Source organism: Aeromonas sp. s2, assembly GCF_040907935.1.
GTDB lineage: Bacteria > Pseudomonadota > Gammaproteobacteria > Enterobacterales > Aeromonadaceae > Aeromonas > Aeromonas dhakensis.
This window is the reverse complement of the sequence record NZ_JBFOCR010000010.1, coordinates 1-110,369: the sequence shown is the minus strand read 5'-3', so window position 1 is coordinate 110,369 and position 110,369 is coordinate 1. Positions and strand designations below refer to the sequence as shown.

Genomic DNA, 110,369 nt, shown 5'->3' with positions numbered 1-110,369 from the left:
GTCCTTTGCCATCTCCTTTGTCGGTCAGTTCCAGGATCTCGATCTGGTGTTGATGTCCCACTAGCGGCATGAGCGGCTCCAAAAGTACATATATAAGAGGGTGATGAGCCGGCCCAGCCGACCCATCAAGAAAAGGTGGCAGAGTTTAGCGGAGATCCGTCCAAATTGCAGGCATAAAACAGCAACAAGACAGAGGACATTGCCGCTGCCCGCCTTGTCTGCCGAAAAATGCTATCGCCGGCGGCGATCTCGGGGATGCGCTCTATCGGGGGTGATGGCGTCAGAGGCGAGCCGCCCCACCACAGGCAAGGACATCAGAGTTGGTCCCCGGCAAACGGACATAAAAAAAACCGCCGGCATGGCCGGCGGCAATATGGCTGACTAACAGATGGCGGATTACAGGCTGTAGGCTTTCTCGCCGTGGGTGGTGACGTCCAGCCCTTCCCGCTCAGCATCCTCTTTCACCCGCAGGCCGATCAGCATATCCACCAGCTTGTAGGCTACTACCGAGATGATGCCGGACCAGAGGATGGTCACCCCTACCCCGATGGCCTGGATCTTGACCTGATCCAGGATGGAGTAGCCCTCCGCCACTTGGTTGGTGACATAGTCCCACACCCCGGTGCCGCCCAGATCCGGGCTGGCGAACACCCCGGTCAACAGGGCGCCGAGAATGCCGCATACCCCGTGCACACCGAACACGTCCAGACTGTCATCGGCACCCAGCAGCCGCTTGAGACCGTGAACCCCCCACAACCCCGCGACACCGCTGATGAGGCCCATTACCAGACCACCACCGACACCGACGAAACCGGCCGCCGGGGTGATCACCACCAGCCCGGAGACGGCGCCGGAAGCCGCGCCCAGCAGCGAAGGACGGCCCTTCATCACCCACTCGGCCAAGGTCCAGGAGAGGGCCGCCGCAGCCGGCGCCACCCAGGTGTTGATGAAGGCCAGTGCCGCCGTGCCGTTGGCTTCCAGCGCGGAGCCGGCGTTGAAACCGAACCAGCCGAACCAGAGCAGAGAGGCCCCGATCATGGTCATGGTGAGGCTGTGCGGGGTCATGGGGTCACGACCATAGCCCAGGCGCTTGCCCACCAGATAGGCGCCGACCAGACCGGCCACCGCCGCATTGATGTGCACCACTGTGCCGCCGGCAAAATCCAGCGCGCCGTGCTGGAACAGATAGCCAGCCGTCGCCGTGGCCGCTGCCGCGGCATCGGCCGTGGTATAGGCATCCGGACCCGCCCAGTACCACACCATGTGGGCCAGCGGGATATAGGCGAAGGTGAACCAGATCACCGAGAACAGCAGCACGGCGGCAAACTTGATGCGCTCGGCAAAGGCCCCCACGATCAGGCCGCAGGTGATGGCGGCAAAGGCCCCCTGGAACACCACATAGATGAACTCGCTGATCCCTACCCCCTTGCTGAAGGTAGCGGCGATGGAGTCGGGGGTCACTCCCTTGAGCAGCGCCTTGCTGAAGGAGCCATAGACGCTGTTGCCTTCGGTAAAGGCCAGCGAATAACCGTAGATCACCCACAGCACGCAGATGAGCGAGAACAGGGTGAATACCTGCATCAGCACGCTCAGCATGTTCTTGGTGCGCACTAGGCCGCCATAAAACAGGGCCAGGCCCGGAATGGACATCAGGATCACCAGGGCTGCCGACAGCAGCATCCAGGTATTGTCCCCCTTGTTGATGGTCACCACCGCAGGTGCGGTCACCACCTCTTCGGCCCAGCTGGGGGCGGCCAGCAGGGCAATCAGCGCCAACAGGCCAGTCATCACGAGTCTCTTGAGCATACAGCCATCTCCTTCCCTGTCGTCCCGGCTCCAGACCGGGTCCATTTCCTGATATGAACATCGACACCGATGATTCACGTACATTTCCATTCGGTACACACTGGTTGCCGCTCCCGGTCAGATTCCCTCTATGGAGCGGCATCATGGCGACATAACTGCTTAAAAGCACAAAGCGGGCCAACTTAATAAGTTATTTAAAATCATAATGTTATTCTTATGACAGAGAGGAGGCGCACCAGATTGGCGCATGGGACGCGCTAACATGAGCGAATGCGCACTTCTGCTGTGCAGGCAGAGCAAGCCGCACCGAAATGGAGCAAGGCGGGACATGGCATGACCACAGAAGTGTACCCGGCTTGCCGATATCAGCCGGAGAACAGAAGCGTGACAAGGAAGGGGAAAGGCGGAAAAACAAAAGGCCATCATTGCTGATGGCCTTTTGTCATGAATTTGATGGTGCCCGGGGTCGGACTCGAACCGACACGGTTATTCACCGGCGGATTTTGAATCCGCTGCGTCTACCGATTTCGCCACCCGGGCAACTGCGAGGGATTATACGAATGGCGCTTGGGCATGCAAGGTGTTTTTCTTGTGCTCACAGTCGTTTGCTCATTTATTCAACGCCTTGCCGAGGCAAGGTCAGTTACATAGAATGCCCGCATCATATTAATGGAATAAGAACGATGGCCAAGCGTAAACCCGTCCAACCGACCACTCCCCCTCCTCCCACCCAGCGTCACCCCTCCGCCGGTCTGCTGCGCCGGCTCGGCGCCCTGATCTATGACTATCTGGTGGTCATCTCATTGTTGATCATCGCCGGCTTTATCGGGATGGGAGTAGCCCATCTGCTGCTGGCAACCGGCATGGCAAGCGTCCCCGAGGGCAAAGACGCCGCCTGGCTGCTGACCAGCCCCGTCTACAGTGCCTGGCTCGCTCTCGTCATCTGCGGTTTCTACACCTGGTTCTGGACCCGCGCCGGCCAGACCATCGGCATGCGGGCCTGGCGTCTGCGCATCCAGAATGCCGACGGCAGCAACATCCGCATCACCCAGGCGCTGATCCGGCTGGCAACGGCGGCCTTTGGTCTCGGCAACCTGCTCTGCCTGTTCAACCGCAAGTCACCCCGCGCATTTCAGGACATCTGGTCCGAGTGCGAAGTGATCGTGCTGGGCAAACAGGAAAACCTGGAACAGCTCAATCGCTGATCCCAAAAGGCGGTAACGAAAAAGGGCACCCCAGGGTGCCCTTTTTACTGGCCGACGCGCTTGCTGCTTGCGGCTCAGGATATAGAAGGAGATACCACCAAACAGCAGTGCAGCAGGCGCGATGGCAGCCTTTTGTCTGCAGCGCCACCGCCCTCACAGCCCTTCAGGTCACTACTGCTTGCGGCTCAGGATATAGAAGGAGATGCCGCCAAACAGCAGGCTGGGCGCGATGGCCGCCAGGATCGGTGGCACCGCGTACACCAGGCTGATGGGGCCGAACACCCGATCGCTGACGTAGACGGCGAAGCCCGTCATGATCCCCATCAACATCCGAGCCCCCATGCTGACCGAGCGCAGCGGGCCGAAGATGAAGGAGGAGGCCAGCAGGATCATGGCCACCACCGAGAGCGGTGACAGCAGCTTGCGCCACATCTCCAGCTTGTAGCGCCCGGCATCCTGTTTGTTGGCATCCAGATAGCCGATGTAATCCAGCAGTCCCGCCACCGGCAGGTTTTCGGGATCGACGCTCACCACCCCGAGCTGTTTGGGGGTGAGCTCGGAGCTCCACTCCATCTGGGGCTGGGTCTCGCTCAGGATCTGTTTGGGATCGTCAAAACGGGTCACCTGCACCTGCTTGAGCAGCCAGTGATGCTGCTCGAACACCCCTTCCTGTGCCTGCAGGATATCGATCAGCTTGCGCTCCGGGGTGAAACGGTAAAGGGTGATGCCGGTCAGCGCGCCATCGTTGCGCACCCCGTTGATATTGACGAAGTTGTTGCCATCGCGCGCCCACACCCCGTAAGCCGACACGGTCAGCCGCCCTTCCGACAGGGCCCCCGCCTTGATGTCATCCGCCATCCGCTTGGCGATGGGCGCCACGTACTCCCCCATCAGCCCCACCAGGATCATCAGCGGGATGGCGGTCTTGAGCGCTGCCATCACGATACTGATCTTGGAGCGGCCCGCCGCCTGCATCACCACCAGCTCCGAGCTGGTCGCCAGCTGGCCCAGACCGATGAGGCCGCCCAGCAGGGCCGCCAGCGGGAAGAAGAGCACCGCCTCTTTCGGCATGGAGAGCAGCACATAGTAGAGGGCGCTGAGCATGTCGTAGTTGCCTTCCCCCACCGACTTCAGCTGCTCCACGTACTTGATGAGCGCGGCCAGCCCGACCAGGGTCAGTTCGCACAGCAGGACCGACATGAAAATAACCCGGCCGATATATCTATCGAGAATGCCAAACATCAGCAGAAACTCCCCGGTTGCAGCATCATGCTGATTTTTCCCTCAAATACAGACGCATGGAGCGGGGGCGACAGCAAAATGACCCGGTCGCCATGTCTATCGAGAATGCCAAACATCAGTAGAGACTCCCAGATGGCAACATCATGCCGATTTTCTCTTGAAATAGAGGGTCTTGACCCCGTTCCACCAGCTGGTGCCCTGCAGGTTGAGCGGCAATCCGATCAGCAGCAGATAGACCAGCGGCACCAGGAACATGCCGGGCCAGTGCGGCAGCCGGCCGCTGTCGATGGCTGAACGGGCGGCACTGAGCAGCAGGAAGTAGGAGAGGTAGAGCAGGATGGCCGGTAACAGCTTGGCATAGCGGCCCTGACGGGGGTTGACCCGCGCCAGTGGCACCACCAGGAAGGTCAGCACCAGGATGGAGAGCGGCAGTGACAGACGCCACTGCAGCTCGGCCATCAGCTGGTTGTCCTGGGTGCCCAGCAGCTCCATGGTCGGCTTGGCCGCCGCCTTGCGGTTGGAGCGCTCCATCTCCTGCTGGCGGATCACCAGGCTGTACTCGTCGAATTCGGAGATCTGGAACTGGCGGGTATTGAAGTGCCCCTCGTAGCGAGAGCCGTCGATCAGGGTCAGCCACTGTAGGCCGTTGCTGTCGACCGTGACCACCCCTTCGGTCGCCACCACCACCGACGGCGGCTTGCCATCCTGGGAGCGCTGCAACACGAAGATTTTCTGCAGTTTGGAGCCCTTGTCGTTCAGGTCCTGGATGTAGGCCACCAGACGCCCCTTGTCGAGCTCCATGAAGCGGCCGGCCTGCAGGAAGGAGATACCCGGATCGGCCTTGAACTCGTCGATCACCTGATACTCGCGCTCTTTGGCCTGCGGGGCCACCCAGCCGGTATTGAAGGCGGCAACGGCCGCCGTCAGCAGGGCCAGTACCATGGCGCTGCGCATCACGAAACGGTGGCTGAAGCCTACCGCATGCATCACCGTCATCTCGCTTTCGGCGTAGAGGCGCCCGTGAGCGAACAAGATGGCCAAAAACAGGCTGATGGGCAGCATCAGCAGGGCCATGTTGGGCAGGTTGAGCAGCAGCAGGGTGGAGACCAGGCGCGTCGGCACCTCACCATCGGCGGCATCGCCGATGATCTGGATGAATTGCTGGCTGACGAAGATGAGCAGCAGCACGAATAATACCGCCAGCTGGGTTTTCAGGGTTTCCCTGAACAAATATCGGAAAACGATCACAGTCATTCCCAAGTAAACTTGTGTTTTTAGTCGAATGCCTGAAAAATAGGGCCGTATATTGGATTTTTACCAGTTTGAACTGCGGGGCCAGTGCCTGTTCGCTCCGCCTCTGATACCCCAACAAGCACCGCATTATTCAATAAAAGGTGCCTTTTGTCTTTAGGATGTAGGAGATTCCATGGAGTTCAGTGTAAAGAGTGGCAGTCCTGAGAAGCAACGCAGTGCCTGCGTCGTGGTCGGCGTATTCGAGCCGCGTCGCCTCTCTCCGGTTGCCGAACAGCTGGACAAGATCAGCGATGGCTACATCAGCTCGCTGCTGCGCCGTGGCGACCTGGAAGGGAAACCAGGCCAGATGCTGTTGCTGCATCAAGTACCGGGCGTGCTCAGCGAGCGCGTGCTGCTGGTCGGTTGCGGCAAGGAGCGGGAACTCGACGAACGCCAGTACAAGCAGATCATCAACAAGACCATCACCACCCTCAACGAAACCGGCTCCATGGAAGCGGTCTGCTTCCTGACCGAGCTGCACGTCAAAGGACGGGATACCTATTGGAAGGTGCGCCAGGCGGTGGAAACCACCAAGGCGGGCCTCTACAGTTTCGACCAGTTCAAGACCAACAAGGCCGAGCCGCGCCGTCCGCTGCGCAAGCTGGTATTCAACGTGCCGACGCGTCGGGAACTGACCATTGGTGAAAAAGCCATCGCTCACGGTCTGGCCGTGGCGAAAGGGGTGCGCGTCTGTCGCGACGTGGCCAACATGCCGCCCAATGTCTGCAATCCGGCCTATCTCGCCTCCCAGGCCCGTCGTCTGGCCGATGCGTTCGACAACATCACCACCAAGGTGATCGGCGAGCAGGAGATGGCCGAGCTCGGCATGAACTCCTACCTGGCGGTGGCCCGTGGCTCCGACAACGAAGCCATGATGGCCATCATCGAATACAAGGGTCATCCGGATGCCAAGCCCATCGTGCTGGTCGGCAAGGGACTGACCTTCGACTCCGGCGGCATCTCCATCAAGCCGGCCGACGGCATGGACGAGATGAAGTACGACATGGGTGGCGCCGCCTCCGTGCTCGGTACCATGCACGCTCTGGCCCAGCTGCAGCTGCCCATCAACGTCATCGGCGTGCTGGCGGGCTGCGAGAACATGCCGGGTGGCAACGCCTATCGCCCGGGTGACATCCTCACCTCCATGTCCGGCCAGACCATCGAAGTGCTGAACACGGATGCGGAAGGCCGCCTGGTGCTGTGCGATGCGCTGACCTACGTGGATCGCTTTGATCCGGAAACCGTGATCGACGTGGCCACCCTGACCGGTGCCTGCATCATCGCCCTGGGTCACCACACCACGGGCCTCTTGGCCAACCACAACCCGCTGGCCCACGAGCTGCTCAATGCCTCCGAGCAGGCGGGTGATCGCGCCTGGCGTCTGCCGCTGTTCGACGAGTATCAGGAACAGCTGGAGAGTCCGTTCGCCGACATGGCCAACATAGGTGGTCGTCCGGCCGGTACCATCACCGCCGCCGCCTTCCTGTCACGCTTCACCAAGAAGTACAACTGGGCCCACCTGGATATCGCCGGGACCGCCTGGAAGAGCGGCAAGGAGAAAGGCTCCACCGGGCGTCCGGTGCCCCTGCTGACCCAGTTCCTGCTGAACCGGTCAGGGGTGGACATCGAAGAGAAGGAGTAATTTCCGCACCTCGCCCGGCGATGCCATCGGGCGAGCGGAAGTTGCCCTGCACCACAAGGAAGAGGCCCGCCTCTTCCTTGTTTCATTGAGGGTGGGCAGGAATACCCCCTGCCCGTCCTTACCGGCGGTCAATTATCCGTCACCGCAAACGGGATCAACCTGATGAGCCAAGTGACCTTTTACCTGATGAGCGAGCAGGATGACGAACAGGCCTCTGCCGTCGAGCGACTCGCCTGCAGCCTTGCGGCCGAGTCGTGGGGGGCGGGCCACCTCTATCTGTTCTGCGACGATGAGGCTCAGGCCCTGCGCCTCGACGAGCTGTTGTGGCAGCTGCCGCCGGAGCGCTTCGTGCCGCACCAGTTGCAGGGTGAGAGCGGCCAGGCCCCGGTGGAGATCGGCCACCAGCCGCCACGGCGGCGCTACGCCCGCCTCATCAATCTGGCCAAACAGACACCTTTGTTTGCAGGACACTTCGCTCAAGTGGTAGATTTTGTCCCCACTGACGAAACGCAAAAGCAGCAAGCCCGCGAGCGCTACAAGCACTATCGCCAGGCAGGCCACGCCCTCGAGATGAGGGATCAGCCCGTCCTTGCCGCACCGGATCCGGCGCAGCCCTGACTGCGCCGCCTGTGATCCACCACAAATCAACACCAGAATCCATCCATCCAGATTACGGCGAGACCATGGAAAAGACTTTTAATCACAACGCCATCGAACAGGCGCTCTACCAGCACTGGGAAGCTCAGGGCTACTTCAAGCCCCACGGCGACACCAGCAAAGACTCCTTCTGCATCATGATCCCGCCGCCGAACGTCACCGGCAGCCTGCACATGGGTCACGCCTTCCAGCAAACCCTGATGGATACCCTGATCCGCTACAACCGCATGCAGGGCAAGAACACCCTGTGGCAGGCGGGTACCGACCACGCCGGTATCGCCACCCAGATGGTGGTTGAGCGCAAGATCGCCGCAGAAGAGGGCAAGACCCGCCACGATTATGGCCGGGAAGCCTTCATCGACAAGATTTGGCAGTGGAAGGAAGAGTCCGGCGGCACCATCACCCGCCAGATGCGCCGTCTGGGCGACTCCGTGGATTGGGAGCGCGAGCGCTTCACCATGGATGAAGGCCTCTCCGCCGCCGTGCAGGAAGTGTTCGTCCGTCTCTACGAAGATGGCCTGATGTACCGCGGCAAGCGCCTGGTGAACTGGGATCCCAAGCTCAATACCGCCATCTCTGATCTGGAAGTGGAAAACCGCGAGATCAAGGGCCACATGTGGCACCTGCGCTACCCGCTGGCCAACGGCGCCAAGACCGCCGAAGGCCAGGATCACCTGATCGTCGCCACCACCCGTCCGGAAACCATGCTGGGTGATACCGCCGTCGCGGTGAACCCGGAAGACCCGCGCTACAAGGCGCTGATCGGTCAGCACATTCTGCTGCCGCTGGTGAACCGTCTGATCCCCATCGTCGCCGACGAGCACGCCGACATGGAGAAGGGCACCGGCTGCGTGAAGATCACCCCGGCCCACGACTTCAACGACAACGAAGTGGGCAAGCGCCACAACCTGCCGATGATCAACATCTTCACCCTGGACGCCCACGTGCGCGCCGAGGCCGAAGTGGTTGACTCCAACGGCAACCCCAGCACCGCCTATGACGCCACCCTGCCGACCGAGTTCGCCGGGATGGAACGCTTTGCCGCCCGCAAGGCCATCGTCGCCAAGCTGGACGAGCTGGGCCTGCTGGCCGAGATCAAGGATCACGTGCTGCAGCAGCCGTACGGCGATCGCGGCGGCGTGCCCATCGAGCCGATGCTGACCGACCAGTGGTACGTGCGCGTGGCGCCCATGGCCAAGACCGCCATCGAGGCGGTGGAAGATGGCCGTATCCAGTTCGTGCCCAAGCAGTACGAAAACATGTACTTCTCCTGGATGCGCGACATTCAGGACTGGTGCGTCTCCCGTCAGCTGTGGTGGGGTCACCGCATCCCGGCTTGGTATGACGACGCCGGCAACGTCTACGTGGGTCGCAACGAGGATGAAGTGCGCGCCAAGCACAGCATCCCGTCCGTGACCGTGCTGCGTCAGGACGAAGACGTGCTCGACACCTGGTTCAGCTCCGCCCTGTGGACCTTCTCCACCCTAGGCTGGCCGAACAACACAGAGGCGCTCAAGACCTTCCACCCGACCGACGTGCTGATGAGCGGCTTCGACATCATCTTCTTCTGGATCGCCCGGATGATCATGATGACCATGCACTTCATCAAGGACGAGAACGGCCAGCCGCAAGTGCCGTTCAAAACCGTCTACATCACCGGTCTCATCCGTGATGAAGAAGGCCAGAAGATGTCCAAGTCCAAGGGCAACGTGCTGGATCCCCTCGACATGATCGACGGTATCAGCCTGGAAGATCTGCTGGAGAAGCGTACCGGCAACATGATGCAGCCGCAGATGGCCGAGAAGATCGGCAAGCGTACCGCCAAGCAGTTCCCGGAAGGGATCGAGGCCCACGGTACCGACGCCCTGCGCTTCACCCTGGCGGCGCTGGCCTCTACCGGTCGTGACATCAACTGGGACATGAAGCGCCTGGATGGCTACAACAACTTCTGCAACAAGTTGTGGAACGCCTCCCGCTATGTGCTGATGAACACCGAAGATCAGGATTGTGGCTTCTCTTCGCAAGGGAATGGCGGCGAGATGCAGTTCAGTCTGGCGGATCGCTGGATCCAGTCCCAGCTGCAGGTGGCCATCCGTGACTTCCGTACCGCCCTCGATACCTACCGCTTCGACATCGCGGCCGGCGTGCTGTACGAATTTATCTGGAACCAGTTCTGTGACTGGTATCTGGAGCTGACCAAGCCGGTACTGACCAAGGGTTCCGAGGCCGAGCAGCGCGCTGCCCGTCACACCCTCGTGACCGTGCTGGAAACCCTGCTGCGTCTGGCACACCCGATCATCCCGTTCATCACCGAGACCATCTGGAAATCGGTCGCCCCGCTGACCGGCGTACACGCCGACACCATCATGATTCAGGCCTTCCCGGAGTTCGACGCCGCCAAGGTGGACGACGCCGCGATGGCGGATCAGGAGTGGGTGAAGGAGTTCATCGTCAGCATCCGCAACATCCGCGCCGAGATGAACGTAGCGCCGAGCGTCCCGCTCAACGTGCTGCTCCAGTGCGATGCCAAGGATGCCGAGCGTGCAGCCGACAACGAGGCCTTCCTCAAGTCGCTGGCCCGTCTGGAATCCATCCGCGTGCTTGGCGAATGTGAAGCCGCGCCGCTGTCGGTGAAGAAGCTGATCGGTGCCACCGAGCTGCTGATCCCGATGGCTGGTCTCATCGACAAGGATGCCGAACTGGCCCGTCTGGCCAAAGAGGTAGCCCGTCTGGTGGGCGAGTGCGGCCGCATCGAAGGCAAGCTTGGCAACGAAGCCTTCGTCGCCAAGGCGCCGGAAGCGGTCATCGCCAAGGAGCGCGAGAAGCTGGAAGATTACCGTCTCCAGCTGACCAAGCTGGAAGCCCAACAGGCCGAGATCGCCGCGCTGTAAGCCGGCATCCGCCTCGCAAAAGCCCCCTCCTGCAGGGGGCTTTTTGTTGCCCGCCCACCACCATTCCCCCTCATTTCGCGCGTTGTCATGCAAAATTAGCGAGCCAAATCACCCGCTTTCACAAGCGCAGCGCCCCCAAATTCATTACACTGCCAGCGATCTTTCTACTAGGAGTGCTGCCGCAGTATGGAAATATTGATCCTGTTTGGATTGATTTTGCTCAATGGCGTTTTCGCCATGTCGGAAATCGCCATCGTCACCGCACGCAAGGCACGCCTCAGCAAGATGGTCAGCGAAGGGAGCCGCTCCGCCGCCATCGCGCTCAAGCTGAGCGAAGATCCCACCCATTTTCTCTCCGCGGTGCAGATCGGCATCACCAGTATCGGTCTGCTCAACGGTATCTACGGCGAATCCCTGCTGGCCCAGCCGCTGGCGCTCTGGCTGCAGGAGTGGGGCATGACCCCCAAGAGCAGCGGACTCATCGCCACCGTGCTGGTCATAGTGGTGGTCACCTATCTCTCCATCGTCATCGGCGAACTGGTGCCCAAGCGGCTCGGCCAGATCAGTGCCGAACGCATCGCCTGCCTGGTGGCCCGCCCCATGTTGTGGCTGGCCGCCCTCACCCGTCCCTTCGTCTGGCTGCTGTCGGCCTCCACCAAGGCCAGCCTGCGACTGCTGAGAGTCAGCCAGGATGGCAGCGCCAACGTGACCCAAGAGGAGATCCACGCCATGCTGGTGGAGGGCTCCGAAGCGGGGATCATCGAAGATCACGAGCACACTATGTTACGGAATGTGTTCCGGCTCGACGAGCGCAGCCTCTCCTCGCTGATGGTGCCCCGCAGCGACATCCGCTATCTCGACCTCGCCCTGCCGCTGGAGGTCAACCTGCAGCGGCTGGTGGAGTATCGCCACAGCTTCTTCCCGGTCTGCGACGGCAACCTGTCGGAACTGGTGGGCATCATCAACGTCAGCAAGGTGCTGCACGCCTATATCAAGGGTGAGCCCATCGATCTGGCGGCATTGACCCAGGATGGCAGCCTGCTGCCTGAGACCCTCAACGGCCTCGAGCTGCTCAACCACTTCCGCACCCATGCCGAGCACATGGTGCTGGTGGTGGATGAATATGGCGAGCTGCAGGGGCTGGTCACCCAGCAGGATCTGCTGGAGACCCTGGCCGGAGACTTCCAGCAGGAAGATGGCGACGACAACTGGGCTTTTCAGCGTACCGACGGCAGCTGGCTGCTCGACGGCCTCATTCCACTGCCGGAATTGAAGGACTGTCTGGGACTGGTTCGGCTACCGGAGGAAGAAAAACATCACTATCACACCCTCGGAGGGCTTATCATGCTGCTCCTTGGTCGTGTTCCCCAGACGGGAGACCTGGTCACCCTGGAACAGTGGCAACTGGAAATCGTTGACATGGATGGTTTGCGCATCGACAAGGTGCTTGCCATGCCCTTGCTTGATCAACCCAGCTAACCTGCGGAGTTTGCAACTATGGAACAGTTTTACCAACTGGCCCACGCCTTTATGCATCAGGATCTGGTGACGCTATCCGATCCCAAGATGGCCTTCATGGTCTGCGGTGTGTTATTGACCTTTCTGGTGCTGGAGAACGGCTTCATTCCCACCGCCTTTCTGCCCGGCGACAGCCTGCTGATCCTGACCGGCGTGCTCATCTATCAGGACGTGCTCTCCCTCGGGGTGATCCCGCTGCTGATCCTGGCCACCTTCGTCGGCACCTGGCTCGGCTACATGCAGGGGCGTTTTCTGGGCCATACCCAGCTCTACCACCGGCTGCTGTCCCATGTGGAAGAGAAGCACCAGCAAAAGGTTTACTACCTGCTGGACAAATACGGCATCGTGACCCTGATCACCGCCCGCTACATCGCCTTCGTGCGCACCGCCTACCCCTACATCGTCGGTGCCACCGAACTGCCCCAGGGGCGCTTTCTCATCGTCAATCTGGTCAGCTCCATCATGTGGATCTGCCCGCTGGTGGGTTTCGGCTACTTCCTCAGTCACACCAAGCTGGCTGCAGAGTACCAGTCCCAGTTCCTTAGCATCATTCTCTGCCTGCCGATCGTGCTGCTGGTCGGCGGTTTGATTGCGCTGATCTGGCGCTGGCTGAGCAAACGCAAAGCCAGTGCGCCACGGGATTGAGGCAAAGAGAGAGGGTCATCGCGAGATGGCCTTTTTTTAGCGAAATAATGGTGATTTACCCGCTGGCACTCTTGTCAAGCGAGGGTAAAAATGAGTGAATCTAGCGCCTTTTTTTCCATGTGAACGGAGTCGGTAGTATGCGGTGTCGGGTTAGCGCTATGGCGCTGGTTTATGCATTGGTTGGACTGCTGGGACTGCCAGCAGCATTGGCTGCCCCCAACCCGGCCAAACTGCAGCTGCAATCGAGCAGCGCACTGGTGATGGATGTCAGAACGGGCAAGACCCTCTACCAGAAGAATCCCACCCAGGTGCGTCCCATCGCCTCCCTCACCAAGCTGATGACGGCGCTGGTGGTGCTGGATGCCCGCCAGGATCTCGGCCAGACCCTGACCATAGACCAGAACGACAGAGACGCCATCAAACACACCTATTCGCGGGTCAGGATGGGCACCCAGGTGACCCGCCGCGATGCCCTGCATCTGGCCTTGATGTCCTCTGAAAACCGCATGGCCTCGGCGCTTGCCCGCCACTACCCGGGGGGCCGTCCCGCCTTCATCCGAGCCATGAACAACAAGGCCAAACAGCTGGGCATGCGCAACAGCCGCTTCTACGACTCCACCGGCCTGTCGACCCGCAACGTCTCCACCGCCCAGGATCTGGCCAAGCTCATCGCGGCGGCCTACCGCCAGCCGCTGATCCGCGAATTCACCCAGGACACCAGCAAGGACATGCGCTTTCGCACGCCGGCCTACAGCCTGATGTTCAACAACACCAACCCGCTGGTGAAGAACCCGGACTGGGACGTACGCCTCTCCAAGACCGGCTATACCGACGAAGCGGGCCGCTGCCTGCTGATGCGGGCCAAGCCGGACAATCAGGAGCTGGCCATAGTACTGCTCAACTCGGTGGGCAAACGCACCCCCATCGGCGATGCCAACCGCATTCGCAAATGGCTGAAAAGCTGACACCCGGACTGCAGGGATGAAAAAGGATGCCGCGGCATCCTTTTTTATTGCCTGCAAACCGCCTCTACCCGCCTCTGAGCGGGTTTATCAGCGGAAAGGGGCGTGGATTGACCGAGAACCAAGGGATGCACACACGAAAGTCGGCGCAGTGGGCCGCAGGAGGCAGGGAGAGGCGCCAAGCGCCCGTCATGCAGGGGTGGAAGCCCTTGTCACGGGGCTGCGGATTGCCACCAGAATGGGTGAAGCGCGATCTCAGCAGCGAAACCACAAAGTTGAAGCAAAGAGGTGAAGAGGTGAAGAGGTGAAGAGGTGAAGAGACGAGTATCAAGCCACCCGGGTCGTATCCCATACCCGGAGCGGCCATATAAAAAAACAGCCCCGACCGAAGTCGGGGCTGTCTGTATGGTGCGCCCGAGAGGATTCGAACCTCTGACCACCTGGTTCGTAGCCAGGTACTCTATCCAGCTGAGCTACGGGCGCTCATCAACTTTTGGTACTGCTTTCAAAATGGTGCGCCCGAGAGGATTCGAACCTCTGACCACCTGGTTCGTAGCCAGGTACTCTATCCAGCTGAGCTACGGGCGCTCACAAACTTTTGTGTACTGCTTTCAAAATGGTGCGCCCGAGAGGATTCGAACCTCTGACCACCTGGTTCGTAGCCAGGTACTCTATCCAGCTGAGCTACGGGCGCTCATAAACTTTTGATTTTGCTTTAAATGGTGCGCCCGAGAGGATTCGAACCTCTGACCACCTGGTTCGTAGCCAGGTACTCTATCCAGCTGAGCTACGGGCGCCCTGATTTAAAGCGATAAAAAAAGCTTACTCAACAGTAAGCCTTTTTCAGTTGTACCGGCTTGCTGATTGCCAGTACATGACTCATCGTGAGTCTAATATGGTGCGCCCGAGAGGATTCGAACCTCTGACCACCTGGTTCGTAGCCAGGTACTCTATCCAGCTGAGCTACGGGCGCAAATGGCGGAGAAGGGGGGATTCGAACCCCCGATGCGGGTATAAGCCGCATACTCCCTTAGCAGGGGAGCGCCTTCAGCCTCTCGGCCACCTCTCCGTTTGCGGGGCTGATAATACTTCACAGGGATTTTTAGTCAAACACTTTTTTGGAGAAAAAAGTGCGTTCGCTCGGTATTTGGCCAAAGCGTGGAATATTCAAGCAATATCGACACTTATACCGCTCTTTCGCCCCCTGCACCGCCATTTTCGGCGCTCTGAAAAAACAAAAGGCGACACATGAGGTGTCGCCTTGTCACAGCCATTGATGCCGCTTAGAAGCCGGATTGACCCGGTACTTTCTCGGCCTGGATGCGCTGATAGATCTCTTCGCGGTGCACGGAAACTTCTTTCGGTGCGTTCACGCCGATACGAACCTGGTTGCCTTTCACGCCCAGCACGGTGACAGTCACTTCGTCACCAATCATCAGGGTTTCCCCTACACGACGAGTCAAAATAAGCATTCGCTTGCTCCTGTATCCTGTTTTGTATTTATATCGATATGCGACATTATCTTACAAAGATACCGATATGGTAAATGGTTGAAACTAAATCAATCAGGGATTGTTTCCCAAGGGCTGCTCATGAGGCTCCTGATCCAGCCCAAAAGCGGAGTGCAAAGCACGCACTGCCAGCTCCAGGTACTTCTCGTCAATCACCACGGATATCTTGATTTCAGAGGTGGAAATCAACTGCATGTTGATCCCCTCCTCGCCCAATACCTTGAACATGGTGCGGGCGACGCCAGGATGGTTCCACATCCCGACTCCGACGATGGAAACCTTGGCGATCTCACCGTTGCCCTGCACACAGGCGGCCCCCAGCTCGCTGGCGGTCTCCTCCAGCAGGGCGCGCGCCCGGCGATAGTCATCGCGATTCACCGTGAAGGTGAAATCGGCGGTGCCATCGCCCAGCGTGTTCTGCACTATCATGTCGACATCAATGTTGGCGTCGCTGATCGGATTCAGGATCTGCGCTGCCACGGTGGGCCGGTCCGGCACACCCAGAATGGTCAGGCTGGCTTCGTTGCGATTGAACGCTATCCCGGATACCAGGGGAGCTTCCATCCTCTCACCTCCATATGTGATTAACGTTCCCTCTCCCTCGACAAAGCTCGACAGCACCCGCAGCGGCACGCGGTACTTGCCCGCGAACTCCACCGAACGGATCTGCAGCACCTTGGCGCCCAGGCTGGCCATCTCCAGCATCTCCTCGAAGGTGATGGTGTCGAGACGACGCGCCTTGGGCTCGATGCGCGGATCCGTGGTATAGACCCCGTCCACGTCGGTAAAGATCTGGCACTCATCGGCCTTGATGGCCGCCGCCACGGCGACCGCCGTGGTGTCGGAGCCACCGCGCCCCAGGGTGGTGATGGCATTGTGCTCGTCACGACCCTGGAAGCCCGCGATCACCACCACCTTGCCCGCGCCCAGTTCAGCCTGAACCCGGTCGGTGTCGATGTGGGTGATGCGCGCCTTGCCATAGGCGGAATCGGTGTGAATGCGAACCTGATCACCGGTCATCGAGACTGCGGGGCAACCGCGTTTGTTCAACGCGATGGCCAGCAGCGCTATGGTGACCTGTTCACCGGTGGAGACCAGCACATCCATCTCGCGCCGGTTGGCATCAGGATCCAGCTGCTGGGCCATGCCCAGCAACCGGTTGGTTTCGCCCGACATGGCGGAGACCACCACCACCACGTCATGTCCCTGGGCGCGGGTCTGTTCGACCCGCTCAGCTACCGCCTCGATTCGCTCCAGCGTGCCGACCGAGGTGCCGCCGTACTTCTGTACATAGAGTGCCACAGATCACCTCGCCCGATTACAGGCGCTCTTCCAGCCAGGAGTGTACGGATTGCAGGGCCGCCGGCACTGCCTCAGGCTGGGTACCACCCGCCTGGGCCATGTCGGGACGACCACCGCCCTTGCCACCCACCTGCTGGGCCACCAGATTGACCAGCTCACCGGCCTTGACCTTGCCGGTCAGGTCGTTGGTGACACCCGCGATGAGGTTGACCTTGCCCTCGCCGCTGGTGGCCAGCAGCACCACGCCAGACTTCATCTGGTTCTTCAGTTCGTCCAGCATGCCGCGCAGGGATTTCGGATCGGCCCCTTCCAGCGCTGCAACCAGCACCTTCTGGCCCTTGATCTCGATGACCTGACCCAGCAGGTCGTTACCGGCCTGGGCGGCCAGCTTGGCCTTGAGCTGCTCCAGCTCGCGTTCCATCATCTTGGCCTTGTCCAGCACCTGGCGAACCTTGTCAGCGATGCTGAACTGATCGCCCTTCACCAGCGCGGCAGCCTCTTCGATCTGCTCACCGACCTGATGCATGAAGTCGATGGCGGCCTTGCCGGTCACCGCTTCGATGCGGCGCACGCCGGCGGCGATGCCGCTCTCGGCGATGATCTTGAAGAAGCCGATGTCACCGGTGCGCTTGGCGTGGGTACCGCCGCACAGCTCGGTGGAGTAGTCGCCCATGCGCACCACGCGCACGTCGTCTTCGTATTTTTCACCGAACAGCGCCATGGCGCCGGCCGACTTGGCCTCTTCCAGGCCCATCAGCTGGGTGATGATTTCGTGGTTGGCACGGATCTGGTTGTTGACCAGCTCCTCGACCCGGCGAATGGTCGCCATGGTCATCCCCTCGAAGTGGGAGAAGTCAAAGCGCATGCGCTCGGCCCCGACCAGAGAGCCTTTCTGGGTCACGTGCTCGCCCAGCGCCTGACGCAGGGCCGCGTGCAGCAAGTGAGTCACCGAGTGGTTCAGGGCGATGGCCTGACGACGGTCGCCATCGACCACGGCCTCGACCTCGGCCCCTTTCTCCAGGGTGCCCAGCTCCATGTAGCCCTTGTGGATGATCGCCTTGCCCGCTTTGACGGTATCGGTCACGGCAAAGATGCCGTCGTCCACTTTCAGGGTGCCGCTGTCGCCGATCTGGCCGCCGGACTCGGCGTAGAAGGGGGTCTGCTCCAGCACGATGACAGCTTCGTCACCGGCGATGAGACCGCTCACCTCGTCCACGCCCTTGTAGATGCCGACCACACGGGTGCGCTCGGTCAGGGTCTTGTAACCGGTGAAAGGGGTCTCGAAGTCGAGTTTGAGCATCTCGTTGTAGTTCACGCCGAAGCTGGATGCTTCCTTGGCACGAGCACGCTGCTTCTCCATCTCGGCCTTGAAGCCCTCTTCGTCGATGCCGATCTCGCGCTCGCGCACCACGTCGGCAGTCAGGTCGGCCGGGAAGCCATAGGTGTCATATAGCTTGAACACCACTTCGCCCGGAATGACCTTGGCATCGCCCAGGTTGGCCAGAGCGTCTTCCAGCAGCAGCAGACCGCGGTCCAGGGTGCGGACGAACTGCTCCTCTTCGATGCGCAGCACGCGCTCGACCAGCGGCAGCTGGGCGATCAGCTCGGCAGCGACATCCTTCATCTGGGCTGCCAGTTCGGCGGCCAGCTTGTAGAAGAAGACATCGGTGGCGCCCAGCTTGCGACCGTGACGCACGGCGCGGCGGATGATGCGGCGCAGCACGTAGCCGCGACCTTCGTTGGAGGGCATGACGCCGTCAGCCACCAGGAAGGCGCAGGAGCGGATGTGGTCCGCGATGACGCGCAGGGACTGGTTGCTCAGATCGGTGGTGCCGACAATCTCGGCCGCTTTCTTGATCAGCGCCTGGAAGATGTCGATTTCGTAGTTGGAGTGAACCCCCTGCATGATGGCGGAGATTCGCTCCAGACCCATGCCGGTATCCACGGACGGGCGCGGCAGCGGCTCCATGGCGCCGTCAGCCTGACGGTTGAACTGCATGAACACCACGTTCCAGATCTCGATGAAACGGTCGCCATCCTCTTCCGGTGAGCCGGGACGGCCACCCCAGATGTGATCGCCGTGGTCATAGAAGATCTCGGTGCAGGGACCGCACGGGCCGGTATCGCCCATGGCCCAGAAGTTGTCGGAAGCGTACGGGGCGCCCTTGTTGTCACCGATGCGCACGATGCGATCGGCCGGCACACCGACCTCTTTTTCCCAGATGTCGAAGGCTTCATCGTCAGTCGCGTAGACGGTCACCAGCAGGCGTTCTTTCGGCAGTTGCAGCACCTCGGTCAGGAAGCCCCATGCAAACTTGATGGCATCCTGCTTGAAGTAATCGCCGAAGCTGAAGTTGCCCAGCATCTCGAAGAAGGTGTGATGACGAGCGGTATAGCCGACGTTTTCCAGATCGTTGTGCTTACCACCGGCACGCACGCAACGCTGGGAGGTCGTCGCGCGGTTGTAGGCACGCTTGTCTGCGCCAAGGAACACGTCCTTGAACTGGTTCATACCCGCGTTGGTAAACAACAGGGTCGGGTCGTTATGCGGTACCAGCGAGCTGGAGGAGACAACCTGGTGCCCCTGGGAACGGAAATACTCGAGAAACGCAGCGCGTATCTCAGACGTGGACATATACATGGAAAATCCTGCTTGATTCGAATACGGACTTTTAACCGCATTAATGTAAGTTTTCTGCGGGGTAAAGTAAAACGGACAGGGCCGCCACGGGCGAAAAAGCGCACATAAACGGGCCGGAAAAGCGCCCCGCTGCCAACCGCGGCTTTTTTCACCATCAACAGGAGAAAAAGCGGCATGAAAAGAGGGTCAAGACAGGGAGAACCTGGCTTTCATCAATCTGCACTGACAAGCCTATGAACAGGCAGGGAAAATCTTGCACAGGCGTCATAATGGCCTGGTCGGCAGATGGAAACCGGCGACCAGGCGCCGGCAAAGCGGAAATGAAGAGAGCAGGTGTACGGCGATGGGGCTCTCGTCTCTCGAGTCATCTCAAGATCCCAGCACAAACATCGCCGTTCTACTCCTCCCGCTCCTGCAGGGCAGAGATGGCATAACGGGCCTGATCCTGGCTAAAGCCGCGCCCCAGCAGATACTTGAGCCACTTCATCCGCAGCTTGAAGTCGGCCAGGTCGGCTAGGTTGGCCCGTCGTTCCAACAGCTCGAGGGCGAGTTCGAACCAGTCCAGCTCGGGTTGCTCGAAGGCGGCATCGATCTGGCCATCGTCCAGCCCCTTGCGGCGCAGGTCGAAACGGATCTTGAGCGGGCCATGCCCCTTGGCGGCGCCCGCCCGCACCGCCATGGCACCATAGCGCTCGTCATTGACCCAGTTGTAACCGCGGCAGTAGTCGACTACCGCCTCGATCACCTCTTCCTGATAGCCCTGCTGGCGCAGGCGTCTGGCCAGCTCAGACTCGGCACTCTCGCGACGGGCCAGACTGCGCATGGCGTAGGCACGGGCGGCCGCCAGCTGCTCTGCAAAGCTCGGTTCGGCGGGCTCAACCGGTTCGGTAACGGATTCATCAACCATAAATGACAAGGCCGGGTATCAACCCGGCCTTCCTTTCGCTCTTATTCGAACTCTTGTTCGTTTTCGGCTTCAAACTCGTCGTACTCGGCAGCGGAGGGCTTCTCCTCCACCAGCGCGGCGCCGGAGAGCAGCAACTCGCGCAGCTTGGCTTCCACTTCGCCAGCCAGCGCCTTGTTCTCGGCGAACAGCTTCATGACGTTGGCCTTGCCCTGACCGATCTTCTCGCCGTTGTAGCTGTACCAGGCACCGGCCTTGTCGATCAGCTTGTGCTTGACGCCGAGATCCACCAGCTCGCCCTCTTTGGAGATGCCGGCACCGTAGAAGATCTGGAATTCGGCCTGCTTGAAGGGAGGGGCTACCTTGTTCTTCACTACCTTGACGCGGGTCTCGTTACCAACCACTTCGTCACCTTCCTTGATGGCGCCGGTACGACGGATATCCAGACGCACGGAGGCGTAGAACTTGAGCGCGTTACCACCGGTAGTGGTCTCCGGGCTGCCGAACATGACGCCAATTTTCATCCGGATCTGGTTGATGAAGATGCACAGGCAGTTGGCGTTCTTGATGTTGGCGGTCAGCTTGCGCAGCGCCTGGGACATCAGACGAGCCTGCAGGCCGACGTGGGAGTCACCCATTTCGCCTTCGATTTCCGCTTTCGGGGTCAGGGCCGCCACGGAGTCGACGATGATGACGTCAACTGCATTGGAGCGCACCAGCATGTCGCAGATCTCCAGCGCCTGTTCACCTGTGTCTGGCTGGGAGATGAGCAGGTCGTCGACGTTGACGCCCAGCTTGGCAGCATAGATGGGATCCAGTGCGTGCTCAGCATCGACGAAGGCACAGGTCTTGCCCTTCTTCTGGGCTTCGGCGATCACCTGCAGGGTCAGCGTGGTTTTACCGGAAGATTCCGGGCCATAGATCTCGACGATACGACCGCACGGCAGACCACCGATCCCCAGCGCTACGTCCAGAGAGAGGGAGCCGGTGGAGATGGCTTCAATATCCATGGTCTTGCTGTCGCCCAGACGCATGATGGAACCTTTGCCGAACTGCTTTTCAATCTGACCCAGCGCAGCCGCCAGTGCCTTCTGTTTGTTCTGATCCATGCCAATCTCCGCTGGAAATCGTGAGTAAAAATGAAGTTGGGCTAAGTATACTGTCTATTCATACAGTATCAAGCCCAATTTATCTGAGCAGGGCCAACAGACCCGACAAGGCCTGTCTCACCGCCTGCTGACGCACCTGCCGGCGATCCCCGTCGAAACGGGCCAGCAGGGAGTGGTGGCGGCCGTTGCAGTCGGCCCAGGCAAACCAGACGGTGCCGACCGGTTTGCCCTCGGTGGCGCCGCCGGGGCCGGCGATGCCGCTGATGGCGACACTGATGGAAGCCGACGAGTGGGCCAGCGCGCCGCAGGCCATCTCCAGCACCACCGCCTCACTCACCGCGCCGTGCTGCTCCAGGCTTTCGTCACTCACCCCCAGCATCTGCTGCTTAGCCTCATTGGTGTAGGTGACAAAGCCACGATCGAACCAGCCTGAGCTGCCCGCGATGTCGGTGATGGCCGTGGCCACTCCGCCGCCGGTACAGGATTCGGCGGTGGCCGCCAGCCAGCCTCGCTGGCCAAGGGCCCGCCCCAGCTCGATGGCGAGGTGCTCTATCTCTGCGTCCAGTTTCATCGCGACTCCCTCTGATGCGTGCAAGAGGCACATTATGCGATCCCGCCGCCGCCTGCCGCAACTGAACGCCGCTCACCAGGCTGATGCCTCTGCCTACACGGAGGGTCGTGATCCCCGACCTCCCCCGCCACGCCGCTTATGTGTAGAATGGCGCCATCAAGCTCAAGGCTCATCACCGCAGACACAGGCCCGCAGAGGCCCCTTCTGGAATAGCACATGACCGCACAACACCAAGCCACCGGCGCCACGCCAGGCGCCAACCTCAGCGCCCACACGCCCATGATGCAGCAGTATCTGACCCTCAAGGCCGAGAACCCGGAGATCCTGCTGTTCTACCGGATGGGCGACTTCTACGAACTGTTCTACGACGATGCTCGCAAGGCCTCCCAGCTGCTCGACATCTCCCTGACCAAGCGTGGCCAGTCGGCCGGCAGCCCCATTCCGATGGCAGGCGTGCCCTATCACGCCATCGAAGGGTATCTCGCCAAGCTGGTGCAGCTGGGCGAATCGGCCGCCATCTGTGAACAGGTGGGGGATCCCGCCACCAGCAAGGGGCCGGTGGAGCGCAAGGTCATTCGCATCATCACCCCGGGCACCGTTTCCGACGAGGCGCTGCTCAGCGAGCGGCAGGACAACCTGATCGCCGCCGTCTATCACGATGGCCGCCGCTTCGGCTATGGCACCATGGACATCGGCTCCGGCCGCTTCTTCATCAACCAGTTCGAGAAAGAAGAGACCCTGCTGGCGGAGCTGCAGCGCACCAACCCGGCCGAGCTGCTCTACCCGGAATCCTTCGCCTACCTGCACCACGTCGAGGGTCGCCGCGGTCTGCGCCGCCGCCCGGAGTGGGAATTCGAGCTCGGCACCGCCCGCAAGCTCTTGTGCCAGCAGTTCGGCACCCAGGATCTGGTGGGCTTCGGGGTCGAGCAGAGCGAGACCGCCCTGTGCGCTGCCGGCTGCCTGATGCAGTACGTGAAAGACACCCAGCGCACCGCCCTGCCCCACATTCGCAGCGTACGCCTCGAGCAGCCCGATCATGCGGTCATCATGGATGCCGCCACCCGCCGCAATCTGGAGCTGACCCAGAACCTGGCCGGCGGCCACGACAACACTCTCTCCGCCGTGCTGGACTGCACCGCCACCCCCATGGGGAGCCGGCTGCTCAAGCGCTGGATCCACCAGCCGATCCGCGACCGGGTGATCCTCAAAGGGCGCCAGAGCACCATCAAGGAGCTCATCGAGCAGAACCTTTACGACGAGCTGGGTGGATTGCTGCGCCAGGTCGGCGACGTGGAGCGGGTGCTGGCGCGCCTGGCCCTGCGCTCTGCCCGTCCGCGTGACCTCACCCGGCTGCGCCAGGCCTTCGCCCAGCTGCCGGAACTGCAGCGCTTGCTTGCGGGCAGCGAGCACGAGGCGGTGCAGCAGCTGCGCGAGCGGGCCAGTACCTTCCCCAAGCTGCTGGACCTGCTGGAGCGCGCCGTGATGGAGGTGCCGCCGGTGCTCATTCGCGATGGCGGCGTCATCCGCGAAGGGTTCAACACCGATCTGGACGAGCTGCGGGATCTGGCCAACGGCGCCACCGCCAGCCTGGCCCGTATCGAGGAGCGCGAACGGCTGCTGACCGGCATCAACACCCTCAAGGTGGGTTACAACAAGGTGCACGGCTTCTATATCGAGGTGAGCCGAGCCAACAGCCATCTGGTGCCGGCCCACTACATCCGCCGCCAGACGCTGAAAAACAACGAGCGCTACATCATCGATGAGCTCAAGAAGTACGAGGACAAGGTACTCACCGCCCAGGCTCAGGCGCTGGCGCTGGAGAAACGCCTCTACGAGGAGCTGCTCGATGCCCTGCTGCCGCACCTCGGCGATCTGCAGGAGTCCGCTGCCGCGCTGGCGGAGCTGGACGTGCTGGCCAACCTGGCGGAGCGGGCCGAGACCCTGAACTACCGTTGCCCGCAACTCATCGACGAAGATCAGATCCTGATCGAAGCGGGCCGCCATCCGGTGGTGGAGCAGGTGATGACCGACCCCTTCATCGCCAACCCCATCCGGCTGGAGCGGGAGCGGCGGATGCTGATCATCACCGGCCCCAACATGGGCGGTAAATCCACCTACATGCGCCAGACTGCGCTCATCGTGCTGTTGGCCCATATCGGCGCCTTCGTGCCGGCCGACAGCGCCCGCATCGGCCCCATCGACCGTATCTTTACCCGCATCGGGGCGTCGGACGATCTCGCCTCCGGCCGCTCCACCTTTATGGTGGAGATGACCGAAACCGCCAATATCCTCAACAACGCCACCGCCCGCAGTCTGGTGCTGATGGACGAGATTGGCCGCGGCACCAGCACCTACGACGGCCTCTCGCTGGCATGGGCCTGCGCCGAGCAGCTGGCAAGCAAGATTGGCGCCTACACCCTGTTTGCCACCCACTACTTCGAGCTGACCCGCTTGCCGGAGCTGATGAGCGGGCTCGCCAACGTCCATCTGGATGCGGTGGAACACGGCGACACCATCGCCTTCATGCACGCGGTGCAGGAGGGGGCGGCCAATCGTTCCTACGGTCTGCAGGTAGCGGCGCTGGCGGGGGTTCCGAAATCGGTGATCCAGCAGGCCCGTCACAAGCTGCACGAGCTGGAGAGCGCCACCCCGGTGGCCGCCGGCGAAGTACGCCCGGCCCCGGTCGCCCTGCCGCCACAGAGCCATCCTGTAGTTGATGAGCTGGAAGCGGTGCGCCCGGACGAGCTGACCCCGCGCCAGGCGCTTGACCTGCTCTATCGCCTCAAGCAGATGCTGTAACCCGTCACCAACACAGCAATAAAAAGGGGAACCGTGAGGTTCCCCTTTTCGTTTTCATGGTTCGGCCTGTCGTCAGGCCGGCCCTATCCTGTCCATCAGGCTCATGTGGGTTGAGCCCTCGTGGCGCTTGAGCTTCTGGCGATACTCGAACTGGTGCTGACTCTCCTGCTTGAGGCCCAGCATCAGGGAGTAGCACATGGCCAGCATGATCACCGAGAAGGGCAGCGCGGCTATGATGCTGGCGGCCTGCAGGGCGGCCAGTCCGCCGGATACCAGCAGAATGGCGGCCACCAGCCCCTGACCCAGCCCCCAGACGGCACGGTGCAGCACGGGGGGATCCTGATCCCCGATGGAGAGCAGAGTCGTAATGACCAGGGTGCCCGAGTCGCTGGAGGTGATGAAGTAGGTACAGATGAGCAGGGTCAGCACCCCCTTGGCGATCCAGCCGAAGGTCTCCCAGTGCAGCAGCTCCACCGTCTTGTAGAGCGCCAGGGTGACATCCTGATTGACCGCGGCCACCACGCCGCCACTGCCGAACAGCTCCAGATTCATGGCAGTACCGCCGAACACTGTGAGCCAGAACATGCCGAGCAGGGAGGGCACCAGCAAGACACCGAGCACGAACTCGCGGATGGTACGCCCCTTGGAGATGCGTGCGATGAACATGCCGACAAAAGGCGCCCACGCAATCCACCAGCCCCAGTAAAACGCGGTCCAGCTCGACTGCCAGGCCGAGGTGCCGTTAGCCTCGGTGTTGGTCCAGAAGCTCAGCTTGACGATGTTCTGCAGGTAGTCACCTATGTTCTGCACATAGGCGTTGAGGATGTAGGTGGTCGGCCCCAGCACCAGGAAGAGGCCCAGCACGAACACGCTCAACCAGATATTGAGCTCGGAGAGGATCTTCACCCCGCGTCCGACGCCGGAGACCGCCGACAGGGTGGCGATCAGGCTGATGCCGCCGATGAGCCAGAGCTGGTTCGCCTGCGATACTTCCATGCCGAACATCTGGTTGAGGCCGGTATTCATCTGGGAGACCCCCAGGCCAAGGGAGGTCGCCACCCCGAACACGGTACCAAACACCGCCAGCACGTCGGCGGCGTGACCCCAGAAACCGTAGATGCGATCGCCGAGCAGCGGATAGAGCACGGAGCGGATGGCCAGCGGCAGCTTGCGCCGGTAGCTGAAGAAGGCGAGCGACAGGCCGACGATCACGTAGATGGCCCAGGGGTGCAGGCCCCAGTGGAAGAAGGTGAGACGCATGGCGATCTGGGCCGCCTCCGGGGTCATCCCTTCGGTGACGAAGGGGTTGCCCTGCAGGTGGTACATGGGCTCGGCGATGCTCCAGAACACCAGTCCTATTCCCATGCCGGCGCTGAACAGCATGGCGAACCAGGCGAAGTAGCCGAATTCCGGTACCTGGTCGTCGTCACCCAGCCGGATGCTGCCGAAGCGGCTGAACATCAGATAGATGGCGAAGAACAGGAACAGGGCGACCACCAGGATGTAGTACCACTTGAACCCGGCGATGATCTTGTCCTTGGCCCCCACGAACCAGGTGGCGGCGGTTTCGGGGACGAACATCCCGAACAGCAGGAACAGGGTGATGACGGTGAGCGCCGTCATGGCCATGGTCGGGTTGAGGCCTTTGAACAGCCCTTTGTTTGCTCTCATCTGGCCTCCTTAGTCGTTGTTGAAAAAGTCTTCACCCACGTGATCACCGGCGCCGCCGATGGCGCGGTAGACCAGCTTGCCGGCCGTCTGCGCTCTGTGGTCCACCAGGCTGACGGAGGGCTGACCGTTCACCGCGTGGCGCTTGCCGAGGAAGATGGCCATGGGCACACCAAGGTTGGAGATGCCGCTGGTGATCCAGAGCCGGTTGAAGTCGTAGGAGCCGCCGATGAACTCCAGCTGGGCCAGCCCGGTATCGAGGCCGGTCAGGTAGAAGTTCATGGCGCTCTCGTCCGGGAAGAGGTGCACCAGCACATAGGCATAGCGTAATTCGTTTACCAACTCCTTTAGGTTGAAAGAACCCGTCTCGCTGCAGGATAGCGGCAACTCACCATCGTAGTGATGCACCTTGAGGTTGTTGGGGTCTTCATCATAGGCGGGCTGGTAACGCACGAAAGCCGAGGTGTCAGGCAGTTCATAGCGGACTCTGACCACTCGAAGGTCGGCCACCAGCGCTTTGATGTCCAGTTCGTCACTCATCATCTTGCTCCTCGAAACAGCAGGGGAAAATAGGGGGAAAGCTCATTACCCTAACACAAAATAATTAGAGCAGAAAAGATTACAGTAAAAACCATATTGACCTTGTGACGAATTAGGCGGAGAATTTTGCGCCTCCCAATCACCCCTCGACGATTTCATACCCCATGGAAAAACATGATGAAGTGTTGGTCGCCCTGCGCCAGATCATTCGTGCCATCGACATGCACTCCAAGCGCTTGATCAAGGAGGCAGGCCTGACCTCGCCCCAGCTCTTGCTGCTCAAGGGGATCGACGAGCTGGGTCAGATCTCCATGCGTCAGCTGGCGGATCACACCAACATGAGCCAGGCCACCGCCACCACCATCATGGACCGCCTCGAGAGCCGCCAGCTGGTGCAACGCATCCGCAGCGAAACCGACAAGCGCAAGGTGCATGCGACACTGACTGACGCAGGCCGTGCCCTGCTGGCCCAGGCGCCGACCCCGCTGCAGGAGCGCTTCATTCAGCGTTTTCAAGCACTTGAGACCTGGGAGCAGACTCTGCTGCTCTCCTCTTTGCAGCGTATCTCCACCATGATGAATGCCGACGAGATAGACGCGGCCCCGGTGCTGAGCGTCCGGCCCCTCACCGAAGAGCGGGCATAAAAAAAGCTCCCGAACGGGAGCTTTTTTTATGGGCCGAGGCGAGCGGGATCACTCTTCTAGGCTGATGCCGATATTGGAGACACCGTCCTGCGCGGCGAAGGCACGCACGGCCAGGATGCGGTCGCTGTCACGCTCGTGGGCCACCCGCTTGAGCAGCTCGACCTGGAACTCCAGCTCGGCCTCCATGTATTCGTGCTCGTAGAGCTCCTCGTCGGTGAGATCGCGCTCTTCCAGCATCTCGATGAAACCGGCGACCGTACCGACCGAGGCATGGCTGGCGTCGTTGGCCTCTTCCCCCACCCGGCAGATCACCGAGTTGTAGGCGCAGCCCAAGGCGACACAGGCATCCAGCGCCGGATAGGCACCGTAGGATTCGAACTTGCTGGGTTCCGGAATGTAGACTTCGAACGCTTCCAGAATCGCCCCCAGATTGACCCGGGATCCTTTCACCGTCAGGTAGTTCCACATCTGATCCAGGGCGTGACGAAATGCCTTCGCATCCCCGAAACCGGAGGCCTGGGAAAACAGCGCATAGTTGGGGTACATGCGCTCTGCCAGCGCCAGGGTGTAGACCGTCTGTTGCCAAGGCTGTAGCTCGGCCAGTCGCTTATAAAACTTGTCACCAAACACTGGAGTCGGATCCTTTGCAAAATGTGGGGCAGATTGTAGCCCACGAGGGGCCGCGCGAAAACGAAAAAGCGGCCTGGTCGGCTATGTTGGCCGGTCAACTCGGGTAAGATGAAGGCAGAGCGGCCTCTCTCCCGCGCCGCAAATCTGATAAGGAACAAGAGTATGAGTCAACGTACCCTTCTTTTGCTCAGCCAGGACAATGCTCACTACGAGCGCCTGCTCAAGGCGGCCCACCTCCCTCATCTGCGCATTTTGAGAGCCGACAACCAGAGCGATGCCGAGAAAGTGATCGGCGAGGCCCACATCCTGATGGCCGAACCGGTGCGCGCCAAACCGCTGCTGGCCAAGGCCGGCAAACTCAGCTGGCTGCAATCCACCTACGCCGGGGTCGACGTGCTGCTGGATGCCAGCTGCCGCCGTGACTACCAGCTCACCAATGTGCGCGGCATCTTCGGCCCGCTGATGAGCGAATACGTGTTCGGTCATCTGCTCAGCCTGATGCGCCAGATCCCCCTCTACCGGGAACAGCAGAAGCAGCGGCTGTGGCAGAGCCACCCCTATCACGGTCTCAAGGGACGCACCCTGCTGATCCTGGGCACCGGCAGCATAGGCCAGCACATCGCCCACACCGGCAAGCACTTCGGCATGAAGGTGCTCGGCGTCAGCCGCAGTGGCCGTGAACGGGCCGGTTTCGACCAGGTATATCAGCTGCCCGCTCTCAACAAGATGCTGGCGCAGGCCGACGTCATCGTCAGCGTGCTGCCCGCCACCCGCGAGACCCATCACCTCTTCACTGCCGCCCGTTTCGAGCACTGCAAGCCGGGCGCCATCCTGTTCAACGTGGGGCGCGGCAACGCCATCCACGAAGGGGATCTGCTCACGGCACTGCGCACCGGCAAGCTGGGGATGGCGGTGCTGGACGTGTTCGCGCAGGAGCCGCTGCCCGCCGACAGCCCGCTCTGGGGCCAGCCCAACCTCATCGTCACGCCGCACAACAGCGCCTACAGCTTCCCCGAGGACGTAGCCCAGATCTTCGTGCGCAACTACATCCGCTTCATCGACGGCCAGCCGCTGGACGGCAAGATCGACTTCGACAAGGGCTATTGATGGCCACCAGCCAACAAAAAGGCCCCGCCATTCTGGCGGGGCCTTTTTATTTCGGCGAGAGAGGCATCAACCGGCCTCCATCTCCTTGCGATAGCTCTTCACCTTGGCGAGGAACTGGCGCTTCTCCTTGCCGGAGAGCGGCTCCGCCATCGGCAGCTTGACCTTCATGGCATCCACCGGGCGGTTGTTGATCCGCACTTCGTAGTGCAGGTGAGCGCCGGTGGAGCGACCCGTGTTGCCGGAGAGGGCAATCTTGTCGCCCATCTTCACCTTCTGGCCCGGTTTGACCAGCAGCTTGCTCAGGTGCAGGTAACGGGTCATCAGGGTACGACCGTGCTTGATCACCACATAGGTGCCGGCCAGCGGGTGGCTGGTCGCCTTCAGTACCACACCGTCACCGGTTGCCATCACGGGGGTGCCGACCGGCAGGGCAAAGTCGGTGCCCTCGTGAGGCCGCACCTGGCCGGTGATAGGGTGACGGCGATTCGGGTTGAAGCTGGAGCTGACCCGGTAGCGGCTGTGGGTCGGGTAACGGCGGAAACCGCGCTCCAGGCTGTTGCCCTGCCCATCGTAGTAGTTGCCATCTTCGGACAGCCAAGCAGAGACGTTCTGACCCTGACTGAACACTTCCACCCCGAGCAGCTGGGTGTTGCCGGTGCTCTTGCCTTCGACCGTCTCCTGGCGCACCAGCACCTTGAACTTGTCGCCCTTTTTCAGATCCTTGGCGAAGTTGAGCCGCCACTGGAACAGGTTGGCAATCTTCTGGATATGGTTGGCCGGGATCCCCGCATTGCGGGCACTCACGTAGAAGCTGCCATTGATGACACCGTCATAGCTCTTCTTCTGCCACTCCACCTCTTCATTGAGCATGTTGGCGCTGTAGGTGTCGTCGGTACGCTCCAGCACCAGGGTCTGCTTGATGTTCAGGCGGATCTTCATCTGCTGCAGTATGTTGTCCTGATCGATCAGCAGCTCGATGGTCTGGCCCGGCTTGAGCCGTGCCAGATTGTTCTTGGTGTCGGCATCCAGCACCTTGTAGAGGGTGGTGGTGGAGAGACCCAGGTTGTTGAAGATGGTGGTCAGATTCTCGCCATTGCGAACCCGGTAATCCTGCCACTGGGGGGTGGCGTCGGCCGGGATGTCATCTTCCGGCGTCGCGGCTTCTACCAGCTCGTGATCCGGGATGTCGTTGAAGTCCGTATTGTCTTCGTTGGTTGCGGTGCCATTGGTGGCGATCGGCAACTCCAGTCGCAGCGGCCGCTCCAGGATGTCACCCGGGGCTGGCAATATGGCTACCGCCGACAGCGTCATGGCCGTCAGCAGTAGCATGGCGTAAAAGTGTTTGCGGGGAACCGGGGGTTCCCAATTGGCGGCCTGCGCTACCAAGGGACGGAGACGTTTCATCCGCTATCCTGTCATTAGATCCAAGGGTGTTAGTGGTCAGTCTGTTTGTTATGAAACCGTATAAAACTGATTGTTTGACCTAAATACTCACAATTAGTTCATAGCAATCTGCATGAACCTCACATTTTATGCATAACATTCCTTCATGGGCAGAAATGATCGTCTTTTTTAACCATTTTTTCCTATTTTTAAGAGCCGGGTCAGCTCACCTCCGACCCCAGGTTTCAACATGTTGCGATAACTTTTCCATGGAGTGGATATGTCGTTAGCGAAACTGTTAAATCGAATCATCCTGATTTTGTTCCTGATTGGCGCCGTCCTGCTGTTCATGCTGGAAGTCACCACGGTGCGGCAATCCATCCTCGATCAGATGTCCGCCAACCTGGAAACCGCCATCACCGCCCTCGGGCTGGTGCTGCAAGGCACCCTGCTCAACGATGACAAGGTACTGGCCGAGACCATAGTCAACGCCATGTTCGACGGGGGCTTCGTCAGCGCGGTCACCCTGCTGGATCCGGATGGTCAGGTGCTGTTCCAGAAGGTCTTCCACACCGCGCAACAGAACGTGCCGACCTGGCTCCCCTCTGTTATCGACATGCCGCCGGTGAAAATTGAGCAGGAGCTGACCGATGGCTGGCGCATGCTGGGCACCCTCACCCTGGAAGGGCACACGGGCTATGCCTACCAGCATCTGTGGAATGCGATCAGCCGTACCGGCACGGCCCTGGTGGCAGGTCTGCTGGTGTTCACCCTGGTGATCTCCTGGGTCTGCAAACGGCTGCTGCGCCCGCTCGAGCAGATCAATCTGCAATTGGTGAAGATCCGCAAGCGCCAGTTCAGTGGCACCCTGGACGCTCCCTGGCTGCAGGATCTCAAGGAGCTGGCCGGCTCGGTCAACCAGCTGGTGTCGGAACGCAAACGGGATCTGCTGCAGCAACGGCTCAAGATAAGCCAGCTCGGCAAACAGCTCCCCATGGTCAATGAGCCGCTACAGACCCTGACCTGCGCAGGAGAGGGGCTGTTGCAACAACACTTCTTCTCGACCCAGGGCAGCATTCGTCTTTACAGCCGCCTCATTCCGGAAGTCACCCCGTCACTGAACAGTTCACCGGACGAGATCCGGCACCTGCTCGATCTCTGGCTGCACCATGCAGTCGAGGGATTGCAGCTGCCGCTCAGCCTGCTCGGCCACCCCGACTGGGCTCAATTTGCACCTCTGCTGGCCAAGGGCAGAGGCAAGACCCTCGATTGGCGCTGGGATCAGGAACATGTGCCACCCCTTGCCCAGGAGCGGCTGGCCGCCTTGCAGGAACAAGGGGTGGAGATGGCCTTCAGCGCCATCCCGATGACCAACGAGACCTTCAATCAGCTCGACCCCATCAATCCCGTTTTCATCAGCTGCCAGCCGACCCAGGCTCCGCTCTATTGGAACCTGGTGGCCCAGTGCCTGCACAGTGCGGGCTACACCCTGCTGGCGGAGGCCGGCGACATTCAGGATATCGACACCCTGCGCAACTGGGGCATCGATGGCTACGCCGGCAAGGAGGCATGATGAACAGGACCGGATTGTTGCTCGCCCTGCTGTGGCCACTGCCGCTGCTGGCCAACCCCACCACCATAGCCACCGGCGGTGAACAGGGGATCTATCACCAGATCGCCAAAGAGTTCTGCCGGCTGGCCAACAAGAGCGATGCCGGACTGCAGTGCAAGCCGCAGGCGACCTCGGGCTCCATCGAAAATCTGCGCCAACTGAAAAGCGGCGAAACAAGCTATGCGCTGGTGCAGTCGGACTGGCTCTACCAGGCCAGTAACGGCCTGGGTCCATATGCCAGTCAGCCGCAACCAGAGCTCAGGGCCATCTTCGCCACTCACGCCGAGCCCTTTACCATAGTGGTGAGGGCCGACGGCGACATCACCAGCCTGGAGCAACTCAAGCTGGCCCCCATCGACATGGGACTCAAGAGTTCCGGTACCCGCCAGACGGCGCTCGCCCTGTTCAACGTGCTGGGCGCCAAGGAGCAGGATCTCGATCTCAAGAGCGTGGCCAATCTGGCCGAGTCCCTGTGCAGCAAACAGATCGACGCCTATGGCCTGGTGATGGGTCACCCCAACCGCATCGTGCTGGATACAGCCAAACGCTGCCCCGTGCGTTTCCTGCCGATCGAGGGGGCAACCCGGGATCAGCTGCTCAAGGGGGTCAAGTATTACCAACGCAGCCAGATCCCTGCGCGTATCTATCCGGGCAACCTCAAGGCGACGCCGACCTTTGCCATCGCCGCCACCCTGGTAACCACCGCCAGCACGCCACAGGCCGACGTTTACCGCCTGACCCGGGCCATGCTGGCCCAGCAAACCAAGTTCAATGAGCAAACCTACGGTTACGCCAACTTGTTTCACCAGGCGCGCAATAAAACCGGCCCGGTGCTGAGCATCGAACAGCATCCGGGCGCGGCAAAATATTTCGAGGAGTTGAAAGCGGCGGGCAAGCTATAGCTGACGGCGGGGGGAGCGCAACTGCTCGCTGGAGAAGCGGGTCTTCATCGAGGTCCACTGCGCCAACCTGTCGGCACTGCCTGCCAGGGTCCCTTCCCGGCGTGACTTCATGATCCAGATGCTCTTGGCATCAAAACTGTAGACGGGGATAAGATCGGTCCGCTTGCTGCCGGGCAGGATCCGGTTGTTGATGTTGTCGAGCACCAGCGGATCCGACTTGGGGGTCGCGAAGTAGAGCGTCACCATATGAAACTGGTTGTAGCGCACCGCTTTGACGTAAGCCAGCCGCAGCTTCTTCTCGTCCACCCCAAGCTCCATCAGGGTGTAGTACTTGGAGATGCTGTAATCCTCGCAGTCACCGCCACGGGCACCGATAAACTCCAGCGGGTTGGCCCAATAATCCTCCATCCCCCATAACTTGGGATCCTCGCTGTAGGTCAGGTTGTTGAAGTAGTTGTTGACCAGCTCGATCTTCTGCTGATCCGTGGTGCCGGCCCTTGGCGTCAGCAGACGCGAAAAGGCCTCCGCCCGCTGGAGGGCCCGACCGCCATAGACCTCCTGCAATTTTGCCTGCAGTGCAGGGCTGGCCATGTATTCGGAGAGGCGGGAAGCCTGCACGCTGGCACAGCAGAGCGCCAACGTGCAGGTGGGAACGAGCAGCCATTTCATACCAGACACTCCCTGTCAGATGCTGGAGGTCAGTATAGTTGCCTCTGGCGGCCCCAGTGGCGGGCACGCGGGCGCTTCGACGCGGTCAACGGCACTCGGCGAAGGCGTCGGCCAGCTGCTGCATGAAGCGGGGATAGCCATCCGGACCGAGCGGCACCTGTTCACCGACTTCGTCCAGCAACAGCACCTTGGCGCCGGTATTGCGGGCGACCGACTCGATCACCGCCGGCGAAAACTGCGGCTCGGCATAGATGCAGCTCGCTTTTTTCTCTTCCAGCGCCTTGCGGATCTCCACCAGAGTCTTGGCACCGGGGCGTCGCTCCGGGCTCACGGTGAAGTGGCCCTTGGAGCTCATGCCATAGTGGCGCTCCCAGTAGCCATAGGCTTCATGAAACACGAAATAGCCCTTCTGGTTCACCGCCTTCATCTGCTCGGCGATCACCTTGTCCTTGGCCTCCACCTTGGTCTTGAAGGCGAGCAGATTGGCGCGATAACGCTCGGCGTTGGCAGGATCCTGAGCGCTCAGAGTTTCGCTCAGGGCATTGGCGATGACCAGCGCCTGGGTCGGACCCAGCCAGATGTGGGGGTCGACGCCCTCGTGGTGGTGCCCCTCATGACCGTCGTGGTCATGGCCTTCATGCGCTTCGTCAGCGTGCTCTTCATGACCGACCTGCTTGCTGTAGTCAAACAACGGCATCCCTTCGACCCGGGTCAGGGTCAACACATGGAGATGTTTGGCCAGCGGCTTGGCCATGAAACCTTCCAGCTCGGGGCCGACCCACACCACCAGATCGGCCTCGTTGATGCTGCGAATATCAGAGGGGCGCAGGGAGAAATCGTGGGGCGAAGCGCCGGTCGGCAGCAACACCTTGGGCTCGCTCACGCCGTCGGTGATGGCGGCGGCGATGAAACCCAGCGGCTTGATGGTGGTCAGCACCTCGAGGGCGCGGACAGGCAGACTCACCGCCAGCAGGGCAGTGATCAGGGCAAGAATTCGCATAGAGATCTCGTCAGGAAGTGTGTGTGTGATAATATAACAAACCAACGTTATTGTTATATTATAACTCTCACAGGCTGTAAACCCCGGAGCTGTCATGACCCAACTGGTGGAGCTGAAAGAGGTCTGTCTTTCATTTGATGGACGACTCGTGCTCGACAAGGTCTCCTTTACCCTGAACAAAGGCAAAATCACTACCCTAGTCGGCCCCAACGGGGCAGGCAAGAGTACCCTGAGCAAGCTGGTACTGGGCCTGCTCACGCCGGATTCGGGCCAAATCACCCGCAGCCGCGACCTGCGGGTCGGCTATGTGCCCCAGCGCCTCTATCTGGATCCCACCCTGCCGCTGACGGTGCGTCGCTTCCTGCAGCTTGGCAAGAATGGCCGCCTCTCCATCGAGGAGGCACTAAACCGGGTCGGTGCGGAAGATCTCTTGGACAACCGGATGCAGAAGCTCTCCGGCGGCGAAATGCAGCGGGTCCTGCTGGCCCGCGCCCTGCTGGTCAAACCCGAGCTGCTGGTGCTGGACGAACCGGTGCAAGGGGTGGACATCAACGGCCAGATCGAGCTCTACGCCCTCATCAGCCAGCTGGCCGCCGAGTTCAACTGCGCCGTGCTGATGGTCTCCCACGATCTGCATCTGGTGATGGCCAGCACCCACGAGGTGATCTGTCTCAATCGCCACGTCTGCTGTCACGGCGAACCGGAGAGCGTGGCCCGCCACCCCGAGTTTGCCCGTCTGTTCGGCCGACCGGAGCAGGAGGTGCTGGCGGTCTACACCCACCATCACCACTGCGACGGCGAACACCATCATCATGAACCGCAGGCCCCCGTCATTCGCCTGCCCTCCCGCAATCAATAACGTACCCGACAGGATCATCAAGTGGACAGCTTTCTGTTATACGCCCTCGCGGCCGGCCTCGGCATCGCCCTGCTGGCCGGCCCCCTCGGCAGTTTCGTGGTGTGGCGCAAGATGGCCTATTTTGGCGACACCCTCTCCCACGCCTGCCTGTTCGGCATCGCGCTCGGCATCCTGCTGCAGGTGGATCTCACCCTGGCGGTGGTGGTCTGCTGCCTCGCCATGGCCATGCTGCTGGTGATCATGAGCCGCAACCAGCAGGTGGCCACCGATACCCTGCTCGGCATCCTGGCCCACAGCGCCCTGTCGCTCGGTCTGGTCACCTTGAGCTTCATGGACAACGTGCGGGTGGATCTGATGGCCTACCTGTTCGGTGACCTGCTCTCGGTGCAGCCGATGGACTTGATCTGGATCTACGGCGGCGGCGCCCTGGTGCTGCTCACCCTGTGGCGGCTGTGGGATCCCCTGCTCTCCATGACCATCTCGGAGGAGCTGGCCCGGGTGGAAGGGGTGAGGGTCGATGTGCTGCGCTGCGTGCTGATGCTGCTGATCGGACTGGTGATCGCGGTGGCGATGAAGTTCGTCGGGGCGCTGATCATCACCTCCTTGTTGATCATCCCTGCGGCAACCGCCCGCCGCTTCAGCCGGACACCGGAGCAGATGGCCGGCTTCGCCGCCCTCATCGGCTGCCTTGCCGTACTCGGCGGGCTGTTGCTCTCCTGGTATCAGGACACGCCGGCAGGCCCGTCTGTCGTGGTCTGCGCCACCAGCCTGTTCGTATTGAGCCAGTTCAAGAAAGCCTGAGCCTAAAGTGGCCTGACCCTTGTAATCAGGTCACTCCACATCCCAGCCCGTCGGTGGTGGTCTGTGCCACCAGCCTGTTTGTGCTGAGCCAGTTCAAGAAAGCCTGAGCCTAGAGAGGCATGCTCTGGCGTGTCTCCATCATCAGCCATTGGCGCAGCCGGCTGATGGCGGGTTCATGGGCCCGCGAGCGCTTGCAGGTGAAGTAGAAAGCATCCCCCGTCTCCAGCTGGTGTACCGGCAAGGCCACCAGCTGGGGATCATCCGGTCGCAGCATGTAGTCGTTCACGAATGCCACCCCCTGATCCCAGGCCGCAGCCTCCATCGCCAGCAACACATGGCTGAAGTGGTGCATCCGCGCCTCCGCCGGGATCACCAATCCCCCGGCCTTGGCCCAACGCTGCCAATCCTCTCCCCGCGCCTTGTAGATGGACTGCACCGACAGCAACGGCAGTTGCCAGATGGCGTCCGGCCACTCCCCCTCCACCTGTTGCAGCAAGCGGCGACTGCAGACCGGGAAGAGCCGCTCCCGGTAGATGAGATCATGACAATAGCCCCGACCGTGGGGCGAGACGGTGATGAAGCAGTCCGCCACTCGATCGGAGAGTTCGGGATCCTCCGCCACCATCTCCAGGCTGAGATCCAGCTCGGGATAGAGCTGGCGCAGCCCAGCCAGGCGCGGGATCAGCCACTTCACCGCAAACGAGCTGTAGACCGCGAGCCGCAGCCGCATCTCGCCGCCGCCACGCAGTTGCTCGCTGCTCTGGGCAATCTGGCCGAGCCCGGCGGAGATCCCCTCGAAATAGACCTCGCCCTGCGCCGTCAGCGACAGCAGCCGCCCCTGACGCAGCAGCAGCCGTTCCCCCAGAAAATCCTCCAGCAGGCGGATCTGATGGCTGACCGCGCTCTGGCTGACGTTCAGCTCAAGGGCCGCGCGGGAAAAGCTGAGCAGGCGGGCAACCACTTCGAAGTATTGAACGGCACGCAGGGGAGGCAGCTTCATTATCCAAAATTCTCATGCATGGTGATTTTTTATCATTTTACTGGATAACGAAGCGCGGGCTACCCTTCCCTCATCTGACGCAGGAGGTAGCATGAACGCAGTGGGGATCGGCATCCTTTATCTGGTGCTGGGTAATATGGTGGCAGTCTTTTCCGACGCGCTGGTCAAGGTGCTGGAGCCGGATCAGCCGGTATTTCAGTTTGTCTTCTTCCGCCAGCTCTCCGCCGCCATCCTGCTGACCCCCTGGCTGCTCTGGTCATGGCGTCGCAACCCGCCGGTGGCGCTCAAGTGGCACCTGCTGCGCGCCCATATCTGGGCCATCGGCGTCTGCCTGATGGTGATCGCCCTCACCCGGCTGCCGCTGGCCACCGCCAACGCCCTCTTCTATGCGGCGCCGCTGATGATGGTGCCACTGGCGGTGTGGCTGGCAGGGGAAGCGATCTCGCGCCAGAAGGTGCTGACCGCCTTCATCGGCTTTGTCGGGGTGCTGATCGTGCTGCGCCCCACCGAGGTGAACTGGGCGGCGCTGGCCGCACTCGGGGTAGCGCTCTCCATGGCGCTCAACAATCTGCTGATCAAGCGGATCCCGCTCCAGCAGCCCATCGCCCAGACCCTGTTCTTTACCAACGTGCTGAGCATGCCCTTCATCCTGGCGCTGGCCTGGTGGGAAGGGGGCGACTGGCAGTGGCAGATGTGGTGGCCCGCCTTCGGCTCTTCGGCGCTGATCATGGTCTATGCGGGGTTGTGCGTGGTGGCCTATCGCAAGGCGGAGGCGAGCAAGATCGCCTCCGCCGAGTACACCGGCCTGCTGATGGCGGTCGCCATCGGGGTATGGCTGTTCGATGAGCAGCCGGGCCTGCCGCTGCTGCTGGGGTGCCTGTGCATCATACTGCCGCTCATAGCCATGGCCCGCAGCAAGCCCAAACCACAGGCCGAACCGGCGCTCTAGCCAACGAGGGTCACCCCAGCAGCGGGGCGACCCTTTGTTGCAGATGGGGGACCACATCCTGCTCGAACCAGGGGTTCTTCTTGAGCCAGAAGGTGTTGCGCGGTGACGGGTGCGGCAGCGGCAACCAGGCCGGACCGTAGTCCGCCCAGCTGCGCACCGTCTCGGTCAGCGACCCTTTCGCCGCATCCCGCAGGTAGTGGCCTTGCGCATACTGGCCGATGAGCAGGGTCAGCTCGATGTTGGGCAGCAGCATCAATACCTTGTCGTGCCAGGTGGAGGCACATTCGGGGCGCGGCGGCAGATCCCCCGACTTGCCCTTGCCGGGGTAACAGAGCCCCATCGGCATGATGGCGATGCGGGATTCATCGTAGAAGGTGGCCTTGTCCACTCCGAGCCACTGGCGCAGGCGATCGCCGGAAGGATCGTCCCAGGGGATGCCGCTGGCATGCACCCGGGTGCCTGGCGCCTGGCCGATGATCAGCAGGCGAGCGTGCTCGCTGCCACGGATCACCGGTCTGGGCCCGAGCGGCAAGTGTGCCTCGCACAGGCGGCAGGCACGGATCTGTGCAAACAAACTGTCGAGTCGGTTCATGGGCCCGATAGTAACAGAGTTTTCCCCCGGATCCTGCTTGTGAAAGATTCAGCAGATACTTATTATGCAGCCACATTTGTTTAATTTAATAAACGGAGCGAAATGAAGAACTGGATGGGCACCGGCAGCGCGGCCCTCTCATTCGTGCTGTGGGGCATGCTGCCCCTCTATTACCAGTTCATGCCCGCGGTCAACATGTGGGAGCTGCTCTCCCACCGGGTACTCTGGTCGGCGGTGCTGCTGGGGATCCTGTTCCTCGTCGTCGGCTACCGGGTGCCCTGGGCGCGGCTGCGCAGCGAACCGCACCAGCTCGGCCTCATCCTGCTGGCCGGCCCCGTCATGTCCATCAGCTGGTGCATGTTCACCTGGTGCCTCACCACCGGCCAGGTGCTGGCCACCAGCCTCGCCTTCTTCATGACGCCGCTGTTCAACATCGTCTTCGCCGTGTTGTTCCTCAAAGAGAAGCTCACCCCGCAAAAACACCTGGCGGTGGCGCTAGCCCTGGCGGGGTTGGCCTACATGCTCTTTTCTTACGGCCAGCTGCCCTGGTTCTCCCTGGTCATGGGGGCCAACTTCGCCCTCTATGGCCTGCTCAAGAAGAAGGTGCACTATGACGCCGGCGTCAGCCTCTACCTCGAGGCGCTGGTACAGCTGCCCGTCGCCCTGCTGATCATCGGCGCTCTGGCGGTGAGCGGCGCCAGCCAATTTATGGCCGGTGACTGGACCGAGCGACTGCTGCTGATGGGCAGTGCCCCCGCCACCCTGCTGCCGGTGGGGCTGTTCTGCTATGGCATGATGCGCACCCGCATGAGCACGGTGGGTCTGCTGCAATATATCGAGCCCAGCCTCGCCTTCCTGCTCGCCATCTTCTGGTTTGGCGAGACGCCGGATCCGGTGAAATCGGTGGGGTTTGCCTTCGTCTGGGCCGGCCTGCTGGTGAGCCTGCTGCCGCTACACAGGCTCGGGCGCCATCTGCGCCGCAACGCCGACGCTCAGGGTCTGCCGCGGTAGGACTCCAGGATGGCGTGCCACTTGGGATCCCGGTCCATCTGCTCGGCGATGTCGTTCAGCCTGTCATGCAGATCGCTGCGGGATTTGGGCAACAGTATGTGGCGGGTATAGCTGGACTGGGCGAAGGGCGAGACGAACAGCTTGCCCTCAAAGGCGGGGTCGTGAGTAAAGAAGGTGAGCGCCGAGCCCGGCACCAGGGTCACGTCGATGCGGCCGCGCACCAGCAGGCTGAAGTTGGTCTTGACCTTCTTGGCATCCACCCGCACCAGATCGCCTCTGGCCGACGCCTCGTCGATCCCCTGATAGTGGTACCCCTCGATGCCGCCGAAGGTCATCCCTTTGAGCGAATCGGGCCCGCGATAGGTGACCGGTCTGTCGGCACTCGAGATGAGCTCGTTGGTATCGCGCATGATGGGAAAGGTCCAGAGGTAGCGCTCGCGCTGGGGATCCCCCACCCAAGCGGGATTAACCCAGGCCACCAGACCATCAAAGCCAGGATCCGACATCTCCAGCGCCAGTCTGGCACGATTCACCAGCCAAAGTTCCAGCTTGGGTTCTCCGCCAAGCTTTTCATTGAGATACTTGACCAGATCCCGGCTCAGACCGCTCTGCTCCCCGGTCATGAAAGGGGGGTGCTGATGATAGTCGTAGAGACGCAGCGTCTCGCCATGAGCCGATATCGACAGCAGACACCACAACCACCACCATGCTCGCATCGCACCTCCTTGGGCTGCTCTTGAGTGTGGCACAGAGAGATCGAATGAGAAAACCCCCTAGCGGCGCCAAACCAACTGCCAGCCCGCCCACCCGCCACTGGTTCATCTACATGGTGCGCACCGCCGGCGGCCTGCTCTATACCGGGATCAGCACGGATCCGCTCCGCCGCCTGCGCCAGCACCAGAGTGGCAAGGGAGCCCGCGCCCTGCGCGGCAAGGGGCCACTGACCCTGGCATGGCAGCAGGCCGTCGGTGAGAAAGGCACGGCGCTGCGCCTCGAATACCGACTCAAGCAGCAGAGCAAAGCCTTCAAGGAGCAGCTGATCAGCCAGCCGGAGCGCTGGCTCGCCTGCAGCGAATCATGGCTGGCCGCCGCCCGGCCACAGAAAAGGCCGCTGCATGCAGCGACCAGGGAAGGATCCGATAACAGGGAGTGTCAACGGTAGGCATTAACCTGCTTGCGCCGACTGCTAATGAGCCAGCAAACGCAAAAAAGGCCGCTGCATGCAGCGACCAAGGAAGGATCCGATAACAGGGAGTGTCAACGGTAGGTATTGGCCTGCTTGCGCCGACTGCTGATGAACCAGCACACCACCAGCAGCACCAGCAACCAGGGCGCCAGCTTGATGATGAGGGCAAACATGCCGGCCAACGCGCCAAACAGCACGAAGACGCCGCTCACCAGCAACATGGCCAGCACGGTGAATCCGGCCAGCGCCATGCCGACCAAGACCAGCATCAAGACGATAAATTCCAGCATGTTGTGCTCCTCACTGGGTTGATGCGGCCAGATGACCCGGGGTCAATCCAGCCAACGCTTCAATTCACGACGGGGCGGCATGATCAGCACCGCCAGCAGATAGATGGCCAGGGCCAGGGGCGGCATCAGGATCAGCGCCATCAGGGCCGCGACCCGCACCGTCACCCTGGAGAGCCCCAGCCCATTGGCGATGCCGGCGCAGACTCCGGTCAGCTTGCGATGGGCAAGATCCTTCGGCCAGGGCGTCATGGTTATGCCTCCACCTTTTGACCCTTGAGGCGGGCCAGTTCCCGTTCAATCTCGTCGTTCAGCTCCAGCTCGCGGAACTGGGCCTCCAGCGAGGGGTTCTGCCCCAGGGTTGCCGCCTCCAGCTGAGCTTCCAGCTGATCGACTCTGCCCTGAAAGCCGTCAAAACGGGCCATCAGCTCGTGCATGCGCTGGTTGTCCACCTGGGCACGGGCTCGCAGCCGGCTGTGGGCGGTCTGCTCGCGCAGGGTCAGCAGCTTCTGCTTCTCACGCGCCTCGGTCAGCTTGGCGGCCAGCCGCTCGCTGTCGGCGGTGAGCTGGGCCAGCACCTCGGCGACCCGCGCCTTGTCCTGCTCCAGCTGTTCGCATTTTTTGACCTCGGCCAGCTTCTCGGTCAGCGCGGCCCGGGCCAGATCCTCGCGTCCCTTCTGGATGGCGAGCTCGGCCTTGGCCGACCACTCCAGGATCTGGTGTTGCAACGCCTGCTGATGGCGCTCCAGCTGCTTCTGTTCGGCGATGACGCGGGCGGCCTGGGTTCTCATCTCGACCTGGACCTGCTCCATCTCCTCAATCATCAGCCGCAGCATCTTCTCCGGCTCTTCGCTCTTGTCGAGCAGGCTGTGCAGGTTGGCATTGATCACGTCGGTCAGGCGGCTAAATACGCTCATGGTCTGGCTCCTTGTTGATGGGATGGCTATCTCTTCCCATAACATTACAAGAGCCGTGCCAAAATTATTTTTCCTTTACTTACATATAGATGAGGTTTTATCAGATATTTTCAACACCGTCTTGGTGGCGAAAAATACCGATCTGGTGGTGATTTTCACCAATAAAAAAGGGAGCCAACGGCTCCCTCATGCAATCAGTGACAGGCTCAGGCGGCGCGGGTATGGCCAAGCTTGCTGTCCAGTTCGACCAGCTTGGCCTCCATCCGGCTGCGGCAGATTTCGGACAGCTCGCGGATGCCGGCGGCGCCATGCTCCTTGCTGCAGACAGGGGCCATCACTTCCAGCAGCACCTCGCCGTTGTCCCAGCGGTTGAGATCGATCTGGCCGAAGTAGCTGGAGCAGACGATGGGTACCACCGGCACCTCAGCCTGCACCGCGGTATGGAAGGCACCCGCCTTGAATGGCAGCAGGCCGCGCCCCTTGGAACGGGTTCCCTCCGGGAACATCCAGATGGAGGTGCCACGTGCCTTGATGCGATCCACCACCTGGCCTATGGTGCCGATGGCACGTGAGCGGTTGGAGCGGTCGATCAGCACGTTGCCGGAGAGCCAGAAGATGAGGCCGAAGAAGGGCAGCCACAGCAGGCTCTTCTTGCCCACCGCCACCACGCCGGGCTGCACCGCGCCGGTCACGGTGAAGATGTCGTAGTTGCTCTGGTGGTTGCAGACGTAGACGGCCGGTCCCACCGACTTCACCTCGTCGACCACCGTCACCCGGACCTTGAGGCCGATGAGCGGACATACGGCGTGATACATGCGGGCAAAGACATAGACGTTGTTGGGATGGCGCGGACGCACCAGGCACAGCAGCAGACCGAACAGGAACCAGAAGATGAGCAGCAGACCAAGCAGCAGCACACGGGCAATTTTGAGCATCGAACACCTCGGATTTTGACTCGGCGCAGTATACTGGTCCCCCTTTTAGCGAACAAGCGTTCGCCAGACAGAACCGACCACCCCTGCCGCTCGCCCCTCTGCCTTAAAACAGACGGCGGCTTGCCCCACCCGGCGTTGGCCGTTAGGATGTGGCCATCTTGATGAACGGGGCGAGCATGATTCACCAACAACGCGTGGCGAAACGACTCCTGCTGCTGGTCTGCCTGCTGGTACTCAATTGCGCTGCCCAGCCGCTGGCCCGGCTGGCCCTGCTCGATCACGCTCTCAGCTGTCAGGCTCTGCCCTCCTTCGTCACGGCCGACGACCAGGCCGACAAGGGCACGCCCACCAGCCCGCAGCCCAGCAGTTGCCAGCTCAACGGCAAGTGGCTGAGCGCCACCACCCTGCTCTGCCTCGAGCAACTGTTCTTTGCGGTGGCCCTGCTCATCGCGCTGCTGGCCCCGCTCTGGCGCTACACGCCGCCACTGCCGCCGCCACGGGCCGTGTCGCCCCCCGAACGACGACTTCACCTCACCCTCTGTGTCTGGCGGGAATGAGTTCAGCCGCGCTTTTTTCAGCCTGCTGTCATTCATTTTTTGCGAGACAACATCTATGTCAACTCTCTTCAAGGCGAGCCTGCTGCTGGGCTGCCTGCTGTGGCAATCCACTGGATTGGCCAGCGATACGGGCTGGCTCACCAGCCCCCAGAACGATCACGCCAAGGTCAGGCTGCAAGCCGACCGCAGCGTCCCTGACCAGACCCGCATCCTGCTCGAGGTGGCCCTCGAGTCCGGCTGGAAAACCTACTGGCGCAGCCCGGGTGAAGGGGGCATAGCGCCCCAGATCCTGTGGGAGCAGCCGGTCGGCAACTTCCAGTGGCACTGGCCCACGCCGCGCCCCTTCGAGGTGGCCGGGCTCAGCACCCAGGGCTATCAGCAACAGGTACGCTTCCCCCTGAGCCTGGACTCCCCCGCCGGGCAGCCGCTCAAGGGCACCTTGCGCCTCTCCACCTGCAGCAACGTCTGCATCCTGACCGACTACCCCTTCACCCTGGCGGTGGATGGGCAGGCGCCGGCCGGTTTCGACTTCGCCTGGGCCCAGGCCATGAGTACCTTGCCGCAAACGCTGCCCGCCGATACCCGGGTCGAGCTCGGCTACCAGCACAACCAGCTGCAGCTGCGCGCCGAGCGGGCAGAGGGCTGGCAGGCGCCTGCGCTCTTTATCGATGCGCTGGAGGGGGCCGAGTTCGGCAAGCCGGCGCTCGAGGTGAGCGGCAACACCCTGATCGCCCGGGTGCCGGTCAGCGACGGCTGGCAGGGGGATGCCCCTGACTTGCGTGGCCAATCCCTCGGCCTGTTGCTCGGCAGCGGTGATGAGGCCTGGCAGACCAGCGCCACCATCGCCGGGCCTCTCGCCCTGCCGGCCCCAGGCCAGCCTCTCATCTGGCTGCTGGGGGCGGCGCTGCTCGGCGGCCTCATCCTCAACCTGATGCCCTGCGTGCTGCCGGTGCTGGCCCTGAAACTGGGCACGGTGCTGCAGCAGCAGGAGCGCGAACAGCGACAGGTGCGCAAGCAGTTCCTCGCCGCCAGTGCCGGGATCATTGCCTCCTTCTGGGTGCTGGCGGCCATGAGCAGCCTGCTGCGCGCGACTCAGGGCGCCGTCGGCTGGGGGATCCAGTTCCAGAGCGCCGGCTTCATCGGCTTCATGGTGGCGGTGACCCTGCTGTTTTGCGCCAACCTGCTGGGCTTGTTCGAGATAAGGTTGCCCAGCAATCTCAATACTCGCCTCGCCACCAGCGGCGGCAAGGGGCTCGGTGGCCACTTCCTGCAGGGGAGCTTCGCCACCCTGTTGGCCACCCCCTGCTCGGCCCCCTTCCTCGGCACCGCGGTGGCCTTTGCGCTGGCGGCACCGCTCGGCCAGCTCTGGCTCATCTTCACGGCGCTCGGCCTTGGCATGAGCCTGCCCTGGCTGCTGGTGGCGGCCCTGCCGCGCCTCGCCCTCTGGTTGCCCAAACCGGGCCGCTGGATGGGGCGGCTGCGCATCCTGCTCGGGTTGATGATGCTGGGCTCCAGCCTCTGGCTGGCGAGCCTGCTTGGCAACCATCTGGGCAGCACGGCTACCGGCTGGCTGATGGCCGCCATGCTGCTGACGCCGCTGATCGGCATCCTCTGGCGCTATGGCATGCGCGGTTTCACGCTGGCCCTCTCCCTCTCGGCCCTCATCGGCGGCGCCCTGTTGCTGGGTGGCGCCCTCACGGCGCAGGGGGCGGGCAGCGTCGATCGCATCGCCTGGCAGCCGCTCACCGAGCAGGCCATCGTCGATGCGCTGGCCCAGCGCAAGCGGGTCTTCGTCGACGTCACCGCCGACTGGTGCGTCACCTGCAAGGCCAACAAGTACAACGTGCTGCTGCGTGACGAGGTGCAGAGCGCCCTGACGGCTCCGGACGTAGTGGCCCTGCGCGGTGACTGGAGCCGACCGAGCGACGCCATCTCCGCCTTCCTGCGCCAGCGCGGCGCGGCCGCCGTCCCTTTTAACCAGATCTACGGGCCCGGCCTGCCAGAGGGAGAGATCCTCTCTCCCCTGCTGGACAAGGCCGACTTGCTCGACGTGTTGCACCAGGCCGGCCTCGTCCGGACCGATGTCACCCATTTTTAAGGAGAATCCCATGACCCTGCGTACCCTGAAACTGCGCACCCTGACCCTCTGCACCGCCCTGCTTGCCGGCACCCTGAGTGCCCCCTTGTTGCAGGCGGCCCCCTTCACCCCGGAGCAGGAGGCGCGTATCAAGGAGCTCATTCGCGAGACACTGGTCGCCAACCCCAAGATCCTCGACGAGGCGGCCGAATCCTGGGAAAAACAGAACGCCGCGGCCCAGGAGGCCCAGCTCGGCAACTTCATCAAGGGCAATCAGGATGTGCTGTTCAACAGTGCCACCAGCCCGCGGCTCGGCGCCAAGAATCCCAAGCTGACCCTGGTGCTGTTCACCGACTACAACTGCCCCTACTGCAAGCAGTTCGATCCCCGCCTGACCAAACTGCTCGAGGCCTATCCCGACGATCTGGGGCTGGTGGTCAAGCTGCTGCCGTTCAAGGGGCAGAGCTCGGCCAAGGCGGCCCAGTACAGCCTGACCCTGTGGCAGCAGGAGCCGGCCCGCTTCCTCGCCCTGCACGACAAGCTGATGAGCAAGCAGGGGATGCTGACCGAGGCGGACATCAACAAGGCGCTGGCGGCCACCGGCAACACGGCCCTCAAGCCCGATGCCAAGGCCACCGAGGAGCTGCGCAACAGCCTTCGCATCGGTACCCTCCTGGGCGTGCAGGGCACCCCGGCGACGCTCATCGGCAACCAACTGGTGCCGGGCGCCCTCCCCTATGACGAACTGGAGCAGCTAGTCAAAGCCGAGCTGGCCAAGCGGAGCTAAGCCATGGCGGAGGATGCAGTCGTAAATGCCCCCCGCTGGCGCCGTTGGGGCAAGGAGGCGCTCTGGCTGCTGCTGATGGCGCTGGTCATCTCCACCCTGCTGGATCTGTGGCGCAGCCCCACCCTGCCGGCGGGGGCCATGGAAGCTCCCTTCACCCTGCAGGATGGCACCATCACCAGTCTGGCCGAGCAGAGCCGCGACAAGCCGCTGCTGGTCTACTACTGGGCCAGCTGGTGCGGGGTGTGCCGCTTCACCACACCGACCGTGGAGAACCTGTGGCAGGAGGGTGAAAACGTGCTGACGGTGGCGCTGCGCTCCGGCAGCGATGAGCAGTTGCGCGCCGGGATGGCGAAGAAGGGGCTCGCCTTTCCCACCCACAACGATGAGCGGGGAGATCTGGCCGCACGCTGGCAGGTGGGGGTCACCCCCACCTTCCTCGTCATCAAGGATGGGGCGCTGGTGAGCAGCACCACCGGCTGGAGCTCGTGGCTCGGGCTCAAGGCCCGCCTGCTGTGGGCCGGCTGGTAATCCAGTCAGCCCAGCAATGTATGCAAAGAGCCCGGTATCACGACCGGGCTCTTTTTCATCTGAAAGCTGACAAGCCTATTTCGTGGGCGCCATGGCGCCCTGACCGAGCCGCCCCCTGGCGCTGGCCCGCTCGGCCTCGTCGAGTACCCCGTCCCCGTTCTTGTCCATCCGGGTGAAGAGGGCCTCATGGCGCGCCATGAACTGCGCCTTGGTCGTGTCCTGCATCGGCCTCATGTTGCCCATGTTTCCCATCTTGCCCGGCATGGCCTGGCCGGACTGCTGCATCGCCTCGTGCATCTTGGCCATGGCGGCCTCTCTCTCGGCCACCGACAGGGTGCCATCCTTGTCGGTGTCCTGCCGGGCAAAACGCTGCTCGGCTCTTTCCATAAACTGGGCCTTGGTGATGTCCCCCTTGATGAACATCAAGGGCTCGTCGATGCTCTCATCGGCGGCGATGGCAAGGCCGCCCAGCAGTACCATTGGCAGAAGATAAAATTTGAGCATGGCTGTCCATTCCTTAGTAAGGGTCTCGGCCCGACCGAGGCCTGCTGAAGATCGCCAGGGCAACGCCCGGCGCCTCCTGTAGTGTAGCCCCGGTACCACCCCCTACCGGGAGGCAGATCGCAAGGTGCACCGACCGCGCTTCCCCCTGGTTACTTTTCTTCCTATTCATGGCGATGGCCGCCTGTTTACGTTAAAATGTCGGGTTTTTGCCGAGCCTGGTTTGCCAAGATCCCCGCCGCCAGGCCAGCGCAGGGTCAATTCCACGATGCCAGTGAGGCAGGATCCGTCATGAACAACTACTTCCGGGTGTTGGGCGTCAAGTCCAACGCCAGTGAAAACGACATCAAAAAAGCCTATCGTCGGCTGTCGAACCAGTACCACCCCGACAAACTGCACGGGGCGAGCGAAGAAGAGAAAGAGCAGGCAGCCCTCAAGCTGCACCAGGTAAAGCAGGCTTATGAAGTGCTGTCTGATCCGAAACAGCGGGCCGCCTTTATCAAGGATTTCAACAACGTCATCGTGACCGATCCCGCTGCTGCCATGCAGGAGATGTGGGACCAGTTCTACCCCTGAGCCACCAGGCAAGAAGAGCGACTATGCAAAAAAAATGGGACCAGGCACGGCTCAAGGCCCTGCAAAGCGATGCAAGTGAAAACATCGAATCCTACCGGGATCAGGACGACCCCAAGGGGCTCGAGCAGTTCACCGACCAGATGAAAAGCCTGCTGCTGGCCGACATGAGCATGCTGGAGTTCATGCCCGAATACCTGCCGCTCGCCCTCTATGGTCGGGTGCAGTTCCCGGCCAAGGCCAAGGGGCAGTGGAACAAGTGGCTTGCGAGTGGCGAGCAGCCGAGCTGGGACGAGTTCAAGGTGAGCGTCGGCTTCAACAACGCCGCCCTGCCGCTGGTCAAGGCGGTGCGGGCCCAGAGCGAAGATCAGCTGATGGAAGCCTGCGCCGTGCTGTTTCTGCTCGACAACCCTCTGCCGCGCGGCAGCCACCGCGGCGATGACGACTACGATCTGCGCGACGAAGAAGAGGAAGATGGAGAAGATGCCGACGCCGACTACCACGGCGGCAGCGACCGCTATGGCGACGACCAGGGCGAGCAGGATATGTACGACGAAGTCCGTTTCTAATTGGGGCAAGGCATGAGCAACAGTCTGATAGAAATTACCGCCATCGAAATCAAAGAGCTGGCCGTCATCGAGCCGAAGCAGGCCAGCGAGAAGTTCGAGCTGATCGCCAAGACCATGTCTGACGACCAGCTGGCGGAAGTCATTGAAAATATTGATATCGTCACCCTGACCCAGATCAACGGCCAGCACGACATCTCCTTCCCCTCCATCATCTCCGAGCTGATGACCCCGGAGCGGATCCGCGACATCGTCTGCCAGCAGCCGCTCTACTGGGAAGAGGCGATCAAGAACAACGCCGACGAGCTGCAACAGCACACCTTCGACTTCCTCAACTACCTGATCCGCACCCAGGATAGCGAAGCCAAGCAGCGCGAGATCCTCGAGTGCGTGGCCGAAGATCCGGCCGGTCTCTTCTACCTCGCCATCCCCTTCATCGAGTTCTATCGCGGCGATCGCTATGAAGAGGACGAAGGCTATCGCGACGTGCTGCACGCCGAAGAGGAAGATCTCGAAGAGTCCCTGCGCTACAGCGAGCGCCAGCAGAGCGAGGATGTCCACGACTACGCGCTGGATGACCCGCGCAGCCTCTTGATGCTCATTCGCGAGCTGGCCCCCGAGGTGGAGAAAGCCATCAAGGCGCTGCTGCGCAATGAGCACTCGACCTGGGACGGCATCATCAACAAGTTTGCCGCCGAGCTGGTGATGCAGGCCAAAGAGAAGAACAAGGTCGAGGAAGACGAGTACGGCGACGTCGACGACATGTTCAGCTTTCTGGATTAAGGAGCCTATTCATGCAGTTAGTCATTCGCGATGCCAACCAGGGCCCCTTTCTGACCCAGGTGCTGCGCTTTGGCCACGACAATGAACGTTTGACCGCGCAACAGCTGGCCGCCATCAAGGGCAAGGCGGTGCTGATGAGCCTGAAATTCGCCGACAAGTACTACAACAAGTACAAGATGCACCTGCTGGAGCAGGCCGCCCACGACGTCATCGGCGTGGTGAGCCTCGGCCTGCAGGAGCTCTCGGCGCGGGACCCGGCCAAGGCGCTGGCGCTGCTGCAGGCGCCGGAAGGCCCCATCAAGCCGTTCCAGAAGGGCTGGTCGATGCTCATCACCGTCAGCCCCAAGCAGGCTGGCAACAGCCTCTACGGTGACGTGGATGCCCGCCTGCTGGACAAGATCTCGAGCCCGCCCGATGTGGAGGAGTGGCAAGGGTGGCAGGAGTACGAGAAGGCGCTGACAGAGCACAACAAGAGCCGCCTGATGGGGCTCATCGACCAGCACTTCTTCGCCTGCGAGAGCGACCACCCCACCATGGAGGACAAGCTGGCCGAGGCGCTGCTCTACCGCATCCTCTGCGGCAAGGGCAGTGGCGCCGCCCCGCTCAAGGTGAAGCAGGATCTCAAGCGCAAACTGGCGCGGGAGATTGAGCTCGACGAGGGCTGGTACGACACCGACTACCTCGCCGCTCAGCTCGCCCTGATGCTGAGTGCGCTGCCCGCCGACATGGCCGCCGCCCTGCGTCAGGAGCTGAGCCCGGGCTTTGTGCCGAACCTGCTGCACACCCTCGGCTTCGTGCGCCAGTACCAGCAGCTGCAAAAAGAGGACGCCTCGCCGGAGAAGCTCGACAACATGGAGATGCGCGCCGGGATCCGCCACCCCCTGCTCGGCTGGCCCCTCTACCACGACTTCTGATGACGGGCTTTCCCCTTCACCCTGTCACAACGCCCGGCTTGCCGGGCGTTGTGCTATCAGGCATTCCACGGGCAGCAGAAACCCTGGCTATTACAGCCGCCCTTGGCAGAAAACTACCCCGTAAGCGTCATTGGCCACATTTTTGACATGGATATAATGACTCCCCCATACAAGCCGCAGGGGAGCAAGGCCGTGAGCAGAAAGCCCGACAGGATCACCGCGATGCAGCAGATCATCGACGCCGTGAAAGCGGAATTTCCGCTCTACCAACCGGATACCTTCAAGTGCGGGCCGGACAACACCTGTATCGGCTGCCCCAAGAAGCTGATGGAGCTGGTGGATACGGACCTCTGCTACTGGCAATATCAGATCGATCGCGGCATTCCGCCCTCCTTCGACGAGATCCAGCGCTTCGGCAAGCTGTGCAAAAACATCCGCCGGGCCCTGGTGCGCAATGGTCGCATCCCCGCCTGAGCGCCCCATCGCAGCCAGGACTAAGACCCCCGCCGGCAACATCTGAGAGGTACTGAGCATGACCCAGGAGAGGATACAGAGCCGCTACACGTTAAGTGGCCCCCTTGCCAGCCGCGCCGAGCTGGAGCAGGCTATCGCCCAAGCCATCGAGGCCCACAGACAGGACTTCTTCCCCCTGCTGGAGCGACTGGTGGATGTGGGTGACAGCCGGGTCAAGCTCAGCCAGAAAGATCCACTGCGGGTACTGGAGGTAGAACTCGACGAGGCTAACACCGGCGGCAGTGCGCGCCTCAACTACGAGTCCAACTTCGCCGAGAGCTGCCGGCTTATCGACGAATATGACCAGCACCAGACCAGCGTGGCTTTTACCCTCAACGGGGATCAGCTCGTCTTCGATCTTGAGCTGCCCATTGCCTGGAACTTCGACAACTAGGGCCACTCTACGCCTTCGCCCGGCGCCCAGCCCATCACAAGAAAGGAGCCTTGCCGGCTCCTTTTTCACTGACTCACCGCATCGCGCGGCTCGTCCCGCCCTCTGCTTCACATCTCAGGTGAGGTAGTTCAGGTGAGATAGTAACGCCACGACCGGACCGGTTCGGCGAAACCGACCCGGATGCAGAAGGGCGCCAACTCGTGATTGGCCTGCTCCAGGCTGAGGGTCTGGTGGGCATCTTCCTGGCACCACTGCACGAACTCGCCGCTGTTGAAGCTGTAGTGATCCCCGTGAAAGACTCCGTGGGCCTCGATCAGCCCGATGGCTTTCTCTGTTTCCATGATTGGCCTCCCGGCATTGTGCTACACCCTTCAAGCTTAGCGAGCAGAGCGATGAGCGCGACGCTATCGACATTTGTCAGAAGCACCGTGGTAGCCTGTTTTCACCCATAGATGACCATACTGCGCTAGTCAGATTCTGGCCCTGAAGACAGCTATCCCTGATAGTTCACATCTGACATCAGCAATCTCGCCTGCTTCACGCAAAATCAACGATTCCCAGCTGTTTGGCCATAGCCAGCTCGTTGCGCTCAACGATCTCCTCCACTACCTTGCCCTCAGCATTGAACCTGAAATAGGTCAAGGCACTCCAGGTCACATCCTTACCGGTGACATCAAACCCTTTCCAGGTATTTGAGCCTTTCGCTACGTGGGTCAATGCAACGAATACCTCATCTTCCGAGCTCATTATTTTTTGAAAGGTGGTCTCAATGGACTCATACCGTTCGACCACACAGGCGGACAATGACTCTTTGAATTGCTCAAGCGTTGTAATTGGCTCTGCACAGTCAGGCCTGAATATACATAAATCATCCGAAAAATACTCACTCACTCTCGCAACATCCTTGCCATCCACGCAATATTTGAAATAGTTGATAACTGTGTCGACGTTCTTGTTCATAAATGATTCCAACCTTATTAATTGACTTTGAATTTAACTAGGAAATATGATGCATAGAATATCTGTGACTGCCAGGGCGCCATACTACAAACATGGCAAGTGATGATAAATGCAATAACAGGAAATCTCTTTTACAAAATCAGGAATAATCCATGGATAAATGGACTGAATACGAGGTCTTTGTGCAGGTTGTCGAATTGGGGAGCATCAGCAAGGCCGCCGATACACTGAGTTTGTCCAACCCTGCCGCCAGCAGGCATCTGGCTTCGCTGGAGCAGCGACTCAATGCACGGCTCGTCGAGCGAACGACCCGACGCCTGTTTGTCACCGAAATAGGCGAGCACTTCTATACCCGCTGTAAAACAGCGCTGAATGAGATGCGAGAAGCCATTGATGAAGTCAACATCAAAACAGGAATGCCAACCGGGATCTTGAAATTGACGGCCTCGCTGTCACTGATGCTGAATGTCATCTCCCCCTTGATCCCCAAATTCATGGCTAAATATCCCGGCATTCAGGTCGAGCTGATCGCCAATAATCGCTATCTGGATATTATCGAAAACAATATTGATATCAGTATTCGCTCACGAGAGGTAGAGCCGGACTCCAGTCTTGTTATTCAGCCATTGGCAGTAGCACCACGTATTCTGGCGGCCTCTCCCGAATATATTGAGCGTTATGGCGACCCGCAGACGCCGCACGATCTGACAAAACATCAGCTGTTGCTCTACAGCCACCACAATCCCAAAGAGCTGATCATGATGAATGGCTCGATAAAATTACGGGTGCCAACCACCCCTACCATTGAGTCCAACGATGCCCAAATCCTGCTCGCCAATGCCAGAAACGGAATGGGGATCCTGGCACAGCCTGTTTATGCCATTTATGACGAGCTACGCAGCCAGCGTCTTAAACCTGTGCTCACCGACTGGCGATTACCCGATCTATCCATCGGCATGGCTTATGCGAATAGACTCTTTATCCCGTCCAAGACCAGAGTATTTATCGAATTTATCAAGGAGGAGTTTCAACAGTTCGATTATGAACAGTGCTGGCGCGAGGCATTATCTTGCTGACCCTGTTGTCCTCCCCATAATGGCTTATTACCGGTTATCCGGTCTCGGTGGGCGCTATCTGGAAACCGTCCGCGCGCTATATACTCAAGGCCTTGTGAGCCCGGCTCACCACGATAAGGAGATATGACATGTATATGTTTTTGCCCTTCTTGCTGGCATTGATAACGGGGATCAGCATCTTGATGAACAAGCGAGGAGCCTCCTATCTGCTTTGGGCCCTGTTGCTGGTAGTGACCCTGCTCTCCTTTATGCACCATGTGACCGACCCGCTCACCCTCTCGTTCTAGGAGCCCGCCATGAGCCTTTCGACCTCCTCAACAGCCGCGAAGAGTGACCTGCCACAACTGCTCGATACGTTGGGGCTGGCCGGCATCTGCCTGACCCTGATCGTGGCCTTCTATTACCAGCTCTATCTGGCCGAACTGCCCTGCCCCTTGTGTTTATTGCAGCGGGTCGGCCTTGTGGTCGCCGGTTTCGGCTTTATGTTCAACCTGCAATTTGGCGCAAAAGGGGCCCACTACGGCATAGTGATTATCGGCGCGCTGACCACCGCCATGATCGGCGCCCGGCAGGTGCTGCTGCATATTCTGCCCGGCGATCCCGGCTATGGTTCCACCTTTCTCGGGCTGCACTTTTATAGCTGGTCGCTGATCACCGCTCTGCTGATCATATTGGCCGTCGCCCTGATATTGATGGTGCGGGACGGGCTCGCTATTGCACTGCCCAAGCTGGATCTGGCGCGCTGGGGGCGTATGGCCTCCCTGCTGTTTGTCTTGCTGATTGCGGCAAACCTGATCTCTACCGTACTGGAGTGCGGCGCAGGACAGTGCGCCGATAATCCCGTCGTCTACGAGCTGCTGAGCCTGCGCTAACAACCCTCAAAGGTGGCGGACAGTCCGCCACCTTTTATGGCCGTCTTATATTACCGAAAGGGGCAGCAAGCGCGACGCATTGCACTCACTGGAAATCTTCATACCTCGCCAATCAAACCGGCGGCCTACTGCCTCGTCATGAATAAAACATGACGCTAATCGGTCACCACACATACCCGTTTCAGCAGCCGATGGAGAAATATGGGCTGCACCAGCGTCAGCGCTATCACCAGCCAGGCCAGGGTAGCCATATTGCCCAGGTGACCATCGACATCGGTCAACAGCATCGAAGAGACGACGGCGGCCGAACCGCTGAATATATGCTGGAAGACATTCTGCAATGACATGAACCCTGCTCGTTCCCCGGGCTCTGCAACCTGGCTAGTCACCGCCGCAGCGGTAATCGTCCGTGTCGACGTCACCACCATGAACAAGGTAAAAACAACAATGGTCGGCAACAAGGGGGAACCCAGGAAACCATCCCAGACAATGGCGATAATCAATCCTCCCAGCCACATGGTGACGTGCATTGGGCCAACCCGGTCCATCCAATAGCCCCCCAACTGCATCGCAAGTACGCTGACCACGCCGCCCATGACATAGTACTGACTCATGTCGCCGCGAGGCACACCGAGGTTGAACTGGAAATAGGTGGCCATGTTCGGGACAATCAGGAAGGTACTGAAAATGGCCAACCCGATTGCCATAAATGCATGCCACACCACGGCGCGTTTCAACATCCCCGTGATTGAAAAGACCTTCTGCTCTCGCCCCAGGTGAGCAGTCATATTCGGCAGCCGCATAAATACCAGCACGCTGGCGCACAAGCCCAATCCGCCAACGGCATAAAAAGGGGCGCTCCACCCTTTCAACATGGCCAGCTCCAGCCCCAGGGGGACACCGGCAATGGCAGACAACGAGAAAGCCCCCATCACTATCGCCATCGCTCGACCACGTTGTGGTACTGGCGTCGCATCCACGACGATCGCCATCGCTATCGACGTTGCCGGACCGGCAAATATGCCGGCCAGCAAACGGGTAAAGAACAGGCTTTCCATATTCCACGCCAGCGCGCATGCCCAGGTGGACAGGGTGACCCCCAGCAATGAGAGCAATGCCACCTGTTTTCTATCAAATCGATCAATATATCTGGCACATAATAAGGATGATAATGCGGCGGCCACTGCATACCCTCCCCCCAAATATCCTATATAGGTTGGGCTGATATCTAGCGCACAAGATAAATCAGGCCCAAGTGGCATAATCATCATAAAGTCCAAAGCACTCACCAATTGGATAAAGGCGGCCAGCCAGACACACCCCATATCCATAACTGCACCGTTAGAATGAGGTTTATTACCTGATTTGTTTTTTTCTGATGTCATAGTGTTCGCGCTCAATATTTGGAGGCAGACAGCATACCCCCTACCATCCTCTATTTTTATCCTTTAGAATGGCACAGACTGTTATCATATCAGGGACAATAAATGCGCACCGGCCTGGACTTTACCTCATCAAGGATATTTATTGCCGTGGTTGAACAGGGCAGTTTTGTCGGCGCATCCAAGACCCTTGAAATACCTACCTCAAACATCAGCAGGAGTATTGCTCAGCTGGAAGAGAGACTGTCACTTCAGCTTATTGAACGCAGTACTCGGCATATGAAACTCACCCAGGCGGGCCAGCTGCTCTATTCCCGAGTAAAACCCTTGCTGGAATCACTGGAGCAAACCGAGGCTGAATTGACATCACAGCAGATCCAGCTGAAAGGGCCACTGCGCCTGTGCATTCCCAATGAAGCCGGCCCCAGACTGCTTGGTACTGCGATAGCGGACTTTGCCTGCCAGCATCCAGAAATAAAGATCAGCTGTATTACCAACCTGTCAGGATTTGAGACATTAAGGGAAGATCTGGATATAGCCGTCATCATTCACAGAGGAAAGCTGGATGACAGCGATTATATCGCCAGCCATCTGACCACCATTCCCTGTACCGTGGTTGGTTCCCCTGCTCTTATTCAGCGATGCGGGCTTCCCAACCACACGGCCCAGCTAAAGGATCTCCCCTGCATCACCACGGTGAGCGCCCTGAAAGGCATGCCTTGGCAGTTCGCTCGTCCCGACGCTGAATTTTCCACCGTTCAGGTCAATGAACACTATCGGGTCAATAGTGGTGAACTGGCGCTAAAGGCAGCAATAGCCGGGGTCGGGTTTGCCATTCTGGCCAAGGTCTCTTGCCAAGCATTTATTGATGATGGCAGCTTGGTCGAAATTGAACTTGAGTTACCCGCCGCCCCATTGCAGTTGTTTGCTGTTTATGCAAACCGCCAATATCTACCGGCTAAGACGCGCGTATTTATTGATTTTATACGGCAAAACATCATGAGTTATCAGTAGCTAAAATCGGTAACGTCTCACCAGGCTGACTTTTCGAGACACCAAAATGGTGAACCAACCAGATTCTATCACTCAAGCATGCTTCACTAATCCAACCTGCGCACCTCACCCTGACCCTCTCCCAAAGGGAGAGGGAACCAGCGCCTGCCAACCTGTAGCCATAGATGTCACGCATTCCAAAAATGCTGCGGTCTGGGCTCCCTTCTCCCCTTGCGGGAGAAGGGTCGGGGATGAGGGGGAGCAAGCCATCGACAACTAGTAGAGCGTTAAATCAAGCAGGAGCGCGTAGGGTCGATTAGCGAAGCGTAATCGTCCGCACCGCAATCTCAGTAGCTATGGACATAGAGAAGAGACCGGCTGGAGAACCAACTGAATAGCGGCAACCTGTTTTCGCGTTCGTCTGATGACTCTTCGCCATCAGACCCGCGGCTCTTTCACTTTAAGCCACGCTCTGCTGAGAAATTCAGAAATTCTACCGTTAATTACCGTGTGTATATCGTCTCTGTTTACTCCTGGTGCATCATTACAAATAGCTTGTGCCAGTTTATTTAATTGAGCAGAGCATGGAGAGAGAAAAACAAAATGACCGGCATTGTGTATTACCTGAAATTCTTTTTCTGCAGCCAACGTGGTGGCTAGCTCCCTGGCATTTTCTTTCCAAGAAAGCTCTTCATCCTGATCACCAGTAAAAATAAGGGTAGGGGCAATCACTCTTCTGAGTGAGCCGGGAGCGAATGCCATACTCACCGGAGCCATGAAAACCCATGCCTTTATCCTAGAATCGGGGTGCACAACTAGACCAGGATGATCATTTATTATCACCCCTTTGCTTGAACATATGGCGTTCGTGTCATATTTACGACAATAACTCTCATAGCGCCCTGCATCAATATCCCCTCCTCTCAACAACAATCCTGTTGCTCCACCGGCAGAGAAACCAATAAACGCTATTTTATCTTTATCAATATATTTGGCTAGTTCAACATCATTGGTCGCAGCAGTAATGACGGCAGATATTTGTAATGGACGACCATACCAGGAGCTAATGGCCCCAGCCCCAGTCTGATCCTTGTAGTTGTCACCAGGGTGTGTGAGGGTGATAACAATATTTCCCTGCCGAGCCAGAGTCGTGGCAAGGTCATGATGACTCCATAAACTACCGGCGTTACCATGTGAGATCACTATGACTGGATAGCGCCCTGGTATTATATTCAGCGCCTTTTGTGCCGCTATTTGATAAGGGCCTATCGTACTTGGTGTCTTTTCTGCGGCCACACCGGGATAGAAATATACGGCATCCATAGGCTTTCTACCTACAGGATCAGTCACTATAAGACGCTTAAACCCTGTATATTCAGCCGATGCGACGAAGGATGGCAAGGCACTACACGTACATATTGCACAAAGTAAAAAATAACGAAAAAGAAGCCTCATCAGATATCCTTTCTGATCCAATCGACACAGGGACGACACGCTACCACTATCCCCATGAGGAGTCATTTTTCACAAAAAAATGGGAGCGAATAATTCGCTCCCATCTTGTATAGATCCGTTGACTACCCTTCCTGATTTTCCCCGGCAGCCGGTTCGGCGCCGGCGACAGTTTCAATCTCGATGCGATCGACTCGCTGCAAGCCGCGGGGCAGCTTGGCGCCGCGGCGGCCGCGCTCGCCGCGGTAGTAGTCAAGATCAGAGGGCTTGAGGGTCAGCTTGCGCTTGCCGGCAAACAGAGTAACCGACTGGCCTTGCGGGATAACGGCGGCCATCACCACAAACTCCTCCCGCGCCTTCACGCGCGCCGAGGGGATGCTGATGAGCTTGTTGCCCTTGCCCTTGCCGAGCACCGGCAGGGTATTGAGCGGGAACAACAGCATGCGCCCCTCGTTGGAGATGGCCATGCAGAGATCGGTGTCCGGCGCGCCTATCTTCTGGGGCGCCATGACGATGCCCCCTTCCGGCACGGTGAGCAGCGCCTTGCCGTTCTTGTTCTTGCCAATGAGGTCGTCGTATTTGCAGACGAAGCCGTAACCGGCGTCGGAACAGATCAGATACGGTTCGCCCTCGTTGCCCATCACCAGATGACGCACCTCTTCGCCAGCGCCCAGCGCGAAGCGGCCGGTGAGCGGCTCGCCCTGACTGCGGGCCGACGGCAGGGTATGGGCCTCCAGCGAGTAGGTTCTCCCCAGGGTGGAGAGGAACACCGCCTGCTGGTTGCTGCGGCCATGGGCGTGGGCGAGATAGTTGTCCCCCGCCTTGTAGGAGAGGCCTTCCACATCCACGTCGTGGCCCTTGGCGGCGCGCACCCAGCCCTTGTCAGAGAGGATCACGGTGACCGGCTCACTCGGGGTGAGCTCTTTCTCGGTCAGGGCCACTGCGGTGGCGCGCTCCACCAGCGGGGTGCGGCGATCGTCGCCATACTTCTCGGCGTCCGCCAGGATCTCTTTCTTCAGCAGGGTGCTGAGACGGCGCTCGGAACCCAGGATCTGTTCCAGCTTGTCGCGCTCTTCCGCCAGTTCGTTCTGTTCGGCGCGCAGCTTGAACTCTTCGAGCTTGGCCAGGTGGCGCAGTTTGAGCTCGAGGATCGCCTCGGCCTGGGTCTCGCTGATGTTGAAGCGCTCCATCATCACCCGGCCCGGCTCCTCCTCGGTGCGGATGATCTCGATCACCTCGTCGATGTTGAGGTAGGCGATGAGCAAACCTTCGAGGATGTGCAGGCGGGCCAGCACCTTGTCGAGACGATACTGCAGGCGGCGGCGCACCGTCTCGCGGCGGAAGCTCAGCCACTCGGTGAGGATGGTCTTGAGATCTTTCACCTGGGGACGGTTGTCCAGACCCAGGATGTTGAGGTTGACCCGGTAGTTCTTCTCCAGATCCGTGGTGGCGAACAGGTGGGCCATCAGCCCCTCCACGTCCACCCGGTTGGAGCGCGGCACTATGACCAGACGGGTCGGGTTCTCGTGGTCCGACTCATCCCGCAGATCGGTGACCATGGGCAGCTTCTTGGCCACCATCTGGGCGGCAATCTGCTCCATGATCTTGGCGCCTGAGGCCTGATGGGGCAGCGCCGTGATGACGATGTCGCCATCCTCCTCACTCCACACCGCTCGCTGCTTGATGGAGCCCTTGCCGGTCTCGTAGATTTTGCGGATGTCGTCCCGCGGCGTGATGATCTCGGCGTTGGTCGGGTAGTCCGGCCCCTGCACATGGGCCATCAGGGCATCCAGGCCGGCATTGGGGTTGTCCAACAGTTCCACGCAGGCGTGGGCCACTTCCCGCGCGTTGTGGGGCGGGATATCGGTCGCCATCCCCACCGCGATGCCGGTCACCCCGTTGAGCAGGATGTGCGGCAGACGGGCGGGCAGCACCACAGGCTCTTTCATGGTGCCGTCGAAGTTCGGCGTCCACTCCACCGTGCCCTGTCCGAGCTCGGAGAGCAGCAGCTCGGAGAAGCGCGACAGCCGCGCCTCGGTATAACGCATGGCGGCGAAGGATTTGGGATCGTCCGGCGCACCCCAGTTGCCCTGACCGTCCACCAGCGGGTAGCGGTAGGAGAAGGGCTGGGCCATCAGCACCATGGCTTCATAACAGGCGCTGTCGCCGTGGGGGTGATATTTACCCAGCACGTCACCCACGGTACGGGCAGACTTCTTGTGCTTGGAGAGGGCCGACAGACCCAGCTCGCTCATGGCGTAGATGATGCGCCGCTGCACGGGCTTGAGGCCGTCGCCGATATGCGGCAGGGCCCGATCCATGATGACGTACATGGAGTAGTTCAAGTAAGCCTGTTCGGTGAAGGTGCGCATTGGCTGGCGCTCTACCCCGTCCAGACTGAGCTCGATAGCATCACTCATGTGATTATCTCTTTCGGTTCGGGAGCCGCCACAGGGCGACTCCGGCTAAATGCTTGCTGGCCCTGTCCGGGCCAGCCGATGGCTTGGATGATGACGAGAGCGGGCTGACCTAGATGATCGCGAGGTTGCCCTTCTCTTCCAGCCATTCACGGCGATCGCTCGCGCGCTTCTTGGCCAGCAGCATGTCCATCAGCTGCAGGGTCTCATCCCCCTCGTCCCCTTCGGCGCCCATGGTGAGTTGCACCAGGCGGCGGGTGTTGGGATCCATGGTGGTTTCCCGCAGCTGTTTCGGGTTCATCTCACCCAGGCCCTTGAATCGGGTCACCATCACCTTGCCCTTCTTCTTCTCGGCTTCGACCCGCTGCAGCACGCCGTTCTTCTCGTCCTCGTCGAGGGCGTAGTAGACCTCCTTGCCGATATCGATCCGGTAGAGGGGCGGCATGGCCACATAGACGTGCCCCTTCTCCACCAGCGCGCGGAAGTGTTTCACGAACAGGGCGCAGAGCAGGGTGGCGATGTGCAGACCGTCCGAGTCCGCATCCGCCAGGATACACACCTTGCCGTAGCGCAGGCCGGAGAGATCGTCCGAGTCGGGGTCGAGCCCGATGGCCACCGAGATGTCGTGCACTTCTTGCGAGGCGAGCACCTGACCGGCTTCGACCTCCCAGGTGTTCAGGATCTTGCCGCGCAGCGGCATGATGGCCTGAAACTCGCGATCTCGCGCCTGCTTGGCACTGCCGCCCGCGGAGTCACCCTCCACCAGGAACAGCTCCCCCTGCATGGGGTCGGCGCAGCCGCAGTCGGTCAGCTTGCCGGGCAGGGCCGGGCCCAGGGTGATCTTCTTGCGCACCACCGTTTTGGCGGCGCGCATCCGGCGCTGGGCGCTGGAGATGCAGAGCTCGGCCAGCTGTTCGGCCAGCTCGGTGTTGCTGTTCAAGTAAAGGCTGAAGGCATCCTTCACCACGCCGGAGACGAACGCCGAGCTCTGACGGGAAGAGAGCCGCTCCTTGGTCTGGCCGGCAAACTGCGGATCCTGCATCTTGATGGAGAGGATGTAGGCGCAGCGATCCCAGATATCCTCCGGGGTCAGCTTGACCCCGCGCGGCAACAGGTTGCGGAACTCGCAGAACTCGCGCATGGCATCGAGCAGGCCCTGACGCAGACCGTTGACGTGGGTACCGCCCTGGGCGGTGGGAATGAGGTTCACATAGGATTCGGCGAGGCATTCGCCCCCTTCCGGCAGCCAGCACAGGGCCCAGTCCACCGCCGACTGCTCGGTGCTGAAGGCGCCGACGAAAGGCTGCTCCGGCAGGCAGGTGAACTGCTTGACCGCGTCGACCAGGTAATCCTTGAGGCCGTCTTCATAGCACCACTCCAGCTTGATGCCGGTGTTCTTGTCGAGGAACTTGATGGTGAGGCCGGGGCAGAGCACCGCCTTGGCCTTGAGCAGGTGCTCCAGCTTGGAGACCGAGAAACGGGGCGAATCGAAGTAGTGGGCTTCCGGCCAGAAGCGTACTCGGGTGCCGGTGTTGCGGCGCCCGCAGGTGCCGGTGATGGTCAGCTCCTGCACCTTCTCGCCCTTCTCGAAGGCGATGTCGTAGACCTGGCCGTCACGGCGCACCGTCACCTCGACCCGCTCGGAGAGGGCGTTCACCACCGAGATACCCACCCCGTGCAGACCGCCGGAGAACTGGTAGTTCTTGTTGGAGAACTTGCCGCCCGCGTGCAGCTTGCAGAGGATCAGCTCCACCCCGCACACACCTTCTTCCGGGTGGATGTCGACCGGCATGCCGCGGCCGTCGTCGATCACCTCGAGGGACTGATCTTCATACAGGGTCACCTCCAGGGTACGGGCGTGGCCCGCCAGCGCCTCGTCGACGCTGTTGTCGATGACCTCCTGGCCAAGGTGATTGGGCCGGGTGGTGTCGGTATACATGCCGGGGCGGCGACGCACCGGTTCAAGGCCATTGAGGACCTCAATGGCATCCGCATTGTATTGAGTAGACATGGAGGGCCTTGCGAATTGACGTTTGGGGAGAATCTTACTCGTTGGGAGGGTATTGGACAAACCCGGCGGCGGCAAAGCTTGATCCGAAGGGGGTAAGTCGCCCCGCCGGCCCGTTCAGCGCGCCTCGGCAGCCACCGGCAGCGCCTGCTGCAACTGGGAGAGGGAGCTGTGCAGCCGCCACACCATACCGGCCAGCTCCCGCGCCGTCGGCTCCCTGTGGTTGGCCAGGGCCGCGCTGATCCGCTGCAGCTCGGCCAGGGTGCGATCCAGGGAGGCGTGCTGCACCCCCTGCTCGGTGAGGATCCCCTGCAGAGAGCGGATGCAGTTGTCACGCACCAGGTAGAGGGGCTGATCCTCGCCGCGCCACTGGCGCAGCTGCCAGACGATGTGGCTGCAGTTGAGCAGCACCACGCCCCAGCGCAGCACCCAGAGACGGGCGGTCTGATCCTGACTCTGGCTGAGCTGGCTGATGCAGTGGTAGATGAGCGATTCGAACTGGCTCTCGCTCTGGCGCGGGGCTGGCTCCAGCTGATCCATGAAGTGGCGGCGCAGGGAGCGGATGAGGCGGCGGCTCTTGCGCCGATCCGAGCTCGGTCGCAGCAGCTGGAACGCCAGTCCGGCGCCCATCACCCCCAGCGCCTGCCCCAGGCTGCCGTTGATGTACTGCAGGTAGTCGTAGCTCGGCGGATTGGTGATGGCGAGAAAGGAGCCGAGCAGCACGATGAGCTGGCCCCACAGCACCGCCTGCCTGGGCTGTTGCTGCTTGAACAGCTGCATGGTAATGAGCACGGGGAACAACAGGGTACAGAAGAGCCAGAAGTCGTCGAGGCGGATCATCAGGCCGAACTTGACCGCGAAGCAGATGAGGCTCAGCAGCAGGATCGCCTTGAGCATGGTGTTGGCACCCTTGGCGGGCGCCGGGGTGGCTGAGTAGAGCACGCAGCAGATGGAGAGCAGGGTCAGCGCCGAGCTGCCCGCATCCCACTGGCTGTGGATCCAGAAGGCGCAGCCGAGCAGCACGCAGAGGAAGGTGCGCCCGCCGTTGTAGGCCGCCTCCAGCGTGTCGGTGTGGCTGGTGAGCGAGGAGTGGCGCGGCGGCGCCGGCCACTCCTGATCGTCGTAACGGGCCAGCCGATCCAGCCAGCGCTGACACTCCAGATAGCTCCAGCAGAAGTGGCGCAGCCGCCGCCAGAAGGTGTGCAGCCGGTAGTCGCTGGCCGCCGTCGGCGCCAAGGGGGCCAGCAACCGGGCGATGCGGTACTTGTCGCAGCCGGGCTGGCCCAGCTCGGCCAGCAGTCGCTCCAGCAACGCCTGCAGCCCCTCCGGTTGCGCCGGCCAGTTGTGCAGCATGCGGCGCTGGCTGGAGATGAGGCTGATGAGCCGCAGCTGGCGGTGCAGCAGGAAGTTGAGCAGCTTGTTGTGGCGGCGCAGCCGGTGGTGACTCCAGACAGCCTGGATGCGCAGCACGTTCATGGTGAGGATCTGGCCGATCAGCCCCTCGTGGGCGGTGCGCACCTCCGGGCTAGCCTCCCCCAACCAGAGCAGCTGGGCATGCTCCAGCAGGCGGGCCTGGGTCTTGTGCAGCGACTGCAGCAGGGTCTCGCCATCGGAGGTGCTGGGCAGGATCATCATCAACAGGCCGCCGCAGAGGATGCCGATGATCACCTCGCTCACCCGCGCCTGGGCGATGTCGAAGATGTGTTGCGGGTCGGTCACGTTGACGCAGGAGAAGGCGATGATGGCGGCGGTGTAGCCCGCCAGCGCAAAGGCGTAGGAGACGTTGTTCTGATGGTGGTTGGAGATGTAGGTGCAAAGCGCCAGCCAGAGCGCGATAAGAAAGCTGAACAGCCAGGGATCGCTGATGCCAAGGCCGGTGATCACCACCGCCGCCATGGCACCAATCAAGCTGCCCACCACCCGCCCCAGACTCTTGCTGATGACCCCGCCCACGGTGGGAAAGCTCACCACGGCGGCTGAGGTCATCGCCCAGTAGGGGGAGTCCAGCTCCAGCACGAAGGCCAGCCAGAGCGACAGGCACATGGCCAGGCTGTTGCGCAGGGCGTAGCGCCACTGGCCGCCATTGGCCTTGCCCCAGGGAGTCTGGCGCCAGAGCGAGGCGACCACCTTACTCCCCTATGGTGATGGTGCAGGTGGTGCCTGCGATCAGCGTCAGCTCGGGCGGCACCTCCAGCAGCTTGATCCGCACCGGCACCCGCTGGGCCAACCGCACCCAGGGCACATTGGGTTTGACGTCCAGCAGCAGGTTGTCGGCCCCCTCCACGCTCTGATCGTGGATGGCGCGCCCTATGCTCTCCACCTCGCCACGCAGCCGCTGCTCCCCGCTGTAGAGCACCACCTCGGCCGGTTTGCCCGGCGCTATGTGTCTGAGCTTGGTCTCCTCGAAGTAGCCCTGCACGTAGAAGGAGTGGATGTCCACCAACGCCACCAGCGGCACGCCGGCGCTGGCATAGTTGCCGACCCGGGTCTGCAGGTTGGTGATGTAACCGTCGCTCGCGGCATGCACCCGGGTCTTGGCCAGCGACCATCTGGCCTGCTCCAGATTGGCCTGAGCCACCTGGTAGGCCGCCCTCATCGCCTGGGCGTTGAGGCGGGCCTCATCCACCGCCTCGGCGGAGATGACGCTGCGCGACAGGCCGCTGCGCCGGCTCGCCTCGTGCTCCGCCTTGTCGAGATCCGATTTGGCCTTGGCCAGCGCCGCCTGGGCGTTGTCCAGCGCGATCCGGTAGGGCTCGGGATCCAGGGTAAAGATCTCCTCCCCCGCCTTGACCAGCTGGTTGTCTTTCACCGCTATCTTGATGATCTTGCCCGACACCTCGGGGGTGATGCTGACCAGCTCGGCCCTCACCTTGCCATCCCGGGTCCAGGGCCCCTGCATGTAGTAGTTCCACAACCACCAGCCCGCCGCCAGCGCCAGTGCGCAGACCAGCAGGGTGGAGAAGTATTTGAGGGTCGCGAGGGGTGATTTAGCCATGTAGCAATATCCATAGGGCGCCGCTGACGGCGAGGATAAACAGGGAGAGATCCATCAGCAGGGGATGCCAGACATCCCCGCCGTAGAACCAGTCACGCAGCAGGTGGTGCACCGGCAGCCAGCCCAGCAGACCGAGCAGGACCGCCTTGAACAGGGGCGGAAAGTAGAGAGAGGCGCCCAGGATCAGATCCGGCAGGGCTGAAGTTGTCACAAGCGGGCTCCCTGTTGGCAAGCGAGATAATGCGGACTCAAGGCCCGCCCTGCGGCGGGTCTGGCAAGACTATCACAGCCCCGCAGGACGCTACAGAAGCAGATGAGACCCTGCAGGTCAGACCAGCCGATCCACCGGATGGTTGATGCCGTCGAGCAGCGGCACCTCGCCCAGCTCGAATGGATTGACCCCTTCGAGGCAGGCGAGGTTGTAACCATACTGGGCCGGATTGGAGCGACGCTGATGGTGGGTATAGATACCGCAGATGCTGCAGAAGTAGTGTTTGGCGGTGCGGGTATTGAACTGGTAGCAGCGCAGCACCTCCTCCCCCTGCAGGATGCGGATGTCGGAGAGCGGCACCGAAGCGACGATGGCGCCCCGCCGCCGGCAGAGCGAACAGTCGCAGCGGCGCGGATCCACCACGCCGTCCGGCAGGGTCAACTCCAGCACCACTGCGCCGCAGTGGCAGCTGGCCTTGTGTCGCTCCTGGATGGGGGTATTGCCGATGCGCTTGATCATGCTGTCTCCTTGCAGACGGGTTCAGGTTCCGAGCCAATCAATCAAACAGGGTATCTCGCCGCCCCTGCAGCAGATGGTCATAAAGGGTCCGCAGCTGGGACGCCACAACCCGATGGCGGGAGAGCGGGGGCAAGTCGTCGATGGAGAAGTACCCCGCCCCTTTGGTTTCATCGGTTTCGCCCAGCAGCTGGCCACCGGTCACCTCGCACAGGAAGAAAGCCTTGTGGGCGTGGGGCAGCTGAGGTGGATGGGGGTGCTTGAGCTTGTCGAACAACGCCAGCAGCTGCACGGCCCGGCATTCGAGGCCGGTCTCCTCCACCACTTCGCGCACCACGGCCCCCGCCGGCGAGTCACCGATGTCGCACCAGCCCCCCGGCAGCGTCCAGCAGCCATCGCTGCGCTCCTGCACCAGCAGGATATGGCCCGCATCGTTCTGAATGAAGGCCCGCGCATCCAGCTTGGGGGTGGGATAACCGCTATCGAGGGCGATCCAGTCGCCGATGGCTTCCGGAGCCAGCTCGCTCTGGCTGGTGATGAGCGCCACAGTGGCGGCGCGCAGCGCCTCGAAGCGGCCGATATCGAAGGGATCCTTGGAGTAGGTGAGGCCCGCCTGCGCCGTGGCCAGCACCTGTTCCAGAAAGGCGGCCAACGGCGGTTGCATTATTAAAGCCCGAGGAAACGGACGATCTGGGCGGGGTAGCGTTCGAACGCCACAAAGGCGTGGTCGCCACCGCACTCCAGCGAGAGGCGGGCAAAACGGTATTCGTCCAGCGCCTTGCGGTAGTCGAGCACCTCATCCTCCTGCTGTTGCAGTACCCAGAGTCGCTCGGGGGCGCTCACCGGTACTGCCAGCGCCCGCAGCTCATCCATGTGTTCAGGCAGCAGTTGATACTGCTCCCCCGTGTAGGGGTTGGTCTGGGGGCCGAGGTAGTCGCAGAGCAGCTCGTGCGGGCGCACCGCCGGGTTGATCAGGGCGGCGCGGCAGCCATATCGCTCGCTGACCCGGGTCGCCATAAAGCCGCCGAGGGAGCTGCCCACGGCGCCAAACGTGAATGCGCTGCCATAACGGCTCTGCAGATCGGCAATGGTCTGCTCGATGGCCGCCCAGGCCGCCGCCGGGGTGTTGGGCTGGGCCGGGATCACCACCTCGATATCGGGCCTGTGCTCGGCCACCCAGGCCGCCATCTGCTGCGCCTTGGCGGAGCCGGGCGAGGAGTTGAAACCGTGCAGGTAGAGGAGTACGGGCTTCATGGCAACTCCTCAATAACCGGTGGCATCGGGGTCGGGCACGAACTGCCCCACCGGCAGACGCCACACCTGGCTGGCGATGCGGCCATCCGGGTAGAGGGTGAGGTAGCGCCAGCCCGGGCCGGATTCGTCCAGCGCGAAGCCATCAGAGAGCGGTTTGAACTGGATGCAGGTGGAGGGGCTGGCGATCAGCCGCACCCCGCGGTGCACCTCGTCAAACTCCTGGTGGACGTGGCCGAACAGAATGGTCTTCTGCTGCGGGTGGCGGGCCAGCACGGCAAACAGGTCGTCGGCATTCTTGAGATTGTGCTGATCGAGCCAGGCGCAACCCACCGGCACCGCCTGATGATGCAGGGCGATCAAGGCATGGCGCTCGGGATGCTGGCGCAGCGCCTGATCCAGCGCCGCCAGCTGGTGATCCCCCAGCACCCCGTGGGGTTTGCCGCGCACCTGGGTATCCAGCAGGATCACCTGCCAGTGTTCGCCCACCAGCTGCTTGGCCTCGCTGATGCCGGCCGCATGCAGGTATTCGGTCATCAAAGGACCGTCGTCGTGGTTGCCGGGCAGCCAGTAGATGGGGCGTGCCAGCGGCGCCATCATGGAGGCGAAACGCTGGTAGGACTCCGGGCTGTGATCCTGGGAGAGATCCCCGGTAGCGAGGATCAGATCGAACGGGTGGTCATTGGCCTGCACCCGTTCCAGCACGGCAGCCAGGCTCTCGGCAGTGCGCACGGCCAATAGCCGCCCCTCGGCACTCGCGAAGAGGTGGGTGTCGGTAATTTGCAACAGGCGCACACTGCCGTCCTGCGCCTGGGGTAGCTCTGTTTCCAAAATCACGCTTCTTTTTATGAGTTCAACTAGAGGATGTTTATCAGGCTGGTACCATGTCTGAGACAAAATTTTAGCCAATCGGCCAGAAACAGGTTTACCTGCTCCTTTTCATCCCGCTGGTGCATATTTTTATTGGGATAATCATAACGTGGTTGCAACCTTGAAATCTGTTGCGCCGCACACACTTCCGCCATCCGCACGTCATGGTACAAACGAATCTCTATCCGGGCCTGCAAATAACTCGGCAATTCCGGGTTGTGCTGGGCCAGGATCACCTGGCTGGTGAAGCGGCTCTCCTCGCTCACCGTGAGCTGGAACTGCAGGCCGTTGCCCACCTGATAACGACGTTCGGCGCCGACACTGCCGCCTGGGGGCAGCAGCTTCATCAGGGTCATGTAGTTGACCTCGCAGGTACGCTGCAAGGACATCAGATCAGGCACATAGCGCTTGGCCTGGGTATGAACGAGCGCCACCTCAGCGCTCCGCCAGCCAGCGGGCGCGCAGCTCGCCGTGGTTGAGGGCCAGCCACTGCAGGGCGATGACGGAGGCGGCGTTGTCGATGCGCCCCTCTTTGAGCCAGGCATAGGCCTGCTCGCGGCTCACCACGTGGACCCGGATGTCTTCCCCCTCTTCCGCCAGACCGTGGATCCCCTCGGCCTGGCTGGCATCCACTTCGCCCACGTAGACTTCGATCCGTTCGGTGCTGCCGCCCGGGCTCACCAGATAGCTGATGGCGTGCTCGCAGCGACCGACCTCGATGCCCGCCTCTTCCACCGCTTCGCGCCGCACCACGGCCTCGGCGGTCTCCCCTTCATCTATGATGCCGGCCACCAGCTCCAGCAGCCAGGGGGTGGCGCTGGTTTCGATGGCGCCGATGCGAAACTGCTCCACCAGAACTATCTGATCGCGTACCGGGTCGTAGGGCAACAGGGCGGCGGCATGGCCACGCTCGAACAGCTCGCGGACAATGGGCTCGTTCCAGCCTCCCGCAAACAACTTGTGTTGCAGACGATAGATGTTCACCTTGAAGAAGCCGTTATATCCCGATGATTTATCGATGATTTTTACGTCATCGGCAGAGTAGTGACGGGTTTGGGGCAAGGCTTGCTGCGACATACGAGACTCCCACCAGCTTGACTTGGCTCGGTTAGACCATAAAATCCGGGAACATGAATGAACATTCATTCACTCGCTCCCGTCGGAGAAGAGGGATGGATTTTAGCAGCCACAGGGCATTTGGCTAGGCGCGAGGGGGAGAAAACTCACCCTCGTCCTTGACGTTCCTGTCGCTGGAAAAGAGACAGTTAGCATAAAATTTTGCTTATAGTAGAGTGATTAAGCTGAAATCAAGCTTGCTCAATGACAATACCCTCCTTCATCCAGCGACAGCTTTGGGTTAATACATAAGGTTAAAACGATCTATGAAAAGAACACTCTTGTCAGCCATGGTGTTGTTGGGCGTCAGCGCCGGCGCCCATGCCGAAAACCTGCTCGATATCTACCAACAGGCCCAGATCAAGGATACCCAGCTGCTGGAATCCAAAGCCAAGCGCGACCAGGCCTTCGAGAAGATCAACGAGTCCCGCGCCGCCCTCTTGCCGCAGATCAACCTGGGTGCCGGGCTGAACTACCTGCAGAACAAGGGTGACACCCAGACCAACAGCAACGCCACCGGTTCCCTGTCGCTGGATCAATCCATCTACCGCCGCAGCAACTGGGTCAACCTGAGCCTGACCGAGAAGAGCGCCACCCAGTCCGACGTGGCCTACAACCTCGAGATCCAGAACCTGATGCTGCGTACCGCCCAGGCCTACTTCAACGTGCTCAAGGCGATGGATACCCTGGAATTCGTGCGCGCCAACAAGGCCGCGGTGGAACGTCAGCTGGAACAGACCCAGCAGCGCTTTGAAGTGGGCCTGACCGCCATCACCGACGTGCACGAAGCCGAGGCCGAGCGCGACCAGGCGCTGGCGGACGAGATCAACGCCGAGAACACCCTGGACAACAGCTACGAGAGCCTGCGTGAGCTGACCGGTATCGACCACCGTCAGCTGGACGTGCTCAACACAGATCGCTTCAGCCCGCAGAAGACCCCGTTCAACTCCGACAAGTGGCTGGAGCTGGCACTGGACAAGAACCTGCAACTGCACAGCGCCCGCATCGGCAAGGATATCGCCAAGGAACAGATCGATCTGGCCAAGACCGGTCATGAGCCGACCCTGGATCTGGGCGCCGGCCTCTCCAGCACCTACAGCGACTACAAGGACGAGATCCGCAACCCGGAGAGCAACGCCAATCAGGCCAACATAGGTCTGAACTTCAAGCTGCCGCTCTACACCGGCGGGGCGACCACCTCCCAGGTCAAGCAGTCCCAGTTCAACTACGTGGCCGCCAGCGAGCAGCTGGAGCGCAGCTTCCGCAACGTGCAGAGCACGGTGCGCTCCTCCTACAACAACGTGAACGCCAGCATCGGCTCGGTCCGCGCCTACGGCCAGTCCGTCATCTCCGCCGACAGCGCCCTGAAGGCGACCGAAGCGGGCTACGAGGTCGGCACCCGCACCATCGTCGACGTGCTGGACTCCACCCGCAAGCTGTACCAGGCCAAGCAGAAGCTCTCCGAGGCCCGCTACAACTACATCCTCAGCATCCTCTCCCTCAAGCAGGCCGCCGGCACGCTGGAACAGAAGGATCTGGAAGACGTAAACCAGGGGCTGATGCCCGCCAGCCAGGCCAAGAGTAAATCCTGAGCCGCTTGATGGCAGCAAAAAGGCGACCCCATGGTCGCCTTTTTCATCTCTGGCCTGCGAGATTCGGCGAGCTCGAATCGCCGTCCAGCTCCCGCCGCTGAGCATAAAAAAACCCGGCCTTAGCCGGGTTTTCGCTTATCCGCGTTCGCGGATGGTCTTGATGATGTCGGTGGTGGAGCAGCCATCCTCGAAGTTGAGGACCCGCACCTCGCCGCCGTTGGCGGTCACCTCGGCATAGCCGGCAATCTCTTCCGGCTTGTAGTCGCCGCCCTTGACCAGCAGGTCCGGCAGCACCTCGGCGATCAGCCGCTGCGGGGTCTCCTCGGAGAAGGGCACCACCCAGTCCACGGCCCCCAGCGCGGCCAGCACGGCCATCCGGCGCTCGGTCGGATTGACCGGACGACCCGGCCCCTTGAGGCGGCGCACCGACTCGTCGGTGTTGACCGCCACGATCAGGCGATCCCCCAGCTTGCCGGCATTGGCCAGGTAGGAGACGTGACCTGCGTGCAGAATGTCGAAACAGCCGTTGGTCATCACCACCTTCTCGCCACGCAGGCGGGCGGCCTGCACGGCAATCTTGAGCTGGGCTTCGGACATGACGCCAAAACCGGTCTCCTGCTCGGTGTAGAGCGCATTGGCGAGCTCCACCGGGCTGACGGTGGAGGTCCCCAGCTTGCCGACCACGATGCCGGCGGCGGTGTTGGCCAGGGCACAGGCTTCGTCCAGGCTCTTGCCGGCGGCCAGCGAGGTGGCCAGGGTGGAGATGACGGTATCACCGGCACCGGTCACGTCATACACCTCGTGGGCCTGGGCCGGCAGATGCAGCTCGGGCTGACCTTCGCGGATCAGGGTCATGCCGTTTTCGGAACGGGTGACCAGCAGGGCCTCCAGCTCGAAGCGCTTGACCAGCTCCAGCCCCTTGGCAACCAGCTCCTCTTCGCTCTTCACCTTGCCCACCACAGCCTCGAACTCGGACATGTTGGGGGTCAGCAGGGTGGCGCCGCGGTACTTTTCGAAATCGGTTCCCTTGGGATCGACCAGTACAGGGATGCCGGCGGCGCGGGCACGCTGGATCATGCCGGGCACGTCGTTGAGGGCGCCCTTGCCGTAGTCGGAGAGGATCATCACGTCGCTGTTCGGCAGCGCCTGCTCCACCTTGCCCATCAGCAGGGTGGCATCCACATCGTGGAAGGCCTCTTCGAAATCGAGGCGCAGCAACTGCTGGTTGCGCGACAGCACCCGCAGCTTGGTGATGGTCGGATAGTCGGCCAGACGAACGAAATCACAGGCGACCTTGACGCCAGCCATCTGGCCAGCCAGGGCATCGGCAGCCTCATCCTGACCGGTCAGGCCCAGCAGCACGGCGTGAGCCCCCAGGGCGGCGGAGTTGAGCGCCACGTTGGCGGCGCCACCCGGGCGCTCCTCAATGTGTTCGACCTTGACCACGGGCACCGGTGCCTCGGGCGAGATCCGGCCGGTAGGGCCATGCCAATAACGGTCCAACATGACATCGCCAACGACCAGAATGCGGGCTTTTTCAAACTCGGGCAGGGTGATCTTCATCTGTATCGACTCTCAAAACCTGAAAAATCAGCCGCCGATTTTATCACACTCTTTTATTGGGTGTGAAAAAAGCGCAAAGGCGCCGCTTGGTGCTTTTCAGCTCTGACCAGGGCAGAGGCCATTCGCACCCGGACCCGCTTTTCGGCTAGAATCCCCCGATTGCGAGTAAAACGATCCGCTCTGGATATCCACGTGCCTTTATCGCCTCCCCTTATCCGGCCGGGTCTTCCCTGCCCATGGCGATTGCGAACAAGAGACTTTTCATGGCCCACGACAATGCTCCCCGTCTAGAACCCCGCCTGTTTCATCCCCGTTACTGGGCCAGCTGGTTCGGCCTCAGCCTGCTCTGGCTGCTGGTGCTGCTGCCCTGGCGCAGCCAGATGTGGCTGGGTCGCCAGCTCGGCAACCTGGCCCGCAAGGTTTTGAAATCCCGCGTCAAGGTTGCCCGCCGCAATCTGGAGCTGGCGATGCCCGAGCTGAGCCGGGATCAGCGCGAGACGCTGCTCAAGCAGAATTTCGAGAGCGTGGGCTGCGCCATCTTCGAGGTGGGCATGGCCTGGTTCTGGCCAGACTGGCGGATGCGCAACCTGATGAAGGTGGAAGGGGAAGAGCACGTCATCGCCGCCATGGAGAAGGGTCAGGGCATGCTGCTGCTCTCCTGCCACTTCCTGACGCTGGAGCTCAACGCCCGCTGTTTCGGCCTGGTGCGACCCGGGGTCGGCGTCTATCGCCCCAACACCAATCCGGTGCTGGAGTATGCCCAGTATCACGGCCGCTGCGCCTCCAACAAATACCTGGTGGACCGGATGGACGTGAAGGGGATGATCAAGGCGCTGCGCAACGGCGATGCGCTCTGGTACGCACCGGATCACGACTACGGCAGCCATGCCAGCGTGTTCGTGCCCTACTTCGCGGTAGAACAGGCCGCCACCATCACAGGCACCGCCACCCTGGCGCGGGTGAAGAACACCGTCACCCTGCCCTGCTACAACATCCGCACCAGCGAGGGTTACACCCTGCATATCGGGGCGCCGCTCGCCGACTATCCGAGTGGCGACGACCTGGCCGATGCGACCCGAGCCAACCGCGAGATCGAGGCCGCCGTGCGCAAGGCGCCGGAGCAGTACATGTGGCTGCACCGCCGCTTCAAGACCAGGCCCAACCCGGAGGATGCGGGTTACTACTGAGCCAATCAGTGCAGAAAGCCGCCGAAAGGCGGTTTTTTCTGGCCTGTCGCCGGTAAAGGGTTTTCATTCGTGGCTGAATATTTTATTAATGGCCCTGCCGAGCGGCGGGCCCCGGCCCGCCTGCAATACCAATAACGAAGGGAAGCGAACATGAAAGCCACTCTTTTGCTGGGCGCCCTGTGCGCATTGACCGGCTGCAGCCAGCAGAGCCACACAGTCCACCTGACCTCCCTCCCCTTAAGCGATCTCAAGGAAGTGAACGCCCAGTGGAGCCCGCTCACCCGGATGGAGTCCCGCTACCCCAGAGAGGCCATCCTAGCGGAGCAGACCGGCTGCAGCTCCCTCGAGTACGTGATTAGTCCAGCGGGGCGGGCCGAGCAGATCCGGGTGCTGGAGAGCAGCGACCCACAGTTCAGCGATGCCGCCATCGCCGTGTTGCAGCAGTGGCAATGGCAGGCCACCGCCGCCAACCCGCAGCACACCCCGGTCAAATCCCGCACCCGCTTCGAATTCTGCATCGAACACAACGGCCAGCCCTGCGACACCAGTGCACTGGAACAGCGCTGTCAGGGGGAAGACGTGGTGCGCAGCACCGGGCTGGTCTACACCCAGGTCTGATCCGGCCCCGATTGCCTGCCGGCGACGCGCCCATCGCCAACCAAAGAAAAAGGTGAGCCAGGCTCACCCTTTTTTGCATTGCAGGCGCGACACAGTTCAGCTCATCCACCTTGCCGGTGCAGCCAGGCGGCGATGGCCAGTTGCAGGCCCACGTAATCGGCCTGCAGAAACAGCGCCGGCAACGCCTGCTGCCAGTCGGCCTGCCCGGCGACCAAGGCCAGCCGCTGCCCGAGCCGGGTCAGGCTGTCGAGCCAGGCCGGGCTCGGCAACAGGTCGGCCGCCTCGGCAACCAGATCCATCCCCAGGCGCAGCTGCTGCAACGCCAGCGTCTGCTGCGCGGCGTCCGTCTGCTCCAGCCAGAACTGTTCATGGTGCTGCCAATGCCGCAGACCCAGGGTGATGCGTGCTACAGCACTCAGCTCGATAGCCGCGGGCAGGGATTGCAGGGCCAGCGGCTTGCCAAGCCCCGCCAGCCGATACCCGCGCTGGGCCTTGGACTGAGCCCCGAGGCGCAGGCCACCCAGCCCGGCCAGCTGCTCAGCCAAGCCAAACAGGGCGCTCGCCTCGCCAGATTTGAGCTCCAGCTCCAGCTCGTCGATGGGGCTCTTACCGAGCACGCCGACAATCTCCCCCTGATCCCAGGCCAGCTCGATTTCGGCCCCCTCGAAGGCGATCAGCCAGTGGCGACGCAGAAAGTCGGTGCGAAACTGGGCCACCAGGGCGCCCTGGATCCCGTCGCGCACCGCCAGGCTTGGCCAGATCGCATCGGGGAAGGCGGCCAAGGCAGGCAGATCGCCCTCGACGGGGGCATTGTATTCGGGTCTGGCATGCAATCCGCCCACCACCTGACCCCGACATTTAATCGTCTGTTCGGCAAAATCATCGCTGCGACGAATTCGCAATCCCATTTCGAGTCGGCGTAAATCCAGCGCGGGCGTATCAAAATAGACATTGCCGAGCTCGGCTTGGGAGCTGGATATAATTTCCAGTGAATTCAGAAGGTTGAAAAAAGGCTGTCGAATATCTCGGGAGACAAAAAACTTTATCTCGATCTCAGTTTGCATAGTCATTCCGGGCTGGCAGGCAACTTTGGGGGGCGTGATGCTAAGCGCGAGGATATAATGCCTGCGATACATCAGGATTAATTCACGGTTTTATTGATGGCGCAGTTCGGTTACCATGCGCCCCTCATAAAATCGTATCGAGTGTTTTTTCACCGACACAGGTTTGGCCATGCCAGTAAATACTATTTTGGGGCTTTTTGCCAAGTCCCCCATCAAGCCGCTGCAGAAGCATATCGTCAAGGTTCACCAGTGCTCCCAGCAGTTGGTTCCCTTCTTTGATGCCGTTGCCGAAGACCGTTGGGAAGATGCCGAGAAGATCCGGCAACAGATTGCCCAGCTGGAGAAAGAAGCGGACATCCTCAAGCGTGAAATCCGTCTGAAGCTGCCCCGTGGTCTGTTCCTGCCGGTCGCCCGTACCGACCTGCTCGAACTGCTGACCCAGCAGGACAAGATCGCCAACCGTGCCAAGGATATTTCCGGCCGCATGCTTGGCCGCAAAATGGAATTCCCCTCCGAGATGCGGGCCGATTTCATGGCCTATCTCAAACGCTGTATCGATGCGACCGCCCAAGCCGAGAAAGCCATCGGAGAACTCGATGAGCTGCTCGAAACCGGCTTTAAAGGACGTGAAGTTGAAATGGTTGCCGAGATGATCCACCAGCTGGATCTTATCGAGGACGATACTGACACCATGCAGATCGGGCTGCGCCAACAGCTGCAAGCCGTTGAGCAGAAATACAATCCGATCGACGTTATGTTCCTCTACAAGATCCTCGAATGGGTAGGTGACCTGGCAGATCAGGCCGAGCGTGTAGGCGCCCGTCTGGAACTGATGCTGGCTCGTTCGTAATCGACTGACTGGGTAAAACACTGAATGGACATTATCGCGAATTACGGCACCACTCTGGTGCTCGTGGCGGCCTTGTTCGGCTTTTTGATGGCCTGGGGCATTGGCGCGAATGACGTGGCCAACGCCATGGGCACGTCGGTCGGCACCAAATCCCTGACCATCCGTCAGGCGATCATCATCGCCATGATCTTTGAATTTGCCGGTGCCTATCTGGCCGGTGGTGAAGTCACCGCCACCATCCGCAACGGCATCATCGACAGCAACGCCTTTGCCGCCACTCCGGATCTGCTGGTGCTCGGCATGATCGCCTCCCTGCTGGCCGCCGGCGCCTGGTTGATCCTGGCCTCCTACTTCGGCTGGCCCGTCTCCACCACCCACTCCATCATCGGCGCCATCGTCGGCTTCGCCGTGGTGAGCGTGGGCCCGGAAGCGGTGCAGTGGAGCAAGTTCGGCGGCATCGTCGGCTCCTGGGTGGTCACTCCGGCCATCTCCGGCGTCATCGCCTACTTCATGTTCATCAGCGTGCAGAAGCTCATCTTCAACACCGATGATCCCCTCAACAACGCCAAGCGCTACGTCCCCTTCTACATGTTCCTGACCGCGCTGGTGATCTGCCTGGTCACCATCAAGAAGGGGCTGACCCACGTCGGTCTGCACCTGAGCGATGGCGAGGGTATCCTGCTCTCCGTTGCCATTTCCATCGCAGTGGCCTTTGCCGGCTGGATCTACATTCGCGGCCAGCAGTACAACCCGCAGGATGACAGCAAGATGCACTTCGCCAACGTGGAGAAGGTGTTCGGCATCCTGATGATCATCACCGCCTGTGCCATGGCCTTTGCCCACGGCTCCAACGACGTGGCCAACGCCATCGGTCCGCTCTCCGCGGTCGCCTCCATCGTGGCGGCCGGCGGCGAGATCGGCGGCAGTTCCCACATCGCCTGGTGGATCCTGCCGCTCGGCGGCATCGGCATCGTGATCGGTCTGGCCACCATGGGCGAGAAGGTGATGGCGACCGTCGGCACCGGCATCACCCACCTGACCCCGAGCCGTGGCTTCGCCGCCCAGCTGGCCACCGCCGCCACCGTGGTGATCGCCTCCGGTACCGGTCTGCCCATCTCCACCACCCAGACCCTGGTCGGTGCTGTCATGGGCGTGGGTCTGGCCCGCGGTATCGCGGCCCTGAACCTGGGCGTGCTGCGCAACATCGTGGTCTCCTGGGTCATCACATTGCCTGCGGGTGCCATCCTGGCCATCGCCATCTTCTACGTGCTGCAGATCTGCTTCTCCTGAGGCGCACCGCAGTGAAAAGCCCGGGTCATTGACCCGGGCTTTTTTATCTCGGCGCGCTCATCCACACCTTGGGGACGCGAGCAACTTGCATCACCCGCCCGGCAGGCGCAGACTGTTTGGCCTTGTTTCGACTCAAGGCTCTCATCATGACACCAGCCATCAACCTGCTGAAAAAGCTCAAGATCCCCCACAAGCTCTACCCCTACGAGTGCGAAGCCCACGACGACTTCGGCAAGCATGCTGCGACCCAGCTCGGCCTGCCGGAAGCCCAGGTGTTCAAGACCCTGATCGCCCATCACGACAAACAGGCGGTGGTGGCCATCGTCCCCTCGTCCGGCCTGTGCAGCCTCAAGCAGCTGGCCAAGGCCACCGGTCTCAAGAAGGTGGAGATGATGAAGCCGGCGGAGGCCGAGAAGCTCACCGGCTACAAGGTGGGCGGCATCAGCCCGCTGGCCCAGAAGAAGCTGCTGCCCACCGTGCTCGACGACTCGGCCATGCAGTTTGACGAGATCCTGGTGAGCGGCGGCAAGCGCGGCCTCTCGGTCGGGGTAGCCCCCGCCGACATGCTGCGCCTGATGAAGTGGATTGCCGCCCCCATCGGCGAGCACCATGAATAACGCCTGAAATGACAGGGGCCCCGCTAGCGGGGCCTCGTATGTCTTGTCACGGCAACTGACCATCGCCACGACAAGCGGTGGTCAGTTCAGACAACCGCAACCGCTGCCTGCCGCGCTCATCGAAGTTGTCGGGCGCCAGCCAGCGCGCAAAGCAATCTTGCAGCGCCGGCCACTCACTGTCGATCACCGAGAACCAGGCGGTGTCCCGCGTCCGTCCCTTGTCCACCCGGTTCTGGCGAAAGGTCCCCTCATAGCTGAAACCGAGCCGCAGCGCCGCCTGCCAGGAGGGCTTGTTCAAGGCATTGCACTTCCATTCGTAACGACGGTAGCCGAGGGCGAAGGCATTGGCCATCATCAGCGCCATGGCCGCCGTCGCCAGCCTTGAGCGCTGCAGGGCGGGGGAAAAGTGCAGCCAACCCACCTCTATGCTGCCGGCCAGAGGGTCGATGCGCAGGTAGCTGGCCAGCCCCAGCGGCAGTTCGCCATGCTCGTCGAAGATGGTGTAGAACTGGGGGTCTGTCTTGGCGGCGCACTCTCGCAGCCAGACCAGCATATCCGCCTCTGTTGCGTAAGGGCCTGTGGTCAGATAGGTCCACATGGCCCCGCTGTCGGCACTGAAAGCCTGCCACAGGCCCGGGCCGTGACGCTCGGGATCCAACGGCTCCAGCCGGCAGCCCCAGCCGTTGAGCGTGCGGCGGGGCGGAAACTCGGCGCCCCGCCAGTCGGGCAGCGGCGCTCCGACCGGCTGGTCGAACTCGTTCAGATGGATATCAGCAGCCACAGGCAATCCCTCCCGTTTGCAGCACGCCCGGTTCGCTACCAGTAGCGACCGCAAAACCGTCCTGCCGCCACCAGTGCAGGCCACCGATCAGCTCCTTGACCTGAAAACCGAGCGCCGCCAGCTTGCAGGCACCCCGGGTCGAACCGTTGCAGCCGATGCCGTCGCAATAGCAGACATAGACCTTGTCCCGCGCCAGCGCGGCCGTGCTGGCCGGGTTCATGGTGGCATGGGGGAAGCTGATGGCACCGGGGATGTGTCCCTCGGCGTAGTGACCGGCAGAGCGGGTGTCGATGACCACGATCCGCTCTTCGCCGGCCAGCAGATCGGCGGCCAGATCCGCCGGGTCGGTGCGAAAGGCCAGCTGGGCCTCGAAGAAGAGGCTGGCCTGTTCGGCACTGGCCAGCCCGCTGCTCAATACATGACTCATAGTGACGCTCCTTGTACTCACACCCGGATCCGGGTGGTGATGACTGTAGTGACCGAGTTGGCGATGAAACACTCCTCGTGGGCCTGGTGGTGCAACTGCTCAAGCACGGCCAGATCCGGCTGGCGTTCGCCGCCGAACTGCACCAGCGGCTGCAAGGTGACCCGGGTGATGGCCTGACGACCACGGGCATTGGCTTCCATGATGCCCACCGCCTCGTCCCGGTAGCTCTCCACCCGATAGCCCGCCCTGGCCGTCAGCCAGAGGAAGGTGAGCATGTGACAGCTGGAGATGGCCGCGACGAAGGCCTCTTCCGGGTCGACGTGCTCGGCCACCGACCAGGGCAACGGCACCACGTGGGGTGACGAGGAGGCGGGCACCCTGACGCCGCCGTCGAACTCCCACCAGTGGGCCCGGCTGTAGCGTTGATCGACGAAGGGCTCGCTAGCCCCGCGCTGCCAGCTGATGGTGGCGCTGTACTCCGACATGCAGACTCCTTTCATTGCCAATCGTTGTGGATCCCGAACCTTGAGCCTCAATGTAGCGACATAATGGCCTTGCCACGCCGACCAATTTTGCCAATATGAGCAGACCAATTAGCGCCCGGGAGCTCCCCATGCCTGCCCTGCCCACCCTGTTTGCCACCCAGCAAGCCAGCGATCTGCCGCTGCACGAACAGCTGGTGCGCACCCTGCGCTCGGCCATGCTGGCCGGCCACCTGCCCCAGCACAGCCGGCTGCCCGCCAGCCGCATGCTGGCCGCCGATCTGGGGGTCTCTCGCAGCACGGTGGAGCTGGCCTATGGCCGGCTGGAGGCTGAGGGCTATCTGGTGCGCAAGGTGGGGGCCGGCAGCTTCGTGGCGCTGGCCGCGGTCTCCCCGACTCCGCGCCCGCCCCAGTCGGCGGCCGGTCTGTCGCGCCGTGGTCAGGAGATGGCCGACAGCGGCGCCTGCCACGACGTGCCCGAGGTGGGCCGCTCCTTTGCCTCCAGCCAGCCGGATCCCCGTCTCTTCCCCCAGGCCCTGTGGGGCCGGCTGATGCAGCAGCAGTGGCGCCGGCACGCCGGTGACTGGATGAACTACGGGGATCCGCAGGGGCTGGAGGCGCTGCGCGGCGCCATCAGCAGCTATCTGGTGCAGTCGCGCGGCGTGGTGTGCGAGCCGGATCAGATCCTGATCCTCACCAGCTCCCAGCAGGGGATCCTGCTGGCGACCCAGCTGCTGATCGATACCGGCGATACCGTCTGGGTGGAGGATCCCGGCTACCCCGGGGCCCGCACCGCCATGGAGAGTGCCGGCGCCCGGGTGCACCCGGTGCCGGTGGATGAAGAGGGGCTCAACCCGCAGGGGAAACATCCGGCGCCACGGCTCATCTACACCACGCCGGCCCACCAGTATCCCCTCGGCGTGCCCATGAGCCTGCCGCGGCGGATGGCGCTGCTGGCCGAGGCCGAGCGGCACGGCGCCTGGATCCTGGAGGACGACTACGACGGCGAGTACCAGTACGATCAGCGGCCGCTCCCCGCCCTGCAGGGGTTGGATGGTCAGGGACGGGTGCTCTACGTGGGCACCTTCAGCAAGGTGTTGTTCGGCTCGCTGCGCCTCGCCTACCTGGTGCTGCCCAGACCGCTGATGGAATCCTTCTGCCGGGCCCGGGCCGCGGTCGACGGCCACAGCAACCAGCTGCTGCAGGCGGTCACCGCTGACTTCATCCGCGCCGGCCACTTCGCCACCCACCTGCGCCAGAGCAGGTTGGTCTATCAGAGCCGCCGCGACCTGCTGCTGGCCGAGCTGGCCAGCCACTGCCCCGCCCTCACCCCCATTCACAGCGGGGCCGGCCTGCAGTGCGCCGTGCGGCTGCCCCCCGGCGGCGAGGCGCGCTGGACAGAGGCTGCCAACACCGAGGGGCTGGGGCTGCGTCCCCTCGGCCAGTTCTACCTGGGCCCGCCGACGCAGGAGGGATGGCTGCTCGGCTTTGCCTCCCTCGACAACCAGACCCTGCGCCGTCTCTGCCGCCGGCTGGGCAGCCTGCTGGCAAGCGACCGGCACGCCTGAACGGCTGGGGGCCGAACTATAATGGATGAAACAAAATCATAGAGCCTAGCCTGGATGTATAGACTCCTGTTCCTGCTTCTCTCCCTCTTCCTCTCCTCCACGTCGTTGGCGGCGACCCGCTTTACCTATATCAGCCCGGAGAGCGAGAAGGATCCGCGCATGACCTATGACAGGGAGCTGCTCCGCCTCGCCCTCGACAAGACCCGCGACACCTTTGGCGATTATGAGCTGCAACCAGCGCCGCCCATGACCAAGGCTCGGGTCCGGCTCAGTCTGGAGCTCAACAGCTTTACCAACCTGTTCGCCATGGACAGCTACAGCAGCGCGCGGGACGAGAAAGGGCTGGCCTATGTCCGCTTTCCTGTCCATCTCGGCATCGTCAGCTACCGCATCTGTTTCGTCAGCCCAGGCCAACAGGCGGCCATGGCACAGGTGCACGACCTCGAGGGGTTGCGTCGCTTCAGCTTCGGTCAGGGCAAGGGCTGGCTGGACGTGGAGATACTGCGCCATGCAGGCCTCAAGGTGGTGGAGGTCGACGGCTACGAGATGCTGTTCAAGATGGTGGCTCGCGGCCGCTTCGATCTCCTGTGCCGCGGGGCGAGCGAGCTGCGCAGCGAACTGCTGACCCACAAGGAGATCAAGGGGTTGAAGATGGACAGCTCCCTGCTACTCTACTATCCGCTGCCCAGGGTCTTCTATACCAATGCCGCCAACGGCGAGGCCATGAGACGGGTGGAGACGGGGCTGCAGCAAGCCTGGCAGGATGGTTCGCTGCAAGCCTTGTGGCGCCGCAGTTTCGGCCCTGCCATCGCCTTCGCCGGGCTCAAGCAGAGGCGTATGCTGAAGCTGGAGAACCCTTTCCTCAAGGGCATCAACTTCGATTACCAGCACTACTTCTACAACCCGGTGACGGATCGCTTCGGCAAGCCCTGATGAGACTCAGCCCTGCTCGCGGCAGAGCGCCAGCCAGGCCTCGGCGGTGCGGGAGAGATAGCGCTCGCTCGGCCATATCACCCCGAGCCGCCAGCTCAGCTCCGGCACCAGCGGCCTCAGCACCAGGCCGTCCGGCGTCAGCCGGCGGCAGATGGGCTCGGGCAAAAAGGCGACCCCCATGCCGCTGCGCACCATGGCGGTGAGAAAGTCCCACTGGCTGCTGCGCGCCGCCACCTGAGGCTCGAAACCGGCCGCCCGGCACGCCTGCTCCAGCCGCTCGCTCAGGGTGAAGGCCTGGGTGTAGAGCAGGAAGGGCTCGTCCCGCAGCGCCTCCAGCCGGATCTCGCCGCAATCCCGCCAACGCGGCAGATCGGGCAGCACCACCTGAATGGGGTACTGGTCCAGCTCCAAGACGCTCAAAGCCCCCTCCTCCCTGGTCGGCAGCATGGTGATGGCGAGATCCAGCTCCCCTTCCAGCACCGCCTGCTCAATGCGCCGGCCACCATACTCGACGATGGAGAGCTCGACCTTGGGATAGCGGCTGCGATAGGCGCGGATCAGATCCGCATAGACGTGACCCACCATGGGCGGAATGCCGAGGGCCAACCGGCCAAATTGCAGGCTCTGCAGATCGGCGAGCTCCGCCTCCAGCTGCTGCATTTCGGCCAGGATGGTCTGGGCCCGGTTGAACAGCACCCGGCCGCTGTCGGTCAGGGTGAAGCGGCGTCCCGCGCGGCTCAGCAGGGGCTGGCCCAGCTCCTCCTCCATGTTGCGGATCATCTTGCTGATGGTGGGCTGGGTGACGAACAGTTTCTCGGAGGCGCGGGTGAAGCTCTGTTCCCGCACCAGTTCGACAAAGTAACGCAGGGCGCGGATGTCCATGACGATCTCCTGGCGGATGGCAAAACCAAATCATGCCTCTTTGGCATGATTTTGATAATTTAAATTCATTTTTTGCAGGTTTAACCCATCTCTATACTGTGAGCAAGTTCACAGAAAGACCCATATCATGAAAGCCCTCTCCCTTCGCTGGTTCCAGACTCCCTTCCAAATCGCCCTGCTGGCCGCCATCTGGCTGCTGGCCGATACTGCGGTGCGCACCCTCCACCTGCCGCTGCCTGCCAACCTCACCGGCATGCTGTTGCTGCTGGCCTGCATCCTGCTCGGGGTGGTCAAGGCCCAGTGGTTTGAAGCTGGCGCCCGCTGGCTGCTGGCGGAGATGCTGCTGTTCTTCGTCCCCGCCGTGGTGGCGGTGGTCAACTATCAGGAGCTGCTGTTGCAGGAGGGGTGGCGCATCATGGTGGTGCTGCTGGTGAGCACTACCCTGGTGCTCGGCACCACGGCACTGGTGGTGGACAGGGTCTACCGCCTCGAGTTGAAACTGGCCCGCCGGAGTCGTCGTCATGTCTGATACCCTGCTCGGCCTGCTCTGCTTCGCCCTGACCCTGCTCTTCTACTACGCCAGCAAATGGCTCTACGGCAAGAAGCGCATCCTGCCGCTGATGCCGCTGCTGCTGGCGCCGACCCTGCTGGTGGTGGTCGTCATGCTGTTCCATATCCCCTATCAGGACTACATGGCCGAATCCCACTGGCTGCTCTGGCTGCTGGGGCCGGCCACCGTCGCCTTCGCGGTGCCGGTCTACGAGAACCACCGGCTCATTCGCCGCCACTGGCTGTCGCTGTCGGTGGGGGTGGTCGCCTCGGTCATCATGGCGGTGGGCAGTACCGTGCTGCTGGCCCGCTGGCTGGATCTCTCCGACATGCTGCAGCGCAGTCTGGCGATGCGATCCATCACCACCCCCTTCGCGGTGGAGGCGACCCGCGCCATCGGCGGCCAGAGCGATCTCACCGCGCTGTTCGTGGTACTGACCGGGGTCATCGGCATGGCGGTGGGAGAGAGCGTGCTCACCCTGCTGGCCATTCGCAGCCGGCTCGGCAAGGGGGCGGGCTTTGGTGCCTCGGCCCACGGCGCCGGCACCGCCAAGGCCTATCAGATGGGCAACGAGGAGGGGGTAGTCTCCAGCATGGTGATGATGATCGCCGGCATGGTGACCGTGCTGCTGGCGCCTCTGCTGGGTCAGCTGTTCTGGTAGCGATCCCGCGGCAGGTCAAGGGCGCAGGTTCCGGCGCCGGAGAGCCCGTCCCGACGCCATCAACCGCTACACTCAACTCAATGTGACAGTAGTGAGCGGTATGATGAACCACAGAACGATGATCCTGGGGCTGCTGGCCGGCAGTCTGCTCTTCTCCCCCCTGCTGCCGGCCGCGGACATAGTGACCTATGTCAGCCCGGAGAGTGACCGGGATTTGCGTTCCCTCTACGGCCAGCAGCTGCTGCAGCTGGCGCTGGAGAAGACCCGCGACAGCTTCGGCGATTACGAACTGCGCCCGGCCCCGTCCATGAGCCGGACCCGGCTGCGCCAGGTGCTGCAATACAACCTCTACCCCAACCTGCTGGCCATCGACAGCTTTCCGCGCCCGGAGGGGAGCCACGACCTCGACTATGTCCGCTTCCCGGTGGATCTCGGCATCCTCGGCTATCGCATCTGCTTCGTCAGCCCCAAGCAGCAGCAAGCCGTGGCCCAGGTGCGCACCCTCAGCGATCTGCAGCAGTTCACCCATGGCCAGGGCCGCGGCTGGCAGGACGCCGACATACTGCGCGCCGCCGGCTTCAAGGTGCAGGAGGTCGAGGGCTACGAGCGGTTGTTCAAGCTGGTGGTGCGCGGCCGGGTTGACCTCTTCTGCCGGGGTGCCAACGAACTGCTGAGCGAGCTGGATACCCACAAGGATCTGGGGCCGCTGATGGTCGACCAGCACCTGGCGCTCTACTACCCCTTCGTCCACCTCTTCTACAGCCACAAGGAGAACCAGCATGCCTTGCGCCGGATCCGGGCCGGCCTGCAGCTGGCCTGGCAGGATGGCTCACTGCAGGCGCTCTGGCTCAAGACCTACCAACCGGCGCTGGCGTTTGCCAGGCTCGACCAGCGGCAACTGTTCAGACTGGACAACCCCCTGCTGCAGGGGCTCGACTTCGATTACCACCCCTATCTTTACGATCCCCTCACCCAGCGCTTCGGACCGGGCGAGCCCGCTACCGGCAAACCCTGACCCCGCCTCTGCCGCCCACGGCCGGGAGAGTCACTACACTCAGAAGAGTCTCTGCTTTTCACAGGAGCGCATGATGCACTGGACCCCGCTGCTCGCCCTGCTGACGGCCATGCCCGTGCTGGCCGGCCCGACCCTGTTCACCTACATGAGTCCGGAGAGCGAGCACGACCCCAGAAGCACCTATGATCGCGAAGTCCTGCGCCTGGCGCTGGAGAAGACCCGTGCCAGCCATGGCGACTACCGGATGCAGGCCGCCCCTCCCATGACCCTGGCCAGGATGTGGGTCAGCCTGCGCTTCAACCACTACCCCAACCTGTTCGCCATGGACAGCTATCGCGCCGATCGGGACATGAGCGGCATCGACTACGTGCGCTTTCCCATCCATATCGGCATCGTCAGCTACCGCATCTGCTTCGTCAGCCCCACCCGCAAGGATGAGGTTGCCAAGGCCACCAGCCTGGATGAGCTGAAGCGCTTCGACATCGGCCAGGGCAAGGGCTGGCTCGACGTAGAGATCCTGCGCCGGGCCGGCTTCAAGGTGCTGGAGGTGGAGGGCTACGAGCAGCTGTTCAAGATGGTGGCGCGCGGCCGTTTCGATCTTTTCTGCCGCGGGATCAACGAGTTGCCTCAGGAAAAGCTGAACCACAAAGAGGTGGAAGGACTGATGATGGATGAGAGCCTGGCCCTCTACTACCCCCTGCCTCGGGTCTTCTTCACTCACAACGGCAACCGGCAGGCCATCGACCGGGTGCAGCAGGGGCTCAAGGCTGCCTGGCGCGACGGCTCCCTGCAGGCGCTCTGGCTGAAAGCCTTCAAACCCTCCCTCAGCTTCGCCCACCTCAATACCCGCCGGCTGTTCCGGCTGGAAAACCCCTACATCAAGGGGATCGACTTCAACTACCAGGCCTACTTCTACGACCCGGTGCATGAGCGCTTCGGCTCCGGTGACTAGGCGGCCCCCCGCCATGCCGGCGCGACCATGAAAAAGCCCGGGTCACTGACCCGGGCTTTTTTTCCATGCCTCGTCTCCATGCCTCGTCAATCCTCGAGGAAGGTCCACTCGTCGCGCACCCGGCTGATGGCGTCGAGCCGGCGCTTGGCCAGCTGCTCGCGAATAGCCTCCCCCTTGAAGCCGGCCGCCACTATCTCCTTCACCGGCACCGCCTGGGCGGCCGCTAGCGCCTGCGCCACATAGTCGGGTTCGGCATAGACCCGCTCCTCGAAGCCGGTACGGCCGTGAAAGTCGGCCCGGCAGGCGTCCAGCAGCTGGGCGAAGCGCTCTGGCCTGCGCCAGGCGTCGGCCTTGTCGAACACCTTGAGCAGGGTCGCGGGCTTGAGCTCGAAGGCGATGTGGATATGGGTGTGCAGGTCGCTCACCAGCAGGGCCAGGTCACGACACTCGTTCGGTACCCGGAAGCGCTCGCAGAAGTCGCGGATGAGCGGCAGCCCCTTCTGGCCGTGACCGTGGTGGCTCGGCCAGAACTCCGGCGGGGTCAGCCCCTTGCCAAAGTCGTGGCACAGCGCCGCGAAGCGCACCGCCAGCTCCGGCGAAAGCCGACAAGCCTGCGCCAGCACCATCATGGTGTGGATGCCGGTATCGATCTCCGGGTGCCACTTGGCGGGGGCAGGCACCCCGAACAGGGTATCCAGCTCGGGGAACAGCGCCGCCAGGGCGCCGCACTCGCGCAGTACTTCGAAGAACACCTGCGGGGTCGGTCCCAGCAGCACCTTCTCCAGCTCCTTCCAGACCCGCTCCGGGGTCAGGTGGGCCAGCTCACCGGCCTCGGTCATCTCGCGCATCAGCGCCAGCGTCTCGGGAGCCACCACGAAACCCTGGGCGTGGAAGCGGGCGGCGAAGCGGGCCACCCGCAGGATGCGCAGCGGATCTTCGGCAAAGGCGGGGGAGACGTGGCGCAGCAGCCGTTGTTTCAGATCCTCGATGCCGCCATAGGGATCGTGCAGTTGCCCCGCGTCATCTTCGGCGATGGCGTTGACGGTGAGATCCCGGCGCAGCAGATCCTGCTCCAGCGTCACCTCCGGCGAGGCGTGGCAGACGAAGCCGGTGTAGCCCTGTCCCTGCTTGCGCTCGGTGCGGGCCAACGCGTACTCCTGCTGGGTCTTGGGGTGCAGAAACACGGGAAAGTCACGGCCCACCTGGGTAAAACCCAGCGCCAGCATCTGTTCCACGGTCGCCCCGACCACCAGGTGATCCCTGTCCCCCTGCGGCAATCCCAGCAGGCGATCCCGCACCGCGCCCCCAACCAGATAAGTCTGCAAGCTCTGTCTCCCTTGATAAACCTGTCCCGATTATACCGGTTTGACCGATGGAGACTATTCCCGGCCCGACATCGACGCCATACGAGCCCGATTGGCGGTGCGCCGTCGATACTCACAGGCCCTTTTTCTCACCGCCAGCCGCCATGACCGCAGCCCTGATTTCCCCACCGGGAGATCAGGGTGCGCGCTGGCCCCCCTTATGGCATCCGGGTCTTTGACATCCCTTGGGGGAGGCTTTAACCTGCCGCCCATAACAACGGAATGGATCCTTATGTACACACAGTTCTTCGGTCTGTCGGAGCACCCGTTCTCCATCTCGCCCAATCCCAAATACCTCTACATGAGTGAACGGCACGGGGAAGCCCTCGCCCACCTCAACTACGGGTTGCAGGATGGGGGCGGCTTCGTGCTGCTGACCGGGGAAGTGGGCACCGGCAAAACCACCGTCTCCCGCTGCCTGTTGCAGCAGTTGCCGGCAGAGACCGAGATCGCCTACATCCTCAATCCATCCCTGACCGAACGGGATCTGCTGGCGGCCATCTGCGACGAGTTCCAGCTGGGCTATGGCCAGGATGCCGGCCTCAAGCAGCTGTTCGACCTCATCCGTGATCACCTGCTGGCCAATCTGGCGGCTGGCAAGCGCAGCGTGGTGCTGGTGGACGAAGCCCAGCACCTGCTGCCCGGCGTGCTGGAGCAGTTGCGTCTGCTCACCAACCTGGAGACCGACGAGAAGAAGCTGCTGCAGGTGGTGCTCATCGGCCAGCCCGAGCTGCAGCAGATGCTGCGCCAGCCCCTGCTGCGCCAGCTGGCTCAACGCATCACCGCCCGCTACCACCTGCTGCCGCTCTCCTGCCAGGACGTGGACGCCTATGTCCGCTTTCGTCTGCAGGTGGCCGGCTGCGTGCAGCCCATCTTCACCCCCAAAGCTATCCAGACCCTGCACCGCCTCTCCGGCGGCATTCCGCGCCTCATCAACCTCATCTGCGACCGCGCCCTGATCGCCGCCTTCGCCCGCGGCAGCCACAAGATAGTGCACGGCGACATCAGCCTGGCGGCCTTCGAGGTGAGCGGCATCCGTGACGAGGGTACCTGGCAGTCCGGCCTGATGGTGGCGCTGGTTGGCGCCTTGCTGGTGGCCACCGGCTGGTGGGGCTGGCAGTTCTTCGGGGTCTTCCCGACCCGTCCGGTGGTCACGGTGGAGGTGCCGGTCAAGGTGGACGACACCCCGGAGCAGCAGGAGCAGCTGACCCGCGCCATCAACCAGGCGCTGGAGCCGGACAGCGCCATGCAGAATCTCTACAAGGTATGGGGCTACCAGACCGAACTGGAAGAGGCCACCTGCGACAACGCGCCGCGCGCCGGCCTGCGTTGCCAGGAGGGCGAGGCCTCCCTGGCCGATCTGCAGGCCCTGCAGTATCCCGCCCTCGTCAGCCTGACCGACGAGACCGGCGGCACCTATTACGCCACCCTGGTCAACCTCGGCCCCGACAAGGCCAATCTGCTCATCGGCAACCAGAGCTGGCAGGTGGACCGGCAGTGGCTGAGCGATTACTGGGGTGGCAGCTACACCCTGCTGTGGCGCATGCCCAAGGGCGGCGTCACCCTGATCGGCAACAACGCCGGTCCCACTCAGGTGCAGTGGCTCGACAACGCCCTCAGCCGGGCCCTGCAGCAGCCGGATCGCAAGGTCCGTCGCTTCGATGCCGAGCTCAAGACCAAGCTGCAGCAGTTCCAGCGCGAGCAGGGACTGAACCCGGACGGCATCGCCGGCAGCAACACCCTGCTGCGCCTCAACGTGATGGCCGGCGAACCCATGCCGAAGCTGGAGGATGACGCCCAGCGGGCCAGCAAACCGGCCAAGCTGGATCCGGCAGAGGATGATGCCATCAACACACTGTCGGAGGAGGCTTCCTGATGTCCACCCTGCTCAAGGCGCTGCGGCGGGCCGATCAGCCCCAGTTCACCCCGCACATTCCGGCGATGGGGCTGCCGGTCAGCCAGGATGAGGAACAACCCAGGCGCTGGATCTGGTGGCTGCTGGCCCCGCTGGCGCTGGTGATGGGGGCCGCCGCCAACTATGGCTGGCACCTGCTCAACAACCGCCCCATCGAGAAGACGGTGGAGGTGAAGGAGGTGGTGACCCCGCCCTTCGTGCGGGTCGAGCCCAAACCGATGATCACCCGGCCGCTGCCACCGCCGCCGCCCGAACCCGTGGTCACCCCCAAGGTCGATGCACAGCCTTCACCGGCGCCCGCCGACAGCAGCCAGGGGCTGGCCGAGCGCATCCTCAATGCCCTCAACAACACCCCGTTGCAGCAGAGCGCGCCACCGCAGGTGCCGGAAGAACTGCAGGCCACGCCGCTCAACGCTCTGCCGCAGGCGCTCCGCCAACAGGTACCGCCGCTGGCCTACGGCGCCCACGTCTTCTCCTCCAACCCGGCCAACCGGGCCGTGAGGTTGAACGGGCGCACCTACCGGGAAGGGAGCGAAGTCGCCCCCGGCGTCACCCTGCTCGCCATCGCCCAGGATTACATCATCCTGCAGGTGGGTGGGCAGAATGCCAGCCTCAAGGCGCTGCAGGACTGGCGCGGCTGAACCGCGCATACCACCGCCATTTCAAGAGGGAGCCTGAGAGCTCCCCTTTTTAATCAATGACATGAGAACAACGTGAGCAATCCGAACAACACCACCTTCGCCAACCGGGCGTTGCACTGGTATCAGCGCCAAGACCGCTACACGTTAGTCAATTTAGTTTTAAATCAATAATATGAGCATAATGTGAACAACTCAGATAACGCGACCTTCGCCACCAGGATCCTGGACTGGTATCAGCTCCACGGTCGCAAGACCCTGCCCTGGCAACAGGAGAAGACCCCCTACCGGGTCTGGGTCTCGGAAATCATGCTGCAGCAGACCCAGGTCGCTACGGTCATTCCCTACTATCAGCGCTTCATGGCCCGCTTTCCTGACGTGCTGGCACTGGCCGACGCCCCCATCGACGAGGTGTTGCACCACTGGACCGGGCTCGGCTATTACGCCCGCGCCCGCAACCTGCACAAGGCGGCCCAGCAGATCCGCGACCTCCATGGCGGCCTCTTCCCGGAGCGGCTGGAGGAGGTGATGGCGCTGCCGGGGATCGGCCGCTCCACCGCGGGCGCCGTACTCTCCCTCTCCCTTGGCCAGCCCCACGCCATCCTGGATGGCAACGTGAAGCGGGTACTCACCCGCTGGCTGGCCCTGCCCGGCTGGCCCGGCCAGAAGCAGGTAGAAAACGATCTGTGGGAGCTGGCCATCCGCCTCACCCCCAAGCTCGGGGTGGCCCACTACAACCAGGCCATGATGGACATGGGGGCCACCGTCTGCACCCGCAGCAAGCCCGCTTGCGAGCGCTGCCCGGTGCGGGAGGATTGCCAGGGGCTGTCGCAGGGCAACCCCACCGCCTACCCCAACAGCAAGCCCAAGAAGAGCATCCCGGCCCGTACCGGCATCATGCTGCTCATCCGCCACGGCGATCAGCTGCTGCTGGAGAAGCGGCCGCCGCAGGGGATCTGGGGCGGGCTCTACTGCTTCCCCCAGGTGGAGTCGGACGCCGAGGTGGCTGGGCTGTTGCAGCGGCTCGGCCTGACCGGCAGCGAACCCCGCGAACTGGCCGGTTTTCGCCATACTTTCAGCCACTTTCACCTCGACATCCGGCCCATGCTGATCGAAACCGACGCGCCGCCGGCCCCCCTGCTCATGGAAGCGGATAACCGACTCTGGTATAACTTACGCCATCCTGCAGAGGTGGGTCTGGCGGCCGCCACGGCCCGTCTGCTCGCCTATCCGGACTTACAACCATAGAGGTCAACATGAGCCGTACCGTATTTTGCCAGCGCCTGAAAAAAGAGGGCCCGGGTCTCGATTTCCAGCTCTACCCCGGTGAACTCGGCAAGCGCATTTTTGACAACATCAGCAAGGAAGCCTGGACTGAGTGGCAGAAGAAGCAGGTGATGCTGATCAACGAGAAGAAGTTGAACATGATGAACCTCGAGCATCGCCAGCTGCTGGAGAAAGAGATGGTGAACTACCTGTTCGAAGCGGGTGAAGTGGCCATCGACGGTTATACCCCGCCCAGCAAATAACCTGTGAACGGGGCCGGCCTGCGCAGGTCGGCCCCGTCGACTCACGGCAACGACGGAAGTGACGGGCGGCCCGCCGCCCAGTTTGAGGACTCTATGGGCCGAATTTTCTGGCTGCTGTGCACCCTGCTGTTTCTCTCTGCCTGCTCATCCTCCCCCAAGCCCAATGGCAACGAGGATGACGATCTCGTCAACGGCAAGGACATCCGCGGTTTCGAACACATGATCAGCGCGCTCTCCCACAACGTGAACGAGATTTGGGGGCGTGAGGCGCTGTTTGCGGGCAAGTTTGACTACGTCAAATACACGGATCAGTACAAGAGCCGGGCCCACATCGACTTCTCCAGCGGCCACATCATGGTCGAGACCGTCTCCGGCATCGACCCGCGCTCCCACCTGCGCCGCGCCATCATCGAGACCCTGCTTACCCCGGACGATCCGGCGGAAGTGGATCTTTACTCCGACGCCGAGATCCTGCCCGGCGGCGAGCCCTTCCTCTACGGCCAGGTGCTGGACAACCAGAGCCAGCCGATCCGCTTCGACTGGCGCGCCGAGCGCTATGCCGACTACCTGCTCAACACGGCGATGAAGAAGCGCACCCTCGGCATTCGCACCATCTTCTTCGTCGACATCCCCATGGTGGCCAACCACGAGGATCGACGGGGCTACAAGTACGCCAGCCTGATCCGGGAAGCCTCCCGCAAGTACGGGGTGGCGGAGAGCCTGATCTACGCGGTGATCAAGACCGAGAGCAGCTTCAACCCCTATGCGGTCAGCCATGCCAACGCCTACGGCCTGATGCAGGTGATCCCGGCCACCGCCGGGCGGGACGTCTACGTGCGGGTCAAGGGCAAGAGCGGCCAGCCGACCCGGGAGGACCTGTTCAACCCGGCCTACAACATCGACGTCGGAACCGCCTACCTGCACCTGCTGCAGACCGTCTATCTGGTGGATATCCAGGATCCGCGCTCGCGTCGCTACGCCGTCATCTCGGCCTACAACGGCGGTGCCGGCGGGGTGCTCAATACCTTCTCCAGCGACCGCAAGGCGGCGCCCGGCATGATCAACCAGCTCTCGCCCGAGGCGGTCTACCAGATCCTGACCGAGCAGCACCCCAAGGCGGAAGCCCGCCGCTATCTCTACAAGGTCAACCAAGCCGAGAAGGGGTTCAAGCGCACGCTGGCCCGCACCGGCTGACGCCGGGATACGATATGCAAAAGGGCGCCTCATGGAGGCGCCCTTGTTACGTCTGGCGTGCGGAGTCAGCTCTTATTTGGCGATGAAACCACCCTTGCTCTGCGGGGCTGCACCTACCTTCTCCAGCTTCTCCACCTCCACTTCGGTCTTGTTCCAGCTGTGGTCCACCTCGCCACGGATGCGGATCAGATCGTCCGGGCCCACTTCGGTGCCACGCCACACATCCTGATCCACTTCCACCTCCACCTCGCCACTGGCGTCGCGGAACAGATAGTTCTCGCCGCCCAGGTGCTTGACCAGCTTCCCTTCCAGGGTGGCCCAGCTGTCATCGGCCAGATCCTTCAACTGCGCGACGGACACCTTGTTCTGCTCCTGCGGGCCGGTATATGCCGCCATGGCGAAAGAAGAGATGGACATCAGGGTCAACAGACCGATTACGCTTGCCTTGTTCATTTCATGCTCCTGTCATTGGGTACGGGTGCAGTCTGCCTGCCGGGGCGTGAAACAAACGTGAAGCCTCCCCATCTGGGTGAAGGGGATGTGACCGTAATCGATTTAATCAGCCCGCACTGCTGCGAAATAAAATTCGGCCTTATACCCTGCAAGATGGCAAAACAGCTTCCCAGCACCTTTGCCTATCGAGGAACAGCCTGCAGGCACCACCTGCTTCCAATCAATGAGAACAACAAGATGAAGAAATGGTTTGTGTGTTTATTGGGACTCTTCGCGCTGACAGTTCAGGCAGCCGACAGTCGTCCCGCCTTCTCCCGGATCGTGATGTTTGGCGACAGCCTCTCCGACACCGGCAAGATGTACAGCAAGATGCGCGGTTATCTCCCCTCCAGCCCTCCCTACTATCAGGGCCGCTTCTCCAACGGGCCGGTCTGGCTGGAGCAGCTGACCCGGCAGTTCCCGGGGCTGACCATCGCCAACGAGGCGGAGGGGGGCGCCACCGCGGTGGCCTACAACAAGATCTCCTGGAATCCCAAGTATCAGGTCATCAACAACCTGGATTACGAGGTAACCCAGTTCCTCCAAAAAGACAGCTTCAAACCCGATGATCTGGTGATCCTCTGGGTCGGTGCCAACGATTACCTGGCCTATGGCTGGAACACCGAGCAGGATGCCAAGCGGGTGCGCGACGCCATCAGCGATGCGGCCAACCGCATGGTATTGAACGGCGCCAAGCAGATTCTGCTGTTCAACCTGCCGGATCTGGGTCAGAACCCCTCGGCCCGCAGCCAGAAGGTGGTCGAGGCGGCCAGCCATGTCTCCGCCTACCACAACCAGCTGCTGCTGAACCTGGCACGCCAGCTGGCCCCCACCGGCATAGTCAAGCTGTTCGAGATCGACAAGCAGTTCGCCGAGATGCTGCGCGAGCCGCAGAACTTCGGCCTGAGCGACACCGAGAACGCCTGCTACGGCGGTGGCTATGTGTGGAAGCCGTTTGCCTCCCGCAGTGCCACCAGTGTCGCCAGCGACAGCAGCCTCTCCGCCTTCAACCCGCAGGAACGCCTCGCCATCGCCGGCAACCCGCTGCTGGCCCAGGCCGTGGCCAGCCCCATGGTGCGTCGCAGCGCCAGCACCCTCGACTGCGAAGGCAAGATGTTCTGGGATCAGGTTCACCCCACCACTGTCGTGCACGCCGCCCTGAGCGAGCGGGCCGGTGCCTTCATCGAGGCTCAGTACGAGTTCCTCGCCCATTGATGACAAAGGGCCGACGACAGTCGGCCCTTTTTGTTGCGCAGCCCTTACAGGCTGGCACGGCTCAGCGGTAGCGCTTCACGATGCCGTCGTAGATGCCGTTCTGCTTGATGGTGGCCAGTGCCTCCTGCAGCCGCTTGACCACCTCGGGCGAGGTTTTCAGACTCGCCGCCACGTAGAGATCCCCCCCGGTAAAATCCTCGATGTCGTGCACTATCTTGAGGGTGGACGGCCCATAGCCCGCCTGGCGCGCATAGTAGTAGGCCGTCTCCTGCGACACCGGCCAGAGATCGATGCGCCCCATCAACAGTTTGAGCAGATTGGCTTCATGGTTGTTGTTGCGCTGCAGATTGGAAAAATTGCGGCTGATGAGGTACTGCTCCAGCGCGTCGTTGCGCACCGTGCCGATGGACCAGGCTCGCGCCTGTGACAGCTGGCTAAAGGGCTTGATATCGTCGCGCTTGGCCAGGGCGAACACATGGAAGTCGATACGCGCTATCACCCCGATCCACTGGAACTGCGCCTCGCGCTCGGGGAAGCGGCTGATGCTGTAGATGAGCACGTTGGGACGGCTGCGCGCCAACGAGATGGCCCGCGCCCAGGGGTAGATGTCCAGACTGTATTCGAAGCCGGCCTCTTCCAGCATGGCCTCCACCACCTCGGTGCCCAGCCCCTTGACCTCGGCCTCTTCCAGATAGTTGTAGGGGGCATAGTCTTCGGTCACCACCTGCAGGGTCTCGGCCGCCCAGCCCGGCACCAGCCATAACGCCCAGCACAGCCATATCCACCTGATGTTCATGCTCACCTCGCTGCAGACCCGCCTCGATTAACTATTGCGCCCCCTCGGCAGAGCGCAAATCACGGCGGCAAATTGCGGCGATGAAAATCACATTATGTTTTATATCAGTTGCTTGAGAACCCGGGGAAAGCGACTACCCTTACTCTGTTGTGGCTGTGCTATAAGCCCGACCCATAAGGAGAGGCGACCCCGTCAACCTCCCCTCAACAATATGAAATTGCAGAGGCTCAACATGAATAAAACACTGATTACCTTGCTGGTTTCAGGCTTGCTTGCGGCCAACGCCCAGGCAGCCGGACAGGACAACACCTGGTATGGCGGTGCCAAGCTGGGTTGGTCCAACTTCTATGGCGTCGATCACAACCAGGATATCAAGGACAACTACGCCATCAGCGAAGAGGACAAGAACGATGTCGGCGCCGGCGCCTTCCTCGGCTATCAGGTCAACCAGAACCTGGGCTTCGAACTGGGTTACGACTGGCTCGGCAAGTACAAATACACTGCGACCGACAATCTGGACCCCACCGACATCGGCCGGGACGAGATAAAAGCCCAGCTGGCCCAGCTCTCCATGAAGATCGGCATGCCGGTCAGTGACAGCCTGGATCTCTATACCCGCCTCGGTGGCGCTTACGCCTGGACCGACAGCAAGCAGTTCGACAATGACAACGGCGCCGCCTTCGTCGGTGCCCTGGGCGCCGAATACGCCTTCAACCGTGACTGGGCCGCCCGCCTCGAGTACCAATACACCACCCCGCTCGGCGACAACTCGCTCGACAAGACCGGGGCCGAACTCGACAACGGCCTGCTGGCGGTCGCCGTGGTCTATCGCTTCGGCCAGGTCGCCCCCGTGGTGGCGGCGCCGATGCCGGCTCCGGCCCCCGAACCCGTGATGGTCGACAAGCAGTTCACCCTGAGCTCGGACGTGCTGTTCGACTTCAACAAGGCGACCCTCAAGCCGGCCGGTGGTCAGGCGCTGGATAACCTCTACAGCCAGATCGAGCAGGCCAGACCCAAGGATGGTGTCGCCACCGTGATCGGCTACACCGACCGCATCGGTTCCGATGCCTACAACCAGAAGCTCTCCGAGCAGCGTGCCCGGACCGTCGCCGACTACCTGGTCGGCAAGGGTCTGCCGGCAGACAAGGTCAACGTGGAAGGGCGCGGCAAGGGCAATCCGGTCACCGGCGACAGTTGCACCAGCAAGTCCAAGCGCGAGCTGATCGTCTGCCTGGCCCCGGATCGCCGGGTCGAGGTCAAGGTCGAAGGGATCTCCGAAGTGCAGCAGTGATCCTCGCCGGTGGGTAACCACCCCAATACAAAAAAACGGGAGGCCAAGGCCTCCCGTTTCATTTTGAGTCGGTGCATCGACATGTCGTCAGGCGCCCTTGCGCACCTCGGCCGCAATCTGGTCGAGCAGTTGCTGCCAGCCAGCCCCCAGCTCGCTCACCAGAGTGCCGTAGCCATCGGCAGGCAGCACCCGCACCTGCTGGAAGGGGACGTCACGCAGGACAGAGCCCTCTTCGGTCAGCAGGCGCCAGCGGCCGCTCAGCACGGCGCGACCGTCGTGGCGGCCCTGGAAGCGCTCCACCGAGATGGTCAGCACCGGCCCCTTGCGGGCGCCATCCTGCCGCACCACCCAGCCCGGCAAGCGGCTGGAGAGGCCGTTCAGGGTCAGCTGATCGAGCTGGGCATCCAGCGACCCCGCCCAGCGATGGTATTCGGCGAAGTGCAGCTCCTTGCCCTCCAGCTGATAGACCAAGCTCATCCGATCCAGCTGGCCGGACAGAGAGACAGGTTTGAGCACCAGCTGATGCTGCGGCTGCGCCACCACGGCAGCCGGTTGCTGCGCCTCGGCGTCGAGGGAGTAGTAGTGCAGCTGCGTCGGTGCCGCGCTGCAACCCGCCAGCAGGCCCAGCAAGGCCAGCGTCATCATCCGTTTCTTCATCATTGACCTCGCTTGGGCTCGGGATCACGGGGACGAGCCCGATCGAAAATCAACGAGCTCGGCTGCTCGTTGAGCGAATGTACCAACGGCTGCAACTCGCGCATCAGCTGGTTGAGCGACTGCACCGACTGCCGCAGATCCTGGTTGGTCTGGGAGTTGGCATCATACTCCTGCAGCGTGCTCTGCAGCTGTTTCAGGCTGTCGTTGAGGGACGCCGGCAACTGCTGGGTCGCGCTCTGACCGGTGAACTTGTTCAGGTTGGCACTCAGCGCACTGACGTTCTTCAGGGTCTGATCCAGGGTCGCCAGGGTGTGGTTGACCTGGTTCAGGGTCTGGGCGGTGTCCATGTCGACGAACTTGTCGAGGATCTGGTTCACCTTGCGTTCGATCTGATCCAGCCCTGCCTGCACGGTCGGGAATACCTGATAGCCCGCCAGCTTGGTGGGCTGGAACTTGGGCGCATCGGGGTAGAAGTTCAGATCCACCACCTTGCCCCCGGTCAGCAGGCTGGAGGTCTTGAGCGTCGCCCGCAACCCCTCCTTGAACTGCTTGCCGAACAGGGCGCGCCACTGCTCCTTCTCCGCGTTGGCATAGCGGTGGGAGAGACGCTGCACCTCGATCCGCGCCAGTACCGGGATCTGCCGGCTCTGGAACATCTGCACCCCTTTCTCGTCGATGAGATAGGGCGCCGAGATGACGGTACCGACCCGGATGCCGCGATACTCCACCGCCGCGCCCGGGTGCAGGCCACCGACGCTGTCCTCGAACAGGAACACGTAGTCGATGAACTGATCCAGGCTACCGGCCAGCACGCTGGCCTGATCCTGGAACAGGGTGAAGTCGTCCATCTGCTTGACCGGCTCACCGGGTGCCCAGCCAGGGGGCAGCCCCATGGTGATGCCGCCGTCCAGCAGGCTCTCCAGCGAATCCATCTTCACCTTCATCCCCTCGCTGCTCATGGAGACCTCAAAGCCCGGGGTCATCCAGAAGCGAGAGTTGCTGCTCACCAGCACGTCATAGGGGGCATTGATGAAGATCTGGTACTGCATCTCGCTCTTCTCGGGCAGGAACTTCGCCTCTTCCACCTGGCCTATGGTGAAGCCCTGGTAGTTGATGGGCGAACCCACCCCGAGCGCCCGGGTATCCCGGCTGCTCAGCGATAGTCGCAGCCCCTTGGCGTCCTGCGAGGCCAGCGGCGGCTTGTCCAGCATGGCGTACTCGTCGCGCGCCTTGCCCTTCTTGCCGGGGGCCAGCTCGATGTAGGCGCCGGAGAGCAGGGTGCCGAGGCCCGACACCCCTTCACGTCCCACCCGCGGCTTGACCACCCAGAACTGGCTGTCCTTCTTGAGCATGCCGGCGGCGGCATTGGTCAGGCGGGCCTTCAGCACCGCGTGGCTGTAGTCATCGCTGAGCTCCACCGCCTCGATGCGACCCACCTCCACCTCGCGGGAGCGGATCATTGTCTTGCCCGCCACTATGCCTTCGGCCGTTGCCACCGTCAGGGTGAAGCTGGGACCTTGCGAATACCAGTGCTGGAACAGCATCCAGATCCCGATGAACAGCGCCAGCAGCGGCACCATCCAGATTGCGGCGGCCGAGCTCAGAAAGTCCGAGCCGGGTTTCCACCTCTTCTTACGCTCACTCACGTTCGCGTTCTCCTTGTTGTAAATCCCAGATCAGGCGGGAATCGAAACTCATGGCTGCCACCATGGTCACCAGCACCACACCTGCAAAAGCGACGGCCGCAGGGCCCGGATAGATGGTCATCAGGTTGTCGAGCCGGATCAGACCCGCCAGGATGGCCACCACGAAGACGTCGATCATCGACCAGCGCCCCACAAATTCAGTCATGCGATAGAGCTTGAGCTTGCCGAGCGGCGAGGTGCCCTGCCCGCGCTGCACCATGTAACAGAGCCACAACAGCGCCAGGATCTTCACCAGCGGCACTACCACGCTGGCGAAGAAGATCACCGCCGCGATGGGGTAGGAGCCCATGGCCCACAGCACCAGCACCCCGCCCAGAATGGTGGAGGGGCTGTCATCCCCGAGGAAGACGGTATCCATGATGGGATAAAGGTTGGCCGGCACGTAGAGGATGATGGAGGTAAAGAGCAGCGCCCAGGTACGGTTCAGTCCGCCCGGCTTGCGGCTGTGCAGATGCTCGCCGCAGCGTTTGCAGCTGTCGGCACCGGCTTCGCTCAGGGCGCCGCAGATGTGGCAACCCACCAAGCCGGCGCTCATGGCGCTGGCCTCGTCGTCATCCACCGTCACGCCATGCGGCTCGCTCGGCCCGAACAGCCGCTGCCACAGCCACATCCTATCCAGCGACGAGATCATCTTGATCAGCAGCAGGGTGTAGCCGACGAAGGCCCAGAACGACAACCCCATCTTGATGTCGGCCATCCCCATCAGTTTGACCAGGGAGATGAGCACCCCGATGAGGAAGACATCCACCATCAGCCAGGGCTTGATCCGGCACAGCAGCCGACCGAGAGAGCGCAGGGCATTGCTGTGCAGATCCTTGTCGACCCGCCACAGCACCAGCATGATGGAGCCCATGTAGACCAGTGGCAGGCCGATGAGGGTCAGGCTCAGCACGGCCCCGAGGAACAGGTAGCCCTGATCCACCAGGGTGGTGATGCACTGCAGGAAGGTCATCTCCTGCCCCACCCCCTTGGCGGAGAAGGACATGAAGGTAAAGGCGTTGGAGAGCACGAACATGATGATGGCCGCAAAGCCGTAGGCGATGGGCCTGCGCTCCTGCTCCGGCAGATGGCGGCTCAGGGTATGGCCGCAGCGCGGACAGCTGCTCGCCTCCCCCACGGCCAGCGTGGTGGCCGGCACCAGCAGGTCGCACTCTTCGCACGCGGTGGCGTCATGGGTATAGGTGGGTTGATGTTGGTGTGAAACCGGATGCAAGATGAAACCCCAGCATGAGGCCCGCCACGGGGCCAGAACCGCCAATTATTACAGCAGCGGCCCGTGCCGACCAGCCCTCTCATTGCACCACCCCGACCGGGCGTGAGAATGACTTTGACAAGCAAGTGACCATTTAGCACAATCAAACGCCACTTTTTTTCCGCGGGACAATAATTTATGACAACTGAATCCCCAAGCTACTCCACGATCGAGCAAGCCTTCTCCCTCGGGAACGGGCAAGATTCTGCCCTCAACTGGTTGCGCAAAAACCGCAGTCAGGTCGCCATCTTCCTGGTGAGCGGCATCAAGCTGGAGGGGACCATCAGCGGTTTCGACCAGTACAGCGTGCTGCTGACCGATGCCCATGGCAACCAGCAGTTGGTCTACAAGGCCAAGATCTCCACCATCGCCATGCACTCCGGCCGGCCGCAGGTCAATATCCAGCGTGCTCGCAAGCCTCGCGTCTCCATGGCGCCGCGCCCCCACGGCGCACCCGGTCGTTACGACGACAATCAGGGCGGCAACAGCGGCCAGTAAGGCCATGCCCATGTCACCCCGCGACCATCGCTGCGTCAGAGGGTGACCGAGTCCATTCCCATTTGTCATGACAGTCCCGTATGGGAATGGACTTTCTACCTCAGCGCCAGTGCCGGCGCTCTCTGTCCAGATTCAATGCGGCAGGTTCAATACTGCAAGCCGACCGGTTTGCCCTCCCTGACCATGCAGGTCTGCATCCCCGCAGCCTGACCGGCCTGTACGCCAATCCCCGTGTCCTCGAACACCAGACAACCCGCCGGATCGACCCCCAGCTTGCTGGCCACCAGCAGGAAGGTATCCGGGTGGGGTTTGTGCAACTCGACATCATCGGCCGTCACCACCACGGAGAAGTAGCGATCCAGCCCGGTATTGCGCAGCACGGCGGCGGCGTTGACCCGCGGTGAGCCGGTGCCGATCCCCATGGGGATGCGACCATGATAACGCTCGATCAGTGTCTGCATGGCCGGGAAGACGGTTGCCTTGTGCAGGTTGGCCACGTAGTGCTCGGTCTTGCAACGGGTCACGATGAGCGGATCCAGCGCGATCTGCTGCTGCTCGGCCACCAGCAGGGCTATCTTACGGCTCGGCATGCCACCCAGTTCATAGAACCAGTCGGGATCGAAGTGAAAGCCAAACTCCCGGGCCGTGTGCGCCCAGGCGGCGAGGTGCAGCGGCATGGAGTCCACCAGGGTGCCGTCGAGGTCGAATACCAGGCCTTGAAAGCCGGAGAGGGTCATGGTGCGGGATCCGTGTCTGAAAAAGGGCCCCCATTCTAGCCAGAGCCCCTCTATCTCGCCACGGCCTAGGTGGCGAGAAACGCTTGCCCCCACATTTGTGCCTGAAAATAGATGGGAGTCAGCTTGGCGGGATCCAGCTGATAGTTCGGCGCCAGCTGTGCCAGCAGTGGCCAGTTGCCCTGTTCATAGCACTTCACCAGCTGAAACAGATGAAACAGCGGCCCCTCGCGGGACTCCAGCGCTCGCTTCACGTCCTTGGGCAGATGGGCCTTGAGCTGTTCGGAGAGCAACGAGCCGTCCAGCACCAACCCCACCAGGAAGGCCCAGCTGGCGGCGGACTTGCCGAGCGCGCTCAGGGCGATCAACTCGCAGAAGCGGCCGCGGGCGATGGCCATGCGGGTGCAGGCCTCCGGAATGTGCTGACTGACCCTGGCCAACCCGTAGATGAGCACGAACTTGCGGATCTCCTGCTCTCCCAGATAAGAGAGCGCCCGGTTAACCGAAACGATGGGGCTGGCGTGATCGAAACCGGGGGCGTTGACGTAGCTCAACAGCTGCCCCGGCAGCCAGGCATCCTGCTGCAACAGGGTCGCCACCCGGGCGAAGGAGAACTCCTCGTGGCAGATGAGCTGCAGTATCTCCTGCACCAGCTTCATGTCCGGCTGGGCGGCGCGCTGGTTGACCAGCTCGGGGCGCGCCAGGAAGCCGCCGGCGAAGAAGTCGACCCCTGCCTCCTTGAGCGGCAGAAAATCTCCCCAGCTCTCGATGCCGAGGGCCATCCGCTTGTGCTCGGTCGGCTGACGGATCCCCTCCTCCCCCATCCAGAACACCAGCAGACGGGAGGCGCTGAGCCAGCGCTGCTCGCGCTGGGCACCGTGCACCGCCAGCCGGCGCCGGTAGTCGCGCCACTGCTCCAATACGGGAAAAGAGGTGGGCAACCGTTCGGCCGAAGCCTCTATCAGTGGAATGGTGTCCTGATCGAACAGCAGGGGGCGCAGCTCATCGAGCTGTTCGTGGGTGAAAGGCAGCAGATATTGGCGCCCCTGTGCCAGCAACCGGCACTGGGCGGCCAGCAGGGGCCATTCGGCAGGGTCGGCAAGCTGATAGTCAATGCCATAGGCCACGAGAGCGAGACGACGGTTGAAGATGGGATAACGACGTAACAACATGGGCTCACCGATAGGCTAGCGTACACGCCCTCCCCTGCGATTTGGCATGATAGAGCGCCTGATCGGCCTGTTCGGTCAGGCTCTGCCATGTTCCATCCAGCGAGGGAACCAGATAGCTAAAGCCTATGCTAACCGTAATGAAATCAGCAACTCGGGAGGCCGGATGCGGGATTTTTAATTCACTGAGCCCCTGGTGAATCTGTTCCGCCAGCCGCTCTGCCTCACCGGGCTGCGGGCCGCACAGCAGGATCACGAACTCTTCGCCGCCGTAACGCGCCACCAGGTTGGTACGCCGCCGTTCCGCATCCTGCAGCAGGGCGGCCACCTGCTGCAGACACTGATCCCCCTTGGCATGGCCGAAGTGATCGTTGTAGGACTTGAACTCGTCCACATCGATCATCAGCACCGCCAGCAGACTCTGGTGCCGGCGCGCCCACTCCCACTCCCGCTGCATGGTGAGATCCCACTGGCGGCGGTTGGCGATGCCGGTGAGGGGATCTTCCAGCGACAGCATGGAGAGCCGTTTGTTGGCCTCAGCCAGCGCCCGGTTGCTCTCCGCCAGCTGCATGGTGCGCTCGCTGACCCGCTGCTCCAGCTCGCGGTTGAAACGTTCAAGCGCCGCCTGGGTACGCTGGCGGATCAGCAACTGGGAGAGCATGGCGGCATACTGCTTGAAGATCTCGCTCTGATAAGCCTTGAGCGGCCGGCGCCACAGCAGGTTGTCGGCGGCGATCCAGCCGATGGGGGTGGTCCCGTCCCACAGCGAGACCATGGCATTCCAGCCACGCCCCACCTCCTGCTTTTCGTAGTAGAGCGGCGCATCCTCCAGCACCAGCACATAATCCTTGCGGCGCAGCGCCTCCTGCACCGTGGGGTGATCAGGGATCGGGCTGATGAAGTGGTGCTCGTCGATCAACTCGCCCACCTCGTTGGTGCCCCAGGTGCCGTGCATGGTCTTGAACTCGGCATCCACCAGGAAGATGGCGATGCGGTCGAACTGCAGCTCCTGACGAGCCAGCGCCACCGCATCGTGCAGCAGCTGGTGTTCACTGTCACAACGCGCCAGCTTGACTCCCACCTGGTGCAGCGCCTGCAGCATGCTGAGGAAGGAGCCTTGCAGCGCCTGGCTGCGGATGAGGTCGGCCTGGGTGTGCAGCCGCTGATCCCGCTCCAGATCGACCTGGCTGGCCAGCAACCGGCTCTCGAGCTCGGCGGCAAGATAGTGCATCAGCAGCTGGATGCCCTGTTGCTGGCGCCGGGGCAGGCGATCGATACGGCGGCGGGTCTCCAGGTAGACCACGGCCTCCAGCCCTTTGTGGCGCTTGAGCGGGAAACAGGCGCGCAGGCGCACCGTCTGTGGCTCGACCGTTTCCCACAGCTCGTTGTGCTGGGCGAGCGGCTCCACCATCAGTTGTCCCTTGTCGAGGGCGTGTTCGATGAAGAGGATCGGTAACTTGAGGGGGGCGACGGCATCGGCCGTCAGGCTGACCAGTCCCTGATCGAGCTGGAAGCTGTAGAGCTGCGACTCGGGGGCGCGCAGCCACAAATAGATCTGTTCGGCTTCGGTTTTTTCCCTGATTGCCGCCAGTGTCACTTCACAGAGGTGTTCAAAGCTGGTGAAGTGCTCTGGATCCCATTCCTGCATGCCTGCCATCCTTGGTTGTATCCAAGCGAGTATATCGGCAAAGCCTGCACTTTAATTGACTGGCCAGTCAAAAGCGCGATCCAGAGCCCATTTTTTATAACAAATTCAAGGCGTGCATCGCCTCGCGGATGCGGGTACGCGTTGCCTCGGAGAGCGGCATCACCGGCAGGCGGCACTCCTCGCTGCAAAAGCCCAGCAGGGAGACGGCATACTTGGCACCGGCCGGGCTCGGCTCGGCAAACATCGCCTGATGCAGCGGAATGAGTTTGTCTTGCAGTTCACGCGCAGCTTGCCACTGGCCGGCCAGCGCCAGGTTCTGCACCTCGGCCACCAGCCTGGGGGCCACGTTGGCCGTCACCGAGATACAACCCTGACCGCCGCCGATGTTGTAGGCCACGGCGGTGGCATCTTCGCCGGAGAGCCAGGCGAACGGCTTCTTGATCAGCTGACGCTCCACCCAGGGGCGGGCCAGATCGCCGGTCGCATCCTTCACCCCGGCGATGCGCGGCAGCTCGGCCAGGCGGGCCAGGGTCGCCGGCTGCACGTCGACGATGGCGCGCGGCGGGATGTTGTAGACGATGATGGGCTTGCTGGTGGCATCGTGCACCGCCTTGAAGTGGTGATAGAGCCCCTCCTGATTGGGGCGGTTGTAGTAACCGGCCACGTGCAGGGTGGCATCGGCCCCCATCTGCTCGGCATAGCGGGTATATTCGATGGCTTCAACCGGGTTGTTGGAACCGGCCCCGGCGATCACCGGGATGCGGCCAGCCACCAGTTTGACCACCAGCTCCACCACGCGGCAATGCTCGTCGTGGGTCAGGGTCGGACTCTCGCCCGTGGTGCCCACCGGCACTATGCCGTGGGTCCCCTGTTCGATATGCCACTCCACCAGACGCGCCAACGCCTCTTCATCCAGCTTGCCCTGTCGAAAGGGGGTAATCAGGGCGACGATTGAACCTTTGAACATGGAATTTCCTTCTCCGTTGACTCATGAATGTGGCAATAAAAAACCCCGGTACGATGTGCGCAACCGGGGTTTGAATCTGCTCAGGGATGAGAGGTTACGCGCGAACGTCGGCAGGCCCGAATGTCAGGCTTTTTTTATGCTTTCGTTTCAACCCGTTGAACCGCATTGCGTCATCTCTGCTCAAAAAATGGTGTCTGGGCATATTTCGGGAACACGGCATAAATGTCAAGGCGAAAGCGGCTATGTATAATGGCCGCCCAAAATTGCGTGGAGAGACCCGATGAGCAGCCCGATCAGTGCCGTCAGCCAGATGCTGGAACGAAACCAAGCCCTCTTTGTCGGCAAGCGGCTGCTGGTGTGCGGCGCCCTGGAGGATGACTATCCGCGCCAGCTGGCAACCCTGACCCACTCCCTCACCGTGTTTACCACGGATTACTGCTATTACCGCAGCCAGCAGGCCGCGCTGGGCGACGCCATCCTGTTCGATCACCAGCTGGGTGGCGCTCCCCGCTTCGATGCCCTGCTGCTGCTGATGCCCAAGGCCAAGGCCGAGGCTCAATACCTGCTGGCCATGATGACCCCGCTGCTGGAAGCCGGTGCCGAGCTGTTCCTCGCCGGCGAGAACCGCGGCGGCATCAACGGGGCCGACAAGCTGCTGGCTCCCTATGGCGAGAAGCCGGTCAAACGTGACTCGGCCCGTCGCTGCTCCCTCTATCACGGCGAACTGAGCAAACCGGTGGCCCCGTTCGAGCTGGACTCCTGGTTTGGCCGCTACCTGTGCCAGGCTGGCGATACCGAGCTGACCGTGCTGGCCCTGCCCGGCGTGTTCAGTGCATCCGAGCTGGATCTGGGCAGCCAGATGCTGCTGGCCAGCCTGCCGGCCATGCAGGGAACGCTACTCGATTTCGGTTGCGGCGCCGGGGTGATCGGCTCTGTGCTGGCCAAGCGCAATCCTGAACTCAGGGTCACCATGGTGGACATCAATGCGCTGGCGCTGGAATCCAGCCGCCGTACCCTGGCCATCAACGGCCTGCAGGGCGCGGTGCGGGCATCCGACGTCTATTCCAACATCCAGGAAAAATTTGACCGCATCGTCTCCAACCCGCCGTTCCACGCCGGTCTCAAGACCTTTTACGCGGCCACCGAGACCTTCCTGGCCAAGGCACCGGAGCATCTGTCGCCGCAAGGCACCCTCACCATAGTTGCCAACGCCTTTCTGCGATATCAGCCTATACTGGAGACGCACTTCAAACGGACGGAAGTGATCAGCAGCGATGCCAAATTCAAGGTCTATCTGAGCAAAGTGTAAATAAGTGTAAGCAGTCACCGGAAACAGGTAGAGAGCCCCATACGGGATCTGATAAGGTAATTGACACACCTCAAACCACCCCTTTAGGGGTGTTTTTTTGTAGCAAGCTGAAAACCTTTTCATAGTATGAATTCAGGGAGAGAAATACGATGGCAGGCATACTCACCATGATCCTGGCGGGCGGCGAAGGTACTCGCCTCCAGCCACTCACCACCACCCGCAGCAAGCCCTCTGTTCCCTTTGGTGGCAGCTACCGACTGATCGACTTCGTGCTCAACAACTTCGTCAACGCCGACTTCCTGCGCATCTACGTGCTTACCCAGTTCAAGTCCCAGTCCCTCTATCTGCACATGAAGAAGGGCTGGAATATCGTCGGCATCACGGATCGCTTTATCGACCCCATTCCGGCCCAGATGCGGATGGGCAAACGCTGGTATGACGGCACGGCCGACGCCATCTATCAGAACCTGCGCTTCATCGAGATCTCCGACCCCGAGCACGTCTGCATCTTCGGCTCCGACCACATCTACAAGATGGACGTGAGCCAGATGGTGAGCTTCCACAAGCAGAAGGCTGCCGCCCTGACCGTCGCCGCCCTGCGCATGCCCATCGAGGAGGCGAGCGCCTTCGGGGTGATCGAGGTGGATCAGGAGGGCCGGATGATCGGCTTCGAGGAAAAACCCAAGCGGCCCAAGCACATCCCCGGTGATCCCACCCAGGCGCTGGTCTCCATGGGCAACTACATCTTCGAGACCGAGTCGCTCTATCGCGAACTCAAGCGCGACGCCGCTGAGGAGAACTCCAGCCACGACTTCGGCAAGGACATCATCCCCAGCCTGTTCCCGCGCGCCCCCGTCTATGTCTACGACTACAGCACCAACGTGATCCCGGGCGAGAAGCCCAACGTCTACTGGCGCGACGTGGGGACGCTGGACTCCTACTGGCAGGCGCACATGGACCTAGTGGCCGACGATGCCCCCTTCTCCCTCTACAACCGCAAGTGGCCGCTGCATACCCACTATCCGCCGCTGCCGCCCGCCACCTTCGTCGACACCGACGACTGCAAGGTGAAGATCGCCAACTCCTTGATCTCCGGCGGCTGCTTCATCCAGGGCAGCCAGATCCAGCGCTCCATCCTGGGTTTTCGCTGCAACATAGGCCCTTGCAGCCACATCAGCGAGTCGGTTCTGCTCGGTGACGTGAAGATTGGCGAGGGCTGCTCCATCCGCCGCGCCATCATCGACAAGAACGTTGAAATTGCGCCCGGCACCGTGATCGGTGAAAATCTGGACCATGACAGAGAGCGATTTACCGTGTCCGAAGGCGGTATCGTCGTGGTACCTAAGGGAGCAAGAGTTGGCTATTAACCCACTGAAAATCCTGTTCGTTGCCTCGGAAGTTGAGGGGCTTGTGAAGACCGGGGGCCTGGCGGACGTGGCCAGAGCCCTGCCGCTGTACCTGGCCCAGAAGGGACATGATGTCAGGATCATGCTCCCCTTCTACAAGACGATAAAGCGACGGGATGAGGCCAAACTGCTGGTCTCGCGCTGGTTGCCAACCCACCCAGGCCTGCCGGATATCGGCTATCGCATCTATCAGATGGATCTCGAAGGGGTCTGTGTCTACCTGCTCGATTGCCCGCAGTACTTCGATCGCCCCCAGCTCTATGCCGAAAACAACCAGGCCTATCCGGACAACGGCGAGCGTTTCGCCTTCCTGGCCGCCGCCGCGCTGCACGCCTGCGAGCAGCTCGCCTTTGCCCCCGACATAGTGCACTGCAACGACTGGCACACCGGCCTGCTGCCGCTGCTGCTGAAAACCCGACACTCCCACAACCCCTTCTTCCAGCACACTCGCAGCGTGATCAGCATTCACAACGCGGCGTTCCAGGGGGTGTTCGAGCGCCAGCAGTTCTGGGCCGTGCCCGAGATTGCCGACTACGAACAGCGCATCAGCTATGACTACGGCCACGTCAACCTGCTCAAGTGCGGGGTGCTCTATGCCGACAAGATCAACGCGGTCAGCCCCAACTATGCCAGCGAATTGCTGACCCACCTGGGGGCCCACGGCATGGCCAGCGTCTTCCAGCAGCGAGCGGCGGATCTGCGTGGCATCCTCAACGGCTGCGACTATCAGGACTGGGATCCGGCCTTTGACGACTTTCTGCCGGCCACCTATGACGTCGACAACCTGGCCGGCAAGGGCGTCTGCAAGCAGAGTCTGCAGCAGGAGCTGGGCCTGCCGGTGGTGGACCTGCCCATCTACGGCATGGTGTGCCGGCTGACCGAACAAAAAGGCGTGCATCTGCTGCTGCCGGTGCTGGACAAGTTTCTCCATCACAAGGTGCAGGTGGTGATCGTCGGCTCGGGTGATCCCTCCCTCGCCACCCAGCTGCACACCCTGGCCCAGCAATTCCCGGACCGGCTCGCCTTCATCAATACCTATGACGACCGGCTCGCCCACCTGGTGGAGGCCGGCGCCGACTTCTTCCTGATGCCCTCCCTGTTCGAGCCATGCGGCCTCAACCAGATGTACAGCCTGGCCTACGGTACCCTGCCGCTGGTAAGGGCGGTCGGCGGTCTGAAGGATACGGTGGTGGACTGGGATGCCGATCCGGCACATGCGACCGGCTTCTGCTTCAACGATCCGACCGCCAACATACTGCTCGATGCCATGCGTCGCAGCCTGCTCTATTACCTGCAGGATCCCGAGCAGTTTGCCCGGGTTCAGCGCAATGCCATGAACACCCGCTTCAACTGGCCCGATTCGGTCATCCAGTACGAGCAGATGTATCGGGACGCTCTGGCTCGCCAATGACGCTAATTGCTGAAGTTTTGTCCCCTTGATGCTGCTTTGGGCGTCAACAGCGAAAAAAGTACCTTCTGGCTGTTGACGCCCCCCCAAAACTCTATAGAATCCCCCACCGCAGTGATGCGAAGGTGGCGGAATTGGTAGACGCGCTAGCTTCAGGTGTTAGTGTCCCACGGATGTGAGGGTTCGAGTCCCTCTCTTCGCACCATACTGCAACATGCTCTTATCAGACGGCATGTAAATTCAGACTGATAACCCGATGTGCGAAGGTGGCGGAATTGGTAGACGCGCTAGCTTCAGGTGTTAGTGCCCCCCGGGTGTGAGGGTTCGAGTCCCTCTCTTCGCACCATGCTTTTATCAGACAGCATGTAAATCCAGACTGATAACCCGATGTGCGAAGGTGGCGGAATTGGTAGACGCGCTAGCTTCAGGTGTTAGTGCCCCCCGGGT

Annotated in this window: 109 protein-coding genes and 9 tRNA genes (1 of these 118 running past the window's edge); 56 read left to right on the top strand and 62 right to left on the bottom strand. The window is 61.8% G+C overall.

Going from position 1 to position 110,369, the window contains the following annotated elements; genetic code table 11:
• The 3 genes from rlmD to AB5Y81_RS08965 form a co-directional block, all read right to left on the bottom strand.
• Positions 1-70, bottom strand: partial view of a 23S rRNA (uracil(1939)-C(5))-methyltransferase RlmD gene (gene rlmD / locus AB5Y81_RS08975; RefSeq protein WP_201892660.1) — the 5' portion only. The gene continues 1,283 nt to the left of window position 1, outside the view; the window shows 70 of its 1,353 coding nt (coding positions 1-70); the start codon lies at positions 68-70; its stop codon lies beyond the left edge, outside the window.
• 326 nt (positions 71-396) lie between these two features.
• A complete protein-coding gene (amt, locus tag AB5Y81_RS08970; protein ID WP_017782602.1) occupies positions 397-1,806 on the bottom strand; it encodes an ammonium transporter in 1,410 nt (469 codons plus the stop codon).
• Positions 1,807-2,260: 454 nt separating this feature from the next.
• Positions 2,261-2,346, bottom strand: a tRNA-Leu gene (locus AB5Y81_RS08965).
• Positions 2,347-2,489: 143 nt separating this feature from the next.
• Here AB5Y81_RS08965 and AB5Y81_RS08960 point away from each other — a divergent pair.
• On the top strand, positions 2,490-3,011 hold the full coding sequence (locus AB5Y81_RS08960) for an RDD family protein (protein WP_026139162.1): 522 nt from the start codon (positions 2,490-2,492) through the stop codon (positions 3,009-3,011).
• A 171-nt stretch (positions 3,012-3,182) separates the two neighbouring features.
• Here AB5Y81_RS08960 and lptG read toward each other — a convergent pair whose 3' ends face one another.
• Together lptG and lptF are read right to left on the bottom strand one after the other, a co-directional pair.
• A complete protein-coding gene (lptG, locus tag AB5Y81_RS08955) occupies positions 3,183-4,253 on the bottom strand; it encodes an LPS export ABC transporter permease LptG (protein ID WP_024943392.1) in 1,071 nt (356 codons plus the stop codon).
• Between the two features lie 141 nt (positions 4,254-4,394).
• Positions 4,395-5,507 (bottom strand): LPS export ABC transporter permease LptF, encoded by a 1,113-nt coding sequence (gene lptF, locus AB5Y81_RS08950; RefSeq protein WP_042064704.1) that lies wholly within the window; start codon positions 5,505-5,507, stop codon positions 4,395-4,397.
• Between the two features lie 172 nt (positions 5,508-5,679).
• Here lptF and pepA point away from each other — a divergent pair, with 172 nt between their 5' ends.
• The 6 genes from pepA to pbpG all read left to right on the top strand — a co-directional run bounded on the left by pepA (position 5,680) and on the right by pbpG (position 13,864).
• Entirely contained in the window at positions 5,680-7,188 is a 1,509-nt protein-coding gene (gene pepA / locus AB5Y81_RS08945) for a leucyl aminopeptidase (protein WP_005305141.1), read from the top strand.
• Between the two features lie 162 nt (positions 7,189-7,350).
• Positions 7,351-7,806, top strand: coding sequence for a DNA polymerase III subunit chi (locus AB5Y81_RS08940; RefSeq protein ID WP_139724927.1), 456 nt, complete (start codon positions 7,351-7,353; stop codon positions 7,804-7,806).
• Positions 7,807-7,871: 65 nt separating this feature from the next.
• The gene (locus tag AB5Y81_RS08935; RefSeq protein WP_279485259.1) at positions 7,872-10,736 is read left to right on the top strand and encodes a valine--tRNA ligase; all 2,865 of its coding nucleotides are present in this window, start codon (positions 7,872-7,874) and stop codon (positions 10,734-10,736) included.
• A gap of 186 nt (positions 10,737-10,922) precedes the next feature.
• Positions 10,923-12,215, top strand: coding sequence for a hemolysin family protein (locus tag AB5Y81_RS08930; RefSeq protein WP_010636087.1), 1,293 nt, complete (start codon positions 10,923-10,925; stop codon positions 12,213-12,215).
• Positions 12,216-12,233: 18 nt separating this feature from the next.
• Positions 12,234-12,899 carry a DedA family protein gene (locus AB5Y81_RS08925; RefSeq protein WP_005305157.1) on the top strand — a complete coding sequence of 222 codons (666 nt, stop codon included), beginning with the start codon at positions 12,234-12,236 and terminating at the stop codon, positions 12,897-12,899.
• A 137-nt stretch (positions 12,900-13,036) separates the two neighbouring features.
• Entirely contained in the window at positions 13,037-13,864 is an 828-nt protein-coding gene (pbpG, locus tag AB5Y81_RS08920; protein ID WP_005305161.1) for a D-alanyl-D-alanine endopeptidase, read from the top strand.
• 403 nt (positions 13,865-14,267) lie between these two features.
• Here pbpG and AB5Y81_RS08915 read toward each other — a convergent pair.
• From AB5Y81_RS08915 to pncC, 12 genes are all read right to left on the bottom strand, one after another.
• Positions 14,268-14,344, bottom strand: a tRNA-Arg gene (locus AB5Y81_RS08915).
• Between the two features lie 28 nt (positions 14,345-14,372).
• Positions 14,373-14,449 (bottom strand) — tRNA-Arg (locus tag AB5Y81_RS08910).
• A gap of 29 nt (positions 14,450-14,478) precedes the next feature.
• Positions 14,479-14,555: transfer RNA gene (locus AB5Y81_RS08905), tRNA-Arg, on the bottom strand.
• Positions 14,556-14,581: 26 nt separating this feature from the next.
• Positions 14,582-14,658, bottom strand: a tRNA-Arg gene (locus tag AB5Y81_RS08900).
• A gap of 99 nt (positions 14,659-14,757) precedes the next feature.
• Positions 14,758-14,834: transfer RNA gene (locus AB5Y81_RS08895), tRNA-Arg, on the bottom strand.
• 3 nt (positions 14,835-14,837) lie between these two features.
• Positions 14,838-14,930, bottom strand: a tRNA-Ser gene (locus AB5Y81_RS08890).
• A gap of 214 nt (positions 14,931-15,144) precedes the next feature.
• Positions 15,145-15,333 carry a carbon storage regulator CsrA gene (gene csrA, locus AB5Y81_RS08885; RefSeq protein WP_005305164.1) on the bottom strand — a complete coding sequence of 63 codons (189 nt, stop codon included), beginning with the start codon at positions 15,331-15,333 and terminating at the stop codon, positions 15,145-15,147.
• 93 nt (positions 15,334-15,426) lie between these two features.
• The gene (locus AB5Y81_RS08880; RefSeq protein WP_005305167.1) at positions 15,427-16,674 is read right to left on the bottom strand and encodes an aspartate kinase; all 1,248 of its coding nucleotides are present in this window, start codon (positions 16,672-16,674) and stop codon (positions 15,427-15,429) included.
• Between the two features lie 16 nt (positions 16,675-16,690).
• Positions 16,691-19,315, bottom strand: a complete 2,625-nt coding sequence (gene alaS / locus AB5Y81_RS08875; protein WP_279485258.1) for an alanine--tRNA ligase — start codon at positions 19,313-19,315, stop codon at positions 16,691-16,693.
• 397 nt (positions 19,316-19,712) lie between these two features.
• A complete protein-coding gene (locus AB5Y81_RS08870) occupies positions 19,713-20,222 on the bottom strand; it encodes a regulatory protein RecX (protein WP_025201156.1) in 510 nt (169 codons plus the stop codon).
• Between the two features lie 41 nt (positions 20,223-20,263).
• Positions 20,264-21,328, bottom strand: coding sequence for a recombinase RecA (gene recA / locus AB5Y81_RS08865; RefSeq protein WP_279485257.1), 1,065 nt, complete (start codon positions 21,326-21,328; stop codon positions 20,264-20,266).
• Positions 21,329-21,407: 79 nt separating this feature from the next.
• Entirely contained in the window at positions 21,408-21,899 is a 492-nt protein-coding gene (pncC, locus tag AB5Y81_RS08860; RefSeq protein ID WP_201899962.1) for a nicotinamide-nucleotide amidase, read from the bottom strand.
• Positions 21,900-22,115: 216 nt separating this feature from the next.
• Between pncC and mutS the strand changes: the two genes are divergently transcribed.
• The gene (mutS, locus tag AB5Y81_RS08855; RefSeq protein WP_279485256.1) at positions 22,116-24,698 is read left to right on the top strand and encodes a DNA mismatch repair protein MutS; all 2,583 of its coding nucleotides are present in this window, start codon (positions 22,116-22,118) and stop codon (positions 24,696-24,698) included.
• Between the two features lie 72 nt (positions 24,699-24,770).
• Here the strand turns inward: mutS and AB5Y81_RS08850 are convergent, their stop codons facing one another.
• Together AB5Y81_RS08850 and AB5Y81_RS08845 are read right to left on the bottom strand one after the other, a co-directional pair.
• Positions 24,771-26,369: a BCCT family transporter gene (locus AB5Y81_RS08850; RefSeq protein WP_279485255.1), complete on the bottom strand. Its 1,599-nt coding sequence runs from the start codon at positions 26,367-26,369 to the stop codon at positions 24,771-24,773.
• Positions 26,370-26,378: 9 nt separating this feature from the next.
• On the bottom strand, positions 26,379-26,906 hold the full coding sequence (locus tag AB5Y81_RS08845; protein ID WP_017765335.1) for a hypothetical protein: 528 nt from the start codon (positions 26,904-26,906) through the stop codon (positions 26,379-26,381).
• A gap of 164 nt (positions 26,907-27,070) precedes the next feature.
• Between AB5Y81_RS08845 and AB5Y81_RS08840 the strand changes: the two genes are divergently transcribed.
• Positions 27,071-27,550: a MarR family winged helix-turn-helix transcriptional regulator gene (locus tag AB5Y81_RS08840; RefSeq protein ID WP_005305194.1), complete on the top strand. Its 480-nt coding sequence runs from the start codon at positions 27,071-27,073 to the stop codon at positions 27,548-27,550.
• 48 nt (positions 27,551-27,598) lie between these two features.
• Here the strand turns inward: AB5Y81_RS08840 and AB5Y81_RS08835 are convergent, their stop codons facing one another.
• Positions 27,599-28,180, bottom strand: coding sequence for a YjaG family protein (locus tag AB5Y81_RS08835; RefSeq protein WP_005305197.1), 582 nt, complete (start codon positions 28,178-28,180; stop codon positions 27,599-27,601).
• A gap of 162 nt (positions 28,181-28,342) precedes the next feature.
• Between AB5Y81_RS08835 and AB5Y81_RS08830 the strand changes: the two genes are divergently transcribed.
• Positions 28,343-29,287 carry a D-2-hydroxyacid dehydrogenase gene (locus AB5Y81_RS08830; protein ID WP_195879355.1) on the top strand — a complete coding sequence of 315 codons (945 nt, stop codon included), beginning with the start codon at positions 28,343-28,345 and terminating at the stop codon, positions 29,285-29,287.
• 66 nt (positions 29,288-29,353) lie between these two features.
• Here AB5Y81_RS08830 and mepM read toward each other — a convergent pair whose 3' ends face one another.
• Positions 29,354-30,691 (bottom strand): murein DD-endopeptidase MepM, encoded by a 1,338-nt coding sequence (gene mepM / locus AB5Y81_RS08825; protein WP_005305203.1) that lies wholly within the window; start codon positions 30,689-30,691, stop codon positions 29,354-29,356.
• 259 nt (positions 30,692-30,950) lie between these two features.
• On the opposite strand from mepM, the gene AB5Y81_RS08820 reads away from it, so the two are divergent.
• Together AB5Y81_RS08820 and AB5Y81_RS08815 are read left to right on the top strand one after the other, a co-directional pair.
• On the top strand, positions 30,951-32,243 hold the full coding sequence (locus tag AB5Y81_RS08820) for a LapD/MoxY N-terminal periplasmic domain-containing protein (protein ID WP_216973421.1): 1,293 nt from the start codon (positions 30,951-30,953) through the stop codon (positions 32,241-32,243).
• A complete protein-coding gene (locus AB5Y81_RS08815; RefSeq protein WP_005305209.1) occupies positions 32,243-33,184 on the top strand; it encodes a TAXI family TRAP transporter solute-binding subunit in 942 nt (313 codons plus the stop codon). Before AB5Y81_RS08820 ends, AB5Y81_RS08815 begins: the two co-directional genes overlap by 1 nt.
• Here the strand turns inward: AB5Y81_RS08815 and AB5Y81_RS08810 are convergent.
• Together AB5Y81_RS08810 and znuA are read right to left on the bottom strand one after the other, a co-directional pair.
• Complete coding sequence (locus AB5Y81_RS08810; protein WP_123246654.1) at positions 33,179-33,853, bottom strand: transglutaminase-like cysteine peptidase; 675 nt, start codon at positions 33,851-33,853, stop codon at positions 33,179-33,181. The genes AB5Y81_RS08815 and AB5Y81_RS08810 overlap by 6 nt on opposite strands.
• 85 nt (positions 33,854-33,938) lie before the next feature.
• Positions 33,939-34,853, bottom strand: coding sequence for a zinc ABC transporter substrate-binding protein ZnuA (znuA, locus tag AB5Y81_RS08805; RefSeq protein ID WP_019838978.1), 915 nt, complete (start codon positions 34,851-34,853; stop codon positions 33,939-33,941).
• A gap of 94 nt (positions 34,854-34,947) precedes the next feature.
• Here znuA and znuC point away from each other — a divergent pair, with 94 nt between their 5' ends.
• Positions 34,948-35,712: a zinc ABC transporter ATP-binding protein ZnuC gene (gene znuC / locus AB5Y81_RS08800; RefSeq protein WP_019838979.1), complete on the top strand. Its 765-nt coding sequence runs from the start codon at positions 34,948-34,950 to the stop codon at positions 35,710-35,712.
• 21 nt (positions 35,713-35,733) lie between these two features.
• Complete coding sequence (gene znuB, locus AB5Y81_RS08795) at positions 35,734-36,513, top strand: zinc ABC transporter permease subunit ZnuB (RefSeq protein ID WP_010636072.1); 780 nt, start codon at positions 35,734-35,736, stop codon at positions 36,511-36,513.
• 109 nt (positions 36,514-36,622) lie between these two features.
• Here the strand turns inward: znuB and AB5Y81_RS08790 are convergent, their stop codons facing one another.
• Entirely contained in the window at positions 36,623-37,513 is an 891-nt protein-coding gene (locus tag AB5Y81_RS08790; RefSeq protein ID WP_017778342.1) for a LysR substrate-binding domain-containing protein, read from the bottom strand.
• A 91-nt stretch (positions 37,514-37,604) separates the two neighbouring features.
• On the opposite strand from AB5Y81_RS08790, the gene AB5Y81_RS08785 reads away from it, so the two are divergent.
• The gene (locus AB5Y81_RS08785; protein ID WP_005305226.1) at positions 37,605-38,462 is read left to right on the top strand and encodes a DMT family transporter; all 858 of its coding nucleotides are present in this window, start codon (positions 37,605-37,607) and stop codon (positions 38,460-38,462) included.
• A gap of 10 nt (positions 38,463-38,472) precedes the next feature.
• On the opposite strand, the gene AB5Y81_RS08780 is transcribed toward AB5Y81_RS08785, so the two are convergent.
• Positions 38,473-39,054, bottom strand: coding sequence for a uracil-DNA glycosylase family protein (locus AB5Y81_RS08780; protein WP_017778343.1), 582 nt, complete (start codon positions 39,052-39,054; stop codon positions 38,473-38,475).
• Between the two features lie 102 nt (positions 39,055-39,156).
• On the opposite strand from AB5Y81_RS08780, the gene rarD reads away from it, so the two are divergent.
• Positions 39,157-40,065, top strand: a complete 909-nt coding sequence (rarD, locus tag AB5Y81_RS08775; protein ID WP_017778344.1) for an EamA family transporter RarD — start codon at positions 39,157-39,159, stop codon at positions 40,063-40,065.
• Here the strand turns inward: rarD and AB5Y81_RS08770 are convergent.
• Complete coding sequence (locus tag AB5Y81_RS08770; RefSeq protein WP_005305238.1) at positions 40,047-40,781, bottom strand: ABC transporter substrate-binding protein; 735 nt, start codon at positions 40,779-40,781, stop codon at positions 40,047-40,049. The genes rarD and AB5Y81_RS08770 overlap by 19 nt on opposite strands.
• 44 nt (positions 40,782-40,825) lie before the next feature.
• On the opposite strand from AB5Y81_RS08770, the gene AB5Y81_RS08765 reads away from it, so the two are divergent.
• Entirely contained in the window at positions 40,826-41,227 is a 402-nt protein-coding gene (locus AB5Y81_RS08765; protein WP_017778345.1) for a GIY-YIG nuclease family protein, read from the top strand.
• Positions 41,228-41,322: 95 nt separating this feature from the next.
• Here the strand turns inward: AB5Y81_RS08765 and pspG are convergent, their stop codons facing one another.
• The 4 genes from pspG to AB5Y81_RS08745 form a co-directional block, all read right to left on the bottom strand.
• Complete coding sequence (gene pspG, locus AB5Y81_RS08760) at positions 41,323-41,541, bottom strand: envelope stress response protein PspG (protein WP_010636066.1); 219 nt, start codon at positions 41,539-41,541, stop codon at positions 41,323-41,325.
• A gap of 42 nt (positions 41,542-41,583) precedes the next feature.
• A complete protein-coding gene (locus AB5Y81_RS08755) occupies positions 41,584-41,790 on the bottom strand; it encodes a PspC domain-containing protein (protein WP_005305247.1) in 207 nt (68 codons plus the stop codon).
• Positions 41,791-41,792: 2 nt separating this feature from the next.
• Complete coding sequence (gene pspA, locus AB5Y81_RS08750) at positions 41,793-42,455, bottom strand: phage shock protein PspA (protein ID WP_017782532.1); 663 nt, start codon at positions 42,453-42,455, stop codon at positions 41,793-41,795.
• A gap of 206 nt (positions 42,456-42,661) precedes the next feature.
• A complete protein-coding gene (locus AB5Y81_RS08745) occupies positions 42,662-43,390 on the bottom strand; it encodes a 1-acylglycerol-3-phosphate O-acyltransferase (protein ID WP_124249303.1) in 729 nt (242 codons plus the stop codon).
• A gap of 176 nt (positions 43,391-43,566) precedes the next feature.
• On the opposite strand from AB5Y81_RS08745, the gene AB5Y81_RS08740 reads away from it, so the two are divergent.
• The 4 genes from AB5Y81_RS08740 to AB5Y81_RS08725 are packed head-to-tail and all read left to right on the top strand — an operon-like array spanning position 43,567 to position 47,339.
• Entirely contained in the window at positions 43,567-43,947 is a 381-nt protein-coding gene (locus tag AB5Y81_RS08740; RefSeq protein WP_106553716.1) for a hypothetical protein, read from the top strand.
• 55 nt (positions 43,948-44,002) lie between these two features.
• On the top strand, positions 44,003-46,045 hold the full coding sequence (locus AB5Y81_RS08735; protein WP_279485254.1) for a protein-disulfide reductase DsbD: 2,043 nt from the start codon (positions 44,003-44,005) through the stop codon (positions 46,043-46,045).
• 10 nt (positions 46,046-46,055) lie between these two features.
• Positions 46,056-46,811: a DsbA family protein gene (locus AB5Y81_RS08730; protein ID WP_279485253.1), complete on the top strand. Its 756-nt coding sequence runs from the start codon at positions 46,056-46,058 to the stop codon at positions 46,809-46,811.
• A 3-nt stretch (positions 46,812-46,814) separates the two neighbouring features.
• A complete protein-coding gene (locus tag AB5Y81_RS08725; RefSeq protein WP_279485252.1) occupies positions 46,815-47,339 on the top strand; it encodes a thioredoxin domain-containing protein in 525 nt (174 codons plus the stop codon).
• 75 nt (positions 47,340-47,414) lie between these two features.
• Here AB5Y81_RS08725 and AB5Y81_RS08720 read toward each other — a convergent pair whose 3' ends face one another.
• Positions 47,415-47,843, bottom strand: a complete 429-nt coding sequence (locus AB5Y81_RS08720; RefSeq protein WP_017765349.1) for a hypothetical protein — start codon at positions 47,841-47,843, stop codon at positions 47,415-47,417.
• 288 nt (positions 47,844-48,131) lie between these two features.
• Between AB5Y81_RS08720 and AB5Y81_RS08715 the strand changes: the two genes are divergently transcribed.
• The 6 genes from AB5Y81_RS08715 (at position 48,132) to AB5Y81_RS08690 (ending at position 51,583) form a co-directional block, all read left to right on the top strand.
• The gene (locus AB5Y81_RS08715; RefSeq protein WP_005305278.1) at positions 48,132-48,416 is read left to right on the top strand and encodes a DnaJ domain-containing protein; all 285 of its coding nucleotides are present in this window, start codon (positions 48,132-48,134) and stop codon (positions 48,414-48,416) included.
• Positions 48,417-48,439: 23 nt separating this feature from the next.
• Positions 48,440-48,982, top strand: coding sequence for a hypothetical protein (locus AB5Y81_RS08710; protein WP_042006165.1), 543 nt, complete (start codon positions 48,440-48,442; stop codon positions 48,980-48,982).
• Positions 48,983-48,994: 12 nt separating this feature from the next.
• A complete protein-coding gene (locus tag AB5Y81_RS08705; protein WP_005335887.1) occupies positions 48,995-49,762 on the top strand; it encodes a hypothetical protein in 768 nt (255 codons plus the stop codon).
• Positions 49,763-49,773: 11 nt separating this feature from the next.
• A complete protein-coding gene (locus AB5Y81_RS08700) occupies positions 49,774-50,676 on the top strand; it encodes a hypothetical protein (RefSeq protein WP_279485251.1) in 903 nt (300 codons plus the stop codon).
• Positions 50,677-50,898: 222 nt separating this feature from the next.
• On the top strand, positions 50,899-51,150 hold the full coding sequence (locus AB5Y81_RS08695) for a hypothetical protein (protein ID WP_010636053.1): 252 nt from the start codon (positions 50,899-50,901) through the stop codon (positions 51,148-51,150).
• A gap of 58 nt (positions 51,151-51,208) precedes the next feature.
• Positions 51,209-51,583 (top strand): hypothetical protein, encoded by a 375-nt coding sequence (locus AB5Y81_RS08690; RefSeq protein ID WP_279485250.1) that lies wholly within the window; start codon positions 51,209-51,211, stop codon positions 51,581-51,583.
• 128 nt (positions 51,584-51,711) lie between these two features.
• Here the strand turns inward: AB5Y81_RS08690 and AB5Y81_RS08685 are convergent, their stop codons facing one another.
• Positions 51,712-51,924 carry a hypothetical protein gene (locus tag AB5Y81_RS08685; protein ID WP_017765356.1) on the bottom strand — a complete coding sequence of 71 codons (213 nt, stop codon included), beginning with the start codon at positions 51,922-51,924 and terminating at the stop codon, positions 51,712-51,714.
• A 196-nt stretch (positions 51,925-52,120) separates the two neighbouring features.
• Entirely contained in the window at positions 52,121-52,543 is a 423-nt protein-coding gene (locus tag AB5Y81_RS08680; RefSeq protein ID WP_017778357.1) for an ester cyclase, read from the bottom strand.
• Positions 52,544-52,695: 152 nt separating this feature from the next.
• Here AB5Y81_RS08680 and AB5Y81_RS08675 point away from each other — a divergent pair, with 152 nt between their 5' ends.
• From AB5Y81_RS08675 to AB5Y81_RS08665, 3 genes are all read left to right on the top strand, one after another.
• On the top strand, positions 52,696-53,619 hold the full coding sequence (locus AB5Y81_RS08675) for a LysR family transcriptional regulator (protein ID WP_021467954.1): 924 nt from the start codon (positions 52,696-52,698) through the stop codon (positions 53,617-53,619).
• A 128-nt stretch (positions 53,620-53,747) separates the two neighbouring features.
• On the top strand, positions 53,748-53,906 hold the full coding sequence (locus AB5Y81_RS08670; RefSeq protein ID WP_010636050.1) for a DUF5993 family protein: 159 nt from the start codon (positions 53,748-53,750) through the stop codon (positions 53,904-53,906).
• A gap of 9 nt (positions 53,907-53,915) precedes the next feature.
• Positions 53,916-54,491 carry a disulfide bond formation protein B gene (locus AB5Y81_RS08665; RefSeq protein WP_279485249.1) on the top strand — a complete coding sequence of 192 codons (576 nt, stop codon included), beginning with the start codon at positions 53,916-53,918 and terminating at the stop codon, positions 54,489-54,491.
• 155 nt (positions 54,492-54,646) lie between these two features.
• Here the strand turns inward: AB5Y81_RS08665 and AB5Y81_RS08660 are convergent, their stop codons facing one another.
• Positions 54,647-55,891, bottom strand: a complete 1,245-nt coding sequence (locus AB5Y81_RS08660) for an MFS transporter (protein ID WP_279485248.1) — start codon at positions 55,889-55,891, stop codon at positions 54,647-54,649.
• Positions 55,892-55,978: 87 nt separating this feature from the next.
• On the opposite strand from AB5Y81_RS08660, the gene AB5Y81_RS08655 reads away from it, so the two are divergent.
• Positions 55,979-56,887, top strand: coding sequence for a LysR family transcriptional regulator (locus AB5Y81_RS08655; protein ID WP_268037553.1), 909 nt, complete (start codon positions 55,979-55,981; stop codon positions 56,885-56,887).
• 417 nt (positions 56,888-57,304) lie between these two features.
• Here the strand turns inward: AB5Y81_RS08655 and AB5Y81_RS08650 are convergent, their stop codons facing one another.
• From AB5Y81_RS08650 to nudF, 12 genes are all read right to left on the bottom strand, one after another.
• The gene (locus tag AB5Y81_RS08650; RefSeq protein ID WP_241658658.1) at positions 57,305-58,321 is read right to left on the bottom strand and encodes a dienelactone hydrolase; all 1,017 of its coding nucleotides are present in this window, start codon (positions 58,319-58,321) and stop codon (positions 57,305-57,307) included.
• A gap of 122 nt (positions 58,322-58,443) precedes the next feature.
• Complete coding sequence (gene parC / locus AB5Y81_RS08645) at positions 58,444-60,738, bottom strand: DNA topoisomerase IV subunit A (RefSeq protein WP_268037554.1); 2,295 nt, start codon at positions 60,736-60,738, stop codon at positions 58,444-58,446.
• A gap of 109 nt (positions 60,739-60,847) precedes the next feature.
• Positions 60,848-62,746, bottom strand: coding sequence for a DNA topoisomerase IV subunit B (gene parE / locus AB5Y81_RS08640; protein WP_279485246.1), 1,899 nt, complete (start codon positions 62,744-62,746; stop codon positions 60,848-60,850).
• Positions 62,747-62,860: 114 nt separating this feature from the next.
• Positions 62,861-64,870, bottom strand: a complete 2,010-nt coding sequence (locus tag AB5Y81_RS08635; RefSeq protein WP_368146628.1) for an FUSC family protein — start codon at positions 64,868-64,870, stop codon at positions 62,861-62,863.
• 1 nt (position 64,871) lies between these two features.
• On the bottom strand, positions 64,872-65,738 hold the full coding sequence (locus AB5Y81_RS08630) for an HlyD family secretion protein (RefSeq protein WP_279485245.1): 867 nt from the start codon (positions 65,736-65,738) through the stop codon (positions 64,872-64,874).
• Positions 65,731-65,949, bottom strand: a complete 219-nt coding sequence (locus AB5Y81_RS08625; RefSeq protein WP_279485244.1) for a DUF1656 domain-containing protein — start codon at positions 65,947-65,949, stop codon at positions 65,731-65,733. The genes AB5Y81_RS08630 and AB5Y81_RS08625 overlap by 8 nt, the downstream gene beginning before the upstream one ends.
• Positions 65,950-66,066: 117 nt before the next feature.
• The gene (locus AB5Y81_RS08620) at positions 66,067-66,468 is read right to left on the bottom strand and encodes a GFA family protein (RefSeq protein WP_279485243.1); all 402 of its coding nucleotides are present in this window, start codon (positions 66,466-66,468) and stop codon (positions 66,067-66,069) included.
• 37 nt (positions 66,469-66,505) lie between these two features.
• A complete protein-coding gene (locus tag AB5Y81_RS08615; protein WP_267996177.1) occupies positions 66,506-67,129 on the bottom strand; it encodes an NUDIX hydrolase in 624 nt (207 codons plus the stop codon).
• Between the two features lie 2 nt (positions 67,130-67,131).
• Positions 67,132-67,719, bottom strand: a complete 588-nt coding sequence (locus AB5Y81_RS08610) for a YqiA/YcfP family alpha/beta fold hydrolase (RefSeq protein WP_279485242.1) — start codon at positions 67,717-67,719, stop codon at positions 67,132-67,134.
• A gap of 9 nt (positions 67,720-67,728) precedes the next feature.
• A complete protein-coding gene (cpdA, locus tag AB5Y81_RS08605) occupies positions 67,729-68,547 on the bottom strand; it encodes a 3',5'-cyclic-AMP phosphodiesterase (RefSeq protein ID WP_017778369.1) in 819 nt (272 codons plus the stop codon).
• A 26-nt stretch (positions 68,548-68,573) separates the two neighbouring features.
• Positions 68,574-69,020 (bottom strand): DUF1249 domain-containing protein, encoded by a 447-nt coding sequence (locus AB5Y81_RS08600; protein ID WP_005305333.1) that lies wholly within the window; start codon positions 69,018-69,020, stop codon positions 68,574-68,576.
• A 1-nt stretch (position 69,021) separates the two neighbouring features.
• Positions 69,022-69,663: an ADP-ribose diphosphatase gene (nudF, locus tag AB5Y81_RS08595; protein ID WP_026139168.1), complete on the bottom strand. Its 642-nt coding sequence runs from the start codon at positions 69,661-69,663 to the stop codon at positions 69,022-69,024.
• Between the two features lie 305 nt (positions 69,664-69,968).
• On the opposite strand from nudF, the gene tolC reads away from it, so the two are divergent.
• Positions 69,969-71,294, top strand: coding sequence for an outer membrane channel protein TolC (gene tolC / locus AB5Y81_RS08590; RefSeq protein ID WP_026139169.1), 1,326 nt, complete (start codon positions 69,969-69,971; stop codon positions 71,292-71,294).
• A 135-nt stretch (positions 71,295-71,429) separates the two neighbouring features.
• Here the strand turns inward: tolC and hldE are convergent, their stop codons facing one another.
• On the bottom strand, positions 71,430-72,857 hold the full coding sequence (gene hldE / locus AB5Y81_RS08585; RefSeq protein WP_010636035.1) for a bifunctional D-glycero-beta-D-manno-heptose-7-phosphate kinase/D-glycero-beta-D-manno-heptose 1-phosphate adenylyltransferase HldE: 1,428 nt from the start codon (positions 72,855-72,857) through the stop codon (positions 71,430-71,432).
• Between the two features lie 263 nt (positions 72,858-73,120).
• Between hldE and lpxL the strand changes: the two genes are divergently transcribed.
• Positions 73,121-74,044: an LpxL/LpxP family Kdo(2)-lipid IV(A) lauroyl/palmitoleoyl acyltransferase gene (gene lpxL, locus AB5Y81_RS08580; RefSeq protein WP_017765370.1), complete on the top strand. Its 924-nt coding sequence runs from the start codon at positions 73,121-73,123 to the stop codon at positions 74,042-74,044.
• Positions 74,045-74,194: 150 nt separating this feature from the next.
• Positions 74,195-74,662, top strand: coding sequence for an energy transducer TonB (locus AB5Y81_RS08575; RefSeq protein ID WP_065018742.1), 468 nt, complete (start codon positions 74,195-74,197; stop codon positions 74,660-74,662).
• Between the two features lie 101 nt (positions 74,663-74,763).
• On the opposite strand, the gene AB5Y81_RS08570 is transcribed toward AB5Y81_RS08575, so the two are convergent.
• On the bottom strand, positions 74,764-75,726 hold the full coding sequence (locus AB5Y81_RS08570; protein ID WP_201990289.1) for an inorganic triphosphatase: 963 nt from the start codon (positions 75,724-75,726) through the stop codon (positions 74,764-74,766).
• Between the two features lie 169 nt (positions 75,727-75,895).
• Between AB5Y81_RS08570 and AB5Y81_RS08565 the strand changes: the two genes are divergently transcribed.
• The 3 genes from AB5Y81_RS08565 to ybaK all read left to right on the top strand — a co-directional run bounded on the left by AB5Y81_RS08565 (position 75,896) and on the right by ybaK (position 78,483).
• Positions 75,896-76,576, top strand: a complete 681-nt coding sequence (locus AB5Y81_RS08565; protein WP_005305357.1) for a TIGR00153 family protein — start codon at positions 75,896-75,898, stop codon at positions 76,574-76,576.
• Between the two features lie 24 nt (positions 76,577-76,600).
• The gene (locus AB5Y81_RS08560; RefSeq protein ID WP_005305360.1) at positions 76,601-77,866 is read left to right on the top strand and encodes an inorganic phosphate transporter; all 1,266 of its coding nucleotides are present in this window, start codon (positions 76,601-76,603) and stop codon (positions 77,864-77,866) included.
• 146 nt (positions 77,867-78,012) lie between these two features.
• Complete coding sequence (gene ybaK / locus AB5Y81_RS08555; protein ID WP_005305363.1) at positions 78,013-78,483, top strand: Cys-tRNA(Pro) deacylase; 471 nt, start codon at positions 78,013-78,015, stop codon at positions 78,481-78,483.
• Between the two features lie 46 nt (positions 78,484-78,529).
• Here ybaK and AB5Y81_RS08550 read toward each other — a convergent pair whose 3' ends face one another.
• Genes AB5Y81_RS08550 through AB5Y81_RS08540 form a run of 3 tightly spaced genes read right to left on the bottom strand, consistent with a single transcriptional unit; the run spans position 78,530 to position 80,176 of the window.
• Positions 78,530-79,264, bottom strand: coding sequence for a GNAT family protein (locus tag AB5Y81_RS08550; protein WP_279485241.1), 735 nt, complete (start codon positions 79,262-79,264; stop codon positions 78,530-78,532).
• On the bottom strand, positions 79,254-79,691 hold the full coding sequence (locus tag AB5Y81_RS08545; RefSeq protein ID WP_025201106.1) for a rhodanese-like domain-containing protein: 438 nt from the start codon (positions 79,689-79,691) through the stop codon (positions 79,254-79,256). The genes AB5Y81_RS08550 and AB5Y81_RS08545 overlap by 11 nt, the downstream gene beginning before the upstream one ends.
• A 17-nt stretch (positions 79,692-79,708) precedes the next feature.
• A complete protein-coding gene (locus tag AB5Y81_RS08540; RefSeq protein ID WP_279485240.1) occupies positions 79,709-80,176 on the bottom strand; it encodes an OsmC family protein in 468 nt (155 codons plus the stop codon).
• 128 nt (positions 80,177-80,304) lie between these two features.
• Between AB5Y81_RS08540 and AB5Y81_RS08535 the strand changes: the two genes are divergently transcribed.
• Together AB5Y81_RS08535 and AB5Y81_RS08530 are read left to right on the top strand one after the other, a co-directional pair.
• On the top strand, positions 80,305-81,741 hold the full coding sequence (locus tag AB5Y81_RS08535; RefSeq protein WP_279485239.1) for a PLP-dependent aminotransferase family protein: 1,437 nt from the start codon (positions 80,305-80,307) through the stop codon (positions 81,739-81,741).
• A gap of 54 nt (positions 81,742-81,795) precedes the next feature.
• Complete coding sequence (locus AB5Y81_RS08530; RefSeq protein WP_019839009.1) at positions 81,796-82,674, top strand: hypothetical protein; 879 nt, start codon at positions 81,796-81,798, stop codon at positions 82,672-82,674.
• 6 nt (positions 82,675-82,680) lie between these two features.
• Here AB5Y81_RS08530 and AB5Y81_RS08525 read toward each other — a convergent pair whose 3' ends face one another.
• Positions 82,681-83,556: a LysR family transcriptional regulator gene (locus tag AB5Y81_RS08525; protein WP_017782498.1), complete on the bottom strand. Its 876-nt coding sequence runs from the start codon at positions 83,554-83,556 to the stop codon at positions 82,681-82,683.
• Between the two features lie 127 nt (positions 83,557-83,683).
• Here AB5Y81_RS08525 and AB5Y81_RS08520 point away from each other — a divergent pair, with 127 nt between their 5' ends.
• From AB5Y81_RS08520 to AB5Y81_RS08505, 4 genes are all read left to right on the top strand, one after another.
• Positions 83,684-84,085: a CidA/LrgA family protein gene (locus tag AB5Y81_RS08520; RefSeq protein ID WP_019839011.1), complete on the top strand. Its 402-nt coding sequence runs from the start codon at positions 83,684-83,686 to the stop codon at positions 84,083-84,085.
• Positions 84,078-84,767, top strand: coding sequence for an LrgB family protein (locus tag AB5Y81_RS08515; protein WP_279485238.1), 690 nt, complete (start codon positions 84,078-84,080; stop codon positions 84,765-84,767). Before AB5Y81_RS08520 ends, AB5Y81_RS08515 begins: the two co-directional genes overlap by 8 nt.
• Before the next feature lie 118 nt (positions 84,768-84,885).
• Positions 84,886-85,782: a hypothetical protein gene (locus tag AB5Y81_RS08510; protein ID WP_226009904.1), complete on the top strand. Its 897-nt coding sequence runs from the start codon at positions 84,886-84,888 to the stop codon at positions 85,780-85,782.
• 73 nt (positions 85,783-85,855) lie between these two features.
• Positions 85,856-86,734, top strand: coding sequence for an ABC transporter substrate-binding protein (locus AB5Y81_RS08505; protein ID WP_043171335.1), 879 nt, complete (start codon positions 85,856-85,858; stop codon positions 86,732-86,734).
• 86 nt (positions 86,735-86,820) lie between these two features.
• On the opposite strand, the gene AB5Y81_RS08500 is transcribed toward AB5Y81_RS08505, so the two are convergent.
• Complete coding sequence (locus AB5Y81_RS08500; RefSeq protein WP_279485237.1) at positions 86,821-88,059, bottom strand: multifunctional CCA addition/repair protein; 1,239 nt, start codon at positions 88,057-88,059, stop codon at positions 86,821-86,823.
• 271 nt (positions 88,060-88,330) lie between these two features.
• Between AB5Y81_RS08500 and exeA the strand changes: the two genes are divergently transcribed.
• The 5 genes from exeA (at position 88,331) to mltC (ending at position 93,374) form a co-directional block, all read left to right on the top strand.
• Positions 88,331-89,974 carry a type II secretion system protein ExeA gene (gene exeA / locus AB5Y81_RS08495; protein WP_054543539.1) on the top strand — a complete coding sequence of 548 codons (1,644 nt, stop codon included), beginning with the start codon at positions 88,331-88,333 and terminating at the stop codon, positions 89,972-89,974.
• Positions 89,974-90,654: a GspB family T2SS assembly factor variant ExeB gene (gene exeB / locus AB5Y81_RS08490; protein ID WP_017765384.1), complete on the top strand. Its 681-nt coding sequence runs from the start codon at positions 89,974-89,976 to the stop codon at positions 90,652-90,654. The genes exeA and exeB overlap by 1 nt, the downstream gene beginning before the upstream one ends.
• Before the next feature lie 183 nt (positions 90,655-90,837).
• Entirely contained in the window at positions 90,838-91,899 is a 1,062-nt protein-coding gene (gene mutY / locus AB5Y81_RS08485; RefSeq protein WP_042006194.1) for an A/G-specific adenine glycosylase, read from the top strand.
• 8 nt (positions 91,900-91,907) lie between these two features.
• Positions 91,908-92,180, top strand: coding sequence for an oxidative damage protection protein (locus AB5Y81_RS08480; protein ID WP_005305420.1), 273 nt, complete (start codon positions 91,908-91,910; stop codon positions 92,178-92,180).
• 93 nt (positions 92,181-92,273) lie between these two features.
• Positions 92,274-93,374, top strand: a complete 1,101-nt coding sequence (mltC, locus tag AB5Y81_RS08475) for a membrane-bound lytic murein transglycosylase MltC (protein WP_279485236.1) — start codon at positions 92,274-92,276, stop codon at positions 93,372-93,374.
• 72 nt (positions 93,375-93,446) lie between these two features.
• On the opposite strand, the gene AB5Y81_RS08470 is transcribed toward mltC, so the two are convergent.
• Positions 93,447-93,827 (bottom strand): YgiW/YdeI family stress tolerance OB fold protein, encoded by a 381-nt coding sequence (locus AB5Y81_RS08470; RefSeq protein WP_005305426.1) that lies wholly within the window; start codon positions 93,825-93,827, stop codon positions 93,447-93,449.
• A 237-nt stretch (positions 93,828-94,064) separates the two neighbouring features.
• Here AB5Y81_RS08470 and AB5Y81_RS08465 point away from each other — a divergent pair, with 237 nt between their 5' ends.
• Positions 94,065-95,081: an SGNH/GDSL hydrolase family protein gene (locus AB5Y81_RS08465; RefSeq protein WP_005305430.1), complete on the top strand. Its 1,017-nt coding sequence runs from the start codon at positions 94,065-94,067 to the stop codon at positions 95,079-95,081.
• A 61-nt stretch (positions 95,082-95,142) separates the two neighbouring features.
• On the opposite strand, the gene AB5Y81_RS08460 is transcribed toward AB5Y81_RS08465, so the two are convergent.
• Positions 95,143-95,877 carry an ABC transporter substrate-binding protein gene (locus AB5Y81_RS08460; RefSeq protein ID WP_017782489.1) on the bottom strand — a complete coding sequence of 245 codons (735 nt, stop codon included), beginning with the start codon at positions 95,875-95,877 and terminating at the stop codon, positions 95,143-95,145.
• A gap of 232 nt (positions 95,878-96,109) precedes the next feature.
• Here AB5Y81_RS08460 and ompA point away from each other — a divergent pair, with 232 nt between their 5' ends.
• The gene (ompA, locus tag AB5Y81_RS08455) at positions 96,110-97,168 is read left to right on the top strand and encodes a porin OmpA (protein WP_279485235.1); all 1,059 of its coding nucleotides are present in this window, start codon (positions 96,110-96,112) and stop codon (positions 97,166-97,168) included.
• 87 nt (positions 97,169-97,255) lie between these two features.
• Here the strand turns inward: ompA and AB5Y81_RS08450 are convergent, their stop codons facing one another.
• From AB5Y81_RS08450 to AB5Y81_RS08440, 3 genes are read right to left on the bottom strand one after another with little or no spacing between them, the layout of a single operon-like run.
• A complete protein-coding gene (locus AB5Y81_RS08450; protein ID WP_017778389.1) occupies positions 97,256-97,825 on the bottom strand; it encodes a membrane integrity-associated transporter subunit PqiC in 570 nt (189 codons plus the stop codon).
• Positions 97,825-99,471, bottom strand: a complete 1,647-nt coding sequence (gene pqiB, locus AB5Y81_RS08445) for an intermembrane transport protein PqiB (RefSeq protein WP_005305443.1) — start codon at positions 99,469-99,471, stop codon at positions 97,825-97,827. The genes AB5Y81_RS08450 and pqiB overlap by 1 nt, the downstream gene beginning before the upstream one ends.
• Positions 99,464-100,744, bottom strand: a complete 1,281-nt coding sequence (locus AB5Y81_RS08440; RefSeq protein WP_024943148.1) for a paraquat-inducible protein A — start codon at positions 100,742-100,744, stop codon at positions 99,464-99,466. The genes pqiB and AB5Y81_RS08440 overlap by 8 nt, the downstream gene beginning before the upstream one ends.
• Positions 100,745-100,921: 177 nt before the next feature.
• On the opposite strand from AB5Y81_RS08440, the gene hfq reads away from it, so the two are divergent.
• Positions 100,922-101,281, top strand: a complete 360-nt coding sequence (hfq, locus tag AB5Y81_RS08435) for an RNA chaperone Hfq (protein ID WP_094697827.1) — start codon at positions 100,922-100,924, stop codon at positions 101,279-101,281.
• A 146-nt stretch (positions 101,282-101,427) separates the two neighbouring features.
• On the opposite strand, the gene AB5Y81_RS08430 is transcribed toward hfq, so the two are convergent.
• The 4 genes from AB5Y81_RS08430 to dapA all read right to left on the bottom strand — a co-directional run bounded on the left by AB5Y81_RS08430 (position 101,428) and on the right by dapA (position 105,799).
• The gene (locus AB5Y81_RS08430; protein WP_279485234.1) at positions 101,428-102,018 is read right to left on the bottom strand and encodes a beta-phosphoglucomutase family hydrolase; all 591 of its coding nucleotides are present in this window, start codon (positions 102,016-102,018) and stop codon (positions 101,428-101,430) included.
• Positions 102,019-102,083: 65 nt separating this feature from the next.
• A complete protein-coding gene (locus AB5Y81_RS08425) occupies positions 102,084-103,187 on the bottom strand; it encodes an EAL and HDOD domain-containing protein (protein WP_279485233.1) in 1,104 nt (367 codons plus the stop codon).
• 4 nt (positions 103,188-103,191) lie between these two features.
• Positions 103,192-104,832, bottom strand: coding sequence for a diguanylate cyclase (locus AB5Y81_RS08420; protein ID WP_017778392.1), 1,641 nt, complete (start codon positions 104,830-104,832; stop codon positions 103,192-103,194).
• Positions 104,833-104,926: 94 nt separating this feature from the next.
• On the bottom strand, positions 104,927-105,799 hold the full coding sequence (gene dapA / locus AB5Y81_RS08415) for a 4-hydroxy-tetrahydrodipicolinate synthase (protein WP_005305461.1): 873 nt from the start codon (positions 105,797-105,799) through the stop codon (positions 104,927-104,929).
• A 280-nt stretch (positions 105,800-106,079) separates the two neighbouring features.
• On the opposite strand from dapA, the gene rsmC reads away from it, so the two are divergent.
• The 5 genes from rsmC to AB5Y81_RS08390 all read left to right on the top strand — a co-directional run bounded on the left by rsmC (position 106,080) and on the right by AB5Y81_RS08390 (position 110,268).
• Complete coding sequence (gene rsmC / locus AB5Y81_RS08410) at positions 106,080-107,108, top strand: 16S rRNA (guanine(1207)-N(2))-methyltransferase RsmC (protein ID WP_279485232.1); 1,029 nt, start codon at positions 106,080-106,082, stop codon at positions 107,106-107,108.
• 149 nt (positions 107,109-107,257) lie between these two features.
• Positions 107,258-108,475 (top strand): glucose-1-phosphate adenylyltransferase, encoded by a 1,218-nt coding sequence (gene glgC, locus AB5Y81_RS08405; RefSeq protein ID WP_005305468.1) that lies wholly within the window; start codon positions 107,258-107,260, stop codon positions 108,473-108,475.
• On the top strand, positions 108,465-109,925 hold the full coding sequence (gene glgA / locus AB5Y81_RS08400; protein ID WP_054543546.1) for a glycogen synthase GlgA: 1,461 nt from the start codon (positions 108,465-108,467) through the stop codon (positions 109,923-109,925). Before glgC ends, glgA begins: the two co-directional genes overlap by 11 nt.
• A 116-nt stretch (positions 109,926-110,041) precedes the next feature.
• Positions 110,042-110,127, top strand: a tRNA-Leu gene (locus AB5Y81_RS08395).
• Between the two features lie 55 nt (positions 110,128-110,182).
• A tRNA-Leu gene (locus AB5Y81_RS08390) sits at positions 110,183-110,268 on the top strand.
• Positions 110,269-110,369 lie beyond the last annotated feature (101 nt).

Excerpts from the sequence above, each read along its gene's own strand:
- amt (WP_017782602.1), bottom strand. The coding sequence starts at position 1,806 with ATGCTCAAGAGACTCGTGATGACTGGCCTGTTGGCGCTGATTGCCCTG.
- AB5Y81_RS08960 (WP_026139162.1), top strand. The coding sequence starts at position 2,490 with ATGGCCAAGCGTAAACCCGTCCAACCGACCACTCCCCCTCCTCCCACC.
- lptG (WP_024943392.1), bottom strand. The coding sequence starts at position 4,253 with ATGTTTGGCATTCTCGATAGATATATCGGCCGGGTTATTTTCATGTCG.
- lptF (WP_042064704.1), bottom strand. The coding sequence starts at position 5,507 with ATGACTGTGATCGTTTTCCGATATTTGTTCAGGGAAACCCTGAAAACC.
- pepA (WP_005305141.1), top strand. The coding sequence starts at position 5,680 with ATGGAGTTCAGTGTAAAGAGTGGCAGTCCTGAGAAGCAACGCAGTGCC.
- AB5Y81_RS08940 (WP_139724927.1), top strand. The coding sequence starts at position 7,351 with ATGAGCCAAGTGACCTTTTACCTGATGAGCGAGCAGGATGACGAACAG.
- AB5Y81_RS08935 (WP_279485259.1), top strand. The coding sequence starts at position 7,872 with ATGGAAAAGACTTTTAATCACAACGCCATCGAACAGGCGCTCTACCAG.
- AB5Y81_RS08930 (WP_010636087.1), top strand. The coding sequence starts at position 10,923 with ATGGAAATATTGATCCTGTTTGGATTGATTTTGCTCAATGGCGTTTTC.
- AB5Y81_RS08925 (WP_005305157.1), top strand. The coding sequence starts at position 12,234 with ATGGAACAGTTTTACCAACTGGCCCACGCCTTTATGCATCAGGATCTG.
- pbpG (WP_005305161.1), top strand. The coding sequence starts at position 13,037 with ATGCGGTGTCGGGTTAGCGCTATGGCGCTGGTTTATGCATTGGTTGGA.
- csrA (WP_005305164.1), bottom strand. The coding sequence starts at position 15,333 with ATGCTTATTTTGACTCGTCGTGTAGGGGAAACCCTGATGATTGGTGAC.
- alaS (WP_279485258.1), bottom strand. The coding sequence starts at position 19,315 with ATGTATATGTCCACGTCTGAGATACGCGCTGCGTTTCTCGAGTATTTC.
- AB5Y81_RS08870 (WP_025201156.1), bottom strand. The coding sequence starts at position 20,222 with ATGGTTGATGAATCCGTTACCGAACCGGTTGAGCCCGCCGAACCGAGC.
- recA (WP_279485257.1), bottom strand. The coding sequence starts at position 21,328 with ATGGATCAGAACAAACAGAAGGCACTGGCGGCTGCGCTGGGTCAGATT.
- pncC (WP_201899962.1), bottom strand. The coding sequence starts at position 21,899 with ATGAAACTGGACGCAGAGATAGAGCACCTCGCCATCGAGCTGGGGCGG.
- mutS (WP_279485256.1), top strand. The coding sequence starts at position 22,116 with ATGACCGCACAACACCAAGCCACCGGCGCCACGCCAGGCGCCAACCTC.
- AB5Y81_RS08850 (WP_279485255.1), bottom strand. The coding sequence starts at position 26,369 with ATGAGAGCAAACAAAGGGCTGTTCAAAGGCCTCAACCCGACCATGGCC.
- AB5Y81_RS08845 (WP_017765335.1), bottom strand. The coding sequence starts at position 26,906 with ATGAGTGACGAACTGGACATCAAAGCGCTGGTGGCCGACCTTCGAGTG.
- AB5Y81_RS08840 (WP_005305194.1), top strand. The coding sequence starts at position 27,071 with ATGGAAAAACATGATGAAGTGTTGGTCGCCCTGCGCCAGATCATTCGT.
- AB5Y81_RS08830 (WP_195879355.1), top strand. The coding sequence starts at position 28,343 with ATGAGTCAACGTACCCTTCTTTTGCTCAGCCAGGACAATGCTCACTAC.
- mepM (WP_005305203.1), bottom strand. The coding sequence starts at position 30,691 with ATGAAACGTCTCCGTCCCTTGGTAGCGCAGGCCGCCAATTGGGAACCC.
- AB5Y81_RS08820 (WP_216973421.1), top strand. The coding sequence starts at position 30,951 with ATGTCGTTAGCGAAACTGTTAAATCGAATCATCCTGATTTTGTTCCTG.
- AB5Y81_RS08815 (WP_005305209.1), top strand. The coding sequence starts at position 32,243 with ATGAACAGGACCGGATTGTTGCTCGCCCTGCTGTGGCCACTGCCGCTG.
- AB5Y81_RS08810 (WP_123246654.1), bottom strand. The coding sequence starts at position 33,853 with ATGAAATGGCTGCTCGTTCCCACCTGCACGTTGGCGCTCTGCTGTGCC.
- znuA (WP_019838978.1), bottom strand. The coding sequence starts at position 34,853 with ATGCGAATTCTTGCCCTGATCACTGCCCTGCTGGCGGTGAGTCTGCCT.
- znuC (WP_019838979.1), top strand. The coding sequence starts at position 34,948 with ATGACCCAACTGGTGGAGCTGAAAGAGGTCTGTCTTTCATTTGATGGA.
- AB5Y81_RS08790 (WP_017778342.1), bottom strand. The coding sequence starts at position 37,513 with ATGAAGCTGCCTCCCCTGCGTGCCGTTCAATACTTCGAAGTGGTTGCC.
- AB5Y81_RS08785 (WP_005305226.1), top strand. The coding sequence starts at position 37,605 with ATGAACGCAGTGGGGATCGGCATCCTTTATCTGGTGCTGGGTAATATG.
- AB5Y81_RS08780 (WP_017778343.1), bottom strand. The coding sequence starts at position 39,054 with ATGAACCGACTCGACAGTTTGTTTGCACAGATCCGTGCCTGCCGCCTG.
- rarD (WP_017778344.1), top strand. The coding sequence starts at position 39,157 with ATGAAGAACTGGATGGGCACCGGCAGCGCGGCCCTCTCATTCGTGCTG.
- AB5Y81_RS08770 (WP_005305238.1), bottom strand. The coding sequence starts at position 40,781 with ATGCGAGCATGGTGGTGGTTGTGGTGTCTGCTGTCGATATCGGCTCAT.
- AB5Y81_RS08765 (WP_017778345.1), top strand. The coding sequence starts at position 40,826 with ATGAGAAAACCCCCTAGCGGCGCCAAACCAACTGCCAGCCCGCCCACC.
- pspG (WP_010636066.1), bottom strand. The coding sequence starts at position 41,541 with ATGCTGGAATTTATCGTCTTGATGCTGGTCTTGGTCGGCATGGCGCTG.
- AB5Y81_RS08755 (WP_005305247.1), bottom strand. The coding sequence starts at position 41,790 with ATGACGCCCTGGCCGAAGGATCTTGCCCATCGCAAGCTGACCGGAGTC.
- pspA (WP_017782532.1), bottom strand. The coding sequence starts at position 42,455 with ATGAGCGTATTTAGCCGCCTGACCGACGTGATCAATGCCAACCTGCAC.
- AB5Y81_RS08745 (WP_124249303.1), bottom strand. The coding sequence starts at position 43,390 with ATGCTCAAAATTGCCCGTGTGCTGCTGCTTGGTCTGCTGCTCATCTTC.
- AB5Y81_RS08740 (WP_106553716.1), top strand. The coding sequence starts at position 43,567 with ATGATTCACCAACAACGCGTGGCGAAACGACTCCTGCTGCTGGTCTGC.
- AB5Y81_RS08735 (WP_279485254.1), top strand. The coding sequence starts at position 44,003 with ATGTCAACTCTCTTCAAGGCGAGCCTGCTGCTGGGCTGCCTGCTGTGG.
- AB5Y81_RS08730 (WP_279485253.1), top strand. The coding sequence starts at position 46,056 with ATGACCCTGCGTACCCTGAAACTGCGCACCCTGACCCTCTGCACCGCC.
- AB5Y81_RS08725 (WP_279485252.1), top strand. The coding sequence starts at position 46,815 with ATGGCGGAGGATGCAGTCGTAAATGCCCCCCGCTGGCGCCGTTGGGGC.
- AB5Y81_RS08720 (WP_017765349.1), bottom strand. The coding sequence starts at position 47,843 with ATGCTCAAATTTTATCTTCTGCCAATGGTACTGCTGGGCGGCCTTGCC.
- AB5Y81_RS08715 (WP_005305278.1), top strand. The coding sequence starts at position 48,132 with ATGAACAACTACTTCCGGGTGTTGGGCGTCAAGTCCAACGCCAGTGAA.
- AB5Y81_RS08710 (WP_042006165.1), top strand. The coding sequence starts at position 48,440 with ATGCAAAAAAAATGGGACCAGGCACGGCTCAAGGCCCTGCAAAGCGAT.
- AB5Y81_RS08705 (WP_005335887.1), top strand. The coding sequence starts at position 48,995 with ATGAGCAACAGTCTGATAGAAATTACCGCCATCGAAATCAAAGAGCTG.
- AB5Y81_RS08700 (WP_279485251.1), top strand. The coding sequence starts at position 49,774 with ATGCAGTTAGTCATTCGCGATGCCAACCAGGGCCCCTTTCTGACCCAG.
- AB5Y81_RS08695 (WP_010636053.1), top strand. The coding sequence starts at position 50,899 with ATGCAGCAGATCATCGACGCCGTGAAAGCGGAATTTCCGCTCTACCAA.
- AB5Y81_RS08690 (WP_279485250.1), top strand. The coding sequence starts at position 51,209 with ATGACCCAGGAGAGGATACAGAGCCGCTACACGTTAAGTGGCCCCCTT.
- AB5Y81_RS08685 (WP_017765356.1), bottom strand. The coding sequence starts at position 51,924 with ATGGAAACAGAGAAAGCCATCGGGCTGATCGAGGCCCACGGAGTCTTT.
- AB5Y81_RS08680 (WP_017778357.1), bottom strand. The coding sequence starts at position 52,543 with ATGAACAAGAACGTCGACACAGTTATCAACTATTTCAAATATTGCGTG.
- AB5Y81_RS08675 (WP_021467954.1), top strand. The coding sequence starts at position 52,696 with ATGGATAAATGGACTGAATACGAGGTCTTTGTGCAGGTTGTCGAATTG.
- AB5Y81_RS08670 (WP_010636050.1), top strand. The coding sequence starts at position 53,748 with ATGTATATGTTTTTGCCCTTCTTGCTGGCATTGATAACGGGGATCAGC.
- AB5Y81_RS08665 (WP_279485249.1), top strand. The coding sequence starts at position 53,916 with ATGAGCCTTTCGACCTCCTCAACAGCCGCGAAGAGTGACCTGCCACAA.
- AB5Y81_RS08655 (WP_268037553.1), top strand. The coding sequence starts at position 55,979 with ATGCGCACCGGCCTGGACTTTACCTCATCAAGGATATTTATTGCCGTG.
- AB5Y81_RS08650 (WP_241658658.1), bottom strand. The coding sequence starts at position 58,321 with ATGAGGCTTCTTTTTCGTTATTTTTTACTTTGTGCAATATGTACGTGT.
- parC (WP_268037554.1), bottom strand. The coding sequence starts at position 60,738 with ATGAGTGATGCTATCGAGCTCAGTCTGGACGGGGTAGAGCGCCAGCCA.
- parE (WP_279485246.1), bottom strand. The coding sequence starts at position 62,746 with ATGTCTACTCAATACAATGCGGATGCCATTGAGGTCCTCAATGGCCTT.
- AB5Y81_RS08630 (WP_279485245.1), bottom strand. The coding sequence starts at position 65,738 with ATGGCTAAATCACCCCTCGCGACCCTCAAATACTTCTCCACCCTGCTG.
- AB5Y81_RS08620 (WP_279485243.1), bottom strand. The coding sequence starts at position 66,468 with ATGATCAAGCGCATCGGCAATACCCCCATCCAGGAGCGACACAAGGCC.
- AB5Y81_RS08615 (WP_267996177.1), bottom strand. The coding sequence starts at position 67,129 with ATGCAACCGCCGTTGGCCGCCTTTCTGGAACAGGTGCTGGCCACGGCG.
- AB5Y81_RS08610 (WP_279485242.1), bottom strand. The coding sequence starts at position 67,719 with ATGAAGCCCGTACTCCTCTACCTGCACGGTTTCAACTCCTCGCCCGGC.
- nudF (WP_026139168.1), bottom strand. The coding sequence starts at position 69,663 with ATGTCGCAGCAAGCCTTGCCCCAAACCCGTCACTACTCTGCCGATGAC.
- tolC (WP_026139169.1), top strand. The coding sequence starts at position 69,969 with ATGAAAAGAACACTCTTGTCAGCCATGGTGTTGTTGGGCGTCAGCGCC.
- hldE (WP_010636035.1), bottom strand. The coding sequence starts at position 72,857 with ATGAAGATCACCCTGCCCGAGTTTGAAAAAGCCCGCATTCTGGTCGTT.
- lpxL (WP_017765370.1), top strand. The coding sequence starts at position 73,121 with ATGGCCCACGACAATGCTCCCCGTCTAGAACCCCGCCTGTTTCATCCC.
- AB5Y81_RS08575 (WP_065018742.1), top strand. The coding sequence starts at position 74,195 with ATGAAAGCCACTCTTTTGCTGGGCGCCCTGTGCGCATTGACCGGCTGC.
- AB5Y81_RS08570 (WP_201990289.1), bottom strand. The coding sequence starts at position 75,726 with ATGCAAACTGAGATCGAGATAAAGTTTTTTGTCTCCCGAGATATTCGA.
- AB5Y81_RS08565 (WP_005305357.1), top strand. The coding sequence starts at position 75,896 with ATGCCAGTAAATACTATTTTGGGGCTTTTTGCCAAGTCCCCCATCAAG.
- AB5Y81_RS08560 (WP_005305360.1), top strand. The coding sequence starts at position 76,601 with ATGGACATTATCGCGAATTACGGCACCACTCTGGTGCTCGTGGCGGCC.
- ybaK (WP_005305363.1), top strand. The coding sequence starts at position 78,013 with ATGACACCAGCCATCAACCTGCTGAAAAAGCTCAAGATCCCCCACAAG.
- AB5Y81_RS08545 (WP_025201106.1), bottom strand. The coding sequence starts at position 79,691 with ATGAGTCATGTATTGAGCAGCGGGCTGGCCAGTGCCGAACAGGCCAGC.
- AB5Y81_RS08540 (WP_279485240.1), bottom strand. The coding sequence starts at position 80,176 with ATGTCGGAGTACAGCGCCACCATCAGCTGGCAGCGCGGGGCTAGCGAG.
- AB5Y81_RS08535 (WP_279485239.1), top strand. The coding sequence starts at position 80,305 with ATGCCTGCCCTGCCCACCCTGTTTGCCACCCAGCAAGCCAGCGATCTG.
- AB5Y81_RS08530 (WP_019839009.1), top strand. The coding sequence starts at position 81,796 with ATGTATAGACTCCTGTTCCTGCTTCTCTCCCTCTTCCTCTCCTCCACG.
- AB5Y81_RS08525 (WP_017782498.1), bottom strand. The coding sequence starts at position 83,556 with ATGGACATCCGCGCCCTGCGTTACTTTGTCGAACTGGTGCGGGAACAG.
- AB5Y81_RS08520 (WP_019839011.1), top strand. The coding sequence starts at position 83,684 with ATGAAAGCCCTCTCCCTTCGCTGGTTCCAGACTCCCTTCCAAATCGCC.
- AB5Y81_RS08515 (WP_279485238.1), top strand. The coding sequence starts at position 84,078 with ATGTCTGATACCCTGCTCGGCCTGCTCTGCTTCGCCCTGACCCTGCTC.
- AB5Y81_RS08510 (WP_226009904.1), top strand. The coding sequence starts at position 84,886 with ATGATCCTGGGGCTGCTGGCCGGCAGTCTGCTCTTCTCCCCCCTGCTG.
- AB5Y81_RS08505 (WP_043171335.1), top strand. The coding sequence starts at position 85,856 with ATGCACTGGACCCCGCTGCTCGCCCTGCTGACGGCCATGCCCGTGCTG.
- exeA (WP_054543539.1), top strand. The coding sequence starts at position 88,331 with ATGTACACACAGTTCTTCGGTCTGTCGGAGCACCCGTTCTCCATCTCG.
- exeB (WP_017765384.1), top strand. The coding sequence starts at position 89,974 with ATGTCCACCCTGCTCAAGGCGCTGCGGCGGGCCGATCAGCCCCAGTTC.
- AB5Y81_RS08480 (WP_005305420.1), top strand. The coding sequence starts at position 91,908 with ATGAGCCGTACCGTATTTTGCCAGCGCCTGAAAAAAGAGGGCCCGGGT.
- mltC (WP_279485236.1), top strand. The coding sequence starts at position 92,274 with ATGGGCCGAATTTTCTGGCTGCTGTGCACCCTGCTGTTTCTCTCTGCC.
- AB5Y81_RS08470 (WP_005305426.1), bottom strand. The coding sequence starts at position 93,827 with ATGAACAAGGCAAGCGTAATCGGTCTGTTGACCCTGATGTCCATCTCT.
- AB5Y81_RS08465 (WP_005305430.1), top strand. The coding sequence starts at position 94,065 with ATGAAGAAATGGTTTGTGTGTTTATTGGGACTCTTCGCGCTGACAGTT.
- AB5Y81_RS08460 (WP_017782489.1), bottom strand. The coding sequence starts at position 95,877 with ATGAACATCAGGTGGATATGGCTGTGCTGGGCGTTATGGCTGGTGCCG.
- ompA (WP_279485235.1), top strand. The coding sequence starts at position 96,110 with ATGAATAAAACACTGATTACCTTGCTGGTTTCAGGCTTGCTTGCGGCC.
- AB5Y81_RS08450 (WP_017778389.1), bottom strand. The coding sequence starts at position 97,825 with ATGAAGAAACGGATGATGACGCTGGCCTTGCTGGGCCTGCTGGCGGGT.
- hfq (WP_094697827.1), top strand. The coding sequence starts at position 100,922 with ATGACAACTGAATCCCCAAGCTACTCCACGATCGAGCAAGCCTTCTCC.
- AB5Y81_RS08430 (WP_279485234.1), bottom strand. The coding sequence starts at position 102,018 with ATGACCCTCTCCGGCTTTCAAGGCCTGGTATTCGACCTCGACGGCACC.
- AB5Y81_RS08425 (WP_279485233.1), bottom strand. The coding sequence starts at position 103,187 with ATGTTGTTACGTCGTTATCCCATCTTCAACCGTCGTCTCGCTCTCGTG.
- AB5Y81_RS08420 (WP_017778392.1), bottom strand. The coding sequence starts at position 104,832 with ATGCAGGAATGGGATCCAGAGCACTTCACCAGCTTTGAACACCTCTGT.
- dapA (WP_005305461.1), bottom strand. The coding sequence starts at position 105,799 with ATGTTCAAAGGTTCAATCGTCGCCCTGATTACCCCCTTTCGACAGGGC.
- rsmC (WP_279485232.1), top strand. The coding sequence starts at position 106,080 with ATGAGCAGCCCGATCAGTGCCGTCAGCCAGATGCTGGAACGAAACCAA.
- glgC (WP_005305468.1), top strand. The coding sequence starts at position 107,258 with ATGGCAGGCATACTCACCATGATCCTGGCGGGCGGCGAAGGTACTCGC.